The sequence below is a fragment of the Halomonas sp. C10-5 genome, from assembly GCF_057169305.1.
In genome coordinates this window covers 1,236,791-1,351,398 of record NZ_CP175665.1, presented here as the reverse complement: position 1 = coordinate 1,351,398, position 114,608 = coordinate 1,236,791, and the positions used below count along the sequence as shown (strand labels likewise).

At 67.1% G+C, this 114,608-nt stretch carries 99 protein-coding genes and 1 pseudogene (2 of these 100 running past the window's edge); 29 read left to right on the top strand and 71 right to left on the bottom strand.

The genetic code is table 11. The annotated features are described in order from the left end of the window. Positions 1-540, top strand: a pseudogene (locus tag ACJ7IV_RS06320) (BCCT family transporter) (its annotated part extends 534 nt beyond the left edge of the window); the annotation flags it as partial. 91 nt (positions 541-631) lie between these two features. Here the strand turns inward: ACJ7IV_RS06320 and ACJ7IV_RS06315 are convergent. Next, entirely contained in the window at positions 632-1,105 is a 474-nt protein-coding gene (locus ACJ7IV_RS06315) for a GFA family protein (RefSeq protein ID WP_483866257.1), read from the bottom strand. 129 nt (positions 1,106-1,234) lie between these two features. Here ACJ7IV_RS06315 and ACJ7IV_RS06310 point away from each other — a divergent pair, with 129 nt between their 5' ends. Then, positions 1,235-1,945, top strand: coding sequence for an SIMPL domain-containing protein (locus tag ACJ7IV_RS06310; protein WP_483866256.1), 711 nt, complete (start codon positions 1,235-1,237; stop codon positions 1,943-1,945). A 50-nt stretch (positions 1,946-1,995) separates the two neighbouring features. Here ACJ7IV_RS06310 and ACJ7IV_RS06305 read toward each other — a convergent pair whose 3' ends face one another. The 3 genes from ACJ7IV_RS06305 to ACJ7IV_RS06295 all read right to left on the bottom strand — a co-directional run bounded on the left by ACJ7IV_RS06305 (position 1,996) and on the right by ACJ7IV_RS06295 (position 5,388). Further along, a complete protein-coding gene (locus tag ACJ7IV_RS06305; protein WP_483866255.1) occupies positions 1,996-3,159 on the bottom strand; it encodes an RNA-guided endonuclease InsQ/TnpB family protein in 1,164 nt (387 codons plus the stop codon). A gap of 148 nt (positions 3,160-3,307) precedes the next feature. Then, positions 3,308-3,841, bottom strand: coding sequence for a GNAT family N-acetyltransferase (locus ACJ7IV_RS06300; RefSeq protein WP_483866254.1), 534 nt, complete (start codon positions 3,839-3,841; stop codon positions 3,308-3,310). Next, positions 3,838-5,388, bottom strand: coding sequence for a glutamate synthase-related protein (locus tag ACJ7IV_RS06295; RefSeq protein WP_483866253.1), 1,551 nt, complete (start codon positions 5,386-5,388; stop codon positions 3,838-3,840). The genes ACJ7IV_RS06300 and ACJ7IV_RS06295 overlap by 4 nt, the downstream gene beginning before the upstream one ends. 200 nt (positions 5,389-5,588) lie before the next feature. Between ACJ7IV_RS06295 and ACJ7IV_RS06290 the strand changes: the two genes are divergently transcribed. Continuing rightward, a complete protein-coding gene (locus ACJ7IV_RS06290; protein WP_483866252.1) occupies positions 5,589-6,494 on the top strand; it encodes a cation diffusion facilitator family transporter in 906 nt (301 codons plus the stop codon). 31 nt (positions 6,495-6,525) lie between these two features. On the opposite strand, the gene ACJ7IV_RS06285 is transcribed toward ACJ7IV_RS06290, so the two are convergent. The 5 genes from ACJ7IV_RS06285 to ACJ7IV_RS06265 form a co-directional block, all read right to left on the bottom strand. After that, complete coding sequence (locus ACJ7IV_RS06285) at positions 6,526-8,187, bottom strand: MBL fold metallo-hydrolase (protein ID WP_483866251.1); 1,662 nt, start codon at positions 8,185-8,187, stop codon at positions 6,526-6,528. A gap of 145 nt (positions 8,188-8,332) precedes the next feature. Continuing rightward, entirely contained in the window at positions 8,333-9,256 is a 924-nt protein-coding gene (locus tag ACJ7IV_RS06280; protein WP_161432839.1) for a metal ABC transporter permease, read from the bottom strand. Then, positions 9,253-10,467: a metal ABC transporter permease gene (locus ACJ7IV_RS06275; RefSeq protein WP_232911052.1), complete on the bottom strand. Its 1,215-nt coding sequence runs from the start codon at positions 10,465-10,467 to the stop codon at positions 9,253-9,255. Before ACJ7IV_RS06275 ends, ACJ7IV_RS06280 begins: the two co-directional genes overlap by 4 nt. Next, positions 10,464-11,273: a metal ABC transporter ATP-binding protein gene (locus ACJ7IV_RS06270; protein WP_232911051.1), complete on the bottom strand. Its 810-nt coding sequence runs from the start codon at positions 11,271-11,273 to the stop codon at positions 10,464-10,466. Before ACJ7IV_RS06270 ends, ACJ7IV_RS06275 begins: the two co-directional genes overlap by 4 nt. Before the next feature lie 3 nt (positions 11,274-11,276). Then, a complete protein-coding gene (locus ACJ7IV_RS06265) occupies positions 11,277-12,266 on the bottom strand; it encodes a metal ABC transporter solute-binding protein, Zn/Mn family (protein WP_483866250.1) in 990 nt (329 codons plus the stop codon). A 239-nt stretch (positions 12,267-12,505) separates the two neighbouring features. Here ACJ7IV_RS06265 and ACJ7IV_RS06260 point away from each other — a divergent pair, with 239 nt between their 5' ends. The 5 genes from ACJ7IV_RS06260 to ACJ7IV_RS06240 all read left to right on the top strand — a co-directional run bounded on the left by ACJ7IV_RS06260 (position 12,506) and on the right by ACJ7IV_RS06240 (position 17,142). Next, a complete protein-coding gene (locus ACJ7IV_RS06260) occupies positions 12,506-13,645 on the top strand; it encodes a ChaN family lipoprotein (protein ID WP_483866249.1) in 1,140 nt (379 codons plus the stop codon). A gap of 131 nt (positions 13,646-13,776) precedes the next feature. Then, entirely contained in the window at positions 13,777-14,169 is a 393-nt protein-coding gene (locus tag ACJ7IV_RS06255; protein ID WP_483866248.1) for a glutaredoxin family protein, read from the top strand. A 91-nt stretch (positions 14,170-14,260) separates the two neighbouring features. After that, a complete protein-coding gene (locus ACJ7IV_RS06250) occupies positions 14,261-14,824 on the top strand; it encodes a chloride channel protein (protein ID WP_483866247.1) in 564 nt (187 codons plus the stop codon). Next, the gene (locus ACJ7IV_RS06245; protein ID WP_483866246.1) at positions 14,790-16,010 is read left to right on the top strand and encodes a chloride channel protein; all 1,221 of its coding nucleotides are present in this window, start codon (positions 14,790-14,792) and stop codon (positions 16,008-16,010) included. Before ACJ7IV_RS06250 ends, ACJ7IV_RS06245 begins: the two co-directional genes overlap by 35 nt. After that, entirely contained in the window at positions 16,003-17,142 is a 1,140-nt protein-coding gene (locus ACJ7IV_RS06240; RefSeq protein ID WP_483866245.1) for an extracellular solute-binding protein, read from the top strand. The genes ACJ7IV_RS06245 and ACJ7IV_RS06240 overlap by 8 nt, the downstream gene beginning before the upstream one ends. Positions 17,143-17,158: 16 nt before the next feature. On the opposite strand, the gene ACJ7IV_RS06235 is transcribed toward ACJ7IV_RS06240, so the two are convergent. After that, a complete protein-coding gene (locus tag ACJ7IV_RS06235) occupies positions 17,159-18,373 on the bottom strand; it encodes a methyltransferase (protein WP_483866244.1) in 1,215 nt (404 codons plus the stop codon). A gap of 152 nt (positions 18,374-18,525) precedes the next feature. Between ACJ7IV_RS06235 and ACJ7IV_RS06230 the strand changes: the two genes are divergently transcribed. Beyond that, on the top strand, positions 18,526-18,849 hold the full coding sequence (locus ACJ7IV_RS06230) for a hypothetical protein (protein ID WP_483866243.1): 324 nt from the start codon (positions 18,526-18,528) through the stop codon (positions 18,847-18,849). On the opposite strand, the gene ACJ7IV_RS06225 is transcribed toward ACJ7IV_RS06230, so the two are convergent. After that, the gene (locus tag ACJ7IV_RS06225; protein WP_483866242.1) at positions 18,846-22,325 is read right to left on the bottom strand and encodes a bifunctional diguanylate cyclase/phosphodiesterase; all 3,480 of its coding nucleotides are present in this window, start codon (positions 22,323-22,325) and stop codon (positions 18,846-18,848) included. The two genes, ACJ7IV_RS06230 and ACJ7IV_RS06225, sit on opposite strands and share 4 nt — an antisense overlap. Positions 22,326-22,477: 152 nt before the next feature. On the opposite strand from ACJ7IV_RS06225, the gene rraA reads away from it, so the two are divergent. Continuing rightward, a complete protein-coding gene (gene rraA, locus ACJ7IV_RS06220) occupies positions 22,478-22,963 on the top strand; it encodes a ribonuclease E activity regulator RraA (protein WP_483866241.1) in 486 nt (161 codons plus the stop codon). A gap of 33 nt (positions 22,964-22,996) precedes the next feature. Further along, complete coding sequence (locus ACJ7IV_RS06215; RefSeq protein ID WP_483866240.1) at positions 22,997-24,880, top strand: glycerophosphodiester phosphodiesterase family protein; 1,884 nt, start codon at positions 22,997-22,999, stop codon at positions 24,878-24,880. A 6-nt stretch (positions 24,881-24,886) separates the two neighbouring features. Here the strand turns inward: ACJ7IV_RS06215 and ggt are convergent, their stop codons facing one another. Together ggt and ppsA are read right to left on the bottom strand one after the other, a co-directional pair. Beyond that, positions 24,887-26,719: a gamma-glutamyltransferase gene (ggt, locus tag ACJ7IV_RS06210; RefSeq protein ID WP_483866239.1), complete on the bottom strand. Its 1,833-nt coding sequence runs from the start codon at positions 26,717-26,719 to the stop codon at positions 24,887-24,889. A gap of 119 nt (positions 26,720-26,838) precedes the next feature. Continuing rightward, positions 26,839-29,211 carry a phosphoenolpyruvate synthase gene (gene ppsA / locus ACJ7IV_RS06205; RefSeq protein ID WP_483866238.1) on the bottom strand — a complete coding sequence of 791 codons (2,373 nt, stop codon included), beginning with the start codon at positions 29,209-29,211 and terminating at the stop codon, positions 26,839-26,841. 236 nt (positions 29,212-29,447) lie between these two features. Between ppsA and ppsR the strand changes: the two genes are divergently transcribed. Beyond that, positions 29,448-30,281: a posphoenolpyruvate synthetase regulatory kinase/phosphorylase PpsR gene (ppsR, locus tag ACJ7IV_RS06200; RefSeq protein WP_483866237.1), complete on the top strand. Its 834-nt coding sequence runs from the start codon at positions 29,448-29,450 to the stop codon at positions 30,279-30,281. A 3-nt stretch (positions 30,282-30,284) separates the two neighbouring features. Here ppsR and ACJ7IV_RS06195 read toward each other — a convergent pair whose 3' ends face one another. The 5 genes from ACJ7IV_RS06195 to purU all read right to left on the bottom strand — a co-directional run bounded on the left by ACJ7IV_RS06195 (position 30,285) and on the right by purU (position 35,695). Beyond that, positions 30,285-31,490, bottom strand: a complete 1,206-nt coding sequence (locus tag ACJ7IV_RS06195; protein ID WP_483866236.1) for a CaiB/BaiF CoA transferase family protein — start codon at positions 31,488-31,490, stop codon at positions 30,285-30,287. 12 nt (positions 31,491-31,502) lie between these two features. Beyond that, on the bottom strand, positions 31,503-32,684 hold the full coding sequence (locus ACJ7IV_RS06190; protein ID WP_483866235.1) for an acyl-CoA dehydrogenase: 1,182 nt from the start codon (positions 32,682-32,684) through the stop codon (positions 31,503-31,505). A 97-nt stretch (positions 32,685-32,781) separates the two neighbouring features. Continuing rightward, a complete protein-coding gene (locus ACJ7IV_RS06185) occupies positions 32,782-34,146 on the bottom strand; it encodes an MATE family efflux transporter (protein WP_483866234.1) in 1,365 nt (454 codons plus the stop codon). Between the two features lie 7 nt (positions 34,147-34,153). Then, the gene (locus ACJ7IV_RS06180; RefSeq protein WP_483866233.1) at positions 34,154-34,825 is read right to left on the bottom strand and encodes an energy-coupling factor ABC transporter permease; all 672 of its coding nucleotides are present in this window, start codon (positions 34,823-34,825) and stop codon (positions 34,154-34,156) included. A gap of 15 nt (positions 34,826-34,840) precedes the next feature. Then, positions 34,841-35,695 carry a formyltetrahydrofolate deformylase gene (gene purU, locus ACJ7IV_RS06175; RefSeq protein ID WP_282041691.1) on the bottom strand — a complete coding sequence of 285 codons (855 nt, stop codon included), beginning with the start codon at positions 35,693-35,695 and terminating at the stop codon, positions 34,841-34,843. Positions 35,696-35,922: 227 nt separating this feature from the next. Here purU and ACJ7IV_RS06170 point away from each other — a divergent pair, with 227 nt between their 5' ends. Beyond that, the gene (locus ACJ7IV_RS06170; protein ID WP_483866553.1) at positions 35,923-37,536 is read left to right on the top strand and encodes a ribonuclease J; all 1,614 of its coding nucleotides are present in this window, start codon (positions 35,923-35,925) and stop codon (positions 37,534-37,536) included. A 100-nt stretch (positions 37,537-37,636) separates the two neighbouring features. On the opposite strand, the gene ACJ7IV_RS06165 is transcribed toward ACJ7IV_RS06170, so the two are convergent. The 7 genes from ACJ7IV_RS06165 to mobA form a co-directional block, all read right to left on the bottom strand. Beyond that, entirely contained in the window at positions 37,637-37,927 is a 291-nt protein-coding gene (locus tag ACJ7IV_RS06165) for an H-NS family histone-like protein (protein WP_161432821.1), read from the bottom strand. 218 nt (positions 37,928-38,145) lie between these two features. Then, a complete protein-coding gene (moaA, locus tag ACJ7IV_RS06160) occupies positions 38,146-39,138 on the bottom strand; it encodes a GTP 3',8-cyclase MoaA (protein ID WP_483866552.1) in 993 nt (330 codons plus the stop codon). 25 nt (positions 39,139-39,163) lie between these two features. Beyond that, complete coding sequence (moaE, locus tag ACJ7IV_RS06155) at positions 39,164-39,613, bottom strand: molybdopterin synthase catalytic subunit MoaE (RefSeq protein ID WP_213312621.1); 450 nt, start codon at positions 39,611-39,613, stop codon at positions 39,164-39,166. Between the two features lie 3 nt (positions 39,614-39,616). After that, positions 39,617-40,429, bottom strand: coding sequence for a cyclic pyranopterin monophosphate synthase MoaC (gene moaC, locus ACJ7IV_RS06150; protein WP_483866232.1), 813 nt, complete (start codon positions 40,427-40,429; stop codon positions 39,617-39,619). 13 nt (positions 40,430-40,442) lie between these two features. Then, the gene (moeA, locus tag ACJ7IV_RS06145; RefSeq protein ID WP_483866231.1) at positions 40,443-41,708 is read right to left on the bottom strand and encodes a molybdopterin molybdotransferase MoeA; all 1,266 of its coding nucleotides are present in this window, start codon (positions 41,706-41,708) and stop codon (positions 40,443-40,445) included. After that, the gene (gene mobB, locus ACJ7IV_RS06140) at positions 41,705-42,295 is read right to left on the bottom strand and encodes a molybdopterin-guanine dinucleotide biosynthesis protein B (protein ID WP_483866230.1); all 591 of its coding nucleotides are present in this window, start codon (positions 42,293-42,295) and stop codon (positions 41,705-41,707) included. Before mobB ends, moeA begins: the two co-directional genes overlap by 4 nt. Further along, on the bottom strand, positions 42,292-42,897 hold the full coding sequence (gene mobA, locus ACJ7IV_RS06135; protein ID WP_483866229.1) for a molybdenum cofactor guanylyltransferase MobA: 606 nt from the start codon (positions 42,895-42,897) through the stop codon (positions 42,292-42,294). The genes mobB and mobA overlap by 4 nt, the downstream gene beginning before the upstream one ends. A 192-nt stretch (positions 42,898-43,089) precedes the next feature. Between mobA and ACJ7IV_RS06130 the strand changes: the two genes are divergently transcribed. Next, positions 43,090-43,680 (top strand): cupin domain-containing protein, encoded by a 591-nt coding sequence (locus ACJ7IV_RS06130; protein ID WP_483866227.1) that lies wholly within the window; start codon positions 43,090-43,092, stop codon positions 43,678-43,680. Positions 43,681-43,690: 10 nt separating this feature from the next. Here ACJ7IV_RS06130 and ACJ7IV_RS06125 read toward each other — a convergent pair whose 3' ends face one another. From ACJ7IV_RS06125 to leuC, 18 genes are all read right to left on the bottom strand, one after another. Continuing rightward, entirely contained in the window at positions 43,691-44,980 is a 1,290-nt protein-coding gene (locus ACJ7IV_RS06125; RefSeq protein WP_483866551.1) for an MATE family efflux transporter, read from the bottom strand. A 177-nt stretch (positions 44,981-45,157) separates the two neighbouring features. After that, a complete protein-coding gene (locus ACJ7IV_RS06120) occupies positions 45,158-45,742 on the bottom strand; it encodes a YceI family protein (RefSeq protein WP_483866226.1) in 585 nt (194 codons plus the stop codon). A gap of 57 nt (positions 45,743-45,799) precedes the next feature. Continuing rightward, positions 45,800-46,351 carry a cytochrome b gene (locus ACJ7IV_RS06115; protein ID WP_483866225.1) on the bottom strand — a complete coding sequence of 184 codons (552 nt, stop codon included), beginning with the start codon at positions 46,349-46,351 and terminating at the stop codon, positions 45,800-45,802. A 181-nt stretch (positions 46,352-46,532) separates the two neighbouring features. Beyond that, positions 46,533-47,744: an O-succinylhomoserine sulfhydrylase gene (locus ACJ7IV_RS06110; RefSeq protein WP_483866224.1), complete on the bottom strand. Its 1,212-nt coding sequence runs from the start codon at positions 47,742-47,744 to the stop codon at positions 46,533-46,535. Between the two features lie 11 nt (positions 47,745-47,755). Continuing rightward, on the bottom strand, positions 47,756-49,276 hold the full coding sequence (purF, locus tag ACJ7IV_RS06105) for an amidophosphoribosyltransferase (RefSeq protein WP_483866223.1): 1,521 nt from the start codon (positions 49,274-49,276) through the stop codon (positions 47,756-47,758). A 162-nt stretch (positions 49,277-49,438) separates the two neighbouring features. Continuing rightward, positions 49,439-50,020, bottom strand: a complete 582-nt coding sequence (locus tag ACJ7IV_RS06100) for a CvpA family protein (protein ID WP_483866222.1) — start codon at positions 50,018-50,020, stop codon at positions 49,439-49,441. A gap of 1 nt (position 50,021) precedes the next feature. Continuing rightward, positions 50,022-50,711, bottom strand: a complete 690-nt coding sequence (locus ACJ7IV_RS06095) for an SPOR domain-containing protein (RefSeq protein WP_483866221.1) — start codon at positions 50,709-50,711, stop codon at positions 50,022-50,024. After that, positions 50,708-52,012: a bifunctional tetrahydrofolate synthase/dihydrofolate synthase gene (gene folC / locus ACJ7IV_RS06090; RefSeq protein WP_483866220.1), complete on the bottom strand. Its 1,305-nt coding sequence runs from the start codon at positions 52,010-52,012 to the stop codon at positions 50,708-50,710. Before folC ends, ACJ7IV_RS06095 begins: the two co-directional genes overlap by 4 nt. Continuing rightward, positions 51,984-53,027: an acetyl-CoA carboxylase, carboxyltransferase subunit beta gene (gene accD, locus ACJ7IV_RS06085; RefSeq protein WP_483866219.1), complete on the bottom strand. Its 1,044-nt coding sequence runs from the start codon at positions 53,025-53,027 to the stop codon at positions 51,984-51,986. The genes folC and accD overlap by 29 nt, the downstream gene beginning before the upstream one ends. A gap of 73 nt (positions 53,028-53,100) precedes the next feature. After that, positions 53,101-53,913, bottom strand: coding sequence for a tryptophan synthase subunit alpha (gene trpA, locus ACJ7IV_RS06080; protein ID WP_483866218.1), 813 nt, complete (start codon positions 53,911-53,913; stop codon positions 53,101-53,103). A 15-nt stretch (positions 53,914-53,928) separates the two neighbouring features. Then, positions 53,929-55,167, bottom strand: coding sequence for a tryptophan synthase subunit beta (gene trpB, locus ACJ7IV_RS06075; protein WP_483866217.1), 1,239 nt, complete (start codon positions 55,165-55,167; stop codon positions 53,929-53,931). Positions 55,168-55,219: 52 nt separating this feature from the next. After that, positions 55,220-55,852: a phosphoribosylanthranilate isomerase gene (locus ACJ7IV_RS06070; RefSeq protein WP_483866216.1), complete on the bottom strand. Its 633-nt coding sequence runs from the start codon at positions 55,850-55,852 to the stop codon at positions 55,220-55,222. Further along, a complete protein-coding gene (truA, locus tag ACJ7IV_RS06065) occupies positions 55,849-56,769 on the bottom strand; it encodes a tRNA pseudouridine(38-40) synthase TruA (RefSeq protein ID WP_483866215.1) in 921 nt (306 codons plus the stop codon). Before truA ends, ACJ7IV_RS06070 begins: the two co-directional genes overlap by 4 nt. Positions 56,770-56,776: 7 nt before the next feature. Then, entirely contained in the window at positions 56,777-59,542 is a 2,766-nt protein-coding gene (locus ACJ7IV_RS06060; RefSeq protein ID WP_483866214.1) for a FimV/HubP family polar landmark protein, read from the bottom strand. A gap of 255 nt (positions 59,543-59,797) precedes the next feature. Then, the gene (gene asd, locus ACJ7IV_RS06055; protein ID WP_483866213.1) at positions 59,798-60,910 is read right to left on the bottom strand and encodes an aspartate-semialdehyde dehydrogenase; all 1,113 of its coding nucleotides are present in this window, start codon (positions 60,908-60,910) and stop codon (positions 59,798-59,800) included. Positions 60,911-61,105: 195 nt separating this feature from the next. Continuing rightward, positions 61,106-62,185: a 3-isopropylmalate dehydrogenase gene (gene leuB / locus ACJ7IV_RS06050; protein WP_161432801.1), complete on the bottom strand. Its 1,080-nt coding sequence runs from the start codon at positions 62,183-62,185 to the stop codon at positions 61,106-61,108. Between the two features lie 174 nt (positions 62,186-62,359). Then, positions 62,360-63,013: a 3-isopropylmalate dehydratase small subunit gene (gene leuD / locus ACJ7IV_RS06045; protein ID WP_483866212.1), complete on the bottom strand. Its 654-nt coding sequence runs from the start codon at positions 63,011-63,013 to the stop codon at positions 62,360-62,362. A 3-nt stretch (positions 63,014-63,016) separates the two neighbouring features. Beyond that, positions 63,017-64,468, bottom strand: a complete 1,452-nt coding sequence (leuC, locus tag ACJ7IV_RS06040; RefSeq protein ID WP_483866211.1) for a 3-isopropylmalate dehydratase large subunit — start codon at positions 64,466-64,468, stop codon at positions 63,017-63,019. Between the two features lie 350 nt (positions 64,469-64,818). Here leuC and ACJ7IV_RS06035 point away from each other — a divergent pair, with 350 nt between their 5' ends. The 4 genes from ACJ7IV_RS06035 (at position 64,819) to ACJ7IV_RS06020 (ending at position 67,671) form a co-directional block, all read left to right on the top strand. Next, on the top strand, positions 64,819-65,724 hold the full coding sequence (locus tag ACJ7IV_RS06035; protein ID WP_483866210.1) for a LysR family transcriptional regulator: 906 nt from the start codon (positions 64,819-64,821) through the stop codon (positions 65,722-65,724). A 116-nt stretch (positions 65,725-65,840) separates the two neighbouring features. Continuing rightward, positions 65,841-67,085, top strand: a complete 1,245-nt coding sequence (locus ACJ7IV_RS06030) for a hypothetical protein (protein ID WP_483866550.1) — start codon at positions 65,841-65,843, stop codon at positions 67,083-67,085. Positions 67,086-67,151: 66 nt separating this feature from the next. Further along, positions 67,152-67,346, top strand: coding sequence for a hypothetical protein (locus tag ACJ7IV_RS06025; protein ID WP_483866209.1), 195 nt, complete (start codon positions 67,152-67,154; stop codon positions 67,344-67,346). Beyond that, positions 67,336-67,671, top strand: coding sequence for a type II toxin-antitoxin system PemK/MazF family toxin (locus ACJ7IV_RS06020; RefSeq protein ID WP_483866208.1), 336 nt, complete (start codon positions 67,336-67,338; stop codon positions 67,669-67,671). The genes ACJ7IV_RS06025 and ACJ7IV_RS06020 overlap by 11 nt, the downstream gene beginning before the upstream one ends. A gap of 29 nt (positions 67,672-67,700) precedes the next feature. On the opposite strand, the gene ACJ7IV_RS06015 is transcribed toward ACJ7IV_RS06020, so the two are convergent. Beyond that, a complete protein-coding gene (locus ACJ7IV_RS06015; RefSeq protein ID WP_483866207.1) occupies positions 67,701-68,219 on the bottom strand; it encodes a zinc ribbon-containing protein in 519 nt (172 codons plus the stop codon). Positions 68,220-68,352: 133 nt separating this feature from the next. On the opposite strand from ACJ7IV_RS06015, the gene ACJ7IV_RS06010 reads away from it, so the two are divergent. Then, the gene (locus ACJ7IV_RS06010; RefSeq protein ID WP_483866206.1) at positions 68,353-69,498 is read left to right on the top strand and encodes an RNA-guided endonuclease InsQ/TnpB family protein; all 1,146 of its coding nucleotides are present in this window, start codon (positions 68,353-68,355) and stop codon (positions 69,496-69,498) included. Between the two features lie 54 nt (positions 69,499-69,552). Here ACJ7IV_RS06010 and ACJ7IV_RS06005 read toward each other — a convergent pair whose 3' ends face one another. Next, positions 69,553-70,962: an IS1182 family transposase gene (locus tag ACJ7IV_RS06005; protein ID WP_483866205.1), complete on the bottom strand. Its 1,410-nt coding sequence runs from the start codon at positions 70,960-70,962 to the stop codon at positions 69,553-69,555. Positions 70,963-71,459: 497 nt separating this feature from the next. Between ACJ7IV_RS06005 and leuS the strand changes: the two genes are divergently transcribed. The 6 genes from leuS (at position 71,460) to ACJ7IV_RS05975 (ending at position 77,742) form a co-directional block, all read left to right on the top strand. Beyond that, positions 71,460-74,054: a leucine--tRNA ligase gene (gene leuS, locus ACJ7IV_RS06000; protein WP_483866204.1), complete on the top strand. Its 2,595-nt coding sequence runs from the start codon at positions 71,460-71,462 to the stop codon at positions 74,052-74,054. A 26-nt stretch (positions 74,055-74,080) separates the two neighbouring features. Beyond that, a complete protein-coding gene (locus tag ACJ7IV_RS05995) occupies positions 74,081-74,560 on the top strand; it encodes an LPS-assembly lipoprotein LptE (protein WP_483866203.1) in 480 nt (159 codons plus the stop codon). Positions 74,561-74,716: 156 nt separating this feature from the next. After that, positions 74,717-75,775: a DNA polymerase III subunit delta gene (holA, locus tag ACJ7IV_RS05990; protein ID WP_483866202.1), complete on the top strand. Its 1,059-nt coding sequence runs from the start codon at positions 74,717-74,719 to the stop codon at positions 75,773-75,775. Positions 75,776-75,931: 156 nt separating this feature from the next. Continuing rightward, positions 75,932-76,324: a PA2779 family protein gene (locus ACJ7IV_RS05985; RefSeq protein ID WP_483866549.1), complete on the top strand. Its 393-nt coding sequence runs from the start codon at positions 75,932-75,934 to the stop codon at positions 76,322-76,324. 12 nt (positions 76,325-76,336) lie between these two features. After that, positions 76,337-77,311, top strand: a complete 975-nt coding sequence (locus tag ACJ7IV_RS05980) for a PA2778 family cysteine peptidase (RefSeq protein ID WP_483866201.1) — start codon at positions 76,337-76,339, stop codon at positions 77,309-77,311. After that, complete coding sequence (locus ACJ7IV_RS05975) at positions 77,308-77,742, top strand: DUF488 domain-containing protein (RefSeq protein WP_483866200.1); 435 nt, start codon at positions 77,308-77,310, stop codon at positions 77,740-77,742. The genes ACJ7IV_RS05980 and ACJ7IV_RS05975 overlap by 4 nt, the downstream gene beginning before the upstream one ends. 72 nt (positions 77,743-77,814) lie before the next feature. On the opposite strand, the gene nqrM is transcribed toward ACJ7IV_RS05975, so the two are convergent. The 8 genes from nqrM to ACJ7IV_RS05935 all read right to left on the bottom strand — a co-directional run bounded on the left by nqrM (position 77,815) and on the right by ACJ7IV_RS05935 (position 85,999). Continuing rightward, a complete protein-coding gene (nqrM, locus tag ACJ7IV_RS05970) occupies positions 77,815-78,069 on the bottom strand; it encodes a (Na+)-NQR maturation NqrM (RefSeq protein ID WP_161432789.1) in 255 nt (84 codons plus the stop codon). Between the two features lie 209 nt (positions 78,070-78,278). Further along, positions 78,279-79,511 carry an NADH:ubiquinone reductase (Na(+)-transporting) subunit F gene (gene nqrF / locus ACJ7IV_RS05965; protein WP_483866199.1) on the bottom strand — a complete coding sequence of 411 codons (1,233 nt, stop codon included), beginning with the start codon at positions 79,509-79,511 and terminating at the stop codon, positions 78,279-78,281. A gap of 66 nt (positions 79,512-79,577) precedes the next feature. After that, on the bottom strand, positions 79,578-80,195 hold the full coding sequence (nqrE, locus tag ACJ7IV_RS05960; RefSeq protein WP_213312538.1) for an NADH:ubiquinone reductase (Na(+)-transporting) subunit E: 618 nt from the start codon (positions 80,193-80,195) through the stop codon (positions 79,578-79,580). 1 nt (position 80,196) lies between these two features. Further along, positions 80,197-80,865, bottom strand: a complete 669-nt coding sequence (locus ACJ7IV_RS05955; RefSeq protein WP_483866198.1) for an NADH:ubiquinone reductase (Na(+)-transporting) subunit D — start codon at positions 80,863-80,865, stop codon at positions 80,197-80,199. Positions 80,866-80,867: 2 nt separating this feature from the next. Beyond that, the gene (locus ACJ7IV_RS05950; protein WP_483866197.1) at positions 80,868-81,686 is read right to left on the bottom strand and encodes a Na(+)-translocating NADH-quinone reductase subunit C; all 819 of its coding nucleotides are present in this window, start codon (positions 81,684-81,686) and stop codon (positions 80,868-80,870) included. Further along, complete coding sequence (locus ACJ7IV_RS05945; RefSeq protein WP_483866196.1) at positions 81,686-82,912, bottom strand: NADH:ubiquinone reductase (Na(+)-transporting) subunit B; 1,227 nt, start codon at positions 82,910-82,912, stop codon at positions 81,686-81,688. The genes ACJ7IV_RS05950 and ACJ7IV_RS05945 overlap by 1 nt, the downstream gene beginning before the upstream one ends. Then, positions 82,912-84,261: a Na(+)-translocating NADH-quinone reductase subunit A gene (locus ACJ7IV_RS05940; protein WP_483866195.1), complete on the bottom strand. Its 1,350-nt coding sequence runs from the start codon at positions 84,259-84,261 to the stop codon at positions 82,912-82,914. The genes ACJ7IV_RS05945 and ACJ7IV_RS05940 overlap by 1 nt, the downstream gene beginning before the upstream one ends. Positions 84,262-84,535: 274 nt before the next feature. After that, positions 84,536-85,999 (bottom strand): glyceraldehyde-3-phosphate dehydrogenase, encoded by a 1,464-nt coding sequence (locus ACJ7IV_RS05935; protein WP_483866194.1) that lies wholly within the window; start codon positions 85,997-85,999, stop codon positions 84,536-84,538. Between the two features lie 210 nt (positions 86,000-86,209). Here ACJ7IV_RS05935 and mfd point away from each other — a divergent pair, with 210 nt between their 5' ends. The 3 genes from mfd (at position 86,210) to ACJ7IV_RS05920 (ending at position 92,043) form a co-directional block, all read left to right on the top strand. Beyond that, positions 86,210-89,659 carry a transcription-repair coupling factor gene (gene mfd / locus ACJ7IV_RS05930; protein ID WP_483866193.1) on the top strand — a complete coding sequence of 1,150 codons (3,450 nt, stop codon included), beginning with the start codon at positions 86,210-86,212 and terminating at the stop codon, positions 89,657-89,659. 163 nt (positions 89,660-89,822) lie between these two features. Beyond that, positions 89,823-90,857, top strand: coding sequence for a L,D-transpeptidase family protein (locus tag ACJ7IV_RS05925; RefSeq protein ID WP_232911762.1), 1,035 nt, complete (start codon positions 89,823-89,825; stop codon positions 90,855-90,857). Between the two features lie 148 nt (positions 90,858-91,005). Further along, the gene (locus ACJ7IV_RS05920) at positions 91,006-92,043 is read left to right on the top strand and encodes an IS110 family RNA-guided transposase (protein WP_483865541.1); all 1,038 of its coding nucleotides are present in this window, start codon (positions 91,006-91,008) and stop codon (positions 92,041-92,043) included. A 311-nt stretch (positions 92,044-92,354) separates the two neighbouring features. On the opposite strand, the gene ltrA is transcribed toward ACJ7IV_RS05920, so the two are convergent. The 11 genes from ltrA to ACJ7IV_RS05865 form a co-directional block, all read right to left on the bottom strand. Beyond that, on the bottom strand, positions 92,355-93,731 hold the full coding sequence (ltrA, locus tag ACJ7IV_RS05915) for a group II intron reverse transcriptase/maturase (protein ID WP_483866192.1): 1,377 nt from the start codon (positions 93,729-93,731) through the stop codon (positions 92,355-92,357). 547 nt (positions 93,732-94,278) lie between these two features. Continuing rightward, positions 94,279-94,542 carry an Lpp/OprI family alanine-zipper lipoprotein gene (locus tag ACJ7IV_RS05910; protein WP_161432779.1) on the bottom strand — a complete coding sequence of 88 codons (264 nt, stop codon included), beginning with the start codon at positions 94,540-94,542 and terminating at the stop codon, positions 94,279-94,281. A gap of 180 nt (positions 94,543-94,722) precedes the next feature. Continuing rightward, positions 94,723-95,337 carry a L,D-transpeptidase family protein gene (locus ACJ7IV_RS05905; RefSeq protein ID WP_232911761.1) on the bottom strand — a complete coding sequence of 205 codons (615 nt, stop codon included), beginning with the start codon at positions 95,335-95,337 and terminating at the stop codon, positions 94,723-94,725. An 82-nt stretch (positions 95,338-95,419) separates the two neighbouring features. Further along, entirely contained in the window at positions 95,420-96,673 is a 1,254-nt protein-coding gene (locus ACJ7IV_RS05900; protein WP_483866191.1) for a GspE/PulE family protein, read from the bottom strand. Between the two features lie 105 nt (positions 96,674-96,778). Next, on the bottom strand, positions 96,779-98,371 hold the full coding sequence (locus ACJ7IV_RS05895) for an ABC-F family ATPase (protein WP_483866190.1): 1,593 nt from the start codon (positions 98,369-98,371) through the stop codon (positions 96,779-96,781). 195 nt (positions 98,372-98,566) lie between these two features. After that, complete coding sequence (locus ACJ7IV_RS05890) at positions 98,567-98,998, bottom strand: hypothetical protein (protein WP_483866189.1); 432 nt, start codon at positions 98,996-98,998, stop codon at positions 98,567-98,569. Positions 98,999-99,008: 10 nt separating this feature from the next. Further along, on the bottom strand, positions 99,009-99,473 hold the full coding sequence (locus ACJ7IV_RS05885) for a 2-hydroxyacyl-CoA dehydratase (RefSeq protein ID WP_483866188.1): 465 nt from the start codon (positions 99,471-99,473) through the stop codon (positions 99,009-99,011). 140 nt (positions 99,474-99,613) lie between these two features. Continuing rightward, positions 99,614-100,087 (bottom strand): NYN domain-containing protein, encoded by a 474-nt coding sequence (locus ACJ7IV_RS05880; protein WP_483866548.1) that lies wholly within the window; start codon positions 100,085-100,087, stop codon positions 99,614-99,616. 5 nt (positions 100,088-100,092) lie between these two features. After that, positions 100,093-100,557, bottom strand: coding sequence for a DUF6586 family protein (locus ACJ7IV_RS05875; protein WP_483866187.1), 465 nt, complete (start codon positions 100,555-100,557; stop codon positions 100,093-100,095). Continuing rightward, positions 100,554-103,184: a type I DNA topoisomerase gene (gene topA / locus ACJ7IV_RS05870; protein ID WP_483866186.1), complete on the bottom strand. Its 2,631-nt coding sequence runs from the start codon at positions 103,182-103,184 to the stop codon at positions 100,554-100,556. Before topA ends, ACJ7IV_RS05875 begins: the two co-directional genes overlap by 4 nt. Before the next feature lie 242 nt (positions 103,185-103,426). Beyond that, a complete protein-coding gene (locus ACJ7IV_RS05865; protein ID WP_483866547.1) occupies positions 103,427-106,024 on the bottom strand; it encodes a DUF3141 domain-containing protein in 2,598 nt (865 codons plus the stop codon). A 319-nt stretch (positions 106,025-106,343) separates the two neighbouring features. On the opposite strand from ACJ7IV_RS05865, the gene lipA reads away from it, so the two are divergent. Further along, complete coding sequence (gene lipA, locus ACJ7IV_RS05860) at positions 106,344-107,402, top strand: lipoyl synthase (protein ID WP_483866185.1); 1,059 nt, start codon at positions 106,344-106,346, stop codon at positions 107,400-107,402. Positions 107,403-107,531: 129 nt separating this feature from the next. On the opposite strand, the gene lipB is transcribed toward lipA, so the two are convergent. The 7 genes from lipB to mrdA form a co-directional block, all read right to left on the bottom strand. After that, positions 107,532-108,197 carry a lipoyl(octanoyl) transferase LipB gene (gene lipB / locus ACJ7IV_RS05855; RefSeq protein ID WP_483866184.1) on the bottom strand — a complete coding sequence of 222 codons (666 nt, stop codon included), beginning with the start codon at positions 108,195-108,197 and terminating at the stop codon, positions 107,532-107,534. After that, positions 108,197-108,508, bottom strand: a complete 312-nt coding sequence (locus ACJ7IV_RS05850; RefSeq protein ID WP_483866183.1) for an HP0495 family protein — start codon at positions 108,506-108,508, stop codon at positions 108,197-108,199. The genes lipB and ACJ7IV_RS05850 overlap by 1 nt, the downstream gene beginning before the upstream one ends. 265 nt (positions 108,509-108,773) lie before the next feature. Next, the gene (locus tag ACJ7IV_RS05845) at positions 108,774-109,985 is read right to left on the bottom strand and encodes a D-alanyl-D-alanine carboxypeptidase family protein (RefSeq protein WP_483866182.1); all 1,212 of its coding nucleotides are present in this window, start codon (positions 109,983-109,985) and stop codon (positions 108,774-108,776) included. Between the two features lie 46 nt (positions 109,986-110,031). Continuing rightward, on the bottom strand, positions 110,032-111,021 hold the full coding sequence (locus tag ACJ7IV_RS05840; RefSeq protein ID WP_483866181.1) for a septal ring lytic transglycosylase RlpA family protein: 990 nt from the start codon (positions 111,019-111,021) through the stop codon (positions 110,032-110,034). Then, a complete protein-coding gene (mltB, locus tag ACJ7IV_RS05835) occupies positions 111,018-112,088 on the bottom strand; it encodes a lytic murein transglycosylase B (RefSeq protein WP_483866180.1) in 1,071 nt (356 codons plus the stop codon). The genes ACJ7IV_RS05840 and mltB overlap by 4 nt, the downstream gene beginning before the upstream one ends. A 40-nt stretch (positions 112,089-112,128) precedes the next feature. Continuing rightward, positions 112,129-113,289 (bottom strand): rod shape-determining protein RodA, encoded by a 1,161-nt coding sequence (gene rodA / locus ACJ7IV_RS05830; RefSeq protein ID WP_483866179.1) that lies wholly within the window; start codon positions 113,287-113,289, stop codon positions 112,129-112,131. Positions 113,290-113,292: 3 nt separating this feature from the next. Further along, a protein-coding gene (mrdA, locus tag ACJ7IV_RS05825) for a penicillin-binding protein 2 (RefSeq protein WP_483866178.1) crosses the window boundary here: on the bottom strand, positions 113,293-114,608 show its 3' portion. 592 nt of this gene lie beyond the right edge of the window; the window shows 1,316 of its 1,908 coding nt (coding positions 593-1,908); the start codon falls outside the window, past its right edge; it ends in the stop codon at positions 113,293-113,295.

Genomic DNA, 114,608 nt, shown 5'->3' with positions numbered 1-114,608 from the left:
TCGCGGGGCCGCACCATCCGCGAGATGATCCTCGCCGTGGCGGTGATGGCCCCGGTGGCTACCGCGATCTGGTTCACCCAACTGGGCGGCTCCGGCATCCACTACCAGCTGACCGGGGCGATCGACCTGAGTGAGGCGCTGAACAACTTCCAGTTCGACGTGGCGACCCTCACCGTAGCCCAGGCGCTGCCGGGCGGACCCATGATGGCACTGGCCATCCTGCTGCTGACCAGCATCTTCGTGGCCACCACCGGCGACTCCATGAGCTACGCCATCGCCGTGGTGTGCGCCGGCCACGACGCGCCGAGCCCCCAGGTACGTGCCTTCTGGGGCATCGTCATGGCGCTGATGGCGGGCATCCTGCTCTACATGGGCGCGGGGCAGATCGGTGCGCTGCAGCAGTTCATCGTGATCACCGCGATTCCCGTCTCGCTGGTGCTGCTGCCCTCCTTGTGGGCCGGCCCCCGGGCCGCCTATGCCATGGCGCGGGAACAGGGCATCATCGCTCCCACAGCGACGACCGCCACCCGCGCCGACTGACTCGCCCCCGGCGATCAGAGCACCCACTAATAGGCGGCACCACGCGCTAAGGCGGCATCCATCCGGGTGCCGCCTTTCTCTTGCCTGCTCGTTATGGTGTCTCGAGCCCCAGCCGCCGGTGCCACTCGGCGAGGCTCTCCTCGGGGTATTCGGCGAAGCACTTGTCGTTCTCCCGCGCCTCGACCTCGACCCAGCCGGCCTTGCTTTCCAGCAGCAGGTGGACCCGCTCGGGCGGGATCGGCAGGTCGCTGTCGATGGCGGAGGCGAAGGGGTGCACCAGTTCCGGCCATCGCGGGTCATGGGCCCACAGGGCGCTGGCGCAGTGGCGGCAGAAATGGCGCTCGCCGGGGCTCTGCTCGCCATCGATGACGGCGCGGTAGATGCCCTTGCTCTCCTCCCCCTGGACCTCGAGGGTGTCGGCGCGCCCACCAAGGTTGATGGCGTAGCCGCCGCCTCCCGCGGTCTTGCGACAGATGGAGCAGTAGCAGCGCTGGTAGGGATAGGGATGGGGCGAGTCCACCGAGAAGCGTACGGCACCGCAGTGGCAGGAGCCTTCGAGTCGCATGGTCGATCCTCCGGGATTCAGGGTATGGCCTTGTGAAGTCTAGTTTTCCTGCGAAAGGCGTATGATCCAAGGGTTGGAATCGATGTTTCTTCCCTTAGCGCTGCGGCGCGCCACCGCCAAGGAGTCGTCATGAAGGTCATACCCAGCCTGATCCTCGCCATCGCTGCCGTCGTTGCGGCATCGCTGATCGCCGATGGCTTGACCGACCTGCGTACCGGCGACCGCTACGTCACGGTCAAGGGCTTGGCCGAGCGCGAGGTCGAGGCCGATATCGCGCTGTGGCCGCTGCACTTCGTGGCATCCGGCACGACCCTTCAGCAGGCCCGTGACGAGGCCAGTACCAGCCGCGAGGCGATCCTCGACTTCCTCGAACGCCACGGCATTGCCGCCGACCAGGTGGAGCTGCAGCGACTCAACGTCAACGACACCTCGGCCAATCCCTACCGCAGCAGCGACGTGGAGCAGACCTTCATCATCAACCAGACGCTGACGGTGCGCAGCACCGATATCGAGGGCATCCGCGACACCGCACAGGTGGTGGGCGAGCTGCTCGATGCCGGCGTGGTGCTTTCCTCCGACTACGGCCCCAGCGGTCCGCTCTACCTGTTCAGCCGCCTCAACGAGATCAAGCCGGAGATGATCGCCGAGGCCACGGCGGCGGCCCGGGAGGCCGCCGAGCAGTTCGCGAGGGACGCCAGTGCCGACGTCGGCGACCTGCGCCGGGCCAACCAGGGGGTGTTCGAGATCCGCGCCCGCGACCAGGCGGCGGGCATCCCCGAGGAGCAGCAGCCGGTGAAGACGGTACGCGTGGTCTCGACGGTGGAGTACTACCTGCGGTGACTGCTCCCCGCCCTAAGCGCTGACGCGCCACGGGCGAGGCTTCCCATTTCTTAGGCAGCAGCCGGCGACATGCCGGTCTTACGCAAGCCTCCGTGGGCAGAAACGGACAGCCCTTCCGCCTTCAACTTCACTATGCCTTGATGCTTGATGTTCAGCGCCGCATTGATGTCCCGGTCGTGCTGCGTGTGGCAGGCCGGGCACTCCCACGACCGGACGCCCAACGGCATGGCGTCCATCTTGTGCTGGCAGACATGGCAGGTCTTGGAGCTGGCAAACCATGGGTCGATCTTGACCAGATGTTTGCCCTGCTCCCTGGCCTTGTAGTCCAGCTTGGTCATCAAGGCATACCAGGACGCATCGCAGATGTGCTTGGCGAGCTTGGCGTTCTTCATCATGTTGCGAACCTTCAGCGTCTCGACGATCACCGCTTGGTTGTCGTCAACGATCTGTCGAGAGAGCTTGTGCTGGAAGTCGTTGCGGGCATTGGCGACCCGCTCAAGCGCCTTGGCGACGAGCAAGCGTGCCTTGGCGCGGCGTCGGCTGCCCTTCTTCGTGCGAGACAGCGCCTGCTGTTTGCGCTTGAGGTTCTTCTGCGCCTGCTTGAGGAAGCGCGGATTGGCGATCTTGCGCCCGGTGGAGTCAATAGCCAGGTGAGAGAGGCCCATGTCGAGACCGACGACCTTGGCGGCGTCGACATCCTTCAGTGGTGCCGGGGCGACCTGATCCGTTTCGTAGAGCAGCGAGGCGTAGTGCTTTCCGGTGACCGTTCGGGTGAGGGTGATACTTTTCAGCCTCCCTTCGACCTGGCGGTGCATCCTGGCCTTGATCGGCCCAAGCTTGGGCACCTTGATCCAGCTATCGCCGGCCTTGACGCCGACGCAGTGGTAGCTGGATTGCTTGCCCCGCTTGCTCTTGAAACGCGGATAGCCGGCTTTCTGCTTGGGGTCGAAGAAGCGTTGGAAGGCATGATCAAGGTTCAGGCACGCCTGCTGGAGAGCCATGGAATCCGCCTCTTTCAGCCAGCCATACTGGCGGGACTTCTTGGCGACCGGCAGCAGTGTCTTGATGTCGTGTTTGGCGCTCAGTGACTGGCCGTGGTGCTTGTAGCGATGGGACATGATGCGAAGGCCAGCATTATAGACGAAACGCACCGCACCGAACTGGCAGTTCAGAAACGCTGCCTGCTCAGTTGTAGGATAGATGCGAATCTTCACGGGCTTTAGCATGGAAATTCATCGCCAACTGGATGTATGTACAGACTATGCCACCAGGTGGCATGCCGCAACCCCAGCAGCGCTACCGCGCTGCCCGCTTACCTCCCCGCCCGAGTGGGCGAGGGTTCACGCGGATTTTGCTGAGGCGTCAGGCCGACCCGCCCAGCTCCCGCCGCATGATCGTCACCGCTTCACCACGGTAAACGCACTCCTCGAACGCCTGCCAGCCCAGGCGGCAATAGAGCGCCTGGCGGTCCGGGGTGAAGAGATGCAGGGTGGCGATGCCATGCTCCCTGGCCTCCTGCTCCACACGGCGGACCAGTCGCGAGGCGATGCCCTGCCCGCGCCACTCCGGGCGCACATAGACCGAGGCCAGCCAGGGATTGAGCTCCGCGCGGTCCTGCATGTCGTCATCGATCAGGCTGGCCATGCCCACCGGGGCATCACCGGCCATGGCGACGAACACCGAGGGCAGCCCGCCCTCCCCGCACTGGGCCCGGAAGCTGACAAGCGCCTGGTCCAGACGCTTGTCAGGGTCGAGATGGCCCCATTGGGCCAGCTCCCAGCGCGCCAGGGTCATCAGGTGAGGCGAATCCGGCTCCAGGCGCGCGATCCGGATGCGACTCTCGACGGCATCCTCGCCGGGCGCCCCCACTGCGGCATCCGCCGCCGGCGCCTTCACAGCCCCGGCTCCATCACGCCGGCGTAACGAACGCCGCTGAGCAGGGCCATCTCACGCTTCCATGTCGCCAGGTCGTTGGGGTTGAGGCCCGCCAGGCTGGCGTGGCCACAGGCCCTCGCCATCACCTGCATCAGCCCCGCGGAGGCACGCAGGAAGCGCTCGAGCTGGGCGGCGGACTTCTCGACGTCGAGGCGCTGGCGCAGGTCGCCACGCTGGGTAGCGATCCCCGCCGGACAGTTGTTGGTGTGGCAGATACGCGCCGCCACGCAGCCGATGGACTGCATGGCACTGTTGGCGATGGCCACCCCGTCGGCCCCCAGCGCCAGGGCCTTGACGAAGTCGATGGGCAGGCGCAGGCCGCCGGTGACGATCAGGGTCACCCGCCCGCTCGCCCCCTCGTCGTCCAGGTAGCGACGGGCACGAGCCAGTGCCGGGATGGTAGGCACGCTGATATGGTCGCGGAACATCAGCGGCGCCGCCCCGGTGCCGCCGCCACGGCCATCGAGGATCAGGTAATCGGCGCCGGCATCCAGGGCGAACTGGATATCGCGCTCGACATGGTTGGCGCTGAGCTTGAAGCCGATGGGGATGCCGCCGGTCACCTCCCTCACGCGGTCCGCGAAGCGCCGGAAGTCATCCACCGAGTGCAGGTCCTCGAAGGTGGCCGGCGACTCCGCGGGCTCGCCCTCGGCCAGGCCGCGCACCTCGGCGATCCTGGCGCTCACCTTGCTGCCCGGCAGGTGGCCGCCGGCGCCGGTCTTGGCCGCCTGGCCGCCCTTGAAGTGGAACGCCTGCACCTTGTCGAGCAGGCTCTCCTCGAAGCCGAAGCGTGCGCTGGCCAGTTCGTAGAAGTAGCGGGAGTTCTCGGCCTGCTCCTCGGGCAGCATGCCGCCCTCACCGGAGCAGATGCCGGTACCGGCACGCTCGGCACCCCGAGCCAGGGCGATCTTGGCCTCCTCGGAGAGCGCCCCGAAGCTCATGTCGGAGACCAGCAGCGGCATCTCGAGGGTCAGCGGCTTTCTCGCCTCGGGGCCCACCACCAGCCGGGTGGCCACCTCGGCATCATCCAGCAGCGGCTGTGTCGCCAGCTGGGCCACCATCAGCTGCAGGTCGTCCCAGTGCGGCAGGCTATGGCGCGGCACCCCCATGGCGTCGATGGGGCCGTGGCGCCCCACGCCCTCCAGTCCCTCCCGGGCCAGGCGATGGATGAACTCCACCGTGGGCTCCTCCGCGGTGGCCTTCGCCTCGGGCATCCGGTCGCCACCCTCCTGCTCGGCCTGTGGCGCCTCCTGGCCCACCTGGTCGGCATCGAAGTTCTTGTGGGTGCCGTCGCAGTAGGGGGCGTCGCCGGTCTGCTTGCACTGGCACAGGAACGCCTCGCCGCCCTTCTCGGCGGTAAACATCAGCGGAGTAAAGCCGGTGCCCTGGTGGGAGCCATCACAGAAAGGCTGGTCGCTGGAGCGGCCACAGCGGCAGAAGGCATACTCCTTGCCCTGCTCCAGGGTGACCTTCTTCGGCTTGTTGTCGGCGATGATCGGCTGATTCATGCATTCCTCCTTGTCGGCTAGCCAGCGCCTGGTGGCGAAGGTGTCCTGATCCAGTCTGGCGGAGGGGCGCCGACGCTGCCAGCCAGGCAGGCCGGACCGCCTCAACGCAGCCGGGGCGCTGGGCAGCGTTGAGTCACGCCATTCCCGCCCCGGCAACGCTTCGCTAGTATGAAGGCTTACCGAACCACGAGCCCTCATCCATGCAAGCCACCCTCGAGCAGCGCGCGCTGAAGCTCTCCATCGTGATGACCCTGGTGGTCTCCAGCCTGGGGGTGACCATCGGCCTGCTGGCCGGCTCCCAGTCGATCCTCTTCGATGGCGTCTTCTCGACCATCGATGCCGCGATGTCGGGGCTGGCCCTGCTGGTGGCACGGCTCGCCGTGCGCGAGGCCAGCGAACGCTTCCAGCATGGCTACTGGCACCTGGAGCCGCTGGTCGCGGCCCTGAACGGCAGCATCCTGATGCTGCTCTGCTTCTATGCCTTCCTCACCGCCCTGCTCGACCTGCGCGAGGGCGGCCGTGAGCTCGCCTTCGACCTGGCCATCGCCTACGCCGTGGTGGTGGCCATCGTCTGCTTCGCCATGACCGCCTACCAGCGGCGGATCAATCGCACCGCGAACTCCGAGTTCGTGCGCATCGACATGCAGGGCTGGCTGATGGCGGCGCTGATCACCACCTCGCTGCTGGTTGCCTTCCTGGTCGCCCTGGCCCTGCAACAGACCATCTGGGCCCACCTCACCCCCTATATCGATTCGGTGCTGCTGATGCTGCTGACGGCCGGCTTCATGCCGGTGCCTATCGGCATCGTGCGGCGGGCCGTGAAGGAGATCTTCCTGATCGCGCCGAGCGCGCTGGACGAGGAGGTCCACACCGCCATGGCCCCGGTGATGGCCCGCGAGGGGCTGCTGCACTACTACAGCCATGTCGCCAAGGCGGGACGCGGCCACTTCATCGAGATCCATATCGTCACCGCCCCGGACTTCGCCAGCGGACAGGGGGTGGCGGTGATGGACGAGATCCGCGAGCAGATCGCCGAACGCCTCAGCCCGCCCCCCGAACGCCGCTGGTTCACCGTGGCCTTTACCGCCGACGAACGCTGGGCATAGGCAGGAACCGAGCGCTCAGGCACAGGCACCCCTACCCCTCCAGCGAAACCCACTGCCCCGCCTGCTGGGCGGCACGCCCCTCCACCTCCAGCTTGAGCAGATGCGCCAGCGCCGAACGTGCGGCCAGTGCCCGGCGTGCCTCGGGCACATCATCGTAGGCATGCTGCGTCAGCGTCTCCAGGCTGGCAGGACCGTGACGCGCCAGCGCCAGGCGCACCTTGTGCTCCCGCGCCAGGCGATGGGTGACCAGGAAGTCGATGGCGGCGTGGGCCTCACCGATCAGGAAGCCGTGGCCCGGAGCGATGGTATCGAAGGGCTCCTCCCCAAGGGCCTGCAGGGCGGCCAGATAGGCGGCCATGTCGCCATCCGGCGGGTTGATCACCACCGTGGAGCCCTGCATCACCTGGTCGCCGGCGAACAGTAGCCGCGCGGGCTCCAGCAGGTAGCAGAGGTGGTTGGAGGCGTGACCCGGCGTATGCAGTACCTTCAGCGGGCCGACGGGTGTATCGAGGCGCTCGCCGTGGGCCGGCCGGTGGTCGGGCACGAAGCCGGCGTCCTGGCTCGCCCCGGGCGGCGGCGGCAGGCCTACCAGCCGGGCACCGGTGCGCGCCTTGAGCCAGGCCGCCCCCGGCGAGTGGTCGATATGGGTGTGGGTCACCAGCACTCGGGAGATGCGTCCATCGGCCAACGCCAGCAGCCGCTCCAGATGGGCCGGATCCGCGGGGCCCGGGTCGATCACCAGAGACTCATCACCGTTGCCCAGCAGATAGCTGTTGGTGCCGGGTCCGGTCATCGCGCCCGGATTGGGCGCCGTCACCCGGGTCACCCCCGGCGCCAGCTCCACCGCCCTACCGGGCACGAGCTCGGCGCTGGCCGTACCCTGGCGGTGCGGATCCAGACGCCGCACCTCCGCATAGGCCGGGGCATCCGGCTCTACCTGCCAGGCAACGCCGCCCCTGTCAGCCGGCCAGGGGCGGCTGGGACGCGCCGTCGGCGGGTTGGCATGGGCGTAACGCAACAGCGCCTCGGCGGTGGGAAAGTCACCGATCAGTCGCAGGGTACGCAGGGTGGGATACCCCAGCGACATGCGACCCTGGCGATGTGCGGCCAGGGCCTCGGCGGGGGTCAGCCAGGCGTGGTCGATGGTCTCGCTGCCGTCGTGTGCCGCCTTCTGGTCCGGCGGCGCCAGCGCCACAAAGAAGCGCGTGTCGAAGCGCCGCGGTGCGCCAGGGGGCGTGACCCAGTGGCCCAGGTAGGCCAGCCGGTCCAGCGGCAGGCCGAGGCCATGGCGCTCGCACAATGCGCGAAAGCTCGTCTGCTCCCGACGCAGTGCCTCGCGCCCCTCGCCCAGCACCGGATGGTCCCCCGCCGGCAGGCGCCCCTGGGCGTCCACGGCCAGCAGCAGACCCGCCTCCTCGAGACACTCGCGCAGTGCCGCGATCATGTAGTCGGCCCCACCCTCGTCAAGGCTCAGGGTCTGGCTGATCGCGTCATCCCCGCGGCCGGAGGTGAAGGCACGCACGTCCGGGTCCCGGGGGTCCACGGCCCCGCCGGGGAAGACGAAGTAGCCGGGCAGGAAGGCCGCATGCCAGGTGCGCTGCAGCAGCAGTACCTCGAGACCCGGCGCCCCGTCGCGTACCAGCGCCAGGGTAGCGGCGGGCCGCACTCGCTTGGCCGTATCGGGTTGACTCATCAACAGATCCTTGTGGCAATAGACTCGACAATACCGTGACCCCGTCTCTACGGCGGCGCCCACGTCGAGATCACCGTGATGGCGCGCCGTCCGGCCGTCAGCGAGGAGGACGCCGGCTGACGCTTCCCTCGAATGCGTGGCAGGGTCAGGCGCGCTGTGCCGAACCGGTACGCGCGCGGCAGGGGCCGAACAGGCAGGCGGCGAGCAGGATCAGTCCTGCGACGGTGGCGATCATGCCGGCGGCGCTGAGCGAGGCCTCGAAGCCCAGCCAGCGTGGCGCCTCGCCGGCCAGCAGGTAGCCGACCACCGCCGCCGCCACCGCGAAGCCCTGGCTCCAGGCGATCTGGGCGCCGAGGCGGTTGGTCATCAGCCGGGCGGCGGCGGCCGGGCAGACGAACATGGCGATGACGATGATCGACCCCACCGCCTCGAAGGCGGCGATGGCTGCCACCGCCACCAGAGTCACCAGCAACAGGTCGACCAGCGCCGGGCGGGCGCGCATGCTGGCGGCGAAATCGGGATCGAAGCTGGCCAGCACCAAGGGACGGCGCATCACCACCACGAAGGTCACCACCACCAGCCCTACCCAGGCGGCCCGCCCCAGCTGGGGCGGAAGGTCGGCCAGCGCCACCGGATCGAACAGCGCACCGAGGCCACTCCCCTCGAACCAGATCAGGCTCTCCAGGTTGCCGTAGAGGGCGTGTTCGACATCCAGGTGCACCCCGCCGGCGCCGTGCCACTCCAGCAACAGTACGCCCAGGGCGAACAGGCTGGTGAACACCACACCCATGGCGGCGCTGCCCTCCACTCGGCCCAGGCGACGGATCAGCTCGATCAGCACCACCGTCACCAGGGCGGCCACTCCGGCGCCCAGCATCATGGCCAGGGACGCCAGGGTGCCAGTAATCAGGAAGCTCACCACGATGCCGGGCAGTGCCACATGGCTGATGGCATCACCGATCAGGCTCTGGCGGCGCAGGACCAGGAAGTTGCCGAGCAGCGCACAGGTCATCGAGATGATGATCGCGACCGTCAGCGGCACCAGGCTGAACATCATGAACTCGTTCATCGTGCCGTCTCCGCGGGCGGCAATTCCGCCTCCAGGGCCATGATGGCATCCGCCGAGAGCACCTGGCCGATGGGCGTCAGGCCGGCATGCTCGCGGTGCAGGGCGTCGTCGGGGTAGCGCCGGCGATAGAGCGCCCAGAGGCGCTCCTCATGCTCGGCGTCACGCGCCGCCGCCAGGCCTGCCGGGGTGGCGACCCCGTCGCGGCGCACATGGCCGCGCCGCTGCAGCAGCTTGAGGGTCAGGCCGTCGAAGATCGGCTCGTCACGCCCCAGGGCGAGCAGCCCTTGACGCAGATGCACCCGCTGACGCAGGCGGCGATAGGCGAGCAGCGAGGCCAGCACACCGCGACGCGGCGAAAACAGGAAGGAGACCAGGAACAGCGTGAAGGCGGCGAGCACGATCAGCGGCCCGGTGGGCAGCCCCTCGCGCACGCTGGAGAGCGAGACACCGAGATAGCCCGACAGGGCGCCGAGCAGGGCCGCCAGCGCCACCATGCGCATGGGCTGGTCGGTCCAGAAGCGTGCCGCCACCGGCGGGATGATGGTCAGCGCCACTACCAGGATCAGCCCGGTGACCTTGAGTCCGATCACCACCACCGCCATCAGCAGCAGCAGGAGCAGCAGGTCGAGCCTGCCGGTATCGAAGCCCTGGGTGCGGGCAAAGTCCGCATCGAAGCACAGCAGCAGCAGGTCACGGCGCCACACCAGCAGCGCCAGCAGCAGGCCCACGGCACAGGCGGCGATCAGCAGCGCCTCGGAGTAGAGCATTCCGGCCGTGGCGCCCACCAGGTAGCCGGTCAGCCCCGACTGGCCGCGCACCGAGAGGGTCTGGATCACAGTAATCAGCACCACCCCGAAGGCGAAGAAGGTCGAGAGCACGGCGCCGATGGCGGCATCCTCACCCAGCCGGGTGCGCTCGCCGATGCGCTGCACCAGCCACAGCCCCAGGGCGGCACTGGCCGCGGCGCCGGCCAGCAACGCCGGCAGCACCCGGCCATCCCCCTGCCACACGCCCATGACCAGGAAGGCCAGCGCCAGCCCAGGCAAGGTGGAGTGGCTGATGGCATCGCTGACCAGGGCACGCTTGCGCAGCAGCACGAAGCTGCCCACCATGCCGGCGGCGGCGGCCAGCAGCATGGCACCCACGGTCACCAGGCTGGTGTTGTAACCCAGGGTGAAGGTGAGTGCCCGCCACCAGGTCTCCATCATCATTGCCCCGCCTCTACCCTGCGCCCCGCTCTCGGCGACTCGACGAGCCGCGCCAGCTGCACGGGGCTTAGCCGGCCGCCATAGGTGGCCTGCAGGTTCTCCTCGGTGAAGGCTTCGTCCACGGGGCCGGCGGCGATGCGCCGCACATTCATCAGCAGCACATGATCGAAATAGTCACGCACCGTGGCCAGGTCGTGGTGCACGCAGAGCAGGGTTCGGCCCTCGTCGCGCAGCGACTTGAGCACCTCGATGATCGCCGCCTCAGTGGCGGCATCGACCCCGGCGAAGGGCTCGTCGAGGATGGTCAGGTCGGCCTCCTGGACCAGCGCCCTAGCCAGGAACACCCGCTGCTGCTGGCCTCCGGAGAGCTGCCCGATCTGGCGCTCGGCGAAACCCTCCATGCCGACCCGGGCCAGGCTCTCCATGGCTCGCCGGCGCAGCTGCCGGGAACCGAACTGCCACCAGCGCAGGTCGCGATAGAGCCCCATCCCCACTACGTCGATGACCCGTGCAGGGAAGTCCCAGTCGACGCTGGAGCGCTGGGGCACGAAGGCCAGATGGCGCGTCTCCTGCTCGAGGGGACGACCGAAGACCCGCACCTCGCCGGAGAGCCGCCGGGTGATGCCCAGCGCCGCCTTGAGCAGCGTCGACTTGCCGGCCCCGTTGGGGCCGATGATGGCGCTCATGCTGCCCGGCGGCGTGATGAAGTCCACCGAATGCACCACCGGGCGGTGGTCGTAGCTGACGGTGAGCCCCTGGATCGCCAGGGGACTGGCTATCACCGCCTTGCCGAGTCGCGAATCGGGCATGGGTTACTCCTCCTCGGCCGAGCCTGGGTCGGCCATGGCCAGGCGACCCTGCCAGCCGGCCTGGGGGGCGTCACCGTCCAGGGCCCGGGCGATGGTGGTGACGTTGTGGTCGAGCATGCCCAGCCAGCTGCCCTCGTAGCTGCCCTCGGGGCCCATGGCGTCGGAGAACAGCTCTCCACCGATGCGCACCTCGTGGCCCACGGCGGCGGCGCCCTCGATCAGCGCCCGGATGCTGCGCTCCGACACCGAGGTCTCGACGAAGATGGCGCCGATCTCGCGCTCGACCAGCAGGTCGACCAGGGTCTCGATACGCGAGAGCCCCGCCTCGCTCTCGGTGGAGAAGCCCTGGATGCCCATCACCTCCAGCCCGTAGGCGTCGCCGAAGTAGCCGAAGGCATCGTGGGCGGTGACCAGCACCCGGGAGGTCTCGGGAATGCTGGCGAGGACCTCGCGGGCATAGGCGTCCAGCTCCTCGAGCTCCTCCAGATAGGCCTCGGCGCTGGCCTCGTAGTCATCGGTGCCATCGGGGTCCAGCTCAATCAGCGCATCGCGCACGGCGATGACCGCGTGGCGCCAGCGTCCCGGATCCATCCACACATGGGGGTCGGGCTGGTCGGGATACTGTTCGTCGGCCAGCAGCGCCTCACGGGGCACTCCCTCGGCCACGGCAAACACCGGTCGCCGCCAGGCCAGTCGCTCGAGCAGCTCGGCCAGCTGCACCTCCAGGCTAAGCCCGTTCCAGAACACCGCATCGGCGCGGCTCATGGCGACCACGTCGCTGCGGGTCTGGCGATAGAGGTGCGGGTCGACACCGGGGCCCATCAAGCCCTGCACCTCGACCCGCTCTTCGCCCACCTCGCGCACGATATCGGCGACCATGCCGGTGGTGGCGACCAGGCGCAGCGGCGGCGCCTCCTCGGCGACGGCCGGGCCCCAGGAGAGCAGCGCGCACAGAGCGGCGATCGGGATCGACAGCGAACGGGGACTGGGCAAGAGGCACTCCTCGGGTGGTTCGATATCCCCTTAGGGTACCGCGCCGGAGGGACTTTGCTAATGGCCGCTTGCCGATCTCCCCGATAGCCTCGCGCTTTCAGGGCAACAGGCGCCACCTCCGTCGCGGGACTGCCTTGGCTACTTGCAGTCTAGCCAAACGGCCTGTCCGACAACGTGGATCGCGGCTGCGTGGCGCCTGGGATAAAGTATCCGGGTTGCCTTCCGCCAATGGAGTCCCGATGCCGCTCCCCCTGACCCGGTTATCCATGCTGTTCGGTCTGCTGATCGCCTTGGCGCCGCTACCGGCCACCGCCGACTGCCCAATGCCGGGTGAGTGGCAGCGCGACGGCCAGCCGGTCGCCGCCGACGCCCTGCTGCAGGAGCTCGCCACGCAGCGGGTGGTCCTGCTGGGCGAACAGCACGAACGACTGGCACACCACCGCTGGCAGCTGCACACCCTGGCGGCGCTGCATGCCCACCGCCCGCAGTTGGTCATCGGCCTGGAGATGCTGCCTCGCGAGGCCCAGTCGGTGCTGGATGCCTGGGTGGCCGGCGAACTGGACGAGGCGGCCTTCCTGGAATCCAGTGGCTGGCACGACGCCTGGGGCTATGACCCCGACCTCTACCTGCCGATCCTGCACTTCGCGCGCATGAACCGCATTCCGCTGGTGGCCCTGAACGTCACCCCGGAACTGCGCCGGCGGCTGGCCGACGAGGGCTGGGAGGCGGTGCCGGCGGCGGAGCGCCACCACCTGACACCACCGGTACCGCCCTCGCCGGACTATCTCGGCGCCCTCACCGAGGTCTACTCAAGCCACCCCAGCGAATCCGGGGATCCCGGCGGGCTCGAGCGCTTCATCGATGCCCAGCTGGTGTGGGACCGCGCCATGGCCGAGGGGCTGGCCGATGCCAGCGAGGACGCACCGCTGGTGGTCGGACTGATGGGCGAGGGGCACATCACCCACGGTCACGGCGTTCCCCACCAGCTCGATGCCCTGGGTATCACGGCGCAGCGCACGCTGCTGCCCTGGTCGCCAGACCAGGAGTGCCCGCCCCCCGTGGCGATCGCCGACGCCCTGTTCGGCCTGGGCGACGAAACGCTCCACGAGCCGGCGAGCCCCATGCGCCTGGGGGTGATGATCGTGCCGGACCCGGCGGGTGTGCGGGTGGCCCGGGTCGAGGCCGACAGCGTGGCGCAAGCGAGCGGCCTGCACGAGGATGACATCATCAGTGCCGCCGCCGGCAAGCCGCTGGGCTCCCCCGGCGAACTGATCGCCCTGGTAAGGCGCCAGGCGCCCGGCACCCTCCTGCCGATGGAGATCATGCGCGACGGCGAACCACGCGAGATACTCGCGCGCTTTCCGGCCGAGATGCCGTGATTTCGCCGGAAAGGTCTTGAGCGGTGTCGCCATCAGCGCAAGCGGTGGCAAGCCTGCTCCCCGGTGGTCGCTTCCCCAAGGGCGTGGCATCATGGCCGCCCCCTGCGAACCACCGAGGATGCCTAGACGCCATGCGACCCCTGATCCGCCTCTTCTTCCGCGGCCTGCGCCTGCTGCTCGCCCCGGTCGTGCTGATCTCCGAGAAACTCTCGACTCCCAAGGCCGTGGAGCGCTCCGCCCAGGCCCAGGCCGAGGTCGACCGCTCCTGCGAAAGCCTCGCCCTCTACCAGTTCCGCACCTGCCCCTTCTGCGTGAAGGTCCGCAAGGAGATCGCCCGCCTGGGCCTGCCCATCGAGACGCGCGACGCCCAGCTCGACCCGGATCATCGCCGCGAACTCGCCGAGGGCGGCGGACGCGTCAAGGTCCCCTGCCTGCGCATCGCCCACGCCGACGGCGAGGTCGAGTGGCTCTACGAATCCGACGACATCAACGCCTGGCTGCAGCGCCGCTTCGCCGCGGCCTGAGCACTCCTCGAGCGCAGGCCGGCCACGCCGGGTCCGCCCTCCCCTCCCGACGCGAGTGGACGTCTGGTGACCTGGCACCTACACCTTGGTCATGGAGACCACAACGGCGCCCACCGGCAGCGGCCCCCTGCCGGTGCTGCGTTTCCTGGGGCTGGTGCTGCTTGGTGCCGTTATCGGCGGCGTCGCGGCACTCTTCGCCGCCGGCTTCGTGCGCGGCGTGTTGTGGCTCAACGAGGTCCTGCTGATCTCGCCGCGCAGCCGCATGATGTTTGCCTGGCCCGAGTGGCTGACCCTCACCACCGTGGCGGTGCCGACCCTGGGCGGGCTGATCGTCGGCCGCCTGCATCGCAGCCTGCCCGAACGCCGTCCCCATACGCCCGCCGATGCCATCGCCGCCGTCCAGACCCGGCGTGGCCGATTGCCGGCCAGGGTCGGGGCTGTCTCGGCACTGACCGCGATGATCTCCCTGGGGGCGGGTGCCTCGGTAGGCCAGTACGGTCCGCTGGTGCACATGGGGGCCACCCTGGGCTCGTTCGGTGCACGGCTGCTGCGCCTGGGCCGCTCCGACGACAACATCACCATCGCCTGCGGCGTGGCCGCGGCCATCGCCACCGCCTTCAATGCCCCGCTCGCGGGGCATCATCTTCGCCCATGAGGTGGTGTTGCGCCACTATGCGCTGCGCGCCTTCGCCCCCATCGCCGCCGCCGCCCTCGTCGGCCATGTGATCGCCACCCAGGCGCTGGCCCGGGGCGCCCTGTTCCATGTCGCCGAGACCGCCGTGCCGCGGGCCTGGGAATTTGCGCTCTTCGTTGCCATCGGCGGGCTTGGCGCCCTGCTCGCCGGAGGCTACATGCACGCTATCCTCGGCGTCGGCCGCCTCGCCCGGCGCCTGCCGCTGCGTCCCGACCTGCATCCCGCCCTGGCCGGGGCACTGCTGGGGATGGTGGCCTTGTGGGTTCCCGACATCCTGGGCATGGGTCAGGAAACGCTACGCTTCGCCACCATCGCCGGTGCCTTCGGCAGCGGCGAGCTGCTGCTGGTGCTGGGCCTCAAGGTGGCGGCCACCGCCCTGTGCCTGGGCATGGGCTTCAGCGGCGGCGTATTCAGCCCCGCCCTGGTGATCGGCACCCTGTTCGGCGCGCTCTGTGGCACCCTGGTGGCCGGCCTTACCGGCGTCTCCCAGGAGAGCTTCGTCTTCTATGCGGTGTGTGGCATGGTCGTCGTCACCGCCCCGGTCATCGGCGCCCCCTTGACCAGCCTGCTGATTGTCTTCGAGCTCACCGGCAACTACGCCCTGACCACGGCGGCCCTGGCCAGCGTGACCCTGGCCAGCCCCATCGCCGCCCAGCTGTTCGGACGCTCGCTGTTCGATATCCAGCTGCACGACCGCGGGCTGGACCTCTCCTCGGGGCGCGGCCAGGCCCTGCTGATGGATACCCGGGTGATCGACTACCTGACCCGGGAGTGCGTCACCCTCTCCCCCGATGCGTCGCTGGACGAGGCCATCGCCACCCTGGCCCGGGAGCGCCACGGTGAGGCCTACGTGGTGGATACCCAGGAGCACTTCCACGGCTGCGTGACCCTGGCCGAACTGGAGGCGGCGCGCCAGGAAGCAGGCCCGCTCCGGCGGGCCCGGGAGTGTGTCGATGCCGAACGGCCGACACTGCACTCCGACACCACCCTGTGGGCGGCGATGGCCCTGCTCGAGGAAGTCACCGGCGAGGCCCTGGCGGTCGTCGACGAGGGCATCTTCCGCGGGGTGGTCTACGAGGTGCATATCGCCCACGCCTACCTCCACCAGAGCGATGCCCTGCGCCGCGAGGAGCATGGTCATGGGTAGTCGGCGGCTTGCCGCCCTGCTGCTTCTGCTCGCCTGGATACCTGGGGCGCTCGCCGGGCCACTGCGGGTGCTGAGCTGGGGCGGTGCCTACGAGCGCGCCCAGCAAGAAGCGCTGTTCACTCCCTTCAGCGAATCGAGCGGCACCCCGGTCGAGGTGCAGCGCTACGCCGGCGGCCTGGCCGAACTGCGCCGGGCCGTGGCCGCCGGGGAGGTGCCCTGGGATGTGATCGACATGACCCGCAGCCAGGCCATGGCGGCCTGCGACGAGGGGCTGCTGCAGACGCTGTCGCCGGACCTTGCTGCCCCGGCCCCGGATGGTACCCCCGCCGAGCGGGACTTCATGCCGGGAGCCATCGGCGACTGTGCACTGACCCATACGCTGTTTGCCACGGTGGTGGCCTATCGCTCCGACGCCTTCCCGGGGAGACGACCCACGCGCATCGCCGACCTCTTCGATCAGCGACGCTTCCCGGGCCCCCGGGCCCTGCAGCGCACTCCCGCCGTCAACCTGGAGTGGGCGCTGCTCGCCACTGGCGTGCCCCACGAGGAGCTCTACCGGCTGCTCAGCACACCGCGGGGGCTGGGCCTCGCACTGGAACGCCTGGATGCGCTGAAGGAGATCCACTGGTGGGAGGACGGCGAGACGCCGGTGCGCCTGCTCATCGAGGGCGAGGTGGTGATGGCCTCGGGCTACAACGGCCGCTTCTTCGACGCGATGATCTCCCGGGGAGCGCCCATCGAGATCCTCTGGGACGGACAGGTCCAGGAGCACGAGACCTGGGTGATTCCCCGCCATGCCGACAATCCGGACACAGCACGGGAGTTTATCCGTTTCGCCACCTCCACCGAGCGCCTCGTCGCCCTGGCCCGGCGGATTCCCTACGGGCCGGCACGCGCCTCGTCGGCGGTGCGGGTGGGAAGTCATCCGCAGAGCGGCGTGGACATGCGCCTGCACATCCCCACCCACCCGCTGAATGCCGAGCGTGCCATTACCAAGGACGAGACCTGGTATGCACGCACCCTGACGCGCATGGAAGACTACTTCGCGGAGTGGCTGTCGGCCCGCCAGGCCCGCACCGGTGAGGCGTCAGCGCCACCCGCCGCTGCTGACGACCAGCCGGTGGCGCCATGACCGCCGAACCGGCACCTCAGGCGGAGGCGGGGCGGCGAGCCCGGATCAGCAGGTTGCGTGGGGTCAGCTCGCGGTCGCAGAAGGTGCCGAGCTCCGCGACGTAGCCGGCCTCCTCGAGGAAGACCAGGCGATCCAGTGCCAGCCACACCTCCAGGGGTCGCCGGAACAGGTGGCGTACCAGCTCCAGGCGTGCCACCTCGGCCCGGCGGCGCCAACCCGCCGCCTCGCAGGCGACCCAGTCGATGCCGTCGGGCAGCGCGATTCCCTTCTGCTCGGCGGCCCAGTGACAGAAGTCGGCGAAGCTCCCGGGCATGCGGCCATAGGCCAGGCTGGGCACCGGCAGGTAGTCATCCTGGCCACGTACCGCCCGCTGCAGCCGATCGAAACCCAGCCGCCAGGCACCGGCCCGCTCGCGGTGACGCCGGTCATGCCGGGGTGCGGTGACGGTCTCCTGCACCGCCATGGCCAGATCCTCCCGGGACAGTGCCAGGCGATGGCGCGCCATGGCGTCGGCGCCGAGACGCGAGAGTGGTCGGTACCAGGCATCGGCGGTGCGCTGATAGCAGCAGGGGGCCAGGGTCAGCGCACTGCCGGCGGCCACCGCCTGTTCCATCAGGCGACGGTGCAGGTCGCCGCAGGCGTGCAGCGCGCAGGCATGGGTGGTCGGCGTCAGCCAGCGCTCGACGCCCGGCGCCATCACGTCCTGGTGGACCAGCTCCAGGGGAGCGCCCTGCGCCTCGGCCAGCCCCGCGCCGCTGTCGCAGAGCGCGGCATCCCACTCCAGCCCCCGCACCTCGAGCCCATGCCGGCGCGCCAGGGTGCGGGCCAGGTGTCCCTTGCCGGCACACCACTCCAGGGGCCTGTCGCCCGCGGCCAGCTGCACCCTGGGCAGGAAGGCCGCTATCTGGTGCCACTTGCGACCGCCGACATGGGCCGCCCAGTGCTCCGCAAGCGTCAGCTCCTCGCCCGGCAGCCGCGGCAGGCTGACCAGCGCCTCGAGCTCCGCGACCGGCAGCCATTCGGCCAGGGGGGAGTCGCTGAAGGGGGTATCCTGCAGCCGCGCCACCTCGGCATCGGTGAGTGCCAGCAGCGCCTCGGCCATGGCGGGCGACTCGGCCAGCCAGGGCAACCGGACATGCTGGAACGGCAGCGGCTGCCACAGCGGTTGCCACTCGGCGAGCAGCTCGGTCAAGCGCCCCAGGCGACGGCGGGCATCGTGGTTGCTGTGCATGATCACTCTCCTGCTGTCTCGCCGCTTTCCGCCGACTCGAGGGGCGCCATTGTGGCATAGCCACGGCGGTACGCCAGCGCCTGCGCAGTCGCCCGGTGCTGGGGTACACTGCACGCTCCGGAATCCTACTCAGGCCACCAGGGAGTCAGTTCATGGGCCGCTTCGTCTTCTATCTCGTCCTGCTCGGCGGTATCGCCTATGGCGGGCTCTACTTCTACTACGGCATCGCCATCAAGCAGGGGATCGAGGCGGAGTTCGCCGAGCGAGGCTTCGATGCCGTGGAGGTGACCGGGGTGGAATACGGCCCCCTGGCGCCGGTGAGCCGCGAGGCCGAGATCGCCACCTCCATCGCCTACCGCGGCGCCGAGGCCACCCTGGAGATCCGCCTCGACGGTCATCCGCTGTTCAGCGATGAGGTCAACATCCAGCTCGACGGCCTGCAGGCCCTGCGCCTGACCCTCGGTGGCGGCAACTAGCGCCGATCCAGCCAGGCCTTGAGGTCATCCAGCGGCATGGGGCGCGCCAGCAGAAAGCCCTGGAAGCGATCGCAACCATGCTCCAGCAGGAACTCTCGCTGGGCCTCCTCCTCGATGCCCTCGGCCACCACCATGAGTCCCAGGTGGTGGGCCATGGCGATGATGGCCTGGACGATGGCGGCATCATCGGCGCGGTGTGTGACCTCGCTGACGAAGCTGCGATCGATCTTCACGGTGCTGATCGGCAGGTGCTTGAGATAGCTCAGGCTCGAGTAGCCGGTACCGAAGTCGTCGATGTCCACGCCGACCCCCATCCCGCGCAGGGCATGCAGGGTATCGATGGCGGCCTCGGTGTTGTCCATCAGGATGCCTTCGGTGAGCTCCAGGGTCAGTCGCGAGGCGGGCAGGCGGCTCTCGGCGAGCGCCTCGCGCAGACTTCCCAGGAAGTTGGCGCGATGGAACTGCAGCGGCGAGAGATTCACCGCCACCGCCAGGGCATCATGGCCGGCGTCACTCAGCACCAACAGGTCGCGGCAGGCCCGGCGCAGCACCCACTGGCTGATGGGAATGATCTGGCCGGTCTCCTCGGCCAGGGGAATGAAGGTGCCGGGGGAGATCACACCACGCTCGGGATGTGACCAGCGCAGCAGCGCCTCCACCCCCAAGACCCGCCCCTCGCGGTCGAGCTGAGGCTGGTAGTGCAGCGCGAGCTGGTCGTTGTCGATCGCCTCCTGCAGGTCGTGACGCAGCGCCACCCGCTCGTTGACCCTCGCGGTGATTTCCGGCGTGAACCATTGATAGGCGTTGCGGCCCTGCTGCTTGGCCTTGTACATCGCCATGTCGGCCTGCTGTATCAGCGTCAGCGGGTTCTCCAGCTCGTCATCCCCGATGGCGATCCCGATGCTGCTGGTCAGGTGGAGCTCGTGGCCCGCCACCCGGTAGGGCCTGGCAACCAGCGCCAGCAGGCGCTCGGCGACCCCCTGGGCCTGCTCCTCGTTCTCCAGCGAGGGCAGCAGCACCACGAACTCGTCGCCGCCCAGGCGCGCCAGGGTATCGCCCAGGCGCAACGCGCGGGACAGCCGCCGGGCCACTTCCACCAGCACCCGGTCGCCGACCGCGTGGCCCAGGCTGTCGTTGATCGGCTTGAAGTCGTCGAGGTCGATGAACAGCACCGCCAGGCGTTCGCCGTGCAAGCGCGCCAGCTCCACATCGTGGGCCAGCCGGTCCTCGAACAGCGAACGGTTGGCCAGGCCGGTCAAGGCGTCGTGGCTGGCATGGTGGGCCAGCTGCGCCTCGTAGGCCTTGTGCTCGGAGATATCGTGCTGGACGCCGACGAAGTGGGTGACCCGCCCCTGGCCATCGCGCACCGGGGAGATGTAGAGGTCGTTCCAGAACGGCGAGCCGTCGCGACGGTAGTTGCACAGGGTCACGTGCACCTCGCGCTGTGCCGTCAGGGCCTCACGCAGCTGCTTCACCGCCTCGGGATCGGTCTCGGGCCCCTGCAGGAAACGGCAGTTGCGCCCCAGGATCTCCGCCAGCGGGTAGCCGCTGATACGCTCGAAGGCGGGGTTGGCATAGCGGATCGGCAGGTCCGGCGCCAGGGCGTCGGCCACCACGATGCCATTGGTACTCGCCTCGACACTGCGCTCGAGCAGCCGCAGTCGCAGCTCGCGCTCGCGCCGTTCGGTGATGTCCTTGGCGATACCGAAGATACCGGTGACTCGCCTGTCGACGATGATCGGCAGGGTGGTCAGGTCGAGTCGTCGCGGAACGCCGTCGCGATGCACGAAGGTGATCTCGGCCCGCTGGGGCAACCCCTCCAGGGTGGCGTGGAAGAGTTCCTCGACCTCCGCCATCCCCTCTGCGTGCAGGAAGTGGCGGAAATGGCTGGCGATCAGCTGGTGCTGATCGTAGCCGCTGATCTCGCTGCAGGTCGGGTTGACCGTACGGAAGTGCCCCCCGCGGTCCAGCGAGAAGACCGCATCCGGGTTGTAGGCGAACAGCGAGCGGTAGCGCTGCTCGCTCTGCCACAGCGAGTGCCTGGCGCGATCAAGCTCCCGGGAACGAGCGGTGACCTGACGCACCAGAGCCAGACTGACGGCCAGCAGATAGCTCATCAGCAGCCCCACCACGGCCACTGCCAGGGGAATCAGCGCACCCGAGAGCCAGCCCGAGCCGGGGCCGGCCCAGGCCAGCAGGCCGAGGCGAAATTCACTGGCTGGAGCGATACTGCGCTCGGCCACTTGCGGCATGGCCAGCGACGCGTCATTGTTCGGCTCGGCGGCTCCCAGGACGGTGATCGTGCGCCCTTGATGGGTGACCTCGACCCGGTAGCCATCCACCAGCGTCTCGGGCAGATCATCGAGCAGACGCGCGAGATCGAACAGCGCCGCCAGCCAGGCGTCATGGCGAGGCACCGGCAGCAGCATGAGCAGTTGTTCCGACGCGCGGGTATCGGGCAGCAGGATCACCGCCTCCTGGCGCTCGGCCATCCACTGGCGGGCAGCATCCACGCCAGCCAGTCCGGCGAGACGCTCCACCAATGGCTGCCGCCGGGCGTGTTGCCAGCGCCAGCTATCCTCTGTCATCAGCCCCACGGCCTGCAGGCTCGGCGTATCGGTCAGATAGTTGTCGACATCGGCCTCCAGCACGCTGGGCTCTATGCCGTCCGGCGCGGCCTGCAAGCGCTGCGCCATGCGCTGCATCAACAACCGGTGGGACTCCAGCGCCGCGCCGGCGTTGACCTCCACGGCATCCAGCACGTACTCCCCCTGCTGATGCAGCCGCGCCTGATGCTGGCCGATCAGCATCAGCCAGGCCAGGCAGCTGAGCAGCACGCCGGCGATGCCGGCGGCCAGCACCGGGCGGCCGAGTGGTACGGCATGACCGGGATCGCGAAAGCCGGCTACCGCCAGGGCGCTGCCCAGCACCCCCAGGTAACTGAGGGTCAGCAGCGGCGAGGAGGCGAACAGTGCCGTGGCCCGAAGGTGAATATCGGGCAGCCCCAGCAGCGCGATCAGCAGCACCAGGCCCGCGACACCCTGCAGCAGGCCTCCCCAGGCCCACAGTGGCCGCAGTCGACCACCCTGGCCGAACGTCAGGGCAACACCGCAGGGCAGCAGCGCCAGCGATGCCAGGGAGGAGAGCCTGGGGCCGCCCGTGAGCAGCGAGACACCGTCGAGATGGCTGCGCAGCAGGTCACCGGCGGCCAGGTTATGCCCCACGCTGTAGACGAGCAGCGCCGTGAAGGCGGTGCCCGCGAGCAGCCGCAGGAGTCGCCAGCGCTGCAGGGTCGCCAGCAAAGCCACGCCCGACAGCACCGCCAGCAATCCCCCGTCTAGCACCAGCTGGCGTCCCAGGGCATCGGGCAGCTGCAGCAGCAGGTTGGCGAGCAGGCTGGTACCGCCCAGCAGCAGGAAGGTGGCCGACGCCATCAGCAGCCAGATATCCAGGGCGAGGTCGCGTGATCGGGGCATCTTGTCGGGCGCTCCATGCATGACGGCAAGGCGAATCGAGGTGGCGATCGATCGCTCCTCATGCCAGCGTAACACCGCAGGCGACTCCCGGCTGATGCCGAGCCAACGCTGTGGCATCATCACGGAACCCCAAACAGACCAGGAGTCCTGACGTGACCCAGATCATCACCCCGGATATCTGCGACGCCCACCCGGAAGTCCGCGCACTCGACCCGCTGTTCATCAACTTCGGCGGCCGCGAGGCATTCTGCGGCCCGATCCGCACCGTCAAGTGCTTCGAGGACAACTCCCTGGTCAAGCAGGCCGTGGCCGAGCCCGGCGAGGGCGCCGTGCTGGTGGTGGATGCCGGCGGTTCACAGCGCTGTGCCATGCTCGGCGACATGCTGGCCGAGCAGGCGGCCAGCAACGGCTGGAGCGGCGTGATCATGTACGGCTGCGTGCGCGATGTCGACGTGCTGGCGGAGACCGACCTCGGCGTGCAGGCACTCGGCGCCCATCCGCGCAAGAGCGAGAAGCGCGGCGAAGGCCAGCGCGATATCCCGGTGACCTTCGCCGGCGTCACCCTCTCCCCCGGGGAGTGGCTCTACGCCGACAACAACGGCATCCTGGTCGCCGACGAGCGCCTGCCGCTCGAGTGAGCCGCACGCCCCTGCCGATACCTGGAGCCTGACATGCTGGCTCTCGCGAACCTGAGCCGCGATGTCCTGCGCAGCCTGCGCGAGCACCTGCGCCCGCTGGTGGCCTACCACCTGTTCTTCACCGTGCTGGCCTCCAGTTTGCTGCTGCCGGCAGTGGCCTGGAGCCTGGCCCGTCTGGTGGGTCGCTTCGGCCGCACGGTGGTCAGCAACGCCGAACTCCTCGATCTGCTGGTCAGCCCGGCCGGCACGCTCTGGCTGCTGGCCGCCGTCGGCCTCACCTTCCTGGTGCTCTACCTGCAGCAGGCAGGCATGATCCTGGTCGCCGCGCGACCGCGCGACCACCATCTGCGCCTGGCCTTCGAGGCGCTATGGTGGACACTGCACCGCCTGCCGGCGCTGGCGGGGCTGGTGGTGGTGCAGGTGGGTACCCACCTGCTGCTGGTGCTGCCGGTGGCCTTCGCCCTGGTCTGGCTGCATGGCGCCCTGCTCGGCGGCCTCGACCCCTACTATGTGCAGCGCGTACGGCCGCCAGCACTGTGGCAGTTCCTCGCCCTGGCCCTGCCGCTGGTGGCCGCCTGGGCATGGTTCGCCGCCTCCCTCTATGTACGCTGGATCCTGGCCCTGCCGCTGGTGGCGCTGGAGACACTCTCGCCGCGCCGGGCACTGGCCCGCAGCGGCGAGCTCACCCGCGGTCACCGCCGCCCCATCGCCGTGGTCACCCTCGCCCTGCTGGCGATGATCGTGATCCTGCCGATCCTCGCCACCCTGATATTCGACCGGCTGTTCACGCCGCTGCTGTGGTGGCTACCCGAGCGCAATGCCGTCCTGGTGCCGGCCACCCTCGCCTACCTGACCGCCTATGTACTGGTGACCCTGGCCATCACCTTCGTCGGGATCGCCGCCAACGCCCTGCTCTCGGCCTGCCTCTACCTGCGCCTGGCCCATCGCGAGCCACGCCCTGCCCCGCCTCCTGCCGATGCCCACCCCGGGCGCCTGGCCTGGGCGGTGGAGCTCAGTGTGGTGGGCTTCGCGCTGTGGCAGGCGTGGCTGATCGTCAACAGCTTCACGCTGCACGACGAGGTAGCGGTGATCGCCCACCGCGGCAGTTCCCTGGATGCCCCCGAGAACACCCTGCCGGCGATCCACCGTGCCCTGGACGATGGCGCGGACAGGGTCGAGCTCGATGTACGACTCACCGCCGACGACCAGGTGGTGCTCTACCACGACCGCACCCTGCAGCGCCTGGTCGGCGACCCACGCCGGCTCGGCGAGCTCGAGCGCGAGGCGCTGGCCGGCTTCGATGTAGGCAGCTGGTTCGGCGACGCCTATGTGGGCGAGCGGATTCCGGGACTGGATGAGGCGCTGGCAGCAGTGCGCGGTCGCAGCACCCTGATGATCGACCTGAAGACCGATCCCGGTCGTGAGGAGGCATTGGTGGAGGCGGTCGTCGCGACCCTTCAGGCCGAACAGGCGGAGCGCCGCCGCTGCCTGGCCGAGGCGGTAGTGGACAGGGAGGTGCATGCCTGTGGCGACCCCGAGCTGTTCGCCGAGACGCGCCTGGCCACCACCTCGCCGACGCTGGCCCGGACGATCCGTTCACGCTACCCCGAACTGCGCGTGACCCTGCTGGCCCAGCTGATCCTGCCGGGCACCCTGGAGCGCCGGAGCCTGGACGCCCTCGGGCTGCGTCACAACCGCATCGACGAGCGTGAAGTCAGCCTGGCGGGGCACTACGGGTATGAACTCCACGCCTGGACGATCAACGACCGGGCGCGGATGTCCCAGCTGATCGACCTGGGCGTGGATGCCATCATCACCGACCGCCCCGCCCTGCTCGCGGAGCTGGTCGCCGAGCGTCGCGAGCTCGGCGACGGCGCCCTGCTGCTGATCAAGCTGCGCAACTGGCTGCGGGGCTAATATGGCTCAATCCCCCATCACGACCCCTTCACGACGCGGGTCGGCGCCACCGAACCATCCTTCGCGGGTACGCTGGATGGCCTGCAGGCCACTGGTCAGCTCACGCTCCTCCACCTCATGGCCGAGCTCACGCAGCGCCTCCAGGGTGGCTGCGGGGAAACGTCCCTGCTCCAGGTAGACCGTACCGCCCAGGGTAATGGCATGGGGCAGGTCAAGCGAGTGCTGGGCATCCAGGCCCCAATCGAGCATCGCCACCAGCGAACGGGCGGTATAGTGGATGATGGCCGCACCGCCGGGGGAGCCCAGGCTCGCCACCAGCTCGTCGCTCTCGCGGTCGAAGACCAGTGTCGGGCTCATGCTCGAGCGCGGTCGCTTGCCGGGCTCCACCCGGTTGGCGATGGGGGTTCCCTCGTCATCCGCAGGGCTGAAGGAGAAGTCGGTGAGCTCGTTGTTGAGCAGGAAGCCCCCCGGCATGCCCGTGCCACCGTCGGAGAGAATGCGCGCCCCGAAGGCCTGCTCGATGGAGCTGGTCATGGCCAGGGCATTACCGTGCTCGTCGACGATGCTGATATGGCTGGTACCGTATTCCGGCTGGGTCGGCTGCACGGCCCAGGCGGTGGCCAGGGCGCCGGGGTTGCCCGGGCTGGCACCGCCACTGCCCATGCTCCGGCCATCCTCGATCAGCTCGGCACGCTCATCCAGGTAGTCGGGGTCGAGCATCAGCGACCAGTCACCGCCCGGTGCCTCGACGAAGTCCGGGTCGGCGATGTAGCGCCCGCGGTCGGCGAAGGCCAGCCGCGACGCCTCGAGGAAGCGATGCAGCCACTCGACATCGGGTAGGTCATCCTCCAGGCCGACCTCCATCGCAGGCAGCTGCTCCAGGGTGCCGAGGATCTGCATCACGGTGAGATGGCCCGACGAGGGTGGCGGAAATCCGCAGACCCGGTAGTCCTGCCAGTCGGAGCAGAGCGCTTCGCGCTCCTTCGCGGTATAGCTGGCCAGGTCCTCGAGGCTCAAGGTGCCGGTCATGCCGGGATGGTTCTGCACCCGAGCCACGATGTCCTCGGCGATCTTGCCGGTATGCAGCGCCGAGCTTTTCTTCTCGGCGATCCACTCGAGCATCACGGCCAGGGCCGGGTTCTTGAGGGTGTGTCCTTCCGGCAGGGGATCACCCTCCTCGGTGTAGTAGTAGGCCGCGGCCCGGTCGTCGTCACGCAGCGCCTCGGTGGCGGCGATGCTGCGATGCAGCCGGGGGCTGACCGGAAATCCCTCATCGGCCAAGGCGATGGCCGGCTCGAAGAGCTCGGCCCAGGGCAGGCGGCCATGGGCCTTGTGGGCCATCTCCAGCATGCGCAGGGTGCCGGGCACGCCGACCGAGCGACCACTGGCAACGGCCTTCATGAATTCCAGTGGCTCACCGTCTCCGTCCAGAAAGAGCCCCTCCTCCACCGACGCGGGGGCGGTCTCACGACCGTCGTAGGCCCTGACCTCCTCGCCATCGTGATACATCAGGAAGGAGCCGCCGCCGATACCGCTGGACTGGGGCTCGACGAGAGTGAGCACCATCTGCACCGCAATGGCGGCGTCGATGGCCGAGCCTCCCGCCTTGAGGATCTGGTAGCCGGCATCGGTGGCCAGGGGATTGGCCGCGGCCACGGCGAACTCGCGGGTGGCCCAGCCGGGCTTCTCCTCGCTGCCGGAGCCTGTCTCCGGCGCGATCGCGGGCCGCTGGTACTGGAAATCGACCTCGCCCAGCGCAGTGAGTGGCAGGCCGAGTATCAGCGTGGCGGCCAGTGGGGCCAGCAGGCGGCGGCGGAAAGGGGTAGCAGACAGGGTCATGGACCGGCTCCTTGTCGCGGTGGGTCTGACGTGAAGGGAGAGTGTCAGCATAGACGAAAGACGCCCGGTCGACGGTGGTCGACCGGGCGCGCTGGATGCCGCAGGGTGCCGCTGGCGGTTTATTCCAGAGTTTCGCCGGCGAGCATGAACCAGGTCTCGAGCACCGCGTCCGGGTTGAGGGAGACCGAGTCGATGCCCTGCTCCATCAGCCACTTGGCGAGGTCCGGGTGGTCAGACGGGCCCTGGCCGCAGATGCCGATGTACTTGCCCTGGGCCTTGCAGGCCTGGATGGCCATGGCCAGCAGCTTCTTGACCGCCGGATTCCGCTCGTCGAAGAGGTGGGCGACGATGCCGGAGTCACGATCCAGTCCCAGGGTGAGCTGGGTGAGGTCGTTGGAGCCGATGGAGAAGCCGTCGAAGTACTCCAGGAACTCCTCGGCGAGCAGGGCGTTGGCCGGCAGCTCGCACATCATGATCACCTTGAGGCCATTGTCGCCGCGCTTCAGGCCGTTGGCCGCCAGCAGGTCGATCACCTCGCTGGCCTCCTCGGTGGTGCGCACGAAGGGCACCATGATCTCGACGTTATCCAGGCCCATCTCCTCACGGACCCGCTTGAGTGCCCGGCACTCCAGCTCGAAGCAGTCGCGGAAGGCGTCGGAGATGTAGCGCGAGGCGCCGCGGAAGCCCAGCATCGGGTTCTCTTCGCCCGGCTCGTAGAGCTTGCCGCCGATCAGGTTCTCGTACTCGTTGGACTTGAAGTCCGAGAGGCGCACGATGACCCGCTGCGGATGAAACGCGGCGGCCAGGGTGGAGATGCCCTCCACCAGCTTGTCGACGTAGAACTCCACCGGGCTCGGGTAGCCGGCGATGCGCAGGTCGATGGTCTGCTGCAGGTCCTCGGGCAGGGTGTCGTACTCGAGCAGGGCCTTGGGGTGCACGCCGATCATGCGGTTGATGATGAACTCCAGGCGCGCCAGGCCCACGCCGGCATTGGGCAGGCTGGCGAAGCCGAAGGCGCGATCAGGGTTGCCGACGTTCATCATGATCTTGAACGGGATCTCGGGCATGGCGTCGACACTGGTCACGGTGCGGTCGAACTCCAGCAGTCCCTCGTAGACGTGACCGGCATCGCCCTCGGCACAGGAGACGGTGACGTCGCGGCCATCTGCGAGCACCTCGGTGGCATCGCCGCAGCCCACCACTGCCGGGATGCCGAGCTCGCGGGCAATGATCGCCGCATGGCAGGTGCGCCCGCCACGGTTGGTGACGATGGCCGAGGCGCGCTTCATGATCGGCTCCCAGTCGGGGTCGGTCATGTCGGTGACCAGCACGTCGCCGGGGTTGACCTTCTCCATGTCATCCGGCGAGAAGACCACCTTGACGGCACCGCGACCGATGCGCTGGCCGATGGCGCGACCAGTGACCAGATTGCGCCCCTTCTCCTTGAGTTGGAAGCGCTCCAGCTTGCCGCCCTGCTGCTGGGAAACCACGGTCTCGGGACGCGCCTGGACGATATAGAGCCGACCGTCGTCGCCATCCAGGGCCCACTCGATATCCATGGGGCGCTGGTAGTGCTGCTCGATGGTGACTGCCTGGCGCGCCAGGGCCATCACCTGCTCATCGTCGAGGCAGAAGCGGCCGCGATCCTTGAGGGGCACGTCGACGGTCTCAACCGACTTGCCGGCGCTGGCCTCCTGTCCATAGACCATCTTGATCAGCTTGGAGCCCAGGTTGCGGCGCAGCACGGCAGGACGGCCGGCGGCCAGCGTCGGCTTGTGCACGTAGAACTCGTCGGGGTTCACCGCGCCCTGCACCACGGTCTCGCCCAGGCCCCAGGAGGCGGTGACGAAGACCGCGTCGCGGTAACCGGACTCGGTGTCCAGGGTGAACATCACACCCGAGGCACCGGTCTCCGAGCGCACCATCTTCTGGATACCCGCGGAGAGCGCCACGTTCTCGTGGGCATAGCCGCGATGCACGCGGTAGGAGATGGCGCGGTCGTTGAACAGCGAGGCGAACACCTCGTGCACGGCGCGCTTGATGTTGTCGAAACCCTCGATGTTGAGGAAGGTCTCCTGCTGGCCGGCAAAGGAGGCGTCCGGCAGGTCCTCGGCGGTGGCCGAGGAGCGCACCGCCGCCTTGAGGTTGGGGTGCTGGGCGAGCAGCTTGTCGTAGGCGCTGCGCAGGTGCTGCTCGAAGGTCGGCGGCAGCGGGGTATCGATCACCCACTGGCGGATCTGGGCGCCGACCCTGGCCAGTTCGGCGACGTCATCCACGTCCAAGGTGGCCAGCGCCTGGTTGATGCGCTCATTGAGGCCCTCGTGGGAGAGGAATTCGCGGTAGGCGTGGGCGGTGGTGGCGAAGCCACCGGGCACGGTGACACCCGCACCGGCCAGGTTTGAGATCATCTCGCCGAGGGAGGCATTCTTGCCCCCCACGCGCTCGACATCGTCCATGCCCAGTTCATCGAACCACAGAATATAATCGTCCACGGGACCCCCTTGGCTATCGACGACAGACCATCATGCCGGCAGACATGACGAGATGCTGGGGACTCTACCAAGCGGTGACCATATTCGCCATTGGTCTAACAGCGAAGTCACTGGAGGATTTTTACAACAGACGGGGATTTCCGGGAATTCGTGTAGTCTGCAAACTACCGGGAGGGTTGTCGGCCGGGTGCCTGCGCCCGACAATGGAGGCCTTTCTTCATCAAAGCGACGCCGCCATGACCCGTACCGCCTTCTTCATCTCCGACGGCACCGGCATCACCGCCGAGAGCCTGGGCCGCAGCCTGCTGGCCCAGTTCGAGAATGTCGAGATCCGCATGCTCACCAAGCCTTACATCGACACGGTCGAAAAGGCCGAGGCTCTGGTCGAGATCATCAACGGCGTGGCGGTACGCGACGGCGAGATGCCGATCATCATCGACACCATCGTCGACGGCAAGATTCGCGAGGTGATCCGCCAGGCCGAGGGGTTCAAGGTCGATATCTTCTCGACCTTCCTCGAGCCGCTGGAGCAGGAACTCAAGACCCACTCCAGCTACACCGTGGGCCGTACCCACTCCATCGGCAAGGATGAGGTCTACATGGACCGCATCCACTCGGTGCACTTCGCCCTGGACAACGATGACGGCGCCCGTACCCACCAGTACGACAAGGCCGACGTGATCCTGATCGGCGTCTCGCGCTGCGGCAAGACCCCCACCTCGCTCTACCTGGCGCTGCAGTTCGGCATCCGCGCGGCCAACTACCCGCTCACCGAGGACGATCTCGACGAGGACGGCACCCTCAAGCTGCCCAAGGCGCTGGCCCCTCACCACCACAAGCTGTTCGGCCTGACCATCGACCCCAGGCGGCTGGCGGCGATCCGCCACGAGCGTCGACCCAACAGCCGCTACAGCTCCATGGACCAGTGTGTTCAGGAGGTGGGCCAGGCAGAGGGGCTCTATCGGCAGATGCATATCCCCTTCATCGACACCACCCGCTTCTCGGTGGAGGAGATCTCCACCCGGATGATCGCCGAGATGGGGCTGATGAGGCGGTTTTCGCCGCGGTAATCCTTACCTGACTACCCCCGCCCGCCTTAGCCTGGCGATATCTTCCGCCGTGAGCCCCATCTCGGCCAGCAGGGCATCGCTGTCCTGGCCCAGGCGAGGCGGGGCCACCTCGCTGGTGGCGGAGGCGCCGTCGAAGCGTAGCGGGTTGGCCACCTGGGGTACCTCGAGATCGCCACGCTTCAGGACGCGGTGCATCTGACGATGCTGCACCTGGGGATCCTCGAACACCTCGCTGACGCTGTTGATGGGCCCGGCGGGGATGCCGCGCGCCTCCAGCTCACCCAGCCATTCGTCGCGGGGCCGGGTGGCCAGTATCGCCTGGATCATCGGCACCAGCACCTCGCGATTGCCGACCCGGGCGGCGTTGGTGGCATAGGCGGGATCCCGCGCCCACTCGGGATGGCCCAGCAGGGCAGCGAAGCGGGCGAACTGGGCATCATTGCCCACGGTGAGCACCAGGTGGCCGTCGGCACAGGCGAAGGCCTGGTAGGGCACGATATTGGGATGGGCGTTGCCGTGGCGCTCGGGGTCCTTGCTGCTGACCAGGGCGTTGAGGGCCTGGTTCGCCAGGGTGGCCACCTGGACGTCGAGCAGCGCCACATCCACATGGCGGCCGACGCCGGTGCGAGCACGCTCCTGCAGCGCCGCCAGTACGCCCACCGTGGCGTAGAGGCCGGTCATCACGTCGGTGATCGCCACTCCGGTCTTCATGGGCATGGCGTCGGCTTCGCCGGTCAGGCTCATCAGCCCGCCCATGGCCTGGATCATGAAGTCGTAGCCGGCGCGGTGGGCATAGGGGCCATTCTGGCCGAAGCCGGTGATGGAGCAGCCGATCAGCCGCGGGTTGTCGGCGTGCAGGCTGGCGTAGTCGAGGCCGTACTTGGCCAGGCCACCGACCTTGAAGTTCTCGAGCAGGATATCGGCACCCGATGCCAAGCGGCGCACCAGCGCCTGGCCCTCCTCGGTGGCGATATCCACGGCCAGGGAGTGCTTGCCCCGGTTGGCGCAGAGGTAGTAGGCGGCGACCCTGTCACGCTCGCTCTCCTCGGCCAGCCACGGCGGTCCCCAACCGCGGGTGTCGTCGCCGCGGCTGGGGTGCTCGATCTTGATCACCCGGGCGCCCAGATCTGCGAGCAGCTGGCCCGCCCAGGGGCCGGCCAGCACCCGCGACATGTCGAGCACGGTAATGCCCTCCAGCGGTCCACTCATCTCGAGCTCCTGTTACCCGGTAAAGGCCTGCAGGCCGGTCTGGGAACGACCGAGGATCAGGGCGTGGACGTCGTGGGTGCCCTCGTAAGTGTTGACCGCCTCGAGGTTCATCACGTGGCGAATCACATGGTACTCGTCGCTGATGCCGTTGCCGCCGTGCATGTCGCGGGCGACGCGGGCGATGTCCAGGGCCTTGCCGCAGTTGTTGCGCTTGATCAGCGAGATCGCCTCCGGCACCAGCTGTCCGTCGTCGATCATGCGCCCGACACGCAGCGCCGCCTGCAGGCCCAGGGTAATCTCGGTCTGCATATCGGCGAGCTTCTTCTGGATCAGCTGGTTGGCGGCCAGGGGACGGCCGAACTGCTTGCGCTCCAGGGTGTAGTCGCGACCGGCATGCCAGCACGCCTCGGCGGCGCCCATGGCACCCCAGGCGATGCCGTAGCGGGCGCGGTTGAGGCAGGAGAAGGGTCCCTTGAGTCCCTTGACGTGGGGCAGGCGCTGCTCATCGGAGACCTCCACGTCCTGCATGGCGATCTGGCCGGTGATGGAGGCGCGCAGGCTGAACTTGCCCTCGATCTTGGGCGCGCTGAGGCCCGGCATACCCTTCTCGAGGATGAAGCCGTTGATCACCCCCTCGTCATCCTTGGCCCACACCACGAAGACATCGGCGATGGGCGAGTTGGTGATCCAGGTCTTGGTGCCGTTGAGGCGCCAGCCGTTCGCAGTGCGGGTGGCGCGAGTGGCCATGCCGCCCGGATCGGAGCCGTGGTCGGGCTCGGTGAGCCCGAAGCAGCCCACCCACTCGCCGCTGGCCAGTTTGGGCAGGTACTTCTCGCGCTGCTCCTCGCTGCCGAAGGCGTGGATGGGGTACATCACCAGGCTCGACTGCACGCTCATGGCGCTGCGGTAACCGGAGTCGACGCACTCCACCTCGCGGGCGATCAGGCCGTAGCTGACGTAGTTGAGGCCGGCACAGCCATAGCCGTCGATGGTAGCGCCGAGCAGGCCCAACTCGCCCATCTCGTTCATGATCTCGCGATGGAAGATCTCGTGGCGGTTGGCCTCGAGTACCCGCGGCAGGAGCTTCTCCTGGCAATAGTCCCGGGCGGTCTGGTGGACCATGCGCTCCTCTTCCGTGAGCTGGTCGACGAGGCGGAAGGGGTCGTCCCAGGTGACGGGGGTGATCTGGCTCATGGCGGGCTCCTGATGGTGGCGGCTCAATAATATCTACATTTATGACGAATGTAGACCAGGAGCACCGCCCTGCCAAGTCCTGGTGGCAAAAAACTCCTCAGCGGTAGCGCGCGAGCACCACCCGGATCTGCCACCAGGCGACCAGTGCCATCAGCAGGTTGGCGACGAGCATGCCGGAAAAGATCCCGGTGGTGCCGGCCAGACGCCCTCCCAGCCAGGCCAGGGGGACGCTGAGCACGAACAGCCGCACCACCGAGAGGCGCATGGCCCGGGCCGGTCGATGCAGGGCGTTGCATGACGATACCGCCAGGATCACCACGCCCTGAGCACCCAGGCCCAGGGGCACCAGCCACAGGAAGGTGCGCAGCACCTCCCCCACCGCCTCGCGCTCGGCGTAACCTGCCACCAGCCAGGGTGCCAGCCCCTGCAGGACGGCCCACACCAGCAGCTGCCAGAGCAGCACGAACAGGAAGCAGCCGAAGATGGCGCGGCGCACCCGGTCGTACTGACCGGCACCGGCATTCTGGCTGACCAGCGGCGAGAGGGTCATGGAGAGCCCCAGCACGGCGATCTGGGCGAACGCCTCGATGCGGGTGCCGACACCGAAGCCGGCCACGGCGTGGTGGCCGTGGCCGGCGACGATACGCGTCAGCAGGCCCATGGCCAGCGGCGTGAAGACGCTGGTCAGGGCCGCGGGGCCGGCGATGCGGCCGAGCTCGCGCCAGGAGTCGAGCAACCCGGCTGGAGTGAGTCCGGCCAGATCGAACAGGCCGCGCAGTTCGCGCTGGAAGACCAGGGTCACCGCCATCAGGCCCCAGCTCAGCACCGTGGCCAGCGCTGCGCCGGAGACACCCATGGCGGGAATCGGCCCCATGCCGAAGATCAGCCACCAGTCCAGCACCACGTTGACCAGGGCGGCCAGCCCCATCATCAATCCCTGGGTAACGGTATTGCCGTGGGCACGCAGGATGCTGTTGAGCACCCGGGGCACGATCATCGCCGCGGTGCCGAAGTACCAGACGCCCATGTAGTCGCGAATATGCGGCAGCAGGGTGTCATCGGCACCCAGCAGCCGGAACAGCGGTTCGAGGGTGGCAAGGCCCAGCAGTGTCATCAGCACACCGACCACCAGACCCAGCAGGGCGGCATCGGTGGAGCGACGGCGCACCGCCGTGAACTCCCCGCGCCCCAGGCGCCGCCCCACCACCGCCGAGGTGCCTATCCCCAGGCCGATGGCCAGGCTGATGACGGTGAATACCACCGGAAAGGTGAAGGAGACCGCCGCCAGCTCCTCGGTGCCCAGCCGCGAGATGAACCAGGTGTCCACCAGGTTGAAGCTCAGCATGGCGATCATGCCGCCGATCACCGGTAGGGTCTTGCGCAGCAGGGTAGCGGCGATGGGGCCTTCCAGCAGTTCACGGCGGGCAGGGCGCGGCGGTGCAGCGCCAGAGGAAGCAGTCATGGGCGGCCTACTTGGTATCGATGTAGCGGTGGTCGTTGAAGGTCGCCACCCAGTGCGGGTGATAGACCAGCAGGATGCTCATCAACATGCCGGTGATGAACGCCTCGGAGGGCATCAGCAGTGGCAGGAAACGGGCATACTCCAGCGCCTGGTAGAGGGCGTGGGCATCGCTGGCGCCGAGCAGCATCAACCCCACCGCAGCAAGGCCGGCGGCCAGCGTGGAGAGTGCGGCACCAAAGAAGCCGCAGACGAACAGGAACACCATCAGATTGTCGGGCAGGAAGCGATCCACCAGTCGCCAGATGATCACCATGGTCAGCGCCGGCATGACACCGGTGACCAGCAGGTTGACCCCCAGCAGCGGCCAGGCGACCCGGCCCGTCACCACCATCGCCAAGTTGACCAGCAGCAGGGAGAGCAGCGCCAGGGGCGCCTTGAACACCAGCACCAGCAGCGCGGTAAACATCAGGTGCAGGGTCAGCCAGTCCACCGCCTGGGCGCGCAGCTGCCACATCAGCAGCACCGCCACGCTGGCGGCCAGCCAGCGGTGCTGCAGGCCGCTGTCGGCGAGCAGCGCGCGCCAGGGGCGCTGCAGCAGGGCCAGCACCAGCACACCGAAGGCGATCAGCGAGGCGATGACCAGCAGCCAGGGGGCCAGCACCGCATCGGAAAAGGACATGGACGCCTCCCGCCGTCAGGCAAAGACCACGGTCTTGTTGCCGTGGATCAGCACGCGATCCTCGAGGTGCCAGCGCAGCCCCCTGGCCAGCACCGCCTTCTCGACATCACGGCCGAAGCGCACCAGGTCATCGGGGGTATGGCAATGGCTGACGCGATGGATGTCCTGTTCGATGATCGGTCCGGCGTCGAGTTCGGCGGTGACGTAGTGACAGGTAGCACCGATCAGCTTGACCCCGCGTTCGTAGGCCTGGTGGTAGGGCTTGGCACCGGCGAAGCTGGGCAGGAAGCTGTGGTGGATATTGATCACCCGGCCGGCATAACGCTCGCACAGGGCCGGCGGCAGGATCTGCATGTAGCGTGCCAGCACGATGCAGTCCGCACGGGCCTCCTCGACCAGGCGCTCCACCTCATCGAAGGCCGCCTGCTTGTCGTCGGCCGGGACCGGTACATGGTGATAGGCGATGCCGTGCCACTCCACCAGGCCACGCATGGCCTCGTGGTTGGAGATCACCGCGGCGATCTCGCAGTCGAGCTCGCCGGCGGTCCAGCGGTAGAGCAGGTCCACCAGGCAGTGGGACTCCTTCGAGACCATCAGCACCACCCGCGGACGCTGCCGGGTATCGGTCAGCGCCCAGGTCATCTCGAACTCCGTGGCGATAGGAGCAAAGGCCTCGCGCAGCGCCTCCGGCGGCATGCCGATGGAGTCGGCCAGGATCTCGTAGCGCATGAAGAAGCGCCCCGTCTCGAGATCGGAGTGCTGGCTGGCCTCAGTGATCGAGCCGCCGTGGCCGGCGATGAAGCCTGAGACGCGGGAGACGATCCCCACGCGATCGGGACAGGAGACCACCAGGCGGTAATAATGTGACATGTCGAGCTCCAGGCTGCGGCGAGACGGGCGCAACAGTGTAGCGAAAACAGCGAGTTCCGGCATCCGCCGGACGCCGCGCGTTGTGGGCCCCGGCGGGCTTCCCGTATAGTGAAACCGCCATGTCTCAGGAAATTCCCTCCGCGATGCCCAAGCCTCGAGTCCAGATCCGCCCACGCCGCCGCCCTCCCCTGCGCTTCCTGCCGCTGGGCGGCTGCGGCGAGATCGGCATGAACCTCAGCCTGTATGGCTATGGTGATGAAGGCCAGGAGGGCGCCTGGATCGCGGTGGACTGCGGCATGATGATCCGCCAGGACCTGCCGGACTCGCCGCTGCAGGTGCCCAACCTGGCCACCCCCGAGACGCTGGGGATCGTGCCGCAGGCGCTGGTCATCACCCATGGTCACGAGGACCATATCGGCGCCGCCGCCTGGCTGTGGCCGAAATGGGGCTGCCCCATCCACGCCACACCGCTGGCCGCCGGCCTGCTGCGCGCCAAGTTCGCTGAACGCGGACTCTCCCCCGACGCCATCCAGGTGATCGAGCCCGGCGAGGCGATGGAGACGGGGCCCTTCACCTTGCGTTTCCTGCCGGTGACCCACTCCATTCCCGAGAGCTGCTCGCTGCTGATCACCGCCGGCGAGCACCGCGTGCTGCATACCGGCGACTGGAAGCTCGACCCCGAACCGCTGCTCGGCGCCCCGATCTCCCCGGCCACCTTCCGTGCCATCGCCCCGGTGGACCTGGTGGTAGGCGACTCCACCAATGCCCCGATGCCCGGCGACTCACGCAGCGAGGGCGAGGTGGCCATGGCCCTGGAGCACGCCATCGCCCGCTGCGAGGGCCGGGTGGTGGTCTCCTGCTTCGCCAGCAACCTGGCCCGGGTGCTGGCCATCGGTCGCGCCGCCGAACGCTGCGGACGCCGGGTCAGCCTGATGGGTCGCTCCATGGAGCGCATGGTGGCGGTTGCCCGCGGTCTCGGCTACCTGGACGACTTCCCTCCCCTGGTGCCCAGCAGCGATCTCGGCTACTTGCCCCCCGAGGAAGTGCTGGTGATCGCCACCGGCAGCCAGGGGGAGCCGCGCGCCGCGCTGCAGCGACTGGCCCGAGGGCGCCATCGCTCGCTGGAACTGGGACCCGGCGACAGCGTGATCTTCTCGGCCAAGGCGATCCCCGGCAACGAGCTGCTGATCGAGCGGCTCAAGGGTGGGCTTCGCCACCTGGGCATCGAGATCCTCGATGAGTTCAACCACCCCGAGCTGCATGCCTCCGGGCACCCGGCTCAGGAGGAGCTGCGCACCCTCTACGGCTGGGTGCGGCCCCGATACCTGCTGCCGGTGCATGGCGAACCGCGCCACCAGCAGGCCCACCGCGAGATCGCCGAGGAACTCGGGATCCAGGCACCGCTATCTCCCCTGAACGGCGACATGATCCGCTTCGATGCCGACGGCCTGACCCTGGAAGGCCGCCACCCCCAGCCCCCCTGCATCGTCAGCCAGAACGCCGTGGCGCCGCTTCCCGGGCTGGGCGGCCACCACGGCGCAGGCAGCCGCCATGGCAGCCTCTACCTGGCGCTGTCGGTGGCCGCCACCGAGGAGGGAGGCTGGACTCGCATCGGTCGACTGATGCTCGACGCCGGTGAAGTGCAGGCCTTCGATGAGACCGACTTCTGCGACTGGCTCGACGATGCCCTGGAATCGCTGCGCGCCGAGACCCTGGCCGATCTGCGGCTGGCCCTGCAACCACGACTGATTGCCTGGTTCGCCGACCACCTGCGTCGCCTGCCGGAGATTCACCTGCAGATTCTCGCCATGGAGGCCCCGGCCACCAGCCACTCGGGATAGGGCTTCACGTCGGAATACCTGCGCCTGGCAATGCCCCCCGACAATGCAAAAGCCGCTCATCGAGAGCGGCTTTTTCTTACTGCTGGCACTGCCCGAGGCCTTACCCCTTGCTGGCGTTCTTGGGCGGACGTCCGCGCTTGCGACGCGGCGGCTCCACTACCAGGTCATCCACCGAAAGTCCCGCCTCGTTGATCGCCTCAAGGATCTCGGAGCGCTTGCGCTCCTTCTCGGCCTCCTCCTCCTGGCGCTGCTGCTCCTCGTCCTTCTTCTGTTCGATGACCTCCTCGATCACCTCGGCAAGCTTGTGCAGCTGCTCCATGCTGAGCTGACGTGCCGCGGCGCGTGCCACGTTCTTGTTGCGAGCGATGCGCTCCAGGGTTTCGCTGGACATCAGTCCCTCCTGAGCTGGATTTGCGAGACGGGTGCGGTACGGTTACATCGTGAAAAGTATATGCAGTGACCACCGCTTGGCAAGAAAAGTCGACGGAAATTCTGCCGTAAAGCAACCGAAAAAGTCGCCACACAAAGGGCGTTTAACAGGATGCAAAAGCGGCGCCCGAGGGCGCCGCTGATGGGAGGCAAGAAGCGAGTCAGCCTCGCCGTGGCGCCTCAGCCACCGGTCATGTTCATGAAGCGAACCACCTGCACATCCCCGTCGGTGGTGAAGTAATGACGCTCGGGCTTGAGCGGCATGGCGGCGACGATGGCATGCTTGAGTGCATCCATATCGCCCGGATGAGCGCGCAGCACGCGGCGCAGGTCCACGGAGTGTTCATTGCCGAGACACAGCAGCAGTCGCCCCTCCACGGTCACGCGAACCCGGTTGCAGGTAGCGCAGAAGTTATGGCTATGCGGCGAGATGAAGCCGATCCGCGAATCACTGTCGGCCATGCGAAAATAGCGTGAGGGCCCCAGAGTCGACTCCGTCGTGGGGGTCAGCGGATAGCGACCCTCGATGATCTCCTGTACCTCGTCACTGGAGCAGAAGGTCTCGGCTCGGCTGTGATCGGAGACATCACCCAGCGGCATCTCCTCGATAAAACTGATATCGAGCCCCTCGTTGCGGGCAAATTCGACCAGGTCTAGCACCTCGTCATCGTTGCGCCCCTTGAGGATCACCGCGTTGAGCTTGATGCGCTCGAAGCCCGCCTCCCGGGCGGCCCGTATGCCGTCGATGACCCGGTCGAGGTCCCCGGTGCGGGTCAATTGACGGAAGCGCTGGGAATCGAGCGAGTCGAGGCTGATATTGAGGCGCTTGAGTCCTGCCTCACGCAGCCGAGACGCATACCTGGGCAGGCTGGCTCCATTGGTGGTCATGGCGAAATCCCTGAGCCCGGGCAGACCGCCGATCTGCTCGACCAGGGAATCGATGTCGCGCCTGACCAGTGGCTCGCCGCCGGTCAGGCGCACCTTCTCCACGCCCAGCTCCACGAAGGCACGAGCCACCATCGCCAGCTCCTCCAGGGTGAGGACCTGGGCCCGCGGCAGGAAGGTCATCTCCTCGCTCATGCAGTAGACACAGCGAAAATCGCAGCGGTCGGTGACCGAGATACGCACATAGCTGACGCGTCGTCCGAAGTCGTCGATCAGTTCGCGAGGCAGAGTCGTCATGGGGTTGTCTCCCGTTTCAAGCTTCCCAGCGGCGGGCATCCGCGTGATCGGAATGTCGTTCCGATACCCAGTAATCACCGTCGCTGGCATGCTCCTTCTTCCAGAATGGCGCGCGCGTCTTGAGGTAGTCCATGATGAAGTCGCAGGCCTCGAAGGCTGCACGTCGATGGGCACTGGCGACCACTACCAACACGATAGGGTCACCCGGGGTCAGTCGTCCAACCCGATGGATCACGCGGACCGCATCCAGTGGCCAGCGCCCCCGCGCCTCCTCGACGATGGCCTCGAGCGCGGACTCCGTCATCCCGGGATAGTGCTCCAGGGTCAGCGCCGTCACCTCGGGGCGCTCGTTGAAGTCACGCACCAGGCCGGTGAAGCTGACCACCGCCCCGATATCGGTGCGCCCGGCCAGCAGCGCCTGCTGCTCGACGCCGGCATCGAAGGGCGCCTTCTGCACTCGAATCATGGCTCAGCCTCCGGTCACTGGCGGGAAGAAGGCGACTTCATCCTCGTTGGTCACCGGCGTGGCATCGCTGGCCATCACCTGGTTGACGGCGCACAGCACGCGCCCCTCATCGAGTCGCGAGAAGCGCGGATCGAGCACCTTGAGGGCCGCCTTGAGGCCGGCCACATCGGAGCGTTCCAGGCTGTCCAGGGGCACCGCGATCTCGCCCACGCCGAGGCGCTCGCGCAGCTCGGCCAGGCACTTGACGCGGATACAGGGAGAGGCGATGTCGCAGCGGCTGCCGAGGCTGACCTCGCCGGCCTGTCCCTCGCCGGTGACGATGGGCGCGGGTCGCGACTCGAGGGTATCACGACGGTAGTCGCCGGAGCGGCCGCCGCTCTTGGACTCGAGCTGGATGGCGCCGATCTCCATGGCCTTGTCCACCGCCTTGCACATGTCGTAGAGGGTCAGGCAGGCCACCGACACCGCGGTGAGCGCCTCCATCTCCACGCCGGTGCGACCGTTGAGGCGGCAGGTAGCGGTCACCTCAACGCAGCTCCCGGCCTCGTCGAGGCGGAAATCGACCGCCACCTTCGACAGCGCCAGGGCATGACAGAGCGGGATCAGTTCGTGGGTGCGCTTGGCCGCCTGGATGCCGGCGATGCGTGCCGTGGCCAGCACGTCGCCCTTGGGCAGCCCGCCCTCGGCGAGCAGCGCCAGGGTCTCGGGACGCATATGGATGCGACCGGAAGCAGCGGCCTCTCGACGGCTCTCCGGCTTGTCGGCGACATCGACCATATGGGCCTCACCGCGCGCATTGAGATGGGTCAGGGACATGGGAAACGGCACCTCATGGAAGTCGGAACAGGGGTTGAATGGTGACGCTCTCGCCCGCGGCCACGCTGGCCCGGGCGTCGTCAATCTCGATCAGGCAGTTGGCCCGCCCCATCGAGGAGAGGATGCCGGAGCCCTGGGCGCCGCCGTCGCGCACCACCAGGCGGCCCTCGCCGTCGCTACGGTACACGCCGCGCAGGTAGTCGACGCGCCCCTCGCGGCTGCGCAGCGGTTGTCCGGCCACCGCCGTCAGCCGCTGCGGCCAGGCCTCCTCGCGACCCTGCAGCCGGGCCAGCAACGGCGCAGCGAACTGCAGGAAGGTCACCATGCTGGCCACCGGATTGCCGGGCAGTCCCAGGAACGGCACCCCGCGCGCGCCCAGACGTCCGCAAGCCAGTGGTCGCCCGGGGCGGATGGCGATCTTCCAGAAGCCAAGCTCGCCCTGCTCGAAAAGCGCCGCCCGGGTATGGTCGGCATCGCCCACCGAGACACCGCCGCTGGAGAGCACCAGGTCGGCCTCGGCGGCGGCGCGCGCCAGGCCATCGGCGATGGCGTCTCGCTCGTCGGGGAGGATGCCCAGGTCGATCACCTCTCCGCCATGCTCCTCCACCAGCGCCATCAGCGCAAAGCGGTTGGCATCGAAGATGCCGGCGGCGGGCAGCGCCTCACCCGGGGCGGCGACCTCGTCGCCGGTGGAGAAGAGCGCCACCCGGGGGCGACGCACTACCCTGGCCTCGGCGAACCCCAGGGAGGCGATCAGGCCCAGCTCGGCGGCCCCCAGGCGGGTTCCTGCGTCCAGTGCCACCGCGCCGCGGGGAATGTCCTCGCCGGCCTGGCGCACGTTCTGGCCGCGTCGCACGCGCTCGGCCCGCTCGACCCGGACACGCACCGCGCCATCGGCCCCGGAATCGATGACCAGCTGCTCGCGCATGATCACGGTATCGGCGCCGGGGGGCAGCGGCGCGCCGGTGGTGATCCCGGCACACTCGCCGGCGCCGAGGGGGCGCTGGGCAGTGTGGCCGGCATAAATCTCCGCCACCCGCAGGAAGCCGTCGGACGGCACCGCCTCGGGCCAGGCCAGGGCCACGCCATCCATGGCAGCATTGGTATTCTGGGGCACGTCGATGGGGGCGAGGAGCCGCTCGGACAGCACCCGGCCGCGCAGTGAACGCAGCGCAACGCACTCGTCGGGCAAGGGCCCCTCGGCCAGCGCCAGCACCGCGGCACGGGCCTCCTCCACGGCCAGCATGCGTTCACCCAGTTCGAAGCAGGAGAGGCTCATGACGGCATCCCCTCCCCCACCGCTCGCGGCTGGCGCTCGGCGGGCCAGCGTGCCGGCCAGGCGGCGATCCAGTCGGTCAGGGCCTGCAGGTCGTTGAGATCCAGGCAGTCGACACCATCGGGCAGAGACAGGGGCGCGTCCGTGGCCACGGCGCGCACCCAGCGGTCCTCGGCCACCCGCAGGGGCTTGCCCAGCGCCGGACGATGCAGCTCCAGCTTGGGCAGCGGCCAGGCCTTGAACCCCTCCACCAGCACCAGGTCGGGCCGCTGGGGGGCCACCATGGCGAGCAGCGACGCCAGATCCGCCTCCTCCTGGTCCGGGGTCTCCATCATCAGCGCCAACCTGGCCCGGGAGGCCACCAGCATGGGGCTGGCACCGGCCTGGCGCAGGCGATGGCTGTCCTTGCCGGGCTGGTCGACGTCGAAGGCGTGGTGGGCATGCTTGATCACCGCCACACGCAGCCCCCGCTCGCGCAGGCGCGGCAGCAGGGCCTCGAGCAGCGTAGTCTTGCCGGTACCGCTCCAGGCCGCGATGCCCAGCAGCGGCAGCTGCTCGTCCAGGTTCAGCTCGTCGATGGGCTCGCTCATCGCTTGACGGACTCCTCGGCTAGCGCCTGTTCCAGGCGGTGTTTCTCGACCTGGGTATTGAGGTTGGCAAAGGCTCCCGGGCCCTCGGCGAAGTCCACCTGCACACAGGCGTGGCGGGCATACCAGCGATCGATCTTGCGCTCGCCTCCGGCCAGGGCAGCGGCCAGGTCGTCGGCCAGGGCAGTACGCATCAGCGCCACCACCGGGTGCAGGCGCTGGCCATCGCCGGCCACGGCGATGTCGGCCTCGCCGATGCCGGCCACCAGGCGCGCCACCAGGTCATCGGGCAGCGCCGGCGTATCGCAGGGAACCACCAGCAGCCAGGGCGTACGCGCCGCCCGCAGGCCGCTGTAGATGCCCATCAGCGGCCCCTGATAACCCTCTTCGGCGTCCTCGATGACGCGATCGGCGAACTCGGCATAGGCGTCAAGGCTGCGGTTGGCATTGACCAGCAGCTCGGCCACCTGGCCAGCCAGGCGCTCGCGCACGTGGGCCACCAGCGGACGACCGGCGAAGGGTACCAGCCCCTTGTCGACGCCGCCCATGCGGCGCCCCTGGCCGCCGGCCAGGATCATTCCGGTGAGGTCGTGTTGGGGGATCATCGAAGGTCTCCTTCTCATTCCCTCATGATGCCTGAGCCGGCCGCCGGGTGCCACGCCGAAGCGCCGCGCAAGTCATTGTCCTGACGCGCATCAAGCCCTCGCCACGGCAGCGCTGCCGACGTCGGCAAACGACGCTTATCGGCACGCCCGCAAGTCGCTATCATATGTGCAGTTTTCTTGACAGGATGCCCCATGCAAGCGGAAAGCGGATTCGAGGTGGGCGGCCGGCTGCGCCAGCTGCGCCTGGCACGCGGCCTCTCCCAGCGCGAGCTGGCCAAGCGCGCCGGCGTGACCAACAGCACCATCTCACTGATCGAGCAAAACAGCGTCAGCCCCTCGGTAAGCTCACTGAAGAAGATTCTCGACGCCCTGCCGGTATCGATCAGCGCCTTCTTCGCCGGCGACGAACCCAGCGCTCCCCAGACGTTCTACCGGGCCCGGGAGCTCACCGAGATCGGCGACGGCCGCCTGTCGTTTCGCCTGGTCGCCGCGCGTCGCCCCGAGCGTCAGATGTCGATCATCCATGAGCGCTACCCCCCGGGGGCGGATACCGGCGAGGAGATGCTCGAGCACGCCGGCGAGGAAGGCGGGGTGGTGGTGGCCGGCGAGATCGAGATCACCGTCAACGGCGAGAGCGAGGTGCTCGGCGTGGGCGACGCCTACTACTTCGACTCCCGCCTGCCCCACCGTTTCCGCAACACCGGTGAGGAAGAGTGCGTGATCGTCAGCGCCAATACCCCGCCCGGCTTCTCGGATGGCGGCCAGGAGCTGCATCACGTCTGAGGCGCCCGCCTCAGGCGGCCTCCTCCAGCGGGCGCCGCCGCGGACTAGCCAGGATGCGCCGCAGGACTCCCCAGGCGGCGAGACCGGCCAGCAGGTTGCCGATGGCGGCGCCGACGGCCAGGCCGAGAAGCCCCCCGAGCCAGGCGCCCAGCGCCAGACACGGCAGGTAGAAGATGAACAGCCGCGCCCCCGACATCAGCATGGCGCGCAGCGGCCAGCCCAGCGCATTGCCCGCCGAGACCACGATCATGCACACGCCGAGGGCCGCGTAGCTGGGCAGCAGGAAGCGGATCAACAGCGCCAGGTCGTCGCGCACCTCGGGGTTGCCGGAGAGCACCAGCGCCACCCAGGGCGCGGCGACGGCCATCACCAGGCCCAGGAGCAGCTGCCAGACGACGATGACCCGCAGCGCCAGGCGCATCAAGCGATGGATCTGGGCCCAGTCGCCGGCGCCATAGCAGCGCCCCAACCAGGGCGGCAGCGACATGGTCATGGCCAGCACCACCATCAGCGACAGCGTCTCCAGGCGATTGGCCAGGCCCCAGGCAGCCACCTGGGCCTCGCCCAGGCTCGCCACCACGGCAATGGCCAGCATCGCCGCCAGCGGCGGCATCAGCTGGCTGACCATGGCCGGCCCGGCGATGCCGGCGAAGGGCCGCGCCGAGGTGCGCAGCTCCTCGAGTAGCCCCTCCCGGGCCAGCCAGTCGGTCTGACCGATCCGCCAGCCCAGCACCACCAGCCCGACGCCAAAGGCGATCGCCGTGGCCCAGGCGGCGCCGGGCAGTCCCAGCCCCTGCCAGGAGCCGACTCCGAAGATCAGCAGCGGGTCGAGCACCAGGTTCACCAGGCTGGTCACCACCATCATGGTGCCCGGCAGTCGGGTGTTGCCATGGGCCCGGAACAGGCTGTAACCGAAATAGAGGGCCGCCCCCAGCCAGGCAGCCAGCAGCTGGGGTGCCCAGTAGCCGCGGATCAGCTCGAGAGCCGACGCATCGGCACCCAGACTGGCGAATATCGGCGCCTGCAGGGCCCATAACGCCAGCGACAGCAAGCCGATGACCACGGCTCCCACCACCAGCACCAGGCTGCCCAGGCGCCTTGCGCGGGCGGTCTCGCCGGCACCCAGGGAGCGGGAGATCTGCGCGGCGATGGCGATCCCCATGCCCACCTGCACGCCGATGATCAGGAAGCTGAGGGGGAAGGTGAAGGTCTGGGCGGCCAGCTGCGAGGTACCCAGGCGCGCGATGAAGGCACTGTCCACCAACTGGAATCCCAACAGTGCCAGCACGCCGATGGCCATCGGCCAGGTCTGGCGCCACAGGGTCACGCCGAGGGGTGTACTGTCGTCTCTGCGTTGCGTCACGATCACTCCAGGGCGATGGAAGGGGCGGCTATTCTAGCCCCCATGACCAACGCGAGCACCCCCGGCGTGCCGGGGGTGCTCGCTGAACACGGGCCAGGGCCCGGGGCCAGGCTGTTACTGGCGAATGCCCTCGAAGGTGACATAGAGCTCAAGCTCGTGCATCGCCTCGGGGAAGTCGCTCATGTCGATGCCATAGTCGGCCAGTTCCAGGGTGGTACTGCCCTCGAAGCCGGCACGATAGCCACCCCAGGGATCCTCGCCCTCGCCCAGCAGGGTGACCGGCATCTCGATCTGGTTGGTCTCGCCATGCAGGGTCAGGTCGCCGGTCAGCACGCCTTCGCCCTCGCCTGTCGGCTCGAATCCGGTGGATTCGAAGGTGGCGGTAGGGTACTCGCCCGCGTCCAGGAAATCATCGCTGAGGATGTGCTTGTCACGCTCCGCGTGGTTGGAGTTGAGGCTGTCGACCTGGACCTCGAGCTGGGCACCGGCGTCCTCGAGGTTCTCCGGATCATACTGGAAGCTGCCGTCGAACTTCTCGAAGCTGCCGAGGAGGTAGGAGAAGCCCAGGTGACTGATCTTGAACTGCACGAAGGCGTGCTGGCCGTCGATGTCGATGGCGTAGTCGGCGGCCTGGGCCTGGCTGACACCCATCAGGGCGGTGGCGCTCAGGGCGGCGGCGATGGCGGTCTTCTTGAACATTAGCATTATCTCCGGTTGGTACGAGGAAGTGTCGGGGAGCTTGGCGATCGCAGCCGATCAGCGCCGACTCACCCGGGGATCGATCATCCGCTTGAGTACCGGATGGCGATCGATGAAGTGGTGCTTGAGGGCCGCGGCGGCGTGGCCTGCGGCCAGGACCATCAATGCCAGGGCAGAGTACCAATGCACCTCGCCGGCCAGGCTGGCCTGATCGGGCAGGTCACTGATCAGCGCAGGCACCGTGAACCAGTCGAAGACTGCGATGCCCTTGCCGTCGGCGGTGGAGATCAGGTAACCGCTGACCAGCACCACCAGCATCAGCACGTAGAGCGCGAGATGCCCCAGGTGGGCCGCGACCCGCTCGAACGGGTGCCCCAGGGCCCGCGGTGTCGGGTTGACCAGGCGCCAGACCAGCCGCATCAGGGTGGCGAAAAGCACCAGCATTCCCAGCGAGCGATGCCACCAGGGGCCCAGGTTGTACCAGGGGTCATAGTAGCCCAGTCCGGTCATCCACCAGCCCAGGATGAACAGGCCAATGATGACGATCGCCAGGATCCAGTGCAGCAGGATGCTGATCAGCCCCCAGCCTTGGTTGGTATTACGCCACATGGTCCCTCCCGGGCCGTTCTCGATGAAGCACAGCCTACCCGAGCCGACCGTTCGAGTCCGCTGAATAATGCCGAATGCTGCGTTCGGAAAAACCGCTGGTTGCGGGACACCGCACTGGAGACAAGGACGCCCGTGCCGGGAGTCGCGGCACGGGCGTCAGGCGGACACGGGAAGCGTCGGGTCAGACCAGGGCGTCGAGTCCACGAGCGAGGTCGCTGCGGATATCGTCGAGGGCCTCGAGCCCCACCGCCACGCGAATCAGCCCCTCGGTGATACCGGCAGCCGACTTCTGGGCGTCGGAGAGGCGCCCGTGGGTGGTGGTGGCGGGATGCGTGATGGTGCTCTTCACGTCGCCCAGGTTGCCGGTGATCGAGAGCAGTCGGGTGGCATCGATCACCGACCAGGCCGCCGCGCGGCTGCCCTCGGCCTCGCTGCCCTTCACCTCGAACCCCAGCACCGCGCCGAAGCCGCGCTGCTGGCGGGACGCCAGGGCGTGCTGAGGATGGCTCGCGAGACCGCTGTAGTGGACCCGGGCCACCGCAGGATGCGCCTCGAGCCACTCGGCCAGAGCCTGGGCGTTGGCGCAGTGGGCGCGCATGCGCAGCTCGAGGGTCTCGAGGCCCTTGGTGAAGATCCAGGCGTTGAAGGGGCTCAGGCAGGGGCCGCAGGTACGCACCACCCCGAACACCTCCTCCAGCTCGGCTTCGCGCCCCACCACGGCACCGCCGATCGCCCTGCCCTGCCCGTCCAGGTACTTGGTGGCGGAGTGGATCACCAGGTCGGCCCCCAGGGCCAGGGGGCGCTGCAGCGCCGGGGTCAGGAAGCAGTTGTCGATGGCCAGCAGGGCGTCGTGGCGATGGGCGATCTCGGCCAGCGCGGCGATATCCACCACCTCGGAGAGCGGGTTGGAGGGCGTCTCGGCAAACAGCAGCTTCGTCGCCGGCGTAATCGCCGCCTCCCAGGCCGCGAGGTCCGAGAGCTCCACATAGCGGGTGGTGATTCCCAGCTTGCCCAGGTACTTGTCGAACAAGCTTACCGTGGAGCCGAACAGCGAGCGCGAGGCGACGATCTCGTCACCCGCCTTGAGCAGCGCCAGCGCCGTGGAGAGGATCGCCGCCATCCCCGAACTGGTGGCCACGCAGCGCTCTCCCCCCTCCAGCGCCGCCAGGCGACGCTCGAAGGTGCGCACCGTGGGATTGGTGAAGCGCGAGTAGATGTTACCGGGCTCCTCGCCGCTGAACTTGCGTGCCGCCTCGGCGGCACTGCCGTAGACGAAGCTCGAGGTGGGGAAGATCGGTTCGCCGTGCTCCTGCTCGCCGGTACGATCGTGGCCGGCACGGATCGCCAGCGTCTCGAGTGCCCAGGACGATGCGGAATCGTGTTCATCGTGCATGCGGGTTGCCCTCAGTCGTCGATATCGTCTTCGAGATTGTGGGTGCCGACCAGCGCATGGTCACCGGCACTCTGCTGCTTGGCATCGTCATTGCGCGAGGCCTCCAGCGCCGCCAGGTAGGCGTCGTCGATATCACCGGTCACGTAGTTGCCATCGAACACCGAACAGTCGAAGGCCTCGAGGTTGGGATTGACCTCGCGACAGGCCGCCTTCAGGTCCTCGAGATCCTGATAGAAGATGCGGTCGGCGCCGATCAGCTCGCCCACCTCGGCCTCGCTGCGCCCGTGGGCGATCAGCTCGCCGGCCGCGGGCATGTCGATGCCGTAGACATTGGGGTAGCGTACCGGCGGCGCGGCGGAGGCGAAATAGACCTTGCGCGCCCCGGCCTCGCGGGCCATCTGGATGATCTGCCGGCAAGTGGTGCCGCGCACGATGGAGTCGTCGACTAGCAGCACGTTCTTGCCCTTGAACTCGATGCCGATGGCATTGAGCTTCTGGCGCACCGATTTCCGGCGCTGGGTCTGGCCCGGCATGATGAAGGTCCGCCCGATGTAGCGGTTCTTCATGAAGCCCTCGCGGTAGGTCACCCCGAGGTGCTGGGCGAGCTCCAGCGCCGAGGTGCGCGAGGTGTCGGGGATCGGGATCACCACGTCGATATCGTGATCCGGCCACTCGCTCTGGATGCGATCACCCAGCTTGCGGCCCATTTGCATGCGGGTGCCGTAGACGTAGGCGCCATCGAGGATCGAGTCGGGGCGCGCCAGGTAGACGTGCTCGAAGATGCAGGAGGCCAGCTGCGGGGCATCGGCGCACTGCTGGGTGTGAATCTCGCCGTCCATGTCGACGAAGATCGCCTCGCCCGGGGCCAGGTCGCGATGCAGCTCGAAGCCACCCACGTCGAGTGCCACCGACTCGGAGGCGATCATCACCTCCTGGCCGGCGCCCTCGTCACGGGTGCCGAACACTACAGGGCGGATGCCGTGGGGGTCGCGGAAGGCCACCAGGCCGACGCCGTTGATGATCGCCACCGAGGCGTAGCCGCCCTTGCAGCGCCGGTGCACGCGTCGCACCGCGTCGAAGACGTCCCCCGGCCCCAGGTGCAGCCCCTGCTTGCCCAGCTCGTGGGCGAAGACGTTGAGCAGTACCTCGGAGTCGGAGCTGGTGTTGATATGACGCAGGTCGGAGGAGAACAGCTCCTGCTTGAGCTGATCGGAGTTGGTCAGGTTGCCGTTGTGAGCCAGGGCGATGCCGTAGGGGGAGTTGACGTAGAACGGCTGGGACTCCGCCTCGCTGGAGGAGCCGGCGGTGGGATAGCGGACGTGGCCGATACCCAGGCTGCCCTTGAGGCGCGCCATGTGTCGGGTGTGGAAGACATCCCGCACCAGCCCGTTGCTCTTGCGCAGCAGGAAGCGGCCCTCATGCCAGGTCATCATGCCGGCGGCGTCCTGTCCGCGATGCTGGAGCACCGTCAGGGCGTCATAGATGCCCTGGTTCACCGCCTGCTTGGCCATCAGGCCCACGATACCGCACATTCCACCTTACCTCGCTTTCCGGGAACTTGCCTTGACTGAGACTTCAGATCTATCGCAAATAGCTCGGGGCTGATCTGGCGACCCATGGTTCCTGTAACTGCGATAGTCCTGACTGAAACTTGCTTGTAGAGACGCCGAGCCCGCAGGGGCGGCGTCCGGAATTCATCTGTCGGGGGGCGTCGTCTCGCTGTCGGGCGTGGCGTCCTCGGCCGGCTTGGCGCCCGGCAGGGAGAGCTCGCCGAGCGATGCGGGCGCCTCGGGAATCCGGCCATCCCAGGCCTCGAAATGGCTCACCGCCCAGTCACGCAGCTGCTCGAGATGCGGACGCAGCGTCGCGCCCTGCCAGGCCTCGAGCCGGGCGAGGGGTGTCAGGCCGATCACGATGGTCACCAGCACCAGGATCGCCGCCCCCTTGGCCACCCCGAAGGCGGCCCCCAGCAGCCGGTTGACCAGCCCCATGCCGACCCACTCCACGGCGGCCTGCAGCAGGCGAATGATGATGCCGCAGGCCAGTACCACGCCCAGTATCACCAGCACGAAGGCCAGCACCAGTCGGCCATCGGCGCTGTCGATGACCCCGGCCAGCAGGTCGGCCACCGGCTGCGCCAGCACACGTGCCGCCAGCAGGGCGACGACCCAGGCCGCCAGGCCCAGGGCCTCACGCACCAGGCCACGCAGCAGGCCGGTGATCCCGGTGACCGCGAGCAGCGCGATGAAGGTCCAGTCGAGCCAGGTCAGGGTCATGTCACTCCCTCACCCGCACCAGCAGTCCCTGCAGGTTGACGCGAGCCTTGACCTCGCCGACCGCCCGCTCGCCGGCCTCGGAGCTGGCGAAGGGGCCCACGTAGACGGTGGTGAGGTCGTTGCCACGCGGACGGCTGTAGGCGCTGAAGCCCTCGTCACGCAGCTGATTCAGCAACCGCTCGACGTTGGCCTGCTGCCCGAAGCTGCCCACCTGAACGGCCCACTCGCCCCCTGACACGGCACTCTCCACCGCCTCGGCGTCGGCCTGGTCGGATGCGGAGGCGCTTCCGGCCAGGCGCTGGTCGGCGGCCCGCGCCAGCTCGGCGATGGGGTCGACGGCAGGCTCGGCGGAGGCCGTTTCCTCGACGGGTGGCTCCTCGGCCAACTCCCCCTCGCCCACCCCGGCCTCATCCGACGTGGCCAGCTGGGCAGGGTTTGCCCCGCCGTCAGACATGAGCCCGGTATCGGGCTCGGGAATCTCGTCGGACGGGTCCGACTCCGCCAGGCTGGCCGGCGGCACCGGCTCGGGAACATCGTGGCGCTCGACCTCGATGGGGGTGTCGATACTCAGTACCGGCTCGGGGCGATCGTCCCGGGGTGCCGGCTCATCGAACAGCATGGGCACGAAGATCACCGCCAGGGCGATCAGGATCACCGCGCCGCTGAGACGCTCTCGCATACCGTACTTCACGGGGCTACCTCCCTGGAGCTCTCGTCCGTATCAGTCTGACCCGGCGAGGCGTGACTCGCCAGCCATTGCAGCACCTCACCCACCGTGAAGAAGGAACCACACACCAGTACCCGGTCCTCGGCTTCCAGCCGGCTGGCCAGCCAGGCCGCTGCCTCGCCGGGCGAGGCGGCGCGATGCAGGACGCGCTCGCCCTGTTCCTCGAGGTGTTCGGCCAGCTCATCGGCGCTGCGCGCCCGCTCACCTGTCAGGCTCGCCGTTACCCAGCCATCAACGACCGGCGCCAGGGCGGCGATCACGCCGGGAGCGTCCTTGTCGCCGAGCATGGCCAGCAGCGCCAGGGTACGCCCGCAGCCGGGGGTGGCCCGCAACCGGTCGGCCAGATAGCCGGCCGCGTGGGGGTTGTGGCCGACGTCCAGGCACCACTGGCCCCACCACTGCATGCGCCCCGGCAAGCGCACCTCGGAGAGTGCCCGCCGGCACGCCTCGGCCTCCAGCGACACTCCGGCCAGGCTCAAGGCCTGGAGCGCCGTCGCGGCATTATCCAGGGGCAGGCCGGGGTCGGGCAGGGTGGGATCCCAGGCGTAGGCCTCGCCCAGGGCGTAGACGGGGGCACCCAGCTCGTCGGCGACCTCCCGCACGCTGGCAGGCAACGTGGTGCTGCCCAGCACCGCGGGGCGTCCGGGGCGCAGGATGCCGGCCTTCTCGCGACCGATCTGCTCGAGGTCGGTCCCCAGGAAGGCGGCGTGGTCCTGGGCCACGGTGGTCACCACCGCCACGTCGGGATCGATCACGTTCACCGCATCGAGCCGGCCTCCGAGCCCCACCTCGAGGATGGCGAGGTCGGGAGGTCGCTGCGAGATCGCCCACAGCGCCCCCAGGGTGCCCACCTCGAAGTAGGTCAGGCTTACCGGATCGCCGGCCAGGCGCGCCCTCTCCACCGCCTCGAAGCCGGCGATCAGGGTGGCGTCGTCGGCCTCGGCGCCATCGAGGCGCAGCCGCTCGTTGTAGCGGATCAGGTGGGGAGAGGTGTAGGTCGCCGTGGTCAGGCCATGAGCGCGGGCCAGGGCCTCCAGCAGGGCCACCGTGGAGCCCTTGCCGTTGGTGCCGGCAACGGTGATGACCCGCCCGGCCAAACGGTCGGTGAGCAGTCCCATGCGCCGGGCGACCTCGGCCACACGCTCGAGGCCGAGGTCGATCCCCACGGGATGGGCGGCCTCGAGACGGACCAGCCAGGCGTCCAGGGTGGTGGGCAGCGCCTCGCTCATGGAGGCGTCAGCGCCGCTCTTCACCGGACGCATCATCCCCCGATGACACCTCACCCGGTGATGCCTCGCCCTCGCTGCCGGTATTCGACACCTCGGCCGCGGGAGCGTCGACTTCGGGCTCGGATGTTGCGGGAGCCTGTGCCTGCTCGGCCGCATCGACGAGATCCGGTGCCGGCGCTTCGGGTTCACCGATGGCGGGCTGGTGAGTGAGCTTGCGCAGCACGCGCCCCAGGCGGTGACGGATATCGCGGCGATGGACGATCATATCCACGGTGCCGTGCTCGAGCAGGAATTCGCTGCGCTGGAAGCCCTCGGGGAGCTTCTCGCGCACCGTCTGCTCGATGACGCGCGGGCCAGCGAAGCCGATCAGGGCGTTGGGCTCGGCCACGTTGAGATCTCCAAGCATGGCCAGCGACGCCGAGACCCCGCCGAAGACGGGATCGGTCAGCACCGAGATATAGGGCACGCCGGCCTGCTTCAGCTTCTCCAGCGCCGCCGAGGTCTTGGCCATCTGCATCAGCGAGAACAGCGCCTCCTGCATGCGCGCCCCGCCGGAGGCGGAGAAGCAGATCAGCGGAATGCCCTCCTCCAGGGCCACGGTGGCGGCGCGCACGAACTTCTCGCCCACCACCGCGCCCATGGAGCCACCCATGAAGGAGAACTCGAAGGCCACCGTGACCACCGGCAGGCCATCCAGGGTGCCGCGCATGGCGATCAGCGCGTCCTTCTCACCGGTCTCCTTCTGGGCCGCCGCCAGGCGGTCCTTGTACTTCTTCGAGTCACGGAACTTGAGGCGGTCGACGGGCTCGACCTCGGCGGCGATCTCCTCGCGGCCCTCCTTGTCGAGGAACCAGTCGAGGCGCTTGCGGGCGGTCAAGCGCAGGTGGTGATCGCACTTGGGGCAGACGTTGTGCTGCTTCTCGAGTTCGGGCAGGTAGAGCACCGCCTCGCACTTGGGACACTTGCGCCACAGGCCGTCGGGTACGCTTGCGCGGCGGTCGTGGCGCTGGATACGCCCGATGGAGGGCACGATCTTGTCTAGCCAGCTCATGTCAGAAAGGGTCCGTGTTCGTGTCGGCACCCGGGAAGGGCCCGGATGCATGGATCGATTCGTGTGACGAGGCTCAAGCGCCCAGGGCGTCCAGGGCCTGACGCATCTCACCCAATACCGCCTTGAGCTCGGCGGGAATCGCCTCGGGCGTGTCGGCATTGGCGGCAATACGGCTGACCAGCGCCGAGCCGACGATGACCCCGTCGGCCACCTTGCCCACCTCGGCGGCGGAGGCGCCGTCGCGGATGCCGAAGCCCACGCACAGCGGCAGATCGGTCATGCGCCGCAGCGGCGCCAGGTGCTCGGCCACGTCCACCGCATTGAGGATGGCGGAGCCGGTGACGCCCTTGAGCGAGACGTAATAGAGATAGCCCTCGCCATGGGCACATATTGTAGCGGCCCGCTCTTCGGAAGTGGTAGGCGCGACGAGGAAGATCGAGGCGAGCCCGTGGGACTTGAGCAGCGGCCCGAGTTCCTCGGCCTCCTCGGGAGGCATGTCCACCGCCAGCACGCCGTCCACACCGGCCGCCGCGGCCTGCTCGGCGAAGGCAGCAAGGCCGATGCGCTCCATGGGGTTGAGGTAGCCCATCAGCACCACCGGGGTGCTGGTGTCGGTCTGGCGGAACTCGCGCACCATCTCGAACAGGTGGGAGAGCCGCACACCGTGCTTCAGGGCCCGCTCACACGCCTTCTGGATCACCGGGCCGTCGGCCATGGGGTCGGAGAACGGCACCCCCAGCTCGATGACGTCGGCCCCCGCCTCCACCAGAGCGTGCATGAATCCCACGGTGTACTCGGGCGACGGGTCGCCGGCGGTGATATAGGGAATCAGTGCACGGCGTCCCTGGGACTTGAGTTCGGCGAAGCGTTGGTCGATACGATTCATGGTCTGGCCCGTCATCTAGAATTCGATCCCGTCGATCTTGGCGACGGTCATGATGTCCTTGTCGCCGCGACCGGAGAGGTTGACGACGATGTTCTGGTCGGGGCGCATGGTGGGTGCCAGCACCTTGGCATAGGCCAGGGCATGGGCGGATTCCAGGGCCGGCATGATGCCCTCGACGCGGGTCAGCTCGCGGAATGCCTCGAGCACCTCGGTGTCGTTGGCGGCCACGTAGTTGACGCGGCCGACATCCTTCCAGAGCGCATGCTCCGGACCCACGCCCGGGTAGTCGAGACCGGCCGACACCGAGTGGGTGTCGGAGACCTGGCCGCCCTCGTCGGACATCAGGTAGGTGCGATTGCCGTGCAGCACACCGCGCGGCGCACCGGAGGAGAGCGGCGCCGCGTGGCGACCGGTCTCGACGCCGTCGCCGCCGGCCTCGACGCCGTACATCACTACCTCGTCATCCTCGACGAAGGGGTAGAACAGCCCCATGGCGTTGGAGCCGCCGCCCACGCAGGCGACCAGCGCATCGGGCAGCCTGCCGAACTCCTCGAAGGACTGGCGGCGCGCCTCGCGACCCACCACGGCATTGAAGTCGCGAACCAGCATCGGATAGGGGTGCGGGCCGGCCACGGTACCGATGATGTAGAAGGTGTTGTCGACGTTGGTGACCCAGTCGCGCAGCGCCTCGTTCATGGCGTCCTTGAGGGTGCGGGTACCGGACTCCACCGAGATCACGTTGGCTCCCAGCAGGCGCATGCGATAGACGTTGAGCTTCTGACGCTGGATGTCCTCGGCGCCCATATAAACCTCGCACTCCAGGCCCAGCCGCGCCGCCACGGTGGCGGTGGCGACGCCGTGCTGGCCGGCGCCGGTCTCGGCGATCACCCGCGGCTTGCCGCTCTTCTTGGCGAGCAGCGCCTGGCCGATGGTGTTGTTCACCTTGTGGGCGCCGGTGTGGTTGAGGTCCTCGCGCTTGAGCCAGATCTGCGCGCCACCGAGCCGCTTCGACCACCGCTCGGCATGGTAGAGCGGAGAAGGCCGACCCACATAGTGGGCCAGGTCATAGTCGAATTCCGCCTGGAAGGCCGGATCATCACGAAGACTCAGGTAGGTCTTCTCCAGCTCGTCCAGGGCGAAGCTCAGGGTCTCCGAGACGAACCGGCCGCCATAGGGGCCAAAGTGGCCGCGGGCATCCGGCAGTCGGGTCAGGTCACTGAACTTGCTCACGAAAGACACCTCACAGGTCGCCATTGGGCTTGGGGGTTACAGGGGCTTGATAGGCCGGAGGTCGGGCACGCGGCACTCAGGGACGGCGCCGGTCGCCGTCGCGCACCGCCGCCATGAAGGCGGCCATGCGCGAGGCATCCTTGGTGCCCGGCGCGGCCTCGATGCCACCCGAGACATCAAGCGCGAAGGGTGCCACCGACGCGATGGCCTCGGCCGCATTGGCCGCGCTCAATCCTCCAGCGAGAATAACAGGTTTTGCCAGGTTTGCGGGGATCCGCGACCAGTCGAAGGTCTCCCCGGTGCCCCCCGGCACGCCGGGGCGATAGGCATCGAGCAGCAGCCCCCGTGCCCCGGCATACTCCTCCGCGGCCGTCCCAAGATCGAGGTCGTCGCGCATCCGCAGCGCCTTGATCCAGGCACGCTCGAATCGGGCACACTCGGCCGGCGACTCGTTGCCGTGGAATTGCAGCAGGTCGAGATGGGGCGCACAGCGGTCGATCCACGCGGGGTCGGCGTCGACAAACAGCCCCACCCGAGTGACGAAGGCCGGCACCCGGGCGGCGAGCTCCTCGAGCCGTTGCTCATCAATGGCACGCTTGCTGCCGGGCCAGAGCACGAAGCCCAGGGCGTCGACACCCGCGGCCACCGCGGCATCCACGTCCTCGGCACGGGTCAGGCCGCAGAACTTCACGCGAGTGCGTCCGCTCATGTGACCTCCTGGCCGGCGGCCAGCGGTCGCCCGCGACGGAACTCGACCATGGGGCAGTCCGGCAAGGCTCGCTCACCGGTCCACTCCCCCAAAAAGGCCAGCAGGTTGGGCCCCAGCGGCTCGCGAGGCAGCCCCCACTGTTCGTCGTAGAGGGAGTCGACGAAGTGCAGGCCGCAGGCCGGGGCGGTCACGTCGGCCAGGGTGCGATCCTTGAGGGCCATCAGTTCGGCCAGATAGTCGTCGCCACGCTCGCCGCGCCCCACGGTGACCAGGGCGCCGACGATATTGCGGATCATGTGATGCAGGAAAGCATTGCCCTGGACGTCGACCACCACCAGCGGGCCGTGACGATGCACCTCGATGAAGTGCAGGTGGCGCCAGGGAGTCTTCGACTGGCAGCCGGCGGCACGGAAGCTGGAGAAGTCATGCTCGCCCACCAGCGCCTGGGCGGCGCGGTGCATGGCATCGGCGTCCAGGGGGGCGCGGCACCAGGTCACGTTGGCGCGCTCCAGCACCGGTCGACTCGGCTGGTTGAGCAGCACGTAACGATAGCGGCGTGCCAGGGCCTTGAAACGCGAGTGAAAGTCATCGGGCACCTCGGTGACCCAGCGCACGGCGATGTCGCGCGGCAGGTTGGCATTGGTGCCGAACACCCAGGCCTTCTGGGAGCGCGGCACCGGGGCATCGAAGTGGATGATCTGGCGGGTGGCGTGGACACCGGAGTCGGTGCGCCCGCTGGCGTGAATGCGTATCGGGGTGCTGGCCACTCTGGCCAGGGCCTCCTCGAGGGAGGCCTGCACGGAGGGGGCATGCTTGAGGAACTGCCAGCCACAATAGGCACTGCCGTCATACTCGACCCCCATGGCCAGGCGTCCGGTCATGGGGGTGCGTTCATCGAGGCGTTGAAAGAGGGTCATTCGGTGATCAGGCATCCAGTCGTCTGAGCAGCGCCAGGGCCTCGTCGCGAATCGCCGGATCGTCGCTGCGACTCAACTCATCGAGCAGTTCACGGGCCTGGCCGGCTTCGCCGGCCTCGACCAGCCGACGGGTCTCGGCCAGGCGCTCGGCAGCGCTGACGGAAAGCCTCTCATTATCCGCATGAAGGGGCGGGAAGGAAACCTCCTCGACCTCCCAGTCACTACCGAGAGGCCGCTCGGACGCCTTGTCGGCATCGCCGCGCGACAAACTCTCTCCCTCGTCGAAGCCGGCCCCCTTCTCGGCCATGCCCAGGTTACCGGGCGTAAACTCGACGCTGGGCTGCATGGGCGTCTCCTCTCGGGCGGGCGCGGAGGCGTCGAGGGTGGGCGGCCGATAGTCGATCACCTCGCGGCCGTCATCGAGCTTCCGGGTGGCCACCTCGGGCAACGGCGAGACCTCTTCCGGCTCCGCCTCGGACTCCGCTGCTGGCTTGCGGTCGGGCTCCGTCTCATCGCTGGATTCCTGCGCCAGATCCTGTTCATGCTGGGGCACTGGCTCGGCCTCGGGGTCGTGATCAGGCTTCCCGCCAATATCATCGGCGACCTCCGGGCGGCGGTAAGGCGACGACTCGGTGGCCGGCGCCGATGGCTCGTGATCGCCCTGGCGCGCAGCTCGCGACTCGGCTCCTGCCTGCGCTTCCGGCTCGTCCGTATCGTCGTCGGCCGGCTGGTCGAAGCGTCTCGGCGGGAAGGCCGCCGCTTCGCCGAAGTCGGCACGCTCACCGCGCGGTTCGGGGGCGACGCGCCCCGGCAGCTCGGTGGAGAGGCCGTGGCGTGCCATCAGCCCATCGGCTTCCTCGATCACCGCCGGGTTGCCCCCCTCGCGCAGGTTGGCCAGCTCGCGCTCGGCGGCCTCGCGACTGCCCTGCTCCAGGTGGACGCCCAACAGCTTCAGGCGCAGGTCGTCCCGCTCGGGCTCGCGGGCCAGGTTCGCTTCAAGCAGTTCGCGTGCCTGGTCGTAGCGACCGTAGGCGATAAAGATGTCGGCCTCGTTGATGGCCTCCGCCTGGGGCAGGCTGGCACGCACCGAGGTATTGTCAGGCGAGGCGTCGGCGGCAGGCGGGCCGTCATCAGCGGTCGAGGTGGGTGGGCGTACCGGCGAGGCTGCCCCCGGAATGGCGACGCGCACTCCACCATCCTCAGGCGAGGCGCCCTCCTCCCTGCCACGCCGCCGACGCACCGCCAGCCAAAGCGCGAGAAGCGCGGCCAGGCCGGCGCCCCCCAGCATCAGATTACGATCCAGATCGCCCGGGTAGAGACTGCCCCACCAGCGGGCCTGCTGATCCTCGCCGGCGGTGGCATCGAGTCCACCGCCGCCGGGAGCGTCAGCGCCACTGCCACCGGCCGTCAGGGCGGCCAGCTGGTCACGCAGCGCCGCCAGCTCGTCACGCATGTCACCGAGCTCCTGCTGCAGCTCGTCGCGCTCCTCCTGCACCGCCTCCAGCTGGGCCTGGCTCTGCTGCCAGCGGTTTTCCAGGCGCAACAGGCGCTGGTCCTCGCTGAGGCCACCATCGCCGTAGAGCGCCTCGAGCAACTCAGGGTCGATCTCGACACGCGCCACCACCTCGCTGTCGCCCTCACCCTGATCAGTCGCCTCGCCTTCAACGGGGCTATCGCCATCGACACTCTCGGCATCGGCGGCCAGCACCTGCTCCGCCGCCAACTGGGCATCGGTCAGCAGGGTCAATCGGGGCGCGGGGGCCTCATCGGCTGCCTGGGGTTCGCCCTGGGCAGCTTCATCGCCCGTCGCTTCTTCGACAGCGGCTTCCTCGTCAGTGGCGTCCTCACTGGACGCCACTGCCTCTGCCTCATCGGGAGAGGATGCCTGGGTCTCCGGGGATGTTTGCGATGCGCTGGCCACCGCACTCGCCGGCGCAGCCTCCGAGCCATCCAACGGCACACGAGCCGGTGCACCACTGCCGCGATTGGCCCAGGCCTGGTTCATGGCGCTGACGATGCGATCGGCGTCCGCCTCGGAACGCGCGGCGATGGTCGCGCGATCGGGAACCGCCAGCGTGACGCCGGCACGCATGGTGTTGACATTGCCCGAGGGAAACGCCTCGGGATTGGCCGCCACCAGCGCCACCATCATCTGGTTCATGCTGATGCCGCTGTCCGGCCTCAGGCGGCCGGCCACTCCCCAGAGGGTGTCGCCGCTGCGTACCCAGGCGGGATCCCGGTTGGTGGTGGCGGACGGACGGGGCGACGGCGCAGCAGCCAAGGGGGACGGCTGCCGATCCGCCTGCGCCGACGCGGGAGAGGTCGTCGTGGGTGAAGCCACGACGCGCCGGTTGCCGGTCACCAGCGCCGGCATCTCGTCATAGTTGGGGGGATCGAGAAGCAGTGTCACTTCGCGCACCTGCTGGCCGGAGGGCCAGTCGAAACGCAACAGCAGGTCGAGCCAGGGCTCGCGCACCGGTCGCTCGGTGGTGAGATCGACGAACAGCCGCCCCTGGCGACGTTCCACTGCCACCCTCACGCTGGCGGCAAGCGGAGTGCGGGCCAGCCCGGCCGCGGCATAGGCCCGCTCGCCGGCCACCGTGACATTGAGCAGGCCAGGCTGGATACCAGCGGCGTCGACCAGGGGAACCGAGGCACGCAGCGGCGCATTGAGGGTGGAACTCACCTCCGCCTCTCCGAGCCCCAGGGCCAGCGCCATGGGACTGGTGGCGGAGAGCGAGAGCAGCATGGCGAGTGTCAGCTTGCGTTTCATGAGATTCCCTTGCAGACGTCGGCGAGCCTGACGCGTCACGTCAGCCGAAGCGAGGCCGTTATGTCATATATTTCTTACGGCCTATGTATCATAAATCTGCTACCTCTGCGCCCATGAACGTCATCTCGAGCCCACTGCCCTTCAACGTAAGCCATTGATGCTTGACGCGACACACGCATCGCTCACGAACAGACAACGGGGCGTCTCCCCAAGGAGACGCCCCGTTGTCGAACGGCCGCTGGCACAGCGGCGCGATTACTGTTGCTTCAGGATCGCGATCATGCGCTTGAGCGGCTCGGCGGCACCCCAGAGGAGCTGGTCGCCGACGCTAAAGGCGGAGAGGTACTCGCCACCAATGGCCAGCTTGCGCAGGCGACCCACTGGGACGCCGAGGGTACCGGTCACAGCGGAGGGCGTCAGGTCGCGGATGGTCGCCTCCTTGTCGTTCGGCACCACCTTGACCCAATCGTTGTGCTTGGCCAGACGATCCTCGATCTCGTCCAGGGGCACATCCTTCTTGAGCTTGATGGTGAAGGCCTGGCTGTGGGAGCGCATGGCACCGATCCGTACGCAGAGGCCATCGATCGGAATCGGATTGTCCTGGAGGCCGAGGATCTTGTTGGTCTCCACGGAGCCCTTCCACTCCTCGCGGCTCTGGCCGTTGTCGAGCTTGGTGTCGATCCACGGCAGCAGGCTGCCAGCCAGCGGCGCGCCGAAGTTGTCGGTGGGGAAGTCGCCCGAACGCATCGCCGCGGTGACCTTGCGGTCGATATCGAGGATGGCGCTGGCTGGATCGGCCAGCTCGTCGGCCACGCTGTCACGCAGGCCACCCATCTGGTTGAGCAGCTCGCGCATATGCTTGGCGCCGGAGCCGGAGGCCGCCTGGTAGGTCATGGAGGTCATCCACTCGATCAGGTCCGCCTCGAACAGTCCGCCCAGGCCCATCAGCATCAGGCTGACGGTGCAGTTGCCACCGACAAAGGTCCTGGCGCCACGGGCCAGCTGGGCATCGATCACATGGCGGTTGACCGGGTCGAGCACGATGGTGGCGTCGTCTTCCATGCGCAGGGTGCTGGCGGCATCGATCCAGTAGCCCTTCCAGCCAGCCTGGCGCAGGTCGGCGTAGACCTTCTTGGTATAGTCGCCGCCCTGGCAGGTGACGATCACGTCGAGCGCCTTTAGCGCGTCAAGGTCGAAGGCGTCCTTGAGTGCTGGCACGTCCACTCCCACATCCGGGCCAGCCTGACCGACCTGGGAGGTGGTGAAGAAGACCGGCTCGATGCCCTTGAAGTCTCCATCCTCCACCATGCGCTGCATGAGTACCGAGCCCACCATGCCGCGCCAACCGACGAAACCGACTTTCAACATGTGAAGTCCTCCAGAAATCGAATGTGCTGCTCATTATACAGAACCGAGCGCCGAGCGCCGAGCGCCGAGCAGCCAAGCTGCAAGCTGCAAGCTGCAAGCTGCAAGCTGCAATGCATTATGGCTTCAACAGCAAAGGAGCAAGCCAAGGGGTTCCTTGAAGCTTGCTCCTTGTAGCTTGAGCCTGGCCGAAGGCCCTTACAGAGCCTCGAAGGCGGCCAGCACCGCATCTCCCATCTCGCTGGTGGAGACGGTGCGCGTGCCCTCGGAGGCAATATCGGCGGTTCTCAGGCCGTCGTCCAGCACCTTGCCCACGGCCGCCTCGATGCGCTCCGCCAGTGCCGGCTCGTCCAGGGAGTAGCGCAGCATCATCGCCACCGAGAGGATGGTGGCCAGAGGGTTGGCGATACCCTGGCCGGCGATGTCCGGGGCGCTGCCGTGGCAGGGCTCGTACATGCCCTGCCCGCTCTCGTTGAGTGAGGCGGAGGGCAGCATGCCGATGGAGCCGGTGAGCATGGCGGCAGCGTCGGAGAGGATGTCACCGAACATGTTGCCGGTGACCACCACGTCGAACTGCTTGGGGGCGCGTACCAGCTGCATGGCAGCGTTGTCGACGTACATGTGGGAGAGCTCGACGTCGGGGTACTCCGGCGCCAGCCGCTCCATTACCTCGCGCCACAGGATGGTGACCTCGAGCACGTTGGCCTTGTCCACGCTGCACAGCTTCTTGTTGCGCTTCCGGGCCATCTCGAAGGCGACGCGACCGATGCGTTCGATCTCGCTTTCGGAGTAGACGTAGGTGTTGAAGCCGACGCGCTCGCCGTCACGCTCCTCGATGCCGCGGGGCTGGCCGAAGTAGATGCCGCCGGTGAGCTCGCGCACGATCATGATATCGAGGCCGGCGACCAGCTCACGCTTGAGGCTGGAGGCCTCGGCCAGTTGCGGGTAGGTGATGGCCGGGCGCAGATTGCCGAACAGGCCCAGCTGCTTGCGCACGCCGAGCAGCCCCTTCTCCGGCCGCTTGGCGAGATCCTCGATCCTGTCCCACTTGGGACCACCCACGGCACCCAACAGGATGGCACGGGCGGCCTTGGCCTTCTCGAGGGTCTCGGCGGGCAGCGGCTCACCGTGCACGTCGTAGGCGGCGCCACCCAGCAGCCCCTCCTCGACCTCCACGTCCAGGCCACGGGCCTGGCAGGCGGCCAGGATGCGGCTGGCCTGGGCGGTGATCTCGGGACCGATGCCGTCGCCCGGCAGTACCAGAATCTTCTGTGTCATCTTTGCTTCCTTGTATTGCCGCCCCACCAGTCGGGGCTTTCCCGGCGACAAGCCTTTGAGGAGGCGCTGTGAATACCTCCCTGTACGCTACCGACGCCATCCCTGGCGTAGGACCTCCTCTTTGGCTTGTCCCCGGCGCCCCTCGACATGGCAAGGGCAGCCAGATCTATGTCATCAGGCCTGGGCGCTGTCGCGGAACAGCCAGGGCCGAGCGGCACGATGCTTCGCCTCGAAGGTACGGATGGCGTCCTCGTCCTGCAGGGTGATGCCGATGTCGTCGAGTCCCTCGAGCAGACAGTGCTTGCGGAACGGGTCCACCTCGAACTCGATGACCTCGCCGGAGGGCGTGGTAATGCGCTGATTCTCCAGGTCCACATCCAGGGCGTAGCCCTCGTTGGCCGCGACTTCCTGGAACAGGCGCTCTACCGTCTCCTCGGGCAGGGTCACCAGCAGCAGGCCGTTCTTGAAGGCGTTGTTGTAGAAGATATCGGCGAAGCTCGGCGCGATCACCACCCGGAAGCCGAAGTCCTCCAGCGCCCAGGGGGCGTGCTCGCGGGAGCTGCCGCAGCCGAAGTTGCGCCGCGCCAGCAGCACGCTGGCACCCTGGTAGCGCGGCTGGTTGAGCACGAAGTCGGGGTTGATCGGCCGATTCGAGCAGTCCTGGCCCGGGTAGCCTTCGTCCAGATAGCGCAGCTCATCGAACAGGTTGACGCCGAAGCCGGTGCGCTTGATCGATTTGAGGAACTGCTTGGGAATGATCAGGTCGGTGTCGACATTGGCCCGGTCGAGAGGGGCGACGAGACCTTCGCTACGTTCGAACTTCTTCATGATTCAGGCCTCCTGCGCCTGGGCGTCGTCGTTGGCGGCAAGCTGCCTCACATCCACGAAATGACCGGCGATAGCGGCGGCGGCAGCCATGGCCGGGCTGACCAGGTGAGTGCGACCGCCATAGCCCTGGCGCCCCTCGAAGTTGCGGTTGGAGGTGGAGGCGCAGTGCTCGCCGGCCCCCAGCTTGTCGGCATTCATGGCCAGGCACATGGAGCAGCCCGGCTCGCGCCACTCGAAGCCCGCCTCGATGAACACCTTGTCGAGCCCCTCGGCCTCGGCCTGGCGCTTCACCAGGCCGGAGCCCGGCACCACCATGGCCAGCTTGATGGAGTCGGCGACCTTCTTGCCTCGTGCTACCTTGGCCGCCTCGCGCAGATCCTCGATGCGCGAGTTGGTGCAGGAGCCGATGAACACCTTGTCAAGGCGGATGTCGGTGATCTTCTGACGAGGCGAGAGCCCCATGTACTGGAGCGCACGGGTATAGCCGTTGCGCACGGTGTCGTCATCCTGCTCGGCGGGGTCGGGGACCTCACCGGAAACGCCGGTCACCATCTCGGGGCTGGTGCCCCAGCTGACCTGCGGTTCGATCTCGGCGGCATCCAGCACCACCACCTTGTCGAATTCGGCGTCGGTATCCGAGACCAGGCCGCGCCAGTCGGCCACGGCGGCCTCCCACTGCTCGCCCCTGGGGGCGTAGTGTCGGTCGCGCAGGTAGTCGATGGTGGTGTCGTCCACGGCGATCAGGCCGACCCGGGCGCCGGCCTCGATGGCCATGTTGCACACCGTCATGCGGCCCTCCATGGAGAGGCCCTGGATGGCGCTGCCGGCAAACTCGATGGCGTAGCCGGTGCCGCCGGCGGTGCCGATGCGGCCGATGATGGCAAGCACCACGTCCTTGGCCGTGACGCCGGTGCCAAGCTGGCCCTCGACGCGCACCTGCATGTTCTTCATCTTCTGGGCCAGCAGGCACTGGGTGGCCAGCACGTGCTCGACTTCGGAGGTGCCAATACCGTGGGCCAGGGCCCCGAAGGCGCCATGGGTGGCGGTATGGGAGTCACCGCAGACCACGGTCATGCCCGGCAGGGTCGCGCCCTGCTCCGGCCCCACCACGTGGACGATGCCCTGGCGCGGGTCGTTGATCTTGAACTCCTCGATGCCGAACTCGCCACAGTTGTCGTCCAGGGTCTGCACCTGGATCAGCGACACCGGATCCTTGATGCCGGCATTGCCCTCGGCACGCTCCTTGAGGGTGGTCGGCACGTTATGGTCCGGCGTCGCCAGGTTGGCATCGATCCGCCACGGCTTGCGACCCGCCAGGCGCAGGCCCTCGAAGGCCTGGGGCGAGGTTACCTCGTGGAGCAGCTGGCGGTCGATGTAGATCAACGCGGTGCCGTCGTCGCGCTCCTTGACGAGATGCTGCGACCACAGCTTGTCGTAGAGTGTCTGGCCTGCCATATCGTTCTCCCGGGCCTTCGGCCCTGTGCGTGTCCGGTTTGTCATCATGCTGGATGGGTCTAGCAAGCGGAGGCCACGAAAGGTGGCTTGCATGGGGTCAAGTAGAAAGTCGAAAGTAACAAGTGGCAAATCACCACTTGCCACTTTTTACTTGTCACTCATGCCCTGACCGCTTGGCCGCTTGGCCGCTTGGCCGCTTGGCCGCTTGGCCGCTTGGCCGCTTGGCCGCTTGGCCGCTTGGCCGCTTGGCCGCTTGGCCGCTTGGCCCAAGTCTCCCGCCCCTCGTCCATAAAATCAATTCATGTTATTTATGTTATGCATTCCCATATGGAATCCATAACGGAGGCGCCGTGGATACCCAGAGCCTGCAGGCCTTCCTCGCCGTGGCGGAGAGCGGCAGCTTCTCGCGTGCCGCCGAGCAGCTGCACCTCACCCAGCCGGCAGTGAGCAAGCGCATCGCCGTGCTCGAGGGCCAGGTCGACGCCCGGCTGTTCGACCGCATCGGCCGGCGCGTCACCCTCACCGAGGCCGGACGTGTGCTGCTGCCCCGTGCCCGCGAGATCCTGATGATGGTGAACGACAGCCGCCGGGCGCTGGGCAACCTCGCCGGCGCGGTGGGCGGCAGCCTGACCCTGGCCACCAGCCACCATATCGGCCTGCACCGCCTGCCGCCGCTGCTCAAGGCCTACACCCGGGCCCATCCCGACGTGCGCCTCGACCTGCACTTCCTCGACTCCGAGGAGGCCTACCAGGGGGTGCTGGATGGCTCGCTGGAGATCGCGGTGGTGACCCTGGCGCCGCATCCGCACGCCCAGCTCGAGGTGGTGCCGGTGTGGATCGACCGCCTCTGCTTCGTGTGTGCCCACGACCACCCGCTGGCACGCCGAGCCCGGCTGGGACTCGACGAGCTGTGCGACTTCGACGCCGTGCTCCCCGGACCGCTGACCTTCACCCGGGGCCTGATCGAGGCGCGTTTCGAAGCCGCCGGCCTGCACCTGCCGGTGGCGCTCTCCACCAACTACCTGGAGACCCTGAAAATGATGACCGCCATCGGCCTGGGCTGGAGCCTGCTGCCCGAGCGACTGGTGGCGGACGAGCTGCATGAGCTCGAGGTCGAGCAGCCGCCGATCTACCGGCCGCTGGGCTATCTGGTGCACCGCAACAGGACGCTCTCCAACGCGACCCGGGCCATGCTCGAGCAGCTCGAGGCGGCACGTGAACCCGACGCGCGAACCTGGTCCCGCGGAATTGGTTAGACTGCTCACTTGACCGCCAGGAGCCTCTCGACGTGCCCCACTCCGCTTCCCTTCCGACGCCGCTGCGTCATTCTCTCGCCGGCGGCCTGATCCTGGCCGGCCTGGTGCTGCAGATCATGCGCCTTGCCGGGCTGCCCGTGGCGCTCCCGGCGGTCAGCGTCGCCTTCTGGCTGGCGGTGGGCCTGCTGTGGCCCGACTTGAAGCGCGGCAATCGTCGCCAGGCGACCATCCTGGCAGGACTGGGGGTTACACTGCTGCTTGCCGCGGCGCTGTTCCACGAAGCCGAGATTGCCTGGGTACATCTGCTGGATGGCAACAGCTACGTGGTGGCCATGCTGGTCGGAGTGAGCTTCATCGGGCTGATCGGCACCCGCCAGGGGCATGCGCCGCCCCCCGGCAGCGCGCTGACCGGCCGACGCGGGACCGTCAGCACCTGGCTCGGGGTGCATATGCTCGGCGCGATCCTCAACCTCTCCACGGTGTTCATGGTCGGCGACCGCCTGCGTCGCCATGGCGAGCTCTCCCTGCCGCAGCTCTTGGCCCTCAATCGCGGCCTCTCCAGCGCCGCGCTGTGGTCGCCCTTCTTCGCCTCCATGGGGGTGGTGATGACCCTGGCACCGCAGATGAACTATGCCACCATCCTCGCCTTCGGCCTGCCCCTGGGCCTGGCCGCCGGCACCCTGTCGCTGCTCGACCTGTCACGCCGCTTTGACCTGGATACAGTGGCAGGCTACTCGCTGTCGCCCAGGAGCCTGCTGATGCCGGTGGCCATGGCCAGCCTGGTGATGCTGTTCCACTACGGCCTGACACCTTGGCTCTCCATCGTCAGCATCATCACCTTCCTGCTGCCCGGCGTGGCGCTGGCCAGCAACCTGCCCCGTGGCCCGCGCTGGACCCTGCAGCGGGTGCGTGGCCATACCCTTGAGCGACTGCCGGCGATGCGCGGCGAGATCTCGCTGTTCCTCTGTGCGGGGCTACTCACCCAGGGGCTTTCGGCCTTCATCACGGCCGCCACCGGCAGCGACTGGCAGCTGTTCGAGCACTTCGCGGCCCCCCAGGCCGTCGCCAGCTTCCTGGCCATCGTGGCCAGCGCCGTGGCCGGGTTGCATCCGATTATCGGCGTCTCGGTACTGGCCTCGATGCTGGAGCTTTCGGGCGACCGCCAGACGCTGTTCGCCTTCATCGCCCTGGCCGCCTGGGCGGTAGGCACCTCGGTGGGGCCACTCTCCGGCATCAACCTGTCGCTGCAGGGGCGCTACGGCATCAGCGGCACGCGCATGATGCGCCACAACCTGGGCTACGCCGCCGCCCTCTCCGCGCTGGTAGTGGCAGGAATAGTGCTGATGGATGCGTGGCTCTAGGAAAGTGGCCCGCGCACTAGGTGATATACTAAAAAAGTGTCTGCGACGCCTGGGGAGAGATGCCAAATGGATACTGCCGAGAAGATCATCGAAGAGCTACGACTCCTTCCTCAAGACCGCCAGCAGGAGGTCCTCGACTTCGCGCACTTCCTGCGCGAGCGTCTGGAGAATGAGCAGCAGAAGAACTTCATGGCGGCTCAGCAGACCAGCCTCGCGAACGACTGGGACAGCACCGAAGACGAGATATGGAATGACGCTTGAGCAAGGCGATATCGTCCTGATCCCGTTTCCCTACACGGACCTTACCAGTCATAAACGACGGCCCGTGGTGCTGTTGGGCGCGCCTGACGAGAGAGGCGACTTCCCGTGCCTTGCCATCACTTCCCGCCAGCAGCATACCCAAGCCGTCGCTCTCGACCCGTCACACATGCAGCAAGGTCAACTGCCCAAACCGAGCTGGGTTCGCACTGGCAAGGTCTACACGCTGAACGAATCCCTTGTCGCCAAGCACTTCGGCCGCCTCACCGAGACCGCCCTGCGACTGGTACATAGCGACTTTTGCATGAGGATGGGCTGCCGACGCTGACAGCCCATCCCCTTGGGACCACCGTGGCGTTAGCGGGACACCCGCCGGAAGTAGCGATGTCCGCACTGGTGACAGGGTTCGATGCGAGTCATCTCGGGCAGCTCCACCTCGGCATCGCAGTGCACGCAGGCGAGCCGGCCGGGCACCGCCATCTCGCCCTCGCAGTAGTCGGCACGTGCCGCCTCGAGATCTTCCTCGAAGCGCTCCCGCTCCACTACGCTGCGGTCGGCAATGGAGAGCAGCGACTCGCTGACCTTGCGCGACAGCGCCGAAAGATCGATGCCGAGCCAGGCCGCCACGCCCTCGCCACCGGCACTCAGGTAGCGCCGCATGTCCTTGAGATCGCGCTCCACCCAGGCGCGCAGCAGGGAGAGCTCGTCCTTGGTGAAGTCCTCGAGCTCGGACTCGAACTCCACGGCGTCGTCCAGCTCCTTCTGCAGGTTCTCCCAGGTCAGCTCATGGGCACCCTCACGAAGGCGGTCCAGCATGCGCTCATAGCCGTCCCGTAGGCGATGATCCTGGGGATCCTTGGGGTCTGTCTCACTCATCAAGTTTTACGCGAGATACCCGGTATTTTAAGTGCCGGGAGGGATAGCGCGTCGTCCGCAAGGACGACCCTGTTCTCGCTGCCTCCTTCTCTAATGGTTGCTATCTTTACATGTTTGTTTATACAGTAAGCGTATGACGAAACGCGCGTACCGATACCGCTTCTATCCGACGCCTGAGCAAGAACAGCTTCTTGCTCGGACGTTTGGCTGTGTGCGTTTCGTCTACAACGCGGTGCTTCGCTACCGCACCGATGTCTTCCATGAGCGGCGCGAAAGAATTGGCTATGTGGCCGCGAACGCTGAGCTGTCGCGGATGAAGAAGTCCAGCGACACCGCGTTTCTCAACGAGGTCAGCTCGGTGCCACTTCAGCAGTGCCTTCGCCACCAACAGACAGCCTTCAAGAACTTTTTCGAAGGCCGAGCCAAGTACCCGAACTTCAAGAGCAAACGACACCGCCAGTCGGCGGAGTTCACGCGCTCGGCGTTCAAGTACCACGATAGCCAACTGTTTCTTGCCAAGTGCAAGGACCCGCTCCCGGTGCGCTGGAGTCGCGAGCTGGCCAGCGAACCGACTACCATCACCGTGTCCAAGGACTCGGCAGGCCGCTACTTCGTCGTGTGCCTGTGCGAGTTCGACCCCGAGTCGCTGCCCGTGACCCCGAAAATGGTGGGCATCGACCTCGGCCTGAAAGACCTGTTCGTCACCAGCGACGGGCATCGAATCGGCAATCCCCGCCACACGGCGAAGTACGCGACCCGTCTGGCCAAGGCCCAACGTCGGCTGAGCAGGAAGACGCTCGGCTCGAAGAACCGTGCCAAGGCCAGGCAGAAGGTCGCCCGCCTTCACGCCAAAATCTCCGATTGCCGGATGGACCGCTTGCACAAGCTGTCCCGCCAGATCGTCAACGAGAACCAAGTGATCTGCGTCGAGTCCCTCAAGGTGAAGAACATGCTGCACAACCGCTCGCTGGCCAAATCGATCAGCGATGCCGGCTGGGGCGAGTTCGTCCGGCAACTGGAGTACAAAGCAGCCTGGGCGGGCCGGCAGGTGTCGGCGATCGACCCGTGGTATCCCTCCAGCAAGCGCTGCTCCGGCTGCGGGCATGTGATGCCTGAGATGCCGTTGCAGGTTCGTGCCTGGACGTGCCCCGAATGCGCAGCGGAACACGACCGCGACATCAATGCCGCGGTCAACATCAAAGCCGCCGGGCTGGCGGTGTTAGCCCTTGGAGAGAATGTAAGCGGCATGGAGCCAGCCTCTGTGTCCGATTCTCGGTGAATTGGGAATCTCCGTCCTTCAGAGGGTGTCGCAAATCGCTTAACGATTCATGACTCAACAGGTCCTCTGCGATGTCGAGGGTTGGCACGACACGATGCCGTACACCCGGGTAGCCAAGATCATTTTCCTTGCCAGGCAAGCTTCCCCCAGGCATCTCCACCAGAGAGCCCATAGGAGACGGTAAAGACTCAGCGCTACAGCGCGAGCCACGTTGTAGGCCAGGGCATGCAAGGCAAACTCGCGTTTAACGCCAGCCAGCCCTCGGCGCCGGAAGCGCGACAGCCCCTGTTGCTGGCGTAGTAGTGAAAACACCGGCTCGACCATGGCCTTTCGCTGTCGAAATACGGTCTGGGCACCCGGGTGGGTCATGATCTGCTGCAGAGCCAGGCGTATCTCGTCTTCCGGGTAGCGCTTGATTCGGCGTCCCCGGGTCGAACGGGTACAGGCGGTGCGTTGTGGGCAGGCCGTGCAGCTGTCACTGGCGTAGACCGTCTGTTCACGCGAGCGTGCCGAGGCTCGTGTATGACCGATGCGCTGAAGCCGTTGCCCTGCCGGGCATATGTAGACATCCTGATCGGCATCGTAGGCGAACTGGCTTTTATGATATAGGCCACCCACCTTGTCCGTGGTACTGGGCTTGGGCGGGCAAAGCAGGCTGACATCACGAGCCAGTGTCGCCTCAATGACGCCATCGTCAAAATAGCCCGCATCCAGCAGCAGCTCACGCTGGTCCTCGGATGCCACGCGCTCACTTTGATCGAGCAGCTCTCCGACCACGCGTGTCTCACTCGTGGGGTCGATGGCATGTGCCACGATGATGCGCGCCTCATTGGCCAGGACGGAGGGCGTGTAAGCCGGCGCAAAGCCGCGCCCTCGCTTCTGACGCTGTATCGCGGCCTCTGGCTCCGTGGGGCTGACGCGTACCGTATCGACACGCTTGCCGTGGCGCCGTCGTGCCGCGATCCGCGCGTCAAGAACCTGTTCACAGGCCTGCGCCCTCTCCAACTGCTGCCGCGTCTCATCCTGTTGCTCGGGAGAGGCCTGTTGATGGCCCCTCTGGGCTTCACTGACTCGAGCACGCACCGCCTCGTCTTTGAGCAGACGGTAGTGAGAACAGGCCGCTTCAACCACGGTTCCATCACCGGCCAGGCATGCGGTCGAGGTTCCTGTCCTGGCCAGAACGGTGCGTGTCAGCGCTTCGAAAAACTCCTGTGACAGTGCCTGCTCATGCAGGCAGATAAAGCGTCCGATGTTGGCATGATCGGGGGCAATACCTCCGGTCACCCACATAGCCCCCAGGTCGACACGTGCCAGCCGCTCCAGCGAACGCAACGACGAAACCCCGTGCATGATCCCGTAGAGAATCAACCCCATCATCGCGCGTGGCGCATAGGGCGCGCGCCCCGTGGCCGCATAGCGATCCTCGAAGGGCCTCCAATCCTGGGCATCCAACAGGTCGGCCACCACAAAAGGAGCGTGAACCCCTGACTGCCGTAGATGGACTTCAAGCGGTGTCATGCCCAGGAAAATGGCTGTGGCATCACCTTGTATGAAACGCCGTCCTGACGAGGCTGCTGAGACGCGAGAAGACGGAGGGGCAGAAGCAGGTGAAGTCTGAAAAAGCGAGAACTGTCTATCATCGGGCGTGGGCATGCATGCGGTCGACACGGTAAGCTCTCAGGCAGATAGAATGATCATCTTACGGCTTCTCCCCTTTCGCGACACCCTCTTCAGGGCGGGGAGCAGTCAAGTTGCTCTCCTCGTGTACGGATAGGGCGCGTCTGCCGGCCATAGCCGGGCAAGGCCGTGCTGGGGTATCCTCTGCCTACCATTTAGACGACTTCCCGCCGTCAGTTCAACGCCTTGTCGCCAGCATGCACAGGGAACATGACGCCGGACAAGCCATTCGAGCGTGCGCCTCCGGCGCGCCGAACCGACAGCCAAGGTACCCGTTGACAGCGATGGACGCACAGTACAAGCCCCAAGAGATCGAACGCGACGCCCAGCAGTTCTGGGACAAGAACCAGTGCTTCAAGGCGGTAGAGGATGCCAGCCGCGAGAAGTTCTACTGCCTGTCGATGTTCCCCTACCCCAGCGGCAAGCTGCACATGGGGCATGTGCGCAACTACACCATCGGCGACGTGGTCTCCCGCTATCAGCGCATGCAGGGCAGGAACGTGCTGCAGCCCATGGGCTGGGACGCCTTCGGCATGCCGGCGGAAAATGCGGCGATCCAGAATCAGGTACCGCCCGCCGAATGGACCTACGCCAACATCGACTACATGCGCAACCAGCTCAAGGCACTGGGCTTCGCCTATGACTGGAGCCGCGAGTTCGCCACCTGCGACCTGGACTACTATCGCTGGGAGCAGTGGTTCTTCGCCAAGCTGGTGGAGAAGGGGCTGGTCTACAAGAAGATGTCCACGGTCAACTGGGACCCCGTGGACCAGACCGTGCTGGCCAACGAGCAGGTCATCGACGGCCGCGGCTGGCGCTCCGGCGCTCTGGTGGAGCGCAAGGAGATCCCGCTGTGGTTCCTGCGCATTACCGACTACGCCGAGGAGCTGCTTGCCGACCTCGAGCGCATCGAGTGGCCCGAGCAGGTCAAGACCATGCAGCGCAACTGGATCGGCAAGTCCCGCGGTGTGGAGCTCAGCTTTGATATCAAGGCCGCTGACGGGAGTGCCTGCGAGCCCCTCTCGGTCTACACCACCCGCCCCGACACCCTGATGGGGGTCACCTATGTGGCCGTGGCCGCGGACCATCCGCTGGCGAAACAGGCCGCGGAGAGCAACTCGGCGCTTTCTGCCTTCCGCGAGGAGTGCGCCCAGGGCGGCACCTCCGAGGCCGAACTGGCCACCCGCGAGAAGAAGGGCATGCCCACCGGGCATGTGGCGGTGCACCCGCTCAGTGGCCGCGAGGTGCCGGTGTATGTGGCCAACTTCGTGCTGATGGAGTTCGGCACCGGTGCGGTGATGGCGGTGCCCGCCCACGACCAGCGCGACTGGGAGTTCGCCACCAAGTATGGCATCCCCATCGAACCGGTGATCGCCGATGCCAGCGGCCAGGCCCCGGACCTCTCCGCGGGCGCCCATGACGAGCACGGCATCCTGATCAACTCCGGCGAATTCGACGGCCTGGACTTCGAGGCGGCCTTCGATGCCATCGCCGCTCGACTCGCCGAACTCGGCCGCGGCGAGGTCAAGACCAATTACCGCCTGCGTGACTGGGGCGTGGCTCGCCAGCGCTACTGGGGGGCACCGATCCCGGTGAAATATGGCCCCGAAGGGCAGACCGCACCGCTTTCCGACGCGGAACTTCCGGTGGCCCTGCCCATGGAGGTCACCGTGGATGCCACCGGCTCGCCGCTCAAGCGCATGCCGGAGTTCTCCGAGCTGGGCGACGGCTGGGTGCGCGAGACCGACACCTTCGACACCTTCATGGAGTCCTCCTGGTACTTCGCGCGCTTCTGCTGTGCCGACAACCAGGAGGCGATGCTCGACGAGCGCGCCGACTACTGGCTGCCGGTGGACCTGTACATCGGCGGCATCGAGCACGCCATCCTGCACCTGCTCTACGCGCGCTTCTTCACCAAGCTGATGCGCGACCTGGGCCTGGTCAACGTCGATGAGCCCTTCCAGCGCCTGCTCACCCAGGGCATGGTGATCGCCGAGACCTTCTACCGGGAGGCGCCCAACGGTGCCAAGCAGTGGTTCAACCCCGTCGACGTCGAGGTCAAGCGTGACGACAAGGGCCGCCCGGTGAGCGCCGTGCTCATCGAGGATGGCCAGCCGGTGGAGATGGGCGGCATCGAGAAGATGTCCAAGTCGAAGAACAACGGCGTCGACCCGCAGTCGATGATCGAACGCTTCGGCGCCGACACCGTGCGCCTGTTCATGATGTTTGCCGCCCCCCCGGAACAGTCACTGGAGTGGTCCGACGCCGGCGTCGAGGGCGCCCACCGCTTCCTCAAGCGCCTATGGCGCCTGGTTGGCGAGCACCTCGAGGCGGGCGAGCCCGGCCGGCTCGAGGTCGATGCCCTCGACGACGCCCAGCGCGAACTCCGCCGCAAGACCCATGAAACCATCAAGAAGGCCGGCGACGACATCGGCCGGCGCACCACCTTCAATACCGCCATCGCCGCGGTGATGGAGCTGACCAACGCCATCGGGCACTTCCACAAGCAGAGTACCAGCCCCTCGCCCCTGGACCTGGCCGTAGCCCGCGAGGCGGTGGAGGCCTGCGTACTGCTGCTCGCCCCCATCACACCGCATGCCTGCCATGCGCTGTGGTCGGCGCTGGGCCATGCGGAACCGGCGATCGACGCCCGCTGGCCTGAGGTCGACGAGAGCGCCCTGACCCGCGACACCATCGAGCTGGTGGTGCAGGTCAACGGCAAGCTGCGGGCGCGCATCGAGGTACCTGCCGATGCCGACAAGGCCGCGGCCGAGGCCGAGGCCTTCGCCGCCGAGAACGTCCAGCGCCACACCGAGGGCAAGACGGTCCGCAAGGTGATCGTGGTGCCGGGCAAGCTGGTCAATATCGTGGTGGGCTGACCCCGCCGCGACACAGGGAGCGACCCATGCAGCGACGCACCTTCCTTACCCTGAGCCTGGTCGGCGGTGCCGGCCTGGCCCTCGCCGGCTGCGGTTTTCGTCTGCGCGGCCTCGACAGCCCCTCGGCCCCGCTGAGCGAGCTCGCCCTGGCGGGGCCCGACAGCGACCTGGCGCGGCTCGCCGAACGGCGCCTGACTGCCGCCGGCACCCGGGTGCATGCCGGCGCCGCGCTGACCCTCAACCTGGGCCAACCCGAGTTCCGCCAACGCCGCCTGAGCGTGCTGGACTCCGGCCCCCGCGACGAGGAGATGCAGCTCGTCGCCCCCTTCTCGGTGCAGCGCGCCGATGGTGCCTATCTGCTCGACCAGCAGCGCCTTGAGGTCAGCCGCGGCTACAGCGTGGATGATGGCGACCTCCTGGGCCGCGAGCAGCGCCGCGACGAGGCTCGGGAGGCGCTGCTCGAGGAAGCCGTGCGTCAGCTGATGGAACGGCTGCGCTCACTATAGATTCCAAAGCTTGAGATACCGGGAAAGGGGCGCCGGGGACAGGTCGGAGAGGAGGTCCTATGCCAGGGATGGCATCGGTAGCGCCCAGGGAGGGGTTCACAGCGCCTCCTCGCAGACCTGTGCCCGGATCAGCCCCGTTGGCAAAGGATACACTCGTTGAAAGTCTTCCCAGACAAACTGGCCGATGCCCTGGCGAAGAAGCTGCCCCCGGTGGTGATCGTCGCCGGTGAAGAACCGCTGCAGCATATGGAAGCCTGCGATGCCGTGCGCGCCGCTGCCCGCGAGCGCGGCATCGAGGAACGCGAGGTCCTGCATGTGGAGGGCAACTTCGCCTGGGGACGCCTGCACGAGACCTCGGCCAGCCTGTCGCTGTTCGCCAGCGCCAAGCTGATCGAGCTGCGCCTGTCCGGCAGCAACCTGGGCCAGGAGGGCGCCAAGGCCCTCAGGGCCTACGCCGAGGAGATGAAAGGCAGCGACAACGTGCTGCTTTTGGCCATGGGCAAGCTCGACTTCCGCCAGCAGAAGAGCGCCTGGTTTCAGGCCCTCGACAAGGCGGGACTCTTCGTGCCGGTGTGGCCGGTGGACGTCTCGCGGCTGGGGTTCTGGCTGCGCGACCGGGCCACTCGCCACGGCCTCAACCTCGACCTGGACGCCGCACGCCTGCTGGGCGAACGCACCGAAGGGAACCTGCTGGCCGCCGACCAGGAGCTGCAGAAGCTTGCCCTGCTGCTGCCCCAGGGCAGCCGGGTCGGGCCGCGGGATGTCGCCGGCGGCGTGGAGGACAGCGCCCGCTTCGACGTCTTCACCCTGGTGGATGCCTGCCTCAAGGGCGAACGCTCGCGAGTCGCTCGCATCATGGCCGGCCTCGCCGGCGAGGGTGTGGAGCCCCCCATCGTGCTGTGGGCCCTGACTCGGGAGCTTCGCACCCTGCTCTCGCTGCATCAGCATCTCGACCAGGGCCAGAGCTTCGACCACGCCTGCAAGGCCCAGAAACCCAGCATCTTCGAGAAACGCCGCCCCGCCTACCAGCAGGCCCTCGGCCGCCTGCCGGTGAAGCGCCTGCACAAGCTGCTGCTGTTCGCCCAGCGCCTGGATCTCTCCATAAAAGGTGCCGCCGCCCTTCCGCTACAGGACGGCCTCCACGACCTGGCGCTGACACTCGCCGGCGGCCGCGGCCTGCTCGCCGAACTGCCCTCCTCCTACCGAATCGGCTGAGATCCCATTCGTTGACGGGCAAGGGTATGAAATCGAACGCCATTTCGTCCTATACTGGGCAGGCATCATCGTGACGCCACACACAGTCGCCAGGACGCGACACGTGGATCATCCTGGAGCCGGAAGCCCACTCAAAGAAGAAGGAACACCGACATGATGAAGAAGATCTGCCGTTTCCTCAGCCCGCTGCTGATCGCCGCCCTGGTGCTGGGCAGCCTGCCGGTCGCCGCTGCCCCCTCACCCGCCGGCGGCATGATCACTACCCAGGACGCCCTCTCCGCCGAGCGCGCCCAGTCCGATCGCGAGCGGATTCACGCCGTACTGGCACGGGATGACGTTCGCGATCAGCTGGTCGCCCAGGGTGTGGATCCCGCCGAGGTCGAGGCCCGTGTCGCCGCCCTCTCCGACGCCGAAGCCGCCCAGATGGCCGACCAGCTCGAGGAGCTCCCCGCCGGTGCCAGCGTGGTCGGCGCACTGTTCGCCGTCTTCGTGATCCTGCTGGTGACCGACATCCTCGGCCTGACCAACGTCTTCCCCTTCACTCGCTGAATGGGTGCCAGCATGATCGACTGCCCTGAACGGCAGCCGACCAGCGACAGGAACGCCCGCCCAGCGGGCGTTCTTGCGTTGGTGCTGATGCTGCTGTTGCTCGCCGGCTGTGCCTCGACACCCCGGCTCGATGACACCACCCGACAGGCCGTAGCACCCAGGGTGCTGCTCGACGATGTCCCCTTCCATGGCCAGCGCGACTACCAGTGCGGGCCGGCCTCCCTGGCCATGACGCTGCAGCACGACGGCGTCGAAACCGACGTCGACACGCTGATTCCCCAGGTCTTCACCCCCGGTCGCGAAGGCAGCGTACAGCCCGAGATGCTGGCCACGGTGCGCCGTCACGGGCGGATTCCCTTTGTGATCGAAGGCCGCCTGGATGCCCTATTGACCGAACTCGATGCCGGCCACCCGGTGGTGGTGATGCAGAACCTCTCACTGCCTGCCTGGCCCGTGTGGCACTATGCCGTGGCCATCGGCTACGACCTGGAGGCCCGGGAGATGATCCTGCATAGCGGCATGGAGGCACAGCGGGTTGAGTCCTTCCGCCCCTTCGACGCCACCTGGGCGCGCAGTGACCGCTGGGCCTTCGTGGCGCTGTCACCGGGGCAGCTGCCGGCCACCATCTCCCCCCAGGCCGCCCTGCAGGCCATCGGCGACTTCGAGGGAGTCCGTGGGGCCGAGGCGGCGCTGCCCGCCTGGGAGGCGCTCTCCCGACGCTTCCCCGACCACGCCATGGCACACTTCGCACTGGGTAACGCGCGCCACACCGCCGCGGATCTCGAGGGCGCCATTAGCGCCTTCCGGGATGCGGTAGCGGCGGATGCCACCCTCGCCCCGGCCTGGCTCAACCTGGGTCTCGCCCTGGACTCGGCAGAACGCAGAGACGAGGCCATGGAAGCTCTCGAGCGTGCCGCGGCGCTGCCCGGACGCTGGCAAGAACGCAGCCGCGAGGCGCTTGCACGCGTGAGCGGGTGGTCATCATGAGCTACCGGATCGGACTAAAACGAGTCTATCAGTCGGTAGCAGATGAGGATGGTGCGCGAGTGCTGGTCGACCGCCTCTGGCCCCGCGGACGCCGCCGCGAGGCGCTGGCCCTCGATGAGTGGTACCGGGACGCCTCGCCGAGCCCCACGCTGCATCGCCAGTACCGCCAGGGCGAGATCAGCGAAGGCGTTTTCGCCGTGCGCTACCGCGGCGAACTGCGCGACCACCCCGAGCGGCTGGTGCCACTGATGCGCCTCGCCCGCCGCGGCCAGCTGACCCTGCTGACCGCGGAGCGCGACATCGAGGCCTCACCCCTGCCGACCCTGCGCGACTGGCTGCTTTTCGTGCTGCGCGAGGAGGACGCTGCGGACATCGAACCCGCTTCACCGCCCTGCTTCGCTCACGAGCTGCGGGACGATCGGAACCCGTAGCCTCCTGACGAGAAGGCCCCCGGTGGCTTTCGCAACCGGGGGCCAAGCACCTGAGAAAAAGGGCCTACATGATCAGCGACGGCTGGCGTCATACCCCAAGTCGGCGCCGCGACTCTCGTCGCTGCGGCGACGGGCACTGCCGGCCTTGCGATTCTCCTCCTCGCACACCTCGTCCTTGCCGCCACAGATCTCGCAGCCATCCTTGAGGCCGAGCTGGTTGAGGCCGCCGCAGGAGCCGGCGATGGGCTTGCGACCCATGATCACGCCGACGGCCATGGCGGCCATGATCAGCAGCATGAAGGCGAAGGCGATAAGCCAGATAGTCATCAGGATCTCTCCTTGGGTGGGTGCCCCGGATGTGCGGGGCGAATTCCCGGATTCGTCTCTCTCTATGCCCTAGAGCCAATTACCTTTACTAGGGACAATGCATGGCGCCGCGCGTTCCGGGAGATGGACGAGCGATACGACCGATATGCCCCATACAGCGGGGGCCGGCCTCTTGGCCGGCCCCCGTTGCCGCCTGACGGCGAGTGGGATCATCCGCCGAAGTCGTCCAGCAGGATGTTCTCGGGCTCCACCCCGAGATCGAGCAGCAGCTTGATCACCGAGGCGTTCATCATGGGCGGCCCGCACATGTAGTACTCGCAGTCCTCGGGGGCCGGGTGGTCCTTGAGGTAGTTCTCGTAGAGGACATTGTGGATGAAGCCAGTGGGGCCTTCCCAGTTGTCCTCGGGCTGCGGGTCGGACAGCGCCAGGTGCCACTCGAAGTTGTCGTGCTCCTCGGCCAGCTTGTCATACTCCTCGTTGTAGAAGGTCTCGCGCCAGGAACGCGCACCGTACCAGAAGGAGATCTTGCGCTTGGAGTTGAGGCGCTTGAGCTGGTCGAAGATATGGCTGCGCATCGGCGCCATGCCGGCACCACCACCGATGAAGACCATCTCGGCATCAGTGTCCTTGGCGAAGAATTCGCCGAAGGGCCCCATCACGGTGACCTTGTCACCCGGCTTCAGGCTGAAGACGTAGGTGGACATCAGGCCCGGGGGGTGATCGGTGTTGGGCGGCGGAGTGGCGATACGGATGTTGAACTTGAGGATGCCCTTCTCTTCCGGGTAGTTCGCCATGGAGTAGGCGCGGATGACTTCCTCGTTGTTCTTGTGGGAGATGTTGAACAGGCCGAACTTCTCCCAATCGCCCCGGTACTCCTCCTCGATGTCGAAATCCTTGAAGGCGATGTCGTAGGGCGGCGCCACCAGCTGCACATAACCACCGGCGCGGAAGGCGACTTCCTCACCCTCGGGCAGCTTGAGGTTGAGCTCCTTGATGAAGGTGGCGACGTTGGGGTTCTCGATGACCTCGCATTCCCACTTCTTGACGCCGAAGACCTCCTCGGGGACCTCGATCTTCATGTCCTGCTTCACCGGCACCTGGCAGGAGAGACGCCAGCCCTCCTTCTTCTCGCGCATGGTGAAGTGGGACTCCTCGGTGGGCAGGATGGCACCGCCGCCCTCCTCCACACGACACTTGCACTGCGCACAGGAGCCACCGCCGCCGCAGGCGGAGGAGAGAAAGATGCCGTTGGCGGCCAGGGTGTTGAGCAGCTTGCCCCCGGCCTGGGTGGTGATGGTGTTTTCGGGATCACCGTTGACCTCGATCTGCACGTCACCGGTGCTGACCAGCCTGCTGCGGGCGGCCAGGATGATCAGCACCAGGCCGATCACGACCACGGTGAACATGACCACACCGAGCAAGATAAGTGATGTATCAACCATGTCGGTTTCCTATTGCTTGCGTTGCCTGGCACCCGGCGCCGCGGCGCCGGGCAAGGACGACCTGCTTCAGAGCTGGATGCCGGAGAAGGACATGAAGCCCAGCGACATCAGGCCCACCGTGATGAAGGTGATGCCCAGGCCCTGCAGGGAGCCGGGAACGTCGCTGTACTTGAGCTTCTCGCGGATACCGGCCAGGGCGGTGATGGCCAGTGCCCAGCCAACGCCGGAGCCGAAACCATAAACCACCGATTCGCCGAAGTTGTAGTTACGCTCGACCATGAACAGCACGCCACCCAGGATGGCGCAGTTCACGGTGATCAGCGGCAGGAACACGCCCAGGGCGTTGTAGAGCGCCGGCACGTACTTGTCGAGGAACATCTCCAGGATCTGCACCAGGGCGGCGATGACGCCGATGTAGCTGAGCAGGCCCAGGAAGGAGAGGTCGATATTCTCGGCACCGCTGATGCCGGTCCAGGAGAGCGCACCTTCCGAGAGCAGGAAGGTGTAGACCAGGTTGTTGACCGGCACAGAGATAGAGAGCACCACGATCACGGCGATGCCCAGGCCGAAGGCCGCGGAGACCTTCTTGGACACGGCGATGAAGGTGCACATGCCGAGGAAGAATGCCAGGGCCAGGTTCTCGACGAAGACCGAGGCAACGAAAAGGCTAATATAGTGTTCCATGTTACACGGCCTCCTTCGGTTCGGTGTTGGCCTTCATCTTGAACTCGTTCTCCTCGACCTGCTCCGGGTTCAGGCTGCGCAGCACCCAGATGATCATGCCGATGATGAAGAACGCGGAGGGCGGCAGCAGCAGCAGCCCATTGGGCACGTACCAGCCACCATCCTGCACCGGCTGCAGCACGGTGAAGCCGAACACGCTGCCGGAACCGAACAGTTCACGGATGAAGCCCACGGTCATCAGGATGAAACCGTAGCCGAGACCGTTGCCGATGCCATCCAGGAAGGAGAGCTTCGGGCTGTTCTGCATGGCGAAGCCTTCGGCACGCCCCATCACGATGCAGTTGGTGATGATCAGACCGACGAACACCGAAAGCTGCTTGGACATCTCGTAGGCATAGGCCTTGAGGATCTGATCCACCACGATCACCAGCGAGGCGATGATGGTCATCTGCACGATGATACGGATGGAAGACGGAATGTGATGACGGATCAGCGACACGAACAGGTTCGAGAAGGCCGTCACGAAGATCACCGCGCAGGTCATGACCAGCGACACGCTCATGCTGGTCGTCACCGCCAGGGCCGAACAGATGCCCAGCACCTGCAGCGCGATGGGGTTGTTCTTGAACAGCGGCGTCGTCAGGACGCCTTTCGGAGTTGCATCCGCCATGATCAGGCTCCTTCCGCTTCGAGTTCGACGTCGGCATCCTGGGCCTCGTCCTGGCTCAAGCCAGTGCGGAACTTGGCCAGGTAGTCACCGAAGCCTTCCGGGCTCAGCCAGAACTGCAGCATGTTGGTGACGCCGTTGCTGGTCAGGGTCGCGCCGGAGAGGGCATCAACCTCGTTCTCGCCACTGGCGCCGCCCTTGGTCAGGTGGATCGCCGGGGCGAGCGCATCCTCGCCGCCATAGATCTCCTTGCCTGACCACTGGGCCTGCCAGCGCGGGTTGTTGACCTCGCCGCCCAGTCCCGGAGTCTCGGCATGCTCGTAGTAGGTGATGCCAACGATGGTGTTGCCGTCACCCTCCACTGCGAGGAAGCCGCGCATCAGGCCCCACAGGCCCTGTCCCCGGATCGGCAGGATGATCTGCTCGGGGTCATCCGGATCGCCCACCAGATAGACGGTCGAGAAGTTCTCGACGCGGGTCAAGCCTGCCGGATCCTTCTCGCCCGAGAGGGTGCGCGAAGCTGCCGGGTCGCGGCGCGACTCGAAGGCGTTGTAGGTAGCCGGGTCGTGCTCCTCGGAGTACTCGCCGGTCTCCAGGTTGACCACCCGCGGGGTGATGCTGGACTCGAAGGCCTCGTTCACATCCATGCCGGACTCGTAGAGGTCGGCGACGTTGAGGATGTTGGTCTTGCGATCCAGCTCCTGGTTGAACTGCTGCTTCGAGCGCAGTGCCACCGCGGCGGTAGAGACGATGACCGAACACACGATGCAGAGTGCGAACGCCACCGTCAGGATCTTCTTGATGGAGTTGTTGCTCTGTGCCATCAGGCTGTCTCCTCGGCCGGCACACCGGTGCGCTTGAGTCGGCGCTTGATGTTGGCCTGAACAAAGATATGGTCGATGAGCGGCGCGAACAGGTTGGCGAACAGGATCGCCAGCATGATGCCCTCGGGGAAGGCGGGGTTCACGACGCGGATCAGCACGGTCATGACACCGATCAGGGCGCCGAAGATCAGCCGGCCCTGGTTGGTCATGGAAGCGGAGACCGGGTCGGTGGCCATGAACACCATGCCGAAGGCGAAGCCGCCCAGCACCAGATGCCAGTACCAGGACATCGCGAACATCGGGTTGCTGTCGGAGCCGATCAGGTTGAACAGCGCGCTGGTCGCCACCATGCCCAGGAAGACGCCGAGCATGATTCGCCAGGAGGCGATGCCGGTCCACAGCAGCACCGCGGCGCCGATCAGGATCGCCAGGGTCGATGTCTCGCCCACGGAGCCCGGGATGAAGCCGAGGAAGGCATCCCACCAGCTAAACTGCTCGGTCAGGGCGGCCATGCCGTCCTGGAAGGCGATGGAGAGCGCGGTGGCACCCGTGAAGCCATCGGCCGCCACCCACACCGCGTCACCCGAGATCTGTGCCGGATAGGCGAAGTAGAGGAAGGCACGGCCGGTCAGGGCCGGGTTGAGGAAGTTCTTGCCGGTACCACCGAAGATCTCCTTGCCGATCACGACACCGAAGGTGATACCCAGCGCCACCTGCCACAGCGGGATGGTAGCGGGCAGGATCAGCGCGTAGAGCACCGAGGTGACGAAGAAGCCCTCATTGACCTCATGGCCACGCTTGATGGCGAACAGCACTTCCCAGAAGCCACCGACCACGAAGGTCACCAGGTAGATGGGCAGGAAGTAGGTGGCGCCGAGCACGAAGTTGGCCCACAGGCTGTCCGGGTTGTGGCCGGAAGCCAGCAGCATCAGGATCGCTTCGCGCCAGCCGGCCATGGAGCCGTAACCCTCGGCGATGGCCGCGTTGGCCTGCCAGCCGGCATTCCACATGCCGAAGAACATCGCCGGGAAGGTGCACAGCCAGACGGTGATCATGATGCGCTTGAGGTCGACGCCGTCACGCACGTGGGCGGTAGTCTTGGCGACATCCGGGGGCGCATAGAAGATCGTGTCCACCGCTTCATAGAGCGGGTAGAACTTCTCGTACTTGCCGCCCTTGTGGAAGTGCGGCTCGAGATTGTCGAGTGTCTGTCGAATACCCATCATCAGGCCTCTTTCTCGATCGTGGTGAGGTTGTCACGCAGGATGGGACCGTACTCGTACTTGCCGGGGCACACGTAGGTGCACAGCGCGAGGTCCTCCTCGTCCAGCTCCAGACAGCCGAGCTGCATGGCGGTCTCGATATCACCGACGATCAGCGAGCGCAGCAGCTGTGTGGGCAGGATGTCCAGGGGCATCACCTGCTCGTAGGCACCCACAGGCACCATGGCGCGCTCGGAGCCGTTGGTCGAGGTGGTCGGCGCATAGTCCTTGAGGCCGGTCAGCCTGGAGAGATAGATGCCAAGCACCGAGTGGCGGTTCTTGCCCGCGGAGAGCCAGCCCATGAAGGCACGCTTGTTGCCCTCCTCGAGCAGGCTGACCTGATTATGGAAGCGACCCAGGTAGCGCAGGCTGCCCTCGCAGGTGAAACCGGAGAAGACCGAGCCGGAGATCACGCGGGTATCATCGGGGGCGACCACCTCACCGGCGAGCAGCTCCTCGGTGCTGGCACCGATCCGGGTACGCAGCAGACGCGGCTGCTCGGCGCGGGGACCGCCCACGGCCAGCACCCGGCTGACGTCCAGCCGACCTTCGGCGAACAGCTTGCCGAAGGCGATGACGTCCTGGTAGCCGATGTGCCAGACGCGCTTGTGCAGGGCGACGGGCGAAAGATAGTGGATATGGGTGCCCACCAGGCCTGCCGGGTGCGGACCAGCGAAGGTCTGGGCCTGCACGCCGTCGATGTTGCCGCCGGGAATGCTGCTGTCGGGGCCACTGCACAGGTAGACCTTGCCTTCGGTGAGACGGGTCAGGACCTTGAGACCATCCTCGAAGGCCTGGGTCTGCTCGTTGATCACCTTGGCGGGATCAGCGGCCAGCGGGTGGGTATCGATGGCAGTGACGAAGATATCGGCAGGCACGCTGTCGATGGCCGGGGTGCGCGAGTAGGGACGGGTACGCAGGGCGGTCCACAGGCCCGATTCGACCAGCTGGTCCACCACCACCTGGCGCTCGAGGCCGGCCAGCTTGTCGCGGCCGTGGGCAGTGAACTCGACGGCCTCCTCGGAGTCTGCGACCTGGATCACCACCGAGAGCAGGCGGCGCTTCTCCCCGCGATTGATGGCCACCACCTCACCGGCGGCCGGCGCCGTGAAGCGCACACCGTCGATCTTCTTGTCGGTAAACAGCAGCTGGCCAAGCTTGACGGTATCTCCCTCCTTGACCTCCATGGTCGGCTTCATGCCGACGTAGTCGGTGCCCAGGACCGCCACGTGACGCACCGGCCGCGCATCCTCGATACGCTGCTCGGGCGCTCCCGTGATGGGGAGATCCAGGCCTTTCTTGACTTCGATCATAGTCTCGCCCAGTTGATGGATCGGAAAAAGGTAAGGAAAGGGCCACGAGGCACGCCCGGCCCACCCTGAAAATCCACCCGATTATAAAGAGAAGGCAAGGGGATGGCCACCTGAGCAAAGGTCGCAAGAGGTGACTTGAGGCAAGGGAAAGATTGTCGCAGGGCGGGGTGAAACAGGAGGAGAAAGTGCTTGACCGAAAACGAGAAACCCCGCAGACATCGCATCTGCGGGGCTCCTGTCGCCTTGCCGCTGAGGTATGCGGCTGCCCGAGGGCTTAGGCGCTGGCGCGCGGCAGCTTGAGGAAGCTGACGTTGGACATGTGCTGCAGGATGCGGATCACCTGGCAGCTGTAGCCAAACTCGTTGTCGTACCAGACGTAGAGTACGGCGTTCTTGCCGTTGGCGATGGTCGCCTTGGCATCGACGATACCGGCATGGCGGTTACCGACGAAGTCCGTGGAGACCACCTCCGGGGAGTCGACATAGTCGATCTGCTTCTGGAACGGGGAGTCCAGCGACATGTGGCGCAGGAAGTCATTCAACGCCGCTGCGTCGGTCTCCTTCTCCAGGCGCAGGTTAAGGATCGCCATGGAGACATTGGGCGTCGGCACGCGGATGGCGTTGCCGGTCAGCTTGCCGGCAAATTCCGGCAGCGCCTTGGCGACGGCCTTGGCGGCACCGGTCTCGGTCAACACCATGTTGAGCGGGGCGCTGCGTCCGCGGCGATCGCCCTTGTGGTAGTTGTCGATCAGGTTCTGGTCGTTGGTGTAGCTGTGCACCGTCTCGACGTGACCATGCTCGACGCCGAACTCATCGTTGAGCACCTTGAGCACCGGGACGATGGCATTGGTGGTACAGGAGGCCGCGGAGATGATGCGGTCATCATCTCTCAGGTCATCATGGTTGATGCCGTAGACGATGTTCTTGATATCACCCTTGCCCGGTGCGGTGAGCAACGCCTTGGCCACCCCCTTGCACTGCAGGTGCTGGCCGAGGCCGGCCTCGTCGCGCCAGATGCCGGTGTTGTCGACCACCACGGCATTGTTGATGCCATAGGTGGTGTAGTCGACATCGGCCGGGGAGTCGGCGTAGACCACCTGGATGACGTTACCGTTGGCGGTGATGGTGCGCGCCTCGGCATCGACGCTGATGGTGCCGTCGAAGGGACCGTGCACGGAGTCGCGGCGCAGCAGGCTTGCCCGCTTCTCGAGGTCCTTGGCGATATCACCGCGACCACGCACCACGATGGCGCGCAGGCGAAGCAGGTTGCCGCCACCGGCCTTCTCCACCAGCACCCGGGCAAGGATGCGGCCGATGCGACCGAAGCCGTAGAGGACCACGTCCTTGGGCTCGCCGGTGCCGGCATTGGGGTCATGAGCGTCGACGATCTCGGCGAGCTCCTCGCGCAGGAAGGCCACGGCGTCGCCGCCACCGCGCTTCTTGAAGGCCACGCCCAGCTTGCCCACATCGACGTGGGCCGGCCCCAGGTTGAGCTCGGTCATCGCCTTGACAAGCGGATAGGTATCCTGCACGGAGAGTTCGGTTCCCTCTACCTTCCGCACGAAGCGATGGTCCTTCAGGATGCGGATCACGCTGCGATTGAACAGCGAGCGCCCGTAGAGGGTGGTGACCACGTTGTTGTGACGGTAGAGGCTACCGATCATCGGGATCATCTGCTCGGCAAGCGCCTGGTTGTCGTGCCATTCCTGGAAGACGGTATCGGAGGGTTGCTGACTCACGTGAGGCCTCACTGGTGGGATCAAAGGGTTCCCGGACATTATCCCGGGGCCGGGGTGCGGCGGCAATCGCTGGTTGGTCGCACCCGCTGTAGGTGGATTACAGGAACGGGCGTTTGACTACAAGAATCCGACGGGCTGGTATGATGGTCGACCGCGAGGAGCCACACAGGATCCGTCGGGCCGCGCCCGTCGACAGCCCAATACGAGACCATGCCGACATTCTCTCCGCTCGACCCACCGCGCCCGCAGGGGCTGCGCGAGACGCTCTACTGGCAGATGCCCCAGGGTAGCGCCGCGTCGCTGGCCCTGGCCCACCTGGCCAGCGATGCCCCGCTGCTGGTGATCACCGCCGATACTGCCCAGGCCCTGCGCCTGGAGAACGAGCTGAACTTCTTCAGCCGGGTACCGGTGCTGCCCTTCCCCGACTGGGAGACCCTGCCCTACGACAGCTTCTCCCCCCATCAGGACATCGTCTCCGCCCGGCTGCGCACCCTGCGCCGGCTGCAGGACGGCGAGCACGGCATCGTGCTGGTGCCGATCAACACCCTGATGCAGCGCCTGGCACCGGTCGAGTACATCGCCGGCCGGGTGCTCACCCTGGAGGTGGGCCAGACACTGGACCGAGAAGGCTTTCGCGACGCCCTCTCCCGCGCCGGCTACCGGGCCGTGGAGACGGTCTACGAACCCGGCGAATACGCCCTGCGTGGCGCCCTTATCGATCTCTTCCCGATGGGCGTGGAGGCGCCGTTGCGCATCGACCTGTTCGATGACGAGATCGACACCCTGCGCACCTTCGACCCCGACACCCAACGCAGTGCCGAGAAGGTCGAGCGAATCGAGCTCCTACCGGCCCACGAGTATTCCCTGTCACGAAGCGCCATCGCCTGCTTCCGCGAGGGCTTCGAGACGCTGTTCGACGTCGACCCGCGCCAGTGCCCGCTCTATGTGGACGCCCTCAAGGGCATCCCCTCCCCCGGCCTCGAGCAGTACCTGCCGCTGTTCTTCGAGGAGACGGCCACCCTCTTCGAGCATCTCGCCGAGGGGACCCGGGTAGCGCTGTTGCCGGAGTGCCTGGCCGCTGCCGAACACCACTGGGCGTCCATCGAGAGCCGCTTTGACAACCAGGGGGTCGACCCCACCCGACCATTGCTGCCACCCCATCGCGCCTTCGTGCCGGTGGCCGAACTGTTCGCCGCCATCAAGCGCCATCCCCGGGTGGAGCTGACCGAGGCGAGCGAGCATCGTCACGCCCTGGAGCCGGCCACCCAGGCGCCGCCCAGCGTGGGCATCAACGCGCGTGCCAGGGAGCCTCTGGCCCCCCTGTCACACTTCCTGGAGACCCGCGGCGACACCCGGGTGCTGTTCGTGGCCGAGTCCCGCGGCCGCCGGGAAGCCCTTGAGGAAGTCCTGGCGCCGCTGCGCCTGGAGCTGCCTCACGTCGAGGACTTTGCCGACTTCCTCGCCGCCGACAACCCCATCGCCATTACCGAGGGCGATATCGAGGCCGGGCTGTGGTTGACCGAGCCCAGGCTGGCGGTGATCAGCGAGTCCGAACTCTACGGTGAGGTGGTGCGCCAGAGCCGGCGACGCGAGAAGGCCACCGATGCCGACGAGCTGGCCGTTCGTCACCTCTCCGAGCTGCGCCCCGGCGCCCCGGTGGTCCACCAAGCCCACGGCGTGGGCCGCTACAAGGGGCTCGAGACACTCGAGGCCGGGGGGCAAGCCGCCGAGTTCGTCACCCTGGAGTACGCCAATGGCGCCCGGCTCTACGTGCCGGTGGAGAACCTGCACCTGATCTCGCGCTACGCCGGCGCCGACGACGAGCTCGCCCCGCTGCACCGACTGGGCTCCGACCAGTGGGAGAAGGCCAGGAAGAAGGCCGCCGAGAAGATCCGTGACACTGCCGCCGAGCTGCTCGACATCTATGCGCGCCGCGAGGCCCGCGAGGGGTTCGCCTGTGCACCGCCGGACGCCGAATACTCACGCTTCGCCGCCGCCTTCCCCTTCGAGGAGACCCCCGACCAGCGCGCCGCCATCGAGGCGGTGATCGCCGACATGAGCGCTCCGCGGCCCATGGACCGGGTGGTGTGTGGCGATGTGGGCTTCGGCAAGACCGAGGTGGCCATGCGCGCCGCCTTCCTGGCGGTTCATTCCGGCCGCCAGGTGGTGGTGCTGGTACCCACTACCCTGTTGGCCCGCCAGCACTACGAGAACTTCCGCGACCGCTTCGCCGACACCGCGGTCAATATCGAACTGATCTCACGCTTCACCGCAGGCAAGGGACAGGCCGCTTCCCTCAAGCGTATAGCGGAGGGGCAGGCAGACATCGTCATCGGCACCCACAAGCTGCTGTCGAAGTCCATGCAGCTACCCAAGATGGGCCTGCTGATCATCGACGAGGAGCACCGCTTCGGCGTGGCCCAGAAGGAGCGTCTCAAGAGCCTGCGCGCCGAGGTGGACATCCTCACCATGACCGCCACGCCGATTCCCCGCACGCTGAACATGGCAATGAGCGGCATCCGCGACCTCTCGATCATCGCCACGCCGCCGGCGCGCCGGCTGTCGGTGAAGACCTTCGTGCAGCGCCGCGAGGAGGCTGTGCTCAAGGAGGCGATCCTGCGCGAGATCCTGCGCGGCGGACAGGTCTACTTCCTGCACAACGAGGTCAAGACCATCGAGACCGCCGCCGAGACGGTGCGCGAACTGGTCCCGGAGGCCCGCGTCGGGGTGGCCCACGGCCAGCTGCCCGAACGTGCGCTGGAGCGGGTGATGTCGGACTTCTACCACAAGCGCTTCAACGTGCTGGTGTGCTCCACCATCATCGAGACCGGTATCGACGTGCCCAGCGCCAACACCATCCTCATCGAGCGTGCCGACAAGTTCGGCCTGGCCCAGCTGCACCAGCTGCGCGGCCGGGTCGGGCGCAGTCACCACCAGGCCTATGCCTATCTGCTGACTCCGCCGCCCAAGGCGATGACCCGGGACGCACTCAAGCGCCTGGAGGCGATCGGTGCGGCGGAGGACCTCGGTGCGGGCTTCACCCTGGCGAGTCACGACATGGAGATTCGCGGCGCCGGCGAGCTGCTCGGCGACGAGCAGAGCGGGCAGATGGAGGCGATCGGCTATGGCCTCTACATGGAGATGCTCGACCGCGCCGTGGCGGCCATCCGCGCCGGCAAGACGCCCAATATCGAGGCACCGCTCGACGAGGGCGTGGAGGTCAGCCTCAACCTGCCGGCCCTGATCCCGGACGACTACCTGCACGATGTCCAGCAGCGCCTGGTGATGTACAAGCGCATCAGCAGCGCCGCCGACGAGGCCGAGCTCAAGGAGCTGCAGGTGGAGATGATCGACCGCTTCGGCCTGCTGCCGGGCCCGGTGAAGACCCTGCTGCGCCAGACCCGACTGCGCCAGCGTGCCGAACGCCTGGGCATCACCCGCCTCGAGGCGGGCCCCGAGCGCGGCCGCGTCATATTCGGCGCCCACACCAGCGTCGACCCCTTGAGCCTGGTGGAGCTGATCCAGCGCGAGCCGGGCCGCTATCGCCTGGATGGCGCCGACACCCTGCGCTTCGAGGCCGCCATGGAGAACGAGGAGTCGCGCTTCCAGGCCGTGGAGCAGCTACTCGAACTCCTGAACCGCAAGGCCCAGGCAGCATGAGTACGGCGGTTCGCCATGCCGAGGTTCACATCGAGACCACTGGCGAACCGCCGACTTTCCCTGCACTCTATAGGGTTATAGAAACGTCTCATCGCACCGACCACCGGCACCGGTCAAGGGAATAACCGGTGACCCTCCAGCTTCCCGGAGTTGAACGACCCTGATGAATATCCTGACACTGACCCCTCGCGGCCTTTGCCGCGCCATGGCAATAGGATTCGGTGCCCTGCTCGCCTCCGGTGCGCAGGCTGCCACTCCTGCCTATGAAGATATCCATGAGCTGCCGCGCGGCCATTACGCGTTGCCCGAGGAAGGCAGCGTGATAGGCGAAAGCTATACGGTCACCGTCGAGGAGGGAGACACCCTGATCGACATCGCCCGCGAGCACAACGTCGGCTACGAAGAGATCCGCATGGCCAATCCGGATGTCAGTATCTGGGCTCCCTTCGCCGATACCGAGGTCACCATTCCGGCTCGCCGGGTGCTGCCCGATACCAAGCGGGATGGCATCGTGATCAACCTTTCGGAACTGCGCCTCTACTACTTCTCGGAGCCCGGCGTGGTGGAGACCTACCCGATCAGCGTGGGCCGCGAGGAGTTCTCCACGCCGGTCGGGGTGACCAAGACCACCATCAAGGTCAAGGACCCGGCGTGGTCACCGCCCGCCTCGATGCGCCGTGAGGCCGCCGCCCGTGGCGAGCCGGCGCCGTCGGTGGTCCCTGCCGGCCCCGACAATCCGCTGGGCCGCCACGCCATCCTGCTGGGCATCCCCAGCTACCTGATCCACGGTACCAACAAGCCCGAGGGGGTCGGCATGCGCGTGAGTCGCGGCTGCATCCGCATGTTCCCCGAGGATATCGAATCGCTCTACGAGCGCGTTCCCAGCGGCACCCGGGTCAACATCATTGACCAGCCGTTCAAGGCCGGCTGGACGGCGGATGGCGAGCTGCTGGCCCAGTCCTATCCGGCACTGGAAGAGAATCGCGAAGGCTTCGAGCCGCTGATGTTCGCCATGGACAAGGTGGCCCAGGTCTTCGGCGAGGAGCAGCCTCCGGTGGACTACAAGCGCCTGCGCGAGCTGGTGGAGGCCCCCGATGGCCAGGCCATCTCGCTGCTCAAGACGGCCGAGGAAGAACCGACCCCGGAGCCGGCCGAACCGCGCAACCTCTATGAGTCCATCGCCATCGCCGAGCGCTGAGCATCGGAACCACAATCCGGATCGGGTAGGGGCCGGGGTCACCCCCGGCGCCCTCCCACACCACCAATGGGATGGAGTCCTCCCCCCCACCCTCGGCGCCAATGCGCCACACTGAGAGGGTAAGGCCACCGGCTGAGGAGCGCATCCCATGAACATTACCCGCGTTGGTGTCGACATTGCCAAGTCTGTCTTCCATGTCCACGGCGTCGATCGTCATGATCAGGTTCAATGGCGCGGCAAATACAAGCGTGACAAGTGGCTGGAGGCCATCGTCAACCGTGTCCCGGCAGGCGCCGAGATCGGCATGGAAGCCTGCGCGTCGTCCCACCATTGGGCGCGTGCGCTGCAGGCGCGTGGCTATCGCGCCAAGCTGATCGCCGCCCAGTTTGTCAAACCCTACGTCAAGAGCAACAAGAACGATCGCGTGGATGCCGAGGCGATCTGCGAGGCCATGGGCCGCCCCCACATGCGCTTCGTGGCCGTCAAGACGGTCGCCCAGCAGGACGTGCAGGCGGCGCATCGCATCCGCAGTGAACTGGTTCAGCAACGTACCGCCAAGGCCAACCAGATTCGTGGCCTGATCGGCGAGTACGGGCTGGTGGCGCCCACCGGCATCGGCCAGCTGCGCGCGGCCCTGCCAGGCTGGCTGGAGGACGCCGAGAACGGTTTGACCGATGACTTCCGTGCCCTGTTGGCGGGGCTCGCCGAGGATCTGCGCCACCTTGATGACCGAATCGTCGCGGTGACAGAACGCATCGAGCGCCACGCCCAGACAGACCCTGTCGCCAAGCGGTTGATGGCCCTGCGTGGCGTCGGCATCTTGACCGCCAGCGCGTTGGCCGGCGCCCTGGGCGACGCCCAGGCCTTCAAGCGCGGGCGCGATTTTGCCGCCTCGCTGGGTCTGACACCCCGGCAACACAGCACGGGAGGACGCGACCGCCTGCTGGGCATCAGCAAGCGCGGCGATAGCTACCTACGAACCCTGCTGACGCATGGCGCGCGCGCCGTGCTGCGTTACAGCAAGGGCAAGGAGGACAACCTCAGCCACTGGGTCAGACAACTGGCTGAGCGCAAGCATGCCAACGTGGCGGTCATCGCGCTGGCCAACAAGACGGCGCGCATCGCCTGGGCGATCACACGTCACGACAGTGACTATGACCCTGAGTTGGCGGCGCATGTGGCGTAACACCAACCCATTCAATTTACTTGATTTACAGTGAGATAACCCACCATCACGATTGCTGAGCATGCTGCAGATGGCGCACAGGTCGAACCGACGTCAGCAAACCCCTATATGCCTAAGAGCGAGTTGCTCGTACCACCGATTGGGAGCTGGCGTGCGGATAGCCCATCAGGGTCCGATGCCGTTGGTATCATTAGAAAGACCGGATATACGTGTGCAGTCGTACCTACCGTCCATCGTGCCCATGCTTGCAAACGGGGAGGACTCCATATACGGGCATACGGTTCCGTACCACGGCGGTTCACGAAGAACGACTAAGCCCTCTTGACCGTATCGAGTACCGAGATCAGACCCTGCTGCTCGAACCATTTCCGTGGCAAGGCCTGATTCATGTGCGAGGCACCGGCATTCCACCAGGGGCCTCGCCCGTTTCCCGCTGACTTCCACGCCCGCTGGTCGTCCAGACCCAGCGCCAGGAGCTTGTGGCGCCGGGTCCGCGGGCGTTTCCATTGCCGCCAGATCACGCAACGCAGCCGGCGACGTATCCAACCATCCAGTGCTTCCAGCGGGCGCTTCACGTCAACGAGGGAGAAGTAGTTGGCCCAGCCCCGCAGGACTGGGACCAGCTCTTCAATGACTCGCCGTATGTTGCGCCCCCTGCCGCGCTTGAGGATCTCGCGGACACGCTGCATCAGGCGCTGCAGGCTGGCCTTGGCCAGCGTCAGCTTCGGCAGCTTGTGTCGGGTCAGCGTGTAGCCCAGGTACCCCCGGTTCCAGGGGCGGTCCACCGCACTCTTGTCGCCATTGACCGTCAGCCTGAGCGAGCTCTCGAGAAAATCACTCAGACTGGTCATGACGCGCTCGCCCGCTCGCCGACTCCTGACATACACCTGCATGTCATCGGCGTAGCGGCAGAAGCGGTGGCCGCGGCGTTCCAGTTCCTTGTCCACGTCGTCCAGCAGGATATTCGCCAGCAGCGGACTCAGTGGCCCGCCCTGGGGCGTTCCTTGCCGGCGTGGCGCGGTCAGGCCGTCCTGAAACAACCCGGCTTCCAGATAACGGCGGATCAAACGCAGCACCCGCTTATCGCGGACGCGGCGCGCAACCCGCGCCATCAGCAGGTCGTGGCTCACTCGGTCGAAGAAGGCTTCCAGATCGAGGTCGACCACCCAGCGGTGGCCGGCCGCCACGTGGGCCTTCATGGCCGAGACGGCCTGCTGGGCGCTGCGCTTGGGACGATAACCGTAGCTCGATTCGGAAAAGCCCGGATCGAAGATTGGCGTCAGCACCTGCAGTAGCGCCTGCTGGATCAGCCGGTCGGTGACCGTGGGGATGCCAAGCTGTCGCGTTCCGCCCTTGGGCTTGGGAATCTCGACGGCTCGGATCGGGCTGGGGTGGTACTCACCGGCCAGCAGCCGCTCGCGCAGCGTTGGCCAGCATTCCTTCAAGTGGTCGGCCAACTGGTCCGCCGTCATGTCATCGGCACCCGGCGCCCCTTTGTTGGCGACCACCCTTCGGTAAGCCCGCGCCATGTTGGCCTTTTCTACCACGGCCTCCATAAGCGGGGCGGGCTCCGCTTTCGTCCACGATGACGACGCCGGGATCGTCTCGACGCCCACCGGCTGGGACGCGGGGTTCCGCCCCTGCCCCTCTGGGTGGGGGGCGGTATCAGCGCCACTTTCTGTCTTCATGATCGATCCTCGAGACGTCATCGCCTACTCGCGGTTCTTCATGTTCGGCCCTTGGTGCCGCGGTGAACCGGCACTTACTATGGCCTCTGCTGACGTCTGGTGGCCCATCCCGTCGCCTCTCGACGCCGGTAGCACCGTGGCAGACCACCAGACCTCCCAGGGTAAGACGCGCGACCTTCCCGCTTATGCCTGTCGGATCTACGTCATGGCGTTCCGTGCAAGTACCGGGCTTTGGTGATGCTTGCCACCTCACCCCGCCATGCCGCCTCGTATCCGCTTCCTGTTCGTCAGGCCAGCGTTTTGCTTCGGGCTGCCTTCGGATTCCCCCTCACGGGAGACACCCTTGCCGTCAGCTAGCACTTCCCCTTGCCGGGCGTGCAGGGGACTTTCACCCCCAAGTCATTCCAAGGCACCACCCTTGGAAACAGCGCCAGTCAGGCGCTGCGCGCCATGCCTGGCGCACAAACAAGAAGACCCCGCCGAGGCGGGGTCTTCTGTTCCTGCAGAACCGCCATCGCCCTGAGGCGATGTCAGCACTCCAGCAGAATTACTTCTGCATGGAGCGGCTGAACATGCGGTTCATTTCGTCGCGGTTCTGCTCGGACATCTGCAGAGCCGCCTGGGCATCACGCTGGGCCTGGTTGGCGGTGTTCTGCGCCTGAACAGCGATGCTGCGAGCTTCTGCAGCGTCGGCCTGTGCAGACTCAGCGGTCATGCGAACCTCTTCCAGGGCACTGGTGGAAGCACAGCCAGCCAGGATGGCCAGAGAGGCAGCGGCGGCGGTCAGCTTCAGGGTGGTCTTCAGAGTCATGGTGTTCTCCTTGGGTCTTCCTTGGTACTGCGTTGAAAGAAGCCTGAAAGTCAGGCGTCTTGCCTGCGACTGCAGGCGCGTCTGCAGCGACTTGTGCCAAAGCACAGGAGTCAAACGCTGTTTTATTATACGCAACGGCGCTTGTCCATCGCTTTCAACGTCCCTTGCGCATGTACCAGCCTAGCGGATCACGACGCGTGTGCCAATATCGATCAACGCCGCCAACCGCTCGATCTGCTCATCGGTCACCGCCACGCACCCCTGAGTCCAGTGAAACTGGCGGTGAATCTCGGGATCTCCCTTGCCCACGCCGTGCAGGCCGATGAAGCCACCCAGGGCGGTATCCTGGGGAGGATAGCCATGGGTTCGGTAGTAGCGGAAATAGTCGTCATAGTCCTGCTGGCTGAAGATCCCCTCGTCCAGGGCGACGCGTGCATGGGTCGGGGTCGGGTAATCGAGCCCGACGAACAGGTGCCAGTCGCTCTCGTGGTTGAAGCGATTGACGCGAAACTCGCCCTTGGGGGTGGCACCGCTACCCTGCAGGCGCATGGGCCGGGCGCCACCGCGACCCAGCGAAATGGGCGCGTAGCGCTCCAGCTCGCGGTTACCGCGGTAGACGGTGAGTGTGGCCTGGCTGTCGTCCACCAGCACCCAGACCTCGTCCGCATGGCGCGGCAGGTGCGCCCGGGAGAGCTGCGTCTCGACCAGGTTGGCCCGGGCAGAGCCGACGCCCAGCAGCGCCAGCGGGGTGGCAAGGACGAGTCGACTGAAGCGACGGCGTGAGAGTGAAGGCATCGTGTAGAAACTCTTATGTCCTGATATCAAGCGCGTCGCGAAACGCGGCCTGGTGGTTTATAGCGTATTTGTGGGCCATCTGTCAGGCCGGCAGTATCGCCCCCATGCGCAGCACCTCACGCAGCGACGTGATGCCCTCCTCGGCCTTGTCGAGGCCATCCTGGAGCATCAACACCTCGCCACGCTCCACCAGAGCGCTGCGCAGACGTGTCTCGTCGGCCTGGCGCAGGATCAGGCCATGATCGTCTGCGCTGGGCTGCCACACCTCGAAGACCCCGGTTCGCCCGCGGTAGCCCAGCCCATCGCAGCGTTCACATCCCACGGCCTGCCAGGAGTCATCGGGCACCGCGACGCCCATGGCGGCCAGCCACTGCACCTCGCGCTCCGGCAGCGGGCGACGCTCGCGGCAATGCGGGCAGAGACGGCGCACCAAGCGCTGGGCGACCACCAGGCCGAGGGTGCCGCTGATCTCGGCATCTCCCAGCCCCAGGTGACGCAGCGTCGAGACCACGCCGACCGCATCACGGCTGTGCAGGGTCCCCATCAGCGAGCGGCCGCTGCCGGCCACGTTGAGCGCCGCCTGGGCGGAATCGGGGTCACGAATCTCGCCGATCAGCACATAGTCGGGATCCAGGCGCAGCAGGGATCGCGTACCGGTAGCGAAATCCAGGCCACTCTCGGTATTCACCTGAACCTGGTTGATCCCCGGGATCTCGTACTCTACCGGGTCCTCCAGGGTCACCACGTGGCTCTCCTCGAGGCGCAGCTGATTGAGCAGGGTATAGAGGGTCGTGGTCTTGCCGGCACCGGTGGGCCCCGCCACCAGCAGCATGCCGCCGGTGGCATCCATCCAGCGCCGGATGCCGCGCGCCCCCTGCTCGCCTATCCCCAGGGAGAGGGTGTCGCGGAAGGTCTCGGGTGGCGCCAGGAAGCGGATGGCGAGCTTCTCGCCCCCGACCGTGGTCACCGCCGTGACACGCAGGTAGGTCTCCTCGCGCTCCTCGTGGGGTGGCCAGCTGAAGCTGCCCTCCATGGCGCCCAGCGAGGGCACCGGGTTGAGGCGCGCCAGCACCTTGAACTGGTTGATCAGGCGCGCACCGATGGCCGCATCGACCGACATCGCCTCCACCACCCGGCCATCGATCCGCAGGCGGATGCGCAGCGTCTCCTGATGGGGGTCGAGGTGAATGTCGCTGGCCCGAGCCCGCAGCGCATCATCCAGCAGGGCATGGGCCTCGAGCTGTTCGTCGCCCGGAACGGGCGTGTCCTCGAACAGCGACCGCAGGCGGGGCAGCAAACGACGGGGGGTATCGGTGTGCGAAGCGTTGGCAGGCATGGCGTCCTCGTGTGTCCGGGCACCCGGGTGGGTGCGTAACCCCTTCAGCCTAGGCCGCTCATCCCCACCTGCCCAGCCCCCACGCCGGCCGCGCTGCCGGCGTGCTCAGCCGAACAGGCCCTGGCTGCGCAGGTAGTCGTCATAGCCGCCGCTGAAGTCGGTGATCCCCTCTGCGCTCATGTCGAGGATCCGGGTCGCCAGCGAGGAGACGAACTCGCGGTCGTGGCTGACGAAGATCAGGGTCCCGGGGTAGTTCTCCAGGGCCAGGTTGAGTGCCTCGATGGACTCCATGTCCAGGTGGTTGGTGGGCTCGTCCATCAGCAGCACATTGGGGCGGGTCAGGGCCAGCTTGCCGAACAGCATGCGGCCCTGCTCGCCGCCGGAGATCACCCTGACCGACTTGCCGATATCGTCGCTGGAGAACAGCATCCTGCCCAAGGCGCCACGCACCTCCTGCTCGCCGCCGTCGGTCCACTGGGCCATCCACTCGTAGAGGGTGGCATCGTTGGCGAAGTCATCGGCGTGATCCTGGGCGAAAACCCCAAGATCGGCGCTATCGGTCCACTTCACGCTGCCGGAAAGCGGCGCCAGCTCACCGGCCAGGGTACGCAGCAGGGTGGTCTTGCCGATACCGTTGGGGCCGATGATGGCGATACGCTCGCCGGCCTCCACGGTCATGCCGAACCCTTCGACCAGCGCGGGCTCGCTGCCGAAGCCCTGTGTGAGGCCCTCGACGTTGACCGCGTTGCGGTGGATCTTCCTGGCCTGCTCGAAGCGGATGAACGGGCTGACCCGGCTCGAGGGCTTGATCTCCTCGAGCTTGATCTTCTCGATCTGGCGCGCCCGGGAGGTGGCCTGCTTGGCCTTGGAGGCGTTGGCCGAGAAGCGGCTGACGAAGGCCTGCAGGTCGGCGATCTGCGCCTTCTTCTTGGCGTTGTCGGCGTGCTGGCGTTCGCGGGCGGCGGTGGCGGCGGTCATGTACTCGTCGTAGTTGCCCGGGAAGAGCCGGATCTCGCCATAGTCCAGGTCCGCCATGTGCGTGCAGACGCTGTTGAGGAAGTGGCGGTCGTGGGAAATGATGATCATGGTGCTGTTGCGCGCCGTGAGCATCCCCTCGAGCCAGCGGATGGTGTTGATATCCAGGTGGTTGGTGGGCTCGTCGAGGAGCAGCACATCGGGGTCGGCGAACAGTGCCTGGGCGAGCAGCACGCGCAGCTTCCAGCCCGGGGCGATCTCGCTCATGGGGCCCGCATGCTGGTGCAGCGGGATACCCAGTCCCAGCAGCAATTCACCGGCCCGGGACTCGGCGGTGTAGCCGTCGAGCTCGGCGAAGCGCACCTCAAGGTCGGCCACGGCCATGCCGTCCGCCTCGCTCATCTCGGGCAGCGAGTAGATGCGCTCGCGCTCGGCGGCCACCTGCCACAGCTCCGCATTGCCCATGATCACGGTGTCGATGACCCGCTCCTCCTCGAAGGCGAACTGGTCCTGGCGCAGCTTGCCGAGGCGGGCACCGGACTCGACCATCACCTGGCCCGAGGAGGGCTCCAGGTCACCGCCGAGGATCTTCATGAAGGTGGACTTGCCGCAGCCGTTAGCACCGATCAGGCCGTAGCGGTGACCGTTGCCGAACTTGATGGAGACGTTCTCGAACAGGGGCCTGGCCCCGAACTGCATGGTGATGTTGGCGGTGGAGATCAAGGAGAGAGTCCGGTCGGTACATGGAAGGGGGCGCGATTGTACCGGTTATGGACGCCCTTCACACCGTAGGCAGTCTCTCGAGGCGCTCCAGCCACCCTCACAATGGATAACGGCGCCAGCCGTGGCCGGCGCGAAGCAACGCGGTCCCGGCAGGATGATCCGCCGGGGCCGCGTGTCACTTCGCCTGGGAACCCCTCAGTCGTGGCGCTCCACGGTGAAGATGGCCTGCAGCTTGTCCTTCCTGCCGTAGAGGTGGACGGTGGTGCGGTCGAAGGGGAAGCGCTCCAGGTAGGGGCTGTCGTGGTTCAGGCGGGGCTTGTGGGCATGAATCATGGCCGCCTTGAGGCGTTCACGGTTGGCCTTGCCGCAGGGACCGATGGAGTACCAGAGCGCCTCGCCGGGCTGCAGGCTCGCTTCCCAGCGTGGTCGAGACTCATCATGCTGGATACCGTAGTGGGCGCTACCGCTCTCCCCGACGTAAAGCAGCTCCTGAGCCTCCATGACACCAGTTTCCGGATCCTTGGCCGCACGGTAGATACAGTAGATCCCGGGCTCATCGGTCGCCTGCGCAATGTCTGCATCGCTCCAGAAGCCCAGCATCTTGGGGGAGAGAATCTGGTCGTTCATGGTGGTCTCCTCAATAGTCCTCGAGTCGCTGCATGTCACGGGCGATACGCCGCACCTCTCCCTCGTGCCCGCGAGAAAGGGCCACGAAGAATTCGCGTTCGTCACTGCCGGCGGCATGCTCGGCACGATGATCGTAGAGATCCTGCAGGGTGCGATGCGCCGTCAACGCCGTGGAGAGCACGGTCTGTACATTGCTGCAGTCGATGCACTCGGGCAGGCGCTCGAGCACCGGCGGGTGCGGAAAATCGGCCGGGTCATCGAACCACGCCTCGAGCACGGCTCTATGGTCGCTACCGTCCTGGCGATACTCGGTGAGCTCCTGCTCCATCTTCCTCTCGTGTTCGGCCAGATACTCGAGGGCCATCTGCACCCGCTCGCCCACCTCGCCACCGGCCAGCGCCGCATACTGTTCGGCGAGACGCCGATGATAACCGGCCGCCCAGTCGACCAGTTCCTTCACCTGATGAAACCGCATGGCGTATCCCCTTCTCTGATATCACTGACTGGCAATCATCTCGCCTGACCGACGGCGCGCCTATACCTTCAGCGTAGACAAGCTGGCAGCCTAGCGCTTGATGTGCATCAACCAAAGACGATACAGCCGGAGCCGAAAGATTAGAGGAGCAGCGGACCCTCGATGGGCACGAAGTCGCTGGCCGCACGAACCAGGGAGTCTGCGGTAAGGGACGCCACACCGACGACGGTGACCGTGACGCCGCAGCGCTCGCGCAGGCGGGTCACCAGCAGATCGAAGTCACCGTCACCGGAGACCAGCACCACATGATCGACCCGAGGACCCGCCTCCATGGCGTCCAGGGTAATGCCGACATCCCAGTCGCCCTTGGCGGAACCGTCGCGGCGCTGGATGAAGGGCTTGAGCTTCACGCTGAAGCCGATGCCACGCAGGATGTCCTGGAAATGGCGCTGGCGAGGATCGCCGCGATCCACGGCGTAGGCATTGGCCACCACGACCTCGCAGCCGGACGCGAAACGCGCCCAGAAGGCGTGGTAGTCGAAATGTCGGCCGAAGGCCTGACGGGAGGTGTAGTAGACGTTCTGGACGTCGACGAAGATGGCCAGGCGCTGCAGGTGGCCTACCACTCCTGACTGGTCTCGCGCAGGGCAGCGATCTCGGCCTTGGCCTGGCGCAGGCAGTTGCCAAGCTCACTGCCCAGCTCGGCACCGCCGCCCACGGCGATAAGGCCGGCGGCGGCTCCACCCCGCCGTCGAGCGACGCCATCGTCGCCGTGCAGCGCCTCGAGCCTCGCGATCAGCCAGTGGAGCCAGCAGCCCTCCCGGGCAGCCAGCTCACGCAGGCGCTGCAGTTCGGCGATGCCGGCACCTTCGGGACCCAACAGCTCACGCCAATCATGGCCGGGCAGGCGCGCATGCTCGGTGACCTCGCGCAGCAGCGACTCGAGCGCCAGCTCGCAGAGGGCCAGGGCGCCCTCCTCGGCCGCCATGCGCCGCGCCTCGGCGTGTTCGTCGTCACCCGGTGAGATGTCGAGCAGCAACTCGGCCTGGTAGAGCAGCTGGTTGGTGCGGGAGCGTGGCGTCACTTGCGCTTGTCCTCCACCTGCCACCTGTTGCCATCATAGGTGGCCTTCCAGCCGGTGGCCTTGCCATTCTCGTCGCTCATCACGAACTGCTCCTTGGCCTTGCGCGAGAAACGGATCTGCGCGGGGCGCCCGTCCGGGTCCTCGCTGGGCGCGTCGAGCAGGTAGCGATACTTCTCCGGCAGCTCCTCGGCGTGGGCCTTGAGCTCCTTGACCAGCGGCGGGCGGGTCTCGCGGTTCTTGGGGAACTTGCTGGCCGCCAGGAACAGGCCGCTGGCACCGTCACGCAGCACGTAGTGGTCGTCGACCTTCTGGCAGGCCAGCTCCGGCATGTCGATGGGATCCATCTTGGGTGGCGCCACCTCGCCACTGCGCAGCAGCTTGCGGGTGTTCTTGCACTCGCTGTTGGTGCAACCGAAGTACTTGCCGAAGCGCCCGCTCTTGAGCTGCATCTCGCTGCCACACTTGTCGCACTCGATGGTCGGGCCGTCGTAGCCCTTGATGCGGAACTTGCCGTATTCCACCTCATAACCATCGCAGTCCGGGCTGTTACCACAGATGTGCAGCTTGCGCGTCTCATCGATCAGGTAGCTATCCATGGCAGTGCCGCATTTCGGGCAGCGGTGCTTGGCGCGCAGCGCATCGGTCTCGGCCTCCTCGTCGGCGTCGGCGGCCACCGCCTCCTCGCCGGGCAGCAGGTCGATGGTGGTCTTGCATCGCTCCTTGGGCGGCAGGTTGTAGCCGGAACAGCCCAGGAAGACCCCGGTGGAAGCGGTGCGGATCTGCATCTTGCGCCCGCAGGTCGGGCAGTCGATGTCGGTGGGCACCGGCTGGTTGGGGCGCATGCCCTCCTCGCTCTGGGCCGCGTCGAGCTCCTTCTTGAATTCGGCATAGAAGGCATCGAGCAGCGCGCGCCAGTTGCGTTCGCCGTCGGCCACCTCGTCGAGGCCATCCTCCATGCGCGCCGTGAAGGAGTAGTCCATCAGGTCGGGGAAGGACTCCTTGAGGCGCTCGGTGACGATATCGCCCAACTTCTCGGCGTAGAAGCGCCGGTTCTCCAGCTTGACGTAGCCGCGATCCTGAATGGTGGAGATGATCGAGGCGTAGGTGGAGGGGCGGCCGATGCCACGCTTCTCCAGCTCCTTGACCAGGCTCGCCTCGGTGTAGCGCGCCGGCGGCTTGGTAAAGTGCTGCCGTGGATCCAGTGCCTCCAGCGCCATGGCGGTGCCCTCGGCGAGGTCCGGCAACGACTGGTCCTCGTCCTTGCGGCCCATGGGCTTCATCACCCGGGTATAGCCGTCGAACTTGAGCACCCGACCCTTGGCACGCAGCTCATAGCCATCGGCCTCGACGGTCAGGACGGTAGAGAGATACTCGGCCGGGGTCATCTGGCAGGCCACGAACTGACGCCAGATCAGCTCATAGAGGCGCTCGGCGTCGCGCTCCATGCCCGCCAGGTCGGTGGCACGCCGCCCTACCTCGGAGGGCCGGATCGCCTCGTGGGCCTCCTGGGCGCCTTCCTTGCTGGAGTAGCGCAGGGGCGATTCGGGCAGGTAGCGCGCCCCGAACTCCTCGCCGATGAAGTCACGCACGCTCTCCACCGCATCCTTCGAGAGGTTGGTGGAGTCGGTACGCATGTAGGTGATATAGCCAGCCTCGTAGAGGCGCTGGGCCAGGGTCATGGTCTTCTTCACCGAGAAGCCCAGCCGGCCGCTGGCGGCCTGCTGCAGGGTCGAGGTGATGAAGGGGGCATTGGGCTTGGAGCGGGTCGGCTTGTCCTCCCGCGCGGTGATCGCAAGGCTCGCCTTGCGCAGCGCGGCGATACGCTCCAGGGTCTCGGCCTCGGAGGTGGGTCGGAAGGTCTTGCCGTCCTGGCGCACCAGTTCGAAGCGTACCGGCTCGCCGCTGTCGGCAACCAGGTCGGCGTGGACGTCCCAGAACTCCTCGGGGACGAAGGCGCGTATCTCGCGCTCACGCTCGACGATCAGGCGCATCGCCACCGACTGCACGCGCCCTGCCGAAAGCCCGCGGGCGACCTTGGCCCACAGCAGCGGCGAGAGCATGAAGCCCACCACCCGGTCGAGGAAACGCCTCGCCTGCTGGGCCTCGACACGCGGGATATTGAGGGTGCCGGGATCCTTGAAGGCCTCCTGGATGGCATTCTTGGTGATCTCGTTGAACACCACGCGCTTGTAGCGGGCCTCGTCACCACCGATGGTCTCGCGCAGGTGCCAGGCGATGGCCTCCCCCTCGCGGTCAAGGTCGGTGGCGAGATAGACGGCATCGGCCTTCTCGGCGAGCTTCTTGAGCTCGGCAACGACCTTCTCCTTGCCGGGCAGGATCTCGTAGTTGGCCTTCCAGCCGTGCTCGGGATCGATCCCCATGCGGCGGATCAGCTGATCCTGGGCCTTCTGCCGGCGATGCTCGGCCTTCTCTTCCGGCGACATCTTGCGCGTTGCCGCGGCCTGCCGGGCACGCTCCTTGGGATCGGAGGCTGCCTTGCCCGAGCCGCTGGTCGGCAGGTCCCGGATATGACCCACGCTGGACTTCACGATGAAGTCGCTGCCGAGATACTTGTTGATCGTCTTCGCCTTGGCCGGCGACTCGACGATGACCAGTGACTTGCCCATAGTGCTCCACTAAGTGTCGGTGACACGAGCCCGGTGCCGTGCCTGGCGAATTCCTGCCGCCCTGCTCGGGCGGGTGAAAAATGCGCTTACCCTACCCCAGCGCCAAGCGTCACGCCAGTGGCGCACCCGGGGCGGCCTTCTGACCCTAGACCGCGTGTCCCGCCTGGGCAAGCGCCCGTCTCACACGCAAGCGCCCCCGCCGCACGGAGCGACGGGGGCGCCGGATAGCGCTGGGTAAGCGATCAGCGCGAGTTGTTGCCGCCCCGCGGCTTGCGACGGTTAGCGGTGCCGCGACGCCGTGCTGGCGTGGGCTTGGCTGGCGGCTTGGTGCTCGGCTCGGGCTCTGCCTTGGTTGCCTCTGCCTTCACCGGCTCGGCCTCGGAGGCCTGCTCACTCTTCGGGACTTGATCGGACTCGGGCTGGGCCTGCTCGGGAGCGGCCTGCTCGAGTTTCGCAGACTCGGCCTTCACTGGCTCGGCCTTCACTGGCTCGGGCTCGTTGGCATTCTCGAACTCGTCCTGTGCGGCGCTACCGGACGCGGCCGGGGCCTCCATCAGCCCCTCCAGCTCGCTGTAGGCCAGACGCTGCGCGTCGGCCTGGCTGCCGATCCACTCCTCGGCCTCGGCGCGAGCCTGGGCCTCGATGAGCGGTGCCTGGTCGATGGCCTGCTCGAAGAGGCCACGCACCCTCTCCAGACGCTCGGTGGAGTTATCGGAGAGCTCGCCGCTGGCCGCCAGCACATGCTCGATATGCTCGAGATGAGCGGCGATCTGCTCGGCGCTCTGCCCCTTGAGAAGTGCAGGCAGGGCTTCCACGGCCGCCTCGCGATCCAGCTTGAGGATAAAGAACTGCTCGCGCATCAGGCACTTGAAGTCGGCCAGCGAGAGCTGCGGCTCGAGCTCGGCATGCGAGGCACGCAGGCGCTTGAAGTTGCGCTCGTCGGTGGAGGGGGCACCACCCAGAACGAAGATCAGCGCGCGGACGACCGCCTCGTGGCTACCCCCCTCGGCGATCCGCTCGCCCAGCTCCGCCCGGCGGCGCTCGATAAAGCGGCGATGCTCGGGTTCGGCACCGGGACGGCGACGGTGGACATGGGCATCGCCACCCAGTCCCACCAGGGACTGCAGCAGGGGCTGGCCATAGGTATCCAGGAACAGCCGCTCCGTGGCACCGTCGCGCAGGTCGCGCCAGGCGTTGAAGCTGCGGGTGATCTGGTCCGAGGCGATCGATTCCAGCACCCGGAAGAGGTTGTCCTCACCCAGGGGATGGCGATCGGCGCGGATACGCTCGGCCAGCACCGGGATCGAGGCCATCAGCGGATTGCGATCCGAGAGCAGCCGATACCCGAGGCGATTGGGGTGCATCCGGCGCATCCAGTGGGCCGACTCGGGAGTGGCCAGGGCACGCACCCAAGGCTGCACGAAGAGGCGATAGAGCCCAAGGTTGATCTCGGAGAGGCGCGCCACGGTAGCGAAGCGGGTGTCATCCTCGGGACGGTGCTGCACCACCTCATCGAGTTCGTCGACGCTGCGCGGCGTGAACTCCAGCAGGTAATCGCGCTCGATCAGCTCACTGTCGTCATGCTCCTCGGCCTCCGAGATCGTGGTCTCGTAGAGGCCGGGCGGCAGCACATCGATATAGTCCATATTGGCGGTGAACTCGGTGTGCTCCTTGCGCGACACGCTGCCCGAGACAAAGATGCCCAGGTGGCCCGTGGTGTCGTGGACGCAGTAGACGATGGTCTGCTCGTTGGCGACGATGTCGTCACTGCCTTCGTAGAGGTCGCGCACCCACCCCAGCGCCTGGGGCGGCGGGGTGATGTCGTCGCCCTGGGAGCAGAACACCACTACCGGCGAGCGCACGTTGCGCAGGTCGATGCGCCGCCCATCGGAAGTCACCAGTTGCGCGGTGGAAAGACGGTTGCCGACGAACAGGTTGTCGACGATGTACTGGATCTCGTCACCACCCAGCACGACATGGCCACCCCACCAGCGTTCGAACTCGAGGTAGCGCTCCGCCTCGGTGTCCACCTGGGAATAGAGGCGGTACTGCTTGGTCCAGAAGGTATTGGCCGGGTTGAGGTTCTCGAAGTTCTGCACCAGCCAGGCGCCGTCGAAGGTTCCGTCACCCAGGTCGCTGAACAGTGAGGTCATCCAGCTGCCGCCTGTCATCCCGCCTGTGTAGCGCATGGGCGCCTTGCCGCGCTCGCCCGCCCAGTAGGAGAGCGGTGCCCCGGCGATCAGGATCGGGCCAAACAGGTCAGGCTCCAGGGAGGCGGCCATCATCACCTGCCAGCCTGCCTGGCAGTTGCCCACCACCATGGGCTTCTCGGAGAGCTCGGTGTGACGCTCGTTGATATGGCGCAGGAAGGCCACCTCGGCCTCGACCACATCCTCGACCTGCTGGCCGGGTACCGGGTAGGGCAGAAAGCCGATGAAATAGCAGGGGTGTCCGGCGCGCAGCGCCACACCGATCTCGCTGTCGGGCTTGAAGCCGCCGATGCCGGGGCCATGGCCGGCCCGCGGATCGACCACCACGAAGGGGCGCATCTGCAGGTCGGTGGGCTGCCCGGCCGGAGGCACGATACGCAACAGCTCGTAGTTGACCGGGCGCGGCAGGTCGCGACCGTCCATCAATACCTCGGCGTCGAAACCCAGCACGCTGGGCTTGGTCTGCTCGATATGCTCCAGGTACTGGTTGCCGCGTCGGCGCATCACATCCAGGTAGAGGACGCTGCGCTCCATGGCATCGAGCCAGTAGCGCCCTGCGGCGCGCCCGAACCCGAAGGGATCGACGAGGGAAAGGGCATCGGCCGGCGGAGTCGGCATCGGAAGGGTCATCATGGTGACCTCCTGGTGTTGGCGGTCAGGGAAAGAGTCAGCTCGGGTCGTCAATCCGGCATTTGCTGCAACGCAATATAACGCAGTTTATTGCCACAGACGAGCCCCAACTCGTTTTCGGTGTGATTCGAGGCGGCTGCGGCACAGATCCGGCCACGTCTCGATACCATGCCGAGTGCGCGCAGCTATGGTAAATTGGCGCCTGTTACCAGCAACCCAATAGCGCCAAGGCGGGCCAGGCCGGGCCAATGCCCTGCCGAGACGGGCAGCACTGTTGCCGGGTAGGCCCAAAAGACGCCGAGCGGAGGGGCTCACACCCATGAGCGAAAGTACCCCGAAAACCACCATCGCCAGCGGCAAGAAGTTCCGCACCGAACACGGCTTCGCCGCCATCAAGGACGGCATCAAGCAGCGTTCCCAGCAGGACGAGGGCGGCGGCGTCTCCGGTCGCAAGCCCAAGTGGCTGCGCGCCCAGATCCCTGGCGGCGAGCGCTTCGAGGCCGTCAAGCGTAACGTCAGCGAACATCGCCTGAGCACGGTCTGTGCCGAGTCACACTGCCCCAACATGGGCGAGTGCTGGAGCAACGGCACCGCTACCATCATGCTGATGGGGTCGGTGTGCACCCGCGCCTGCCGCTTCTGCGCCGTGGACACGGGCAACCCCGGCGGCTGGCTGGATGCCGAGGAGCCGGCCAACACCGCCAAGTCGGTGGAACTGATGGGCCTGCGCTACGTGGTACTCACCTCGGTGGACCGTGACGACCTCGACGATGGTGGCGCCGCCCACTACGCCGCGTGCATCAGCGCCATCAAGAGCAACACCCCCGAGGTAGTGGTCGAGGCACTGACTCCGGACTTCGACGGCGTCCACTCCGCCATCGAGCGGGTCGTCGACTCCGGCCTCGAGGTGTTCGCCCAGAACGTCGAGACCGTCGAGCGACTGACCGATCGGGTCCGCGACCCCCGCGCCGGCTACCGCAAGACCCTCGATGTACTCGCCCACGCCAAGGCCCACAACCCCAAGGTGCTGACCAAGACCAGCCTGATGCTCGGCCTCGGCGAGACCGACGAAGAGATCCTGGCTACCTTCGACGACCTGCGCGCCATCGGCGTGGATATCGTCACCCTGGGACAGTACCTGCGCCCCACCCGCAATCACCTGCCGGTGGAGCGCTGGGTGAGCCCCGAGGAGTTCGACCGCTATCGTCGCCTGGGGCTCGAGAAGGGCTTCATGGAGGTCGCAGCGGGTCCGCTGGTGCGCTCGAGCTATCGCGCCGACCGGGTGTTCGAGAAGAACAACCTGGGACTGGCCGCCCCCGCCGAGGTGCCGGGCCAGGAGCCCGACCCTGACCGCATCGATGCCATTAACGTGGGTTGACACCAAGCGGCCAAGCAGAAGGTCGAGTAGAAAGTAGAAAGTAGAAAGTAGAAAGTAGCACATCACCTCTTGCTACTTTTTACTTCTACCTCTTTCCACAGGTCAGTCGCCCCTTGCCTCTCGCGGCTTTCAGCTTCGCGCTGCCAACTTCCGCCCCAGCTCCCGCGCCAGGCACTCGGCCAGGCGCTCCCCTGCCCTCTCTACATCGGGGCACTCATCCACCAGGTCAGCCAGGCGTGTCATCGCCATGCCCGCATAGCCGCAAGGGTTGATGCGCTGAAAGGGTGACAGGTCGCCATCGATGTTGAGCGCCACCCCGTGGAAGCTTCCGCCGCGGCGGATGCGCAGTCCCAGCGAGGCGATCTTGGCTTCTCCCCCACCCGCCTGCTCCACATAGACGCCCGGTGCATCGGGGCGCGCCCGTGCCGCGACCCCGTGCTCGGCGAGCATGGCGATCACCGCGTTTTCCAGGGCGGTGACCAGCTCGCGCACCCCCAGTCCGGCGCGGCGCACATCGATCAGCGGATAGAGCACCACCTGACCGGGGCCGTGGTAGGTGACCTGACCACCGCGGTCGGTCTGCACTACCGGGATATCGCCGGGCATCAGCAGGTGCTCGGGCTTGCCCGCCTGCCCCTGGGTGAAGACCGGGTCATGCTCGACCAGCCAGAACTGGTCGGGTGTATCGGCATCGCGCTCATCGGTGAGCGAACGCATCGCCTGCCACACGGGCTCGTAGGGGCGGCGGCCGAGGCGATGCAGCTCGATGGGGGGCTGTGTGGAGTCAGCGGCCATCACACCACCATATGCACACGGCCGGTGGCCTTGAGCTCGACGAACAGCGCCTGCAGCTGGGCCTCGCCGGTGGCTAGGATGGTGAGGCGAACCGACTGGAAGCGGCCATTGCGGCTGTCGACCACCTGCATGGCGGCGGCATCGAACTCGGGGTCGTGGCGGCTGACGATCTGGCACACCACCGCAGCGAAGTCGTCCGCGGCGTCCCCCACCACCTTGAGCGGGTAGCGGCACGGGAAGGTGATCTTCGGCGGCTTGCCGGAGACCGGACGGCTGGGGCGCCGCAGGTCACGCAGCGACTTGTCGTTCATGCTGGTTCCAAGTATTCGTGAATAGGCGACCATTTTACTCAAGGTCAGGCCTAGTGACCAATGCGCCTAGCCGAACCTGAAGGGCTTTCGCTGATGGAGGCACCGCTCAAGGCTTCCCCGGCGACAGGCCCCGGAGCGCCGGACCGTCGAGTGGGCGCTGTAAACCCCTCCCTGGGCGCTACCGATGCCATCCCTGGCATAGGACCCCCTCTTCGACCTGTCCCCGGCGCCTTTCGCTATCGCGGCATTCCTAACCGAAATAGCTCTAGCCGAACCAGCCGCCGATCAGGTTGGAGAAGAAGCGCTGCACCTGATCGATCAGTTTCTTGATGAAACCGCCCTCCTCGACCGTTTCCAGGGCCACCAGGGGACGCTCGCCGACGACCTCCTCACCGAGACTCACCTGCAGGGTGCCGACGCGGTCGCCCTGCTGGATCGGCGCCTCGAGATCGGCCTGGACATCCAGTTGCGCGGTCAACTCCTCGTTGCGCGAACGCGGCACGGTCATCACCACGTCGCTGTCGACACCGACGCGCAGCTCATTGATTTCGCCGCCCCACACCCGGGGGGTATTGAGCACCGAGCCACGATCGTAGAGCTTGAGGGTCTCGAAGTAGCGGAAGCCGTAGCTGAGCAGCTTCTGGGTCTCCTGGGCACGCGCCTCCTCGGAGTTGGCACCCATCACCACCGAGATCAGGCGCATGTCGTCGCGCTTGGCCGAGGCCACCAGGCAGTAACCGGCCGCCTCGGTGTGACCCGTCTTGAGGCCATCCACACTGGGATCGCGCCACAGCAGGCGATTTCGGTTGGGCTGGCGGATGTCGCTGTAGGTGAAGTACTTCTCGGCGTAGATCTTATAGTGCTCGGGATAATCCTGGATGATATGGCGCGACAGCTGGGCCATGTCACGGGCCGTGGAGTAGTGATTCTCGGCCGGCAGGCCGGTGGCGTTGAGGAAGTTGGTGTTGGTCAGTCCCAGGCGATCGGCGTGCTGGTTCATCAGATCGGCAAAGGGCGCCTCGCCCCCGGCCAGGTGCTCGGCCACGGCCACGCTGGCATCGTTGCCGGACTGGATGATGATGCCGTAGAGCAGATCGCGGATGGAGACCTCGCTGCCAACCTCGATGAACATCTTCGAGCCGCCGGTGCGCCAGGCGTTCTCGCTGACCGGCACCATGTCGTCCATGGCGATATTGCCGCGATCGAGCTCGCGCTCCACCAGGTAGGCGGTCATCAGCTTGGTAAGGCTGGCCGGCGGCAGGCGCTCGTCGGAGTTGTGCTCGGCCAGCACGCGGCCGCTATCGGCATCCATCAGGATCCAGCCACTCGCCGCCAGCTGAGGCGGCGAGGGAATCAGGGTCTGGGGCTGGGGAACCGGGACCTCCTGAGCCGCGGCAGGCGCCGCAACAAACAGTGCCAGACAGGCCAGCAGTACCGGCAGCAGACGGCCACAACGTAGGGAAAACAGCTCTTTCATGGGGCGACTCTCGTCAGGTCTTTCTGGGAAGGGGGATCGAGGCCGATCACTCGGCCTCCTTGACGATGAAACTCTCGGTAAAGCCGGCACGCTGCAAGGCCTCGCGCAGTGGCTCGACCTGGTCGGCGCCGGAGATGGGGCCCACCTGAACGCGATGCGCACCCGCAGCCTCGGCCACCCGCACAGGCTGGGCCAGTTCGTTCTCCAGGCGGGCACGCAGGGCGCGGGCGCTGTCGGCGGAACCCAGCGCCGCCACCTGTAGGTAGAGGGGGCGGCCTTCCATCGGGCGGCCTTCCGCGGGGCGGCGCTCCGCGGGGCGAGCTTCGGCAAAGCGCTCCTCCGCCGGGCGGGCCGCAGCGGAAGGAGCCTCGCGGGCCACGGATGTCGTCGCGGCAGCAGCCGGCTGACTCACGCCCTGACGCCCGGCGCCGGAAGAGGGTGTCGACCCGCCGTTCTCGGCGAGCCAACGGTCGACATCGATGGCCTCGACCCGCACACGTCCGGTGCCGTTGTCGAGGATATCCAGGCGCGCCGCCGCGGCATAGGAGAGGTCGATCTCGCGGTCGCTGTGGAAGGGGCCGCGATCGTTGACCCTCACGATCACCGAGCGGCCGTTATCCAGGCTGGTGACCCGGGCAAAGGTCGGCAGCGGCAGCGAGCGGTGGGCCGCCGACATCTTGTACATGTCGTAGATCTCGCCGTTGGAGGTAGCGTAGCCGTGGAACTTCTCGCCATACCAGGAGGCCGTGCCCTGCTTGGCGTAGCCGCTGGCGTCCGGCAGCACATGATAGGTCTTGCCCCACACCTCGTAGCTGGAGCGGTTGCCGCCCCGCGAGTGCGGTTCATGACGGGGGACCGCATCGGGCACCCGGCTGACGTCCGGCGGCTCCTCGGGGTAGGCGTCGCCGGACATGGCATAACGTCCGCCGGAAGAGACCGTGGCGGCCTGGCCGGAATCGGATGGTGCGGGCCCGCCGCTACCGGCGCAGCCGGCCAGGGTGACCACAAGGGCAATGGGCAGCCAGCGCAGCATCATGGACGCGCCTCCTCGTCATCGGCATCCACCGCCTGCAACCAGTGGGCGTCTAGATTGCGCGCCGCGGCGATCGCCTCGGCCAGCTCCACCGCCGCCATGGCATAGAGATGGCTGTGGTTGTAGCGGGTAATCACATAGAAGTTGAAGTCGCCCAGCACGTAGCGCCAGTTGTCCTCGCCATCCTCGAGTGCCACCGGCAGCAGGCGGCGCTCGTCGGCGAGCCCGGCGGGCACCTCAAACCCGGCGTCGCGCAGGGAGCCGGCGCTCACTGCGGGCTTTCGCGCCGCGCGGTTGAAGTCGATGCTGTCGGGGGGCGTCGCGGGTCCCTCGACTTCATGCAGGATCGGTTCGCCGCCACGCCAGCCATGCTCGGCGAAGTAGTTCGCCACGCTGCCGATGGCATCCACCGGGTTGGTCCAGAGGTCGCGCAGGCCATCATCGTCGAAGTCCACGGCATAGGCGCGATAGCTGGTGGGGATAAACTGCGGGTAGCCCATGGCGCCGGCGTAGGAGCCCAGCGGTTCATCCGCCGCGACCTGCTGCTCAAAGGCGATCTCCAGGAAGGCGGCCAGCTCCCCGCGGAAGAAGTCGCCACGACGGGGATGATGGAAGGCCAGCGTCGCCAGCGAATCGATCACCCGATGCTTGCCGGTGATGCGCCCGTAGCGCGTCTCTACACCGAGGATGGCGGCGATGATCTCCTCGGGCACACCGTACTCCGCCTCGGCGCGGGCAAAGGCATCGGCGTGGGCCTCCAGGAAGGCCACCCCGGCGTAAATACGCTCGTCATCCAGGAAGATCGCCCGATACTCGTCCCAGCGCAGGCGGCGCTCGGCGGCGCCGGACATGGCGTCGAGCACCTCTTGACGATAACGCGCCTGCTGCATGGCGCTTTCCAGCCAGGCGCGCTCGATCCCCTCAACGGCCAGCTCATTGACCAGGGCCCGCGCCCCGGCGTGACGCTCCGGGGCAAACTCCTGAGCGGCCAGCGGCGAGCTGGCCAGCAGGGCGGCACAGGCCAGCGTGACCAGGCGCCCCTTCCTTCCCTGAATGCATGACGGCGTCATGTGCGGCCTCTCCTGTCGGTGCCCGGCCCTTGTCGCGTGGCTAGCGTGGCAGCAGCCTGCGGTGGGCATGAATGGCCATGAGAATACCGAAACCGGCCATCAAGGTCACGCTGGAGGTGCCCCCGTAGCTGACCAGTGGCAGCGGCACGCCGACCACCGGCAGGATACCGCTGACCATGCCGACGTTGACGAACACGTAGATGAAGAAGGTCAGGATGATACTGCCGGCCAGCAGACGCCCGAAGGTCTCCTGGGCCTCGGCGGCGAGCCACAGCCCGCGGCAGACGATCAGCAGGTAGAGCAGCAGGAAGGCCAGCATCCCCACCAGACCGAACTCCTCGCCGAGCACCGCAACAATGAAGTCGGTATGCCGCTCGGGCAGGAACTCGAGCTGCGACTGGGTACCCTCCATCCAGCCCTTGCCCAGCACCCCGCCGCTGCCGATGGCGGTGGTGGACTGGATGATGTTCCAGCCCGCCCCCAGCGGGTCACTGTTGGGATCGAGGAAGGTCAGCACGCGGCGGCGCTGGTAGTCGTGCATATTCATCCACAGCAGCGGTAGCGCCGCCGCGGCCAGGGCACCAAGCAGGCCGATGATGCGCCAGGAGAGGCCCGCCAGCAGCACCACGAAGACCGCAGAGGAACCCACCAGCAGCGAGGTCCCGAGGTCCGGCTGCTTGGCGATCAACACCACCGGCACCCCGACGATCAGTGCACACACGGCGAGATCCCGGGCCCGGGGAGGCAGCTCCCGACGACTCAGGTAGGCGGCCACCATCAGCGGCATCGCCAGCTTCATCAGCTCCGAGGGCTGGAAACGGATGACACCGGGAATCACCAGCCAGCGCTGGGCCCCCATGCCCATGTCGCCCACCAACTCCACCGCCACCAGCATCGCCACCCCCAGCAGGTAAGCCGGCAGCGCCCAGCGCATCAGGGTGGCCGGGGCAAACTGGGCGATCATCACCATCACCCCCAGCGCCACGCCGAAGCGAATGCCCTGGGCAATGACGGTATCGATGCGCTGACCACTGGCGCTATACATCACCACCAGGCCCGAGACCAGCAGCAGCAGCAGCAGGCCCAGCAGCCAGGGATCCAGGTGCACTCGCTCCCAGAATCCGCGGCGGCGTGACATGCCGCTGGCCGGCGCCTTGACCGGATACGGCCGCCAGGGACGCGAGAGATCGCTCAGTGCCATGGGTCAGTTCCCCGCCAGGCGTGCATCGTCTTCCTCCATCTCTTCGCGAATCTCCTCGGCATCGGGTTCCTCGTCATCCAGCAGCCAGGCGTCGGTCATCGCCCGCGCCAGATGGGCGGCATGGGTACTGCCCCCGCCGGCGTTTTCGACGATCACCGCCACGGCGATCTGTGGTTCCTCGATCGGGGCGAAGGCCATGAACAGGGCGTGGTCACGCAGGCGCTCGGCCAGCTCATCGGCGTTGTACTTCTGGTCCTGCCCCAGCGAGAAGACCTGGGCGGTGCCCGACTTGCCGCCCATGCGGTACTCGAGCCCCACTCCGGTGCGCCGCGCGGTGCCCTCGTGGCCTGAGATCACCTTCTCCATCCCGGAGAAGACCCGATCCCACCAGCCCTCGTTGGCCAGCTCGATATCCTCGGGGGTGTCGGGCAGGGGCTCCGACAGCGGTTCGTCACCGAGGGTCCGGGCCAGGCGCGGCTTGACCCAGTCACCGCGATTGGCCAGCACGGCGGTAGCGGTGGCCAGCTGCAGCGGGGTGACCTGCCAGTAGCCCTGGCCGATACCCACCGAGAGCGTCTCGCCGGGATACCACGACTGGTTGTAGCGCTCGCGCTTCCAGTCCCGGGACGGCATCAGGGCGTTGCTCTCGCCGAAGATATCGTGGCCGACCCGGGTACCGAAGCCGAAGTTGGTCATGTTGGCATGGATGCGATCGATGCCCAGGTCATGAGCCAGGGTGTAGTAGTAGGTGTTGTTGGAGACGGCGATGGAGCGCTCCAGATCAACGCGTCCGTGCCCCCAGCGCAGCCAGTTGCGGTAACGGCGGCTATCGTTGGGCAGCTGGAAATAGCCGGGGTCATAGATGGTCTTGTCGGGCGTGATCACGCCCTCGACCAGCCCCGCCAGGGCCAGGAAGGGCTTGATGGTGGAGCCGGGAGGATAGTGGCCGCGGATCGCCCGGTTGTAGAGCGGCAGATCGAGATCCTCCTGGAGTCCGCGATAGGAGGCCACATCGATACCGGTGACGAACTGGTTGGTGTCGTAGCCAGGGGCCGAGACCATCGCCAGGATGCCGCCGGTGGCGGGTTCGATGGCGACGATGGCACCGCGCCGGCCATCGAGCAGCTCGTAGGCCAGGTGCTGCAGCTCCTTGTCCAGGGTCAGGGTCAGGTCCTTGCCGGGCACGGGGTCGGTGCGGCCCAGCTCGCGCAGCACCCGGCCGCGGGCGTTGGTCTCCACCTTGCGCAGCCCGGCCTCGCCGTGCAGCGCCTCCTCATAGAAGCGCTCGACGCCGGTCTTGCCGATGAAGTGGGTGCCGG

Coding starts and splice junctions, on each gene's coding strand:
- ACJ7IV_RS06315 (WP_483866257.1), bottom strand. CDS start 1,105: ATGCGACTCGAAGGCTCCTGCCACTGCGGTGCCGTACGCTTCTCGGTG.
- ACJ7IV_RS06310 (WP_483866256.1), top strand. CDS start 1,235: ATGAAGGTCATACCCAGCCTGATCCTCGCCATCGCTGCCGTCGTTGCG.
- ACJ7IV_RS06295 (WP_483866253.1), bottom strand. CDS start 5,388: ATGAATCAGCCGATCATCGCCGACAACAAGCCGAAGAAGGTCACCCTG.
- ACJ7IV_RS06290 (WP_483866252.1), top strand. CDS start 5,589: ATGCAAGCCACCCTCGAGCAGCGCGCGCTGAAGCTCTCCATCGTGATG.
- ACJ7IV_RS06285 (WP_483866251.1), bottom strand. CDS start 8,187: ATGAGTCAACCCGATACGGCCAAGCGAGTGCGGCCCGCCGCTACCCTG.
- ACJ7IV_RS06280 (WP_161432839.1), bottom strand. CDS start 9,256: ATGAACGAGTTCATGATGTTCAGCCTGGTGCCGCTGACGGTCGCGATC.
- ACJ7IV_RS06275 (WP_232911052.1), bottom strand. CDS start 10,467: ATGATGATGGAGACCTGGTGGCGGGCACTCACCTTCACCCTGGGTTAC.
- ACJ7IV_RS06270 (WP_232911051.1), bottom strand. CDS start 11,273: ATGCCCGATTCGCGACTCGGCAAGGCGGTGATAGCCAGTCCCCTGGCG.
- ACJ7IV_RS06260 (WP_483866249.1), top strand. CDS start 12,506: ATGCCGCTCCCCCTGACCCGGTTATCCATGCTGTTCGGTCTGCTGATC.
- ACJ7IV_RS06255 (WP_483866248.1), top strand. CDS start 13,777: ATGCGACCCCTGATCCGCCTCTTCTTCCGCGGCCTGCGCCTGCTGCTC.
- ACJ7IV_RS06250 (WP_483866247.1), top strand. CDS start 14,261: ATGGAGACCACAACGGCGCCCACCGGCAGCGGCCCCCTGCCGGTGCTG.
- ACJ7IV_RS06245 (WP_483866246.1), top strand. CDS start 14,790: ATGCCCCGCTCGCGGGGCATCATCTTCGCCCATGAGGTGGTGTTGCGC.
- ACJ7IV_RS06240 (WP_483866245.1), top strand. CDS start 16,003: ATGGGTAGTCGGCGGCTTGCCGCCCTGCTGCTTCTGCTCGCCTGGATA.
- ACJ7IV_RS06235 (WP_483866244.1), bottom strand. CDS start 18,373: ATGCACAGCAACCACGATGCCCGCCGTCGCCTGGGGCGCTTGACCGAG.
- ACJ7IV_RS06230 (WP_483866243.1), top strand. CDS start 18,526: ATGGGCCGCTTCGTCTTCTATCTCGTCCTGCTCGGCGGTATCGCCTAT.
- ACJ7IV_RS06225 (WP_483866242.1), bottom strand. CDS start 22,325: ATGCCCCGATCACGCGACCTCGCCCTGGATATCTGGCTGCTGATGGCG.
- ACJ7IV_RS06215 (WP_483866240.1), top strand. CDS start 22,997: ATGCTGGCTCTCGCGAACCTGAGCCGCGATGTCCTGCGCAGCCTGCGC.
- ggt (WP_483866239.1), bottom strand. CDS start 26,719: ATGACCCTGTCTGCTACCCCTTTCCGCCGCCGCCTGCTGGCCCCACTG.
- ppsR (WP_483866237.1), top strand. CDS start 29,448: ATGACCCGTACCGCCTTCTTCATCTCCGACGGCACCGGCATCACCGCC.
- ACJ7IV_RS06195 (WP_483866236.1), bottom strand. CDS start 31,490: ATGAGTGGACCGCTGGAGGGCATTACCGTGCTCGACATGTCGCGGGTG.
- ACJ7IV_RS06190 (WP_483866235.1), bottom strand. CDS start 32,684: ATGAGCCAGATCACCCCCGTCACCTGGGACGACCCCTTCCGCCTCGTC.
- ACJ7IV_RS06185 (WP_483866234.1), bottom strand. CDS start 34,146: ATGACTGCTTCCTCTGGCGCTGCACCGCCGCGCCCTGCCCGCCGTGAA.
- ACJ7IV_RS06180 (WP_483866233.1), bottom strand. CDS start 34,825: ATGTCCTTTTCCGATGCGGTGCTGGCCCCCTGGCTGCTGGTCATCGCC.
- purU (WP_282041691.1), bottom strand. CDS start 35,695: ATGTCACATTATTACCGCCTGGTGGTCTCCTGTCCCGATCGCGTGGGG.
- ACJ7IV_RS06170 (WP_483866553.1), top strand. CDS start 35,923: ATGAACCTCAGCCTGTATGGCTATGGTGATGAAGGCCAGGAGGGCGCC.
- ACJ7IV_RS06165 (WP_161432821.1), bottom strand. CDS start 37,927: ATGTCCAGCGAAACCCTGGAGCGCATCGCTCGCAACAAGAACGTGGCA.
- moaE (WP_213312621.1), bottom strand. CDS start 39,613: ATGATTCGAGTGCAGAAGGCGCCCTTCGATGCCGGCGTCGAGCAGCAG.
- moaC (WP_483866232.1), bottom strand. CDS start 40,429: ATGTCCCTGACCCATCTCAATGCGCGCGGTGAGGCCCATATGGTCGAT.
- moeA (WP_483866231.1), bottom strand. CDS start 41,708: ATGAGCCTCTCCTGCTTCGAACTGGGTGAACGCATGCTGGCCGTGGAG.
- mobB (WP_483866230.1), bottom strand. CDS start 42,295: ATGAGCGAGCCCATCGACGAGCTGAACCTGGACGAGCAGCTGCCGCTG.
- mobA (WP_483866229.1), bottom strand. CDS start 42,897: ATGATCCCCCAACACGACCTCACCGGAATGATCCTGGCCGGCGGCCAG.
- ACJ7IV_RS06130 (WP_483866227.1), top strand. CDS start 43,090: ATGCAAGCGGAAAGCGGATTCGAGGTGGGCGGCCGGCTGCGCCAGCTG.
- ACJ7IV_RS06125 (WP_483866551.1), bottom strand. CDS start 44,980: ATGGCCATCGGCGTGCTGGCACTGTTGGGATTCCAGTTGGTGGACAGT.
- ACJ7IV_RS06120 (WP_483866226.1), bottom strand. CDS start 45,742: ATGTTCAAGAAGACCGCCATCGCCGCCGCCCTGAGCGCCACCGCCCTG.
- ACJ7IV_RS06115 (WP_483866225.1), bottom strand. CDS start 46,351: ATGTGGCGTAATACCAACCAAGGCTGGGGGCTGATCAGCATCCTGCTG.
- ACJ7IV_RS06110 (WP_483866224.1), bottom strand. CDS start 47,744: ATGCACGATGAACACGATTCCGCATCGTCCTGGGCACTCGAGACGCTG.
- purF (WP_483866223.1), bottom strand. CDS start 49,276: ATGTGCGGTATCGTGGGCCTGATGGCCAAGCAGGCGGTGAACCAGGGC.
- ACJ7IV_RS06100 (WP_483866222.1), bottom strand. CDS start 50,020: ATGACCCTGACCTGGCTCGACTGGACCTTCATCGCGCTGCTCGCGGTC.
- folC (WP_483866220.1), bottom strand. CDS start 52,012: ATGATGCGTCCGGTGAAGAGCGGCGCTGACGCCTCCATGAGCGAGGCG.
- accD (WP_483866219.1), bottom strand. CDS start 53,027: ATGAGCTGGCTAGACAAGATCGTGCCCTCCATCGGGCGTATCCAGCGC.
- trpA (WP_483866218.1), bottom strand. CDS start 53,913: ATGAATCGTATCGACCAACGCTTCGCCGAACTCAAGTCCCAGGGACGC.
- trpB (WP_483866217.1), bottom strand. CDS start 55,167: ATGGCGACCTGTGAGGTGTCTTTCGTGAGCAAGTTCAGTGACCTGACC.
- ACJ7IV_RS06070 (WP_483866216.1), bottom strand. CDS start 55,852: ATGAGCGGACGCACTCGCGTGAAGTTCTGCGGCCTGACCCGTGCCGAG.
- truA (WP_483866215.1), bottom strand. CDS start 56,769: ATGACCCTCTTTCAACGCCTCGATGAACGCACCCCCATGACCGGACGC.
- ACJ7IV_RS06060 (WP_483866214.1), bottom strand. CDS start 59,542: ATGAAACGCAAGCTGACACTCGCCATGCTGCTCTCGCTCTCCGCCACC.
- asd (WP_483866213.1), bottom strand. CDS start 60,910: ATGTTGAAAGTCGGTTTCGTCGGTTGGCGCGGCATGGTGGGCTCGGTA.
- leuB (WP_161432801.1), bottom strand. CDS start 62,185: ATGACACAGAAGATTCTGGTACTGCCGGGCGACGGCATCGGTCCCGAG.
- leuD (WP_483866212.1), bottom strand. CDS start 63,013: ATGAAGAAGTTCGAACGTAGCGAAGGTCTCGTCGCCCCTCTCGACCGG.
- leuC (WP_483866211.1), bottom strand. CDS start 64,468: ATGGCAGGCCAGACACTCTACGACAAGCTGTGGTCGCAGCATCTCGTC.
- ACJ7IV_RS06030 (WP_483866550.1), top strand. CDS start 65,841: ATGCGCCTTGCCGGGCTGCCCGTGGCGCTCCCGGCGGTCAGCGTCGCC.
- ACJ7IV_RS06025 (WP_483866209.1), top strand. CDS start 67,152: ATGGATACTGCCGAGAAGATCATCGAAGAGCTACGACTCCTTCCTCAA.
- ACJ7IV_RS06020 (WP_483866208.1), top strand. CDS start 67,336: ATGACGCTTGAGCAAGGCGATATCGTCCTGATCCCGTTTCCCTACACG.
- ACJ7IV_RS06015 (WP_483866207.1), bottom strand. CDS start 68,219: ATGAGTGAGACAGACCCCAAGGATCCCCAGGATCATCGCCTACGGGAC.
- ACJ7IV_RS06010 (WP_483866206.1), top strand. CDS start 68,353: ATGACGAAACGCGCGTACCGATACCGCTTCTATCCGACGCCTGAGCAA.
- leuS (WP_483866204.1), top strand. CDS start 71,460: ATGGACGCACAGTACAAGCCCCAAGAGATCGAACGCGACGCCCAGCAG.
- ACJ7IV_RS05995 (WP_483866203.1), top strand. CDS start 74,081: ATGCAGCGACGCACCTTCCTTACCCTGAGCCTGGTCGGCGGTGCCGGC.
- ACJ7IV_RS05985 (WP_483866549.1), top strand. CDS start 75,932: ATGAAGAAGATCTGCCGTTTCCTCAGCCCGCTGCTGATCGCCGCCCTG.
- ACJ7IV_RS05980 (WP_483866201.1), top strand. CDS start 76,337: ATGATCGACTGCCCTGAACGGCAGCCGACCAGCGACAGGAACGCCCGC.
- ACJ7IV_RS05975 (WP_483866200.1), top strand. CDS start 77,308: ATGAGCTACCGGATCGGACTAAAACGAGTCTATCAGTCGGTAGCAGAT.
- nqrM (WP_161432789.1), bottom strand. CDS start 78,069: ATGACTATCTGGCTTATCGCCTTCGCCTTCATGCTGCTGATCATGGCC.
- nqrF (WP_483866199.1), bottom strand. CDS start 79,511: ATGGTTGATACATCACTTATCTTGCTCGGTGTGGTCATGTTCACCGTG.
- nqrE (WP_213312538.1), bottom strand. CDS start 80,195: ATGGAACACTATATTAGCCTTTTCGTTGCCTCGGTCTTCGTCGAGAAC.
- ACJ7IV_RS05955 (WP_483866198.1), bottom strand. CDS start 80,865: ATGGCGGATGCAACTCCGAAAGGCGTCCTGACGACGCCGCTGTTCAAG.
- ACJ7IV_RS05950 (WP_483866197.1), bottom strand. CDS start 81,686: ATGGCACAGAGCAACAACTCCATCAAGAAGATCCTGACGGTGGCGTTC.
- ACJ7IV_RS05945 (WP_483866196.1), bottom strand. CDS start 82,912: ATGATGGGTATTCGACAGACACTCGACAATCTCGAGCCGCACTTCCAC.
- ACJ7IV_RS05940 (WP_483866195.1), bottom strand. CDS start 84,261: ATGATCGAAGTCAAGAAAGGCCTGGATCTCCCCATCACGGGAGCGCCC.
- mfd (WP_483866193.1), top strand. CDS start 86,210: ATGCCGACATTCTCTCCGCTCGACCCACCGCGCCCGCAGGGGCTGCGC.
- ACJ7IV_RS05925 (WP_232911762.1), top strand. CDS start 89,823: ATGAATATCCTGACACTGACCCCTCGCGGCCTTTGCCGCGCCATGGCA.
- ACJ7IV_RS05920 (WP_483865541.1), top strand. CDS start 91,006: ATGAACATTACCCGCGTTGGTGTCGACATTGCCAAGTCTGTCTTCCAT.
- ltrA (WP_483866192.1), bottom strand. CDS start 93,731: ATGAAGACAGAAAGTGGCGCTGATACCGCCCCCCACCCAGAGGGGCAG.
- ACJ7IV_RS05910 (WP_161432779.1), bottom strand. CDS start 94,542: ATGACTCTGAAGACCACCCTGAAGCTGACCGCCGCCGCTGCCTCTCTG.
- ACJ7IV_RS05905 (WP_232911761.1), bottom strand. CDS start 95,337: ATGCCTTCACTCTCACGCCGTCGCTTCAGTCGACTCGTCCTTGCCACC.
- ACJ7IV_RS05900 (WP_483866191.1), bottom strand. CDS start 96,673: ATGCCTGCCAACGCTTCGCACACCGATACCCCCCGTCGTTTGCTGCCC.
- ACJ7IV_RS05890 (WP_483866189.1), bottom strand. CDS start 98,998: ATGAACGACCAGATTCTCTCCCCCAAGATGCTGGGCTTCTGGAGCGAT.
- ACJ7IV_RS05885 (WP_483866188.1), bottom strand. CDS start 99,473: ATGCGGTTTCATCAGGTGAAGGAACTGGTCGACTGGGCGGCCGGTTAT.
- topA (WP_483866186.1), bottom strand. CDS start 103,184: ATGGGCAAGTCACTGGTCATCGTCGAGTCGCCGGCCAAGGCGAAGACG.
- ACJ7IV_RS05865 (WP_483866547.1), bottom strand. CDS start 106,024: ATGACCCTTCCGATGCCGACTCCGCCGGCCGATGCCCTTTCCCTCGTC.
- lipA (WP_483866185.1), top strand. CDS start 106,344: ATGAGCGAAAGTACCCCGAAAACCACCATCGCCAGCGGCAAGAAGTTC.
- lipB (WP_483866184.1), bottom strand. CDS start 108,197: ATGGCCGCTGACTCCACACAGCCCCCCATCGAGCTGCATCGCCTCGGC.
- ACJ7IV_RS05850 (WP_483866183.1), bottom strand. CDS start 108,508: ATGAACGACAAGTCGCTGCGTGACCTGCGGCGCCCCAGCCGTCCGGTC.
- ACJ7IV_RS05845 (WP_483866182.1), bottom strand. CDS start 109,985: ATGAAAGAGCTGTTTTCCCTACGTTGTGGCCGTCTGCTGCCGGTACTG.
- ACJ7IV_RS05840 (WP_483866181.1), bottom strand. CDS start 111,021: ATGATGCTGCGCTGGCTGCCCATTGCCCTTGTGGTCACCCTGGCCGGC.
- mltB (WP_483866180.1), bottom strand. CDS start 112,088: ATGACGCCGTCATGCATTCAGGGAAGGAAGGGGCGCCTGGTCACGCTG.
- rodA (WP_483866179.1), bottom strand. CDS start 113,289: ATGGCACTGAGCGATCTCTCGCGTCCCTGGCGGCCGTATCCGGTCAAG.